Source organism: Chryseobacterium sp. BLS98, assembly GCF_001045445.1.
Lineage (GTDB): Bacteria > Bacteroidota > Bacteroidia > Flavobacteriales > Weeksellaceae > Chryseobacterium.
Map to the genome: position 1 here is coordinate 230687 of NZ_LFNF01000005.1, position 115343 is coordinate 346029.

The 115343-nt window shown below is 37.2% G+C and carries 112 protein-coding genes and 1 other RNA gene (2 of these 113 running past the window's edge); 27 read left to right on the plus strand and 86 right to left on the minus strand.

Features of this window, described 5'->3' with window-relative positions:
- Positions 1 to 1386, minus strand: partial view of a hypothetical protein gene (locus ACM40_RS18380; RefSeq protein ID WP_048504245.1) — the 5' portion only. The gene continues 102 nt to the left of window position 1, outside the view; only the first 1386 of its 1488 coding nucleotides appear in the window; it begins with the start codon at positions 1384 to 1386; its stop codon lies beyond the left edge, outside the window.
- A gap of 90 nt (positions 1387 to 1476) precedes the next feature.
- Positions 1477 to 4962 (minus strand): DUF2723 domain-containing protein, encoded by a 3486-nt coding sequence (locus ACM40_RS18385; protein ID WP_048504246.1) that lies wholly within the window; start codon positions 4960 to 4962, stop codon positions 1477 to 1479.
- Between the two features lie 222 nt (positions 4963 to 5184).
- Between ACM40_RS18385 and ACM40_RS18390 the strand changes: the two genes are divergently transcribed.
- The 4 genes from ACM40_RS18390 (at position 5185) to ACM40_RS18405 (ending at position 10879) form a co-directional block, all read left to right on the plus strand.
- The gene (locus ACM40_RS18390; RefSeq protein ID WP_048504247.1) at positions 5185 to 6222 is read left to right on the plus strand and encodes a PLP-dependent cysteine synthase family protein; all 1038 of its coding nucleotides are present in this window, start codon (positions 5185 to 5187) and stop codon (positions 6220 to 6222) included.
- Positions 6223 to 6303: 81 nt separating this feature from the next.
- Complete coding sequence (locus tag ACM40_RS18395) at positions 6304 to 7575, plus strand: aminotransferase class I/II-fold pyridoxal phosphate-dependent enzyme (protein WP_185097204.1); 1272 nt, start codon at positions 6304 to 6306, stop codon at positions 7573 to 7575.
- Positions 7576 to 7649: 74 nt separating this feature from the next.
- Positions 7650 to 8546: a DMT family transporter gene (locus ACM40_RS18400; protein WP_048504249.1), complete on the plus strand. Its 897-nt coding sequence runs from the start codon at positions 7650 to 7652 to the stop codon at positions 8544 to 8546.
- A 143-nt stretch (positions 8547 to 8689) separates the two neighbouring features.
- On the plus strand, positions 8690 to 10879 hold the full coding sequence (locus tag ACM40_RS18405; protein WP_048504511.1) for a B12-binding domain-containing radical SAM protein: 2190 nt from the start codon (positions 8690 to 8692) through the stop codon (positions 10877 to 10879).
- Positions 10880 to 11188: 309 nt separating this feature from the next.
- On the opposite strand, the gene ACM40_RS18410 is transcribed toward ACM40_RS18405, so the two are convergent.
- From ACM40_RS18410 to atpD, 3 genes are all read right to left on the minus strand, one after another.
- The gene (locus tag ACM40_RS18410) at positions 11189 to 12007 is read right to left on the minus strand and encodes a hypothetical protein (RefSeq protein ID WP_048504250.1); all 819 of its coding nucleotides are present in this window, start codon (positions 12005 to 12007) and stop codon (positions 11189 to 11191) included.
- 81 nt (positions 12008 to 12088) lie between these two features.
- A complete protein-coding gene (locus tag ACM40_RS18415) occupies positions 12089 to 12370 on the minus strand; it encodes a FoF1 ATP synthase subunit delta/epsilon (protein ID WP_048504251.1) in 282 nt (93 codons plus the stop codon).
- 83 nt (positions 12371 to 12453) lie between these two features.
- Positions 12454 to 13962, minus strand: coding sequence for a F0F1 ATP synthase subunit beta (gene atpD / locus ACM40_RS18420; RefSeq protein ID WP_048504252.1), 1509 nt, complete (start codon positions 13960 to 13962; stop codon positions 12454 to 12456).
- Between the two features lie 202 nt (positions 13963 to 14164).
- On the opposite strand from atpD, the gene ACM40_RS18425 reads away from it, so the two are divergent.
- The gene (locus ACM40_RS18425; protein ID WP_048504512.1) at positions 14165 to 15085 is read left to right on the plus strand and encodes a bifunctional riboflavin kinase/FAD synthetase; all 921 of its coding nucleotides are present in this window, start codon (positions 14165 to 14167) and stop codon (positions 15083 to 15085) included.
- Here ACM40_RS18425 and ACM40_RS18430 read toward each other — a convergent pair.
- Positions 15082 to 15435 carry an MmcQ/YjbR family DNA-binding protein gene (locus ACM40_RS18430; protein WP_048504253.1) on the minus strand — a complete coding sequence of 118 codons (354 nt, stop codon included), beginning with the start codon at positions 15433 to 15435 and terminating at the stop codon, positions 15082 to 15084. The two genes, ACM40_RS18425 and ACM40_RS18430, sit on opposite strands and share 4 nt — an antisense overlap.
- Positions 15436 to 15530: 95 nt before the next feature.
- Here ACM40_RS18430 and ACM40_RS18435 point away from each other — a divergent pair, with 95 nt between their 5' ends.
- Positions 15531 to 16187, plus strand: coding sequence for an NAD(P)H-binding protein (locus ACM40_RS18435; RefSeq protein ID WP_048504513.1), 657 nt, complete (start codon positions 15531 to 15533; stop codon positions 16185 to 16187).
- A gap of 17 nt (positions 16188 to 16204) precedes the next feature.
- On the opposite strand, the gene ACM40_RS18440 is transcribed toward ACM40_RS18435, so the two are convergent.
- From ACM40_RS18440 to ACM40_RS18495, 12 genes are all read right to left on the minus strand, one after another.
- Positions 16205 to 16720, minus strand: a complete 516-nt coding sequence (locus ACM40_RS18440) for a VOC family protein (RefSeq protein WP_316932881.1) — start codon at positions 16718 to 16720, stop codon at positions 16205 to 16207.
- 166 nt (positions 16721 to 16886) lie between these two features.
- Positions 16887 to 17462, minus strand: a complete 576-nt coding sequence (locus tag ACM40_RS18445) for a glutathione peroxidase (protein WP_048504254.1) — start codon at positions 17460 to 17462, stop codon at positions 16887 to 16889.
- Positions 17463 to 17531: 69 nt separating this feature from the next.
- Positions 17532 to 18194 (minus strand): hypothetical protein, encoded by a 663-nt coding sequence (locus tag ACM40_RS18450; protein WP_048504255.1) that lies wholly within the window; start codon positions 18192 to 18194, stop codon positions 17532 to 17534.
- A gap of 106 nt (positions 18195 to 18300) precedes the next feature.
- Entirely contained in the window at positions 18301 to 19023 is a 723-nt protein-coding gene (gene kdsB / locus ACM40_RS18455) for a 3-deoxy-manno-octulosonate cytidylyltransferase (RefSeq protein ID WP_048504256.1), read from the minus strand.
- A gap of 200 nt (positions 19024 to 19223) precedes the next feature.
- Positions 19224 to 20477, minus strand: a complete 1254-nt coding sequence (locus tag ACM40_RS18460; RefSeq protein ID WP_048504257.1) for a pyridoxal phosphate-dependent aminotransferase — start codon at positions 20475 to 20477, stop codon at positions 19224 to 19226.
- A 117-nt stretch (positions 20478 to 20594) separates the two neighbouring features.
- Complete coding sequence (locus ACM40_RS18465; protein ID WP_048504515.1) at positions 20595 to 22310, minus strand: phospho-sugar mutase; 1716 nt, start codon at positions 22308 to 22310, stop codon at positions 20595 to 20597.
- 281 nt (positions 22311 to 22591) lie between these two features.
- Positions 22592 to 22948: a four helix bundle protein gene (locus tag ACM40_RS18470; protein WP_048504258.1), complete on the minus strand. Its 357-nt coding sequence runs from the start codon at positions 22946 to 22948 to the stop codon at positions 22592 to 22594.
- Between the two features lie 59 nt (positions 22949 to 23007).
- Entirely contained in the window at positions 23008 to 23709 is a 702-nt protein-coding gene (locus tag ACM40_RS18475) for a GIN domain-containing protein (protein ID WP_048504259.1), read from the minus strand.
- 6 nt (positions 23710 to 23715) lie between these two features.
- Positions 23716 to 24447 (minus strand): DUF3667 domain-containing protein, encoded by a 732-nt coding sequence (locus ACM40_RS18480; protein ID WP_048504260.1) that lies wholly within the window; start codon positions 24445 to 24447, stop codon positions 23716 to 23718.
- A gap of 22 nt (positions 24448 to 24469) precedes the next feature.
- Positions 24470 to 24856: a hypothetical protein gene (locus tag ACM40_RS18485; protein WP_131705390.1), complete on the minus strand. Its 387-nt coding sequence runs from the start codon at positions 24854 to 24856 to the stop codon at positions 24470 to 24472.
- Between the two features lie 7 nt (positions 24857 to 24863).
- Positions 24864 to 25814, minus strand: a complete 951-nt coding sequence (locus ACM40_RS18490) for a glycosyltransferase family 2 protein (RefSeq protein WP_048504262.1) — start codon at positions 25812 to 25814, stop codon at positions 24864 to 24866.
- Between the two features lie 16 nt (positions 25815 to 25830).
- Positions 25831 to 26430, minus strand: coding sequence for a DUF4199 domain-containing protein (locus tag ACM40_RS18495; RefSeq protein WP_048504263.1), 600 nt, complete (start codon positions 26428 to 26430; stop codon positions 25831 to 25833).
- A gap of 130 nt (positions 26431 to 26560) precedes the next feature.
- Here ACM40_RS18495 and ffs point away from each other — a divergent pair.
- Positions 26561 to 26658, plus strand: an RNA gene (gene ffs, locus ACM40_RS20335) — signal recognition particle sRNA small type.
- Between the two features lie 103 nt (positions 26659 to 26761).
- On the opposite strand, the gene ACM40_RS18505 is transcribed toward ffs, so the two are convergent.
- The 7 genes from ACM40_RS18505 to gyrA form a co-directional block, all read right to left on the minus strand.
- Positions 26762 to 27448 carry a metal-dependent hydrolase gene (locus ACM40_RS18505; protein WP_048504265.1) on the minus strand — a complete coding sequence of 229 codons (687 nt, stop codon included), beginning with the start codon at positions 27446 to 27448 and terminating at the stop codon, positions 26762 to 26764.
- Between the two features lie 18 nt (positions 27449 to 27466).
- Positions 27467 to 27754 (minus strand): hypothetical protein, encoded by a 288-nt coding sequence (locus ACM40_RS18510; RefSeq protein WP_048504266.1) that lies wholly within the window; start codon positions 27752 to 27754, stop codon positions 27467 to 27469.
- The gene (locus ACM40_RS18515) at positions 27754 to 28200 is read right to left on the minus strand and encodes an SRPBCC family protein (RefSeq protein ID WP_048504267.1); all 447 of its coding nucleotides are present in this window, start codon (positions 28198 to 28200) and stop codon (positions 27754 to 27756) included. Before ACM40_RS18515 ends, ACM40_RS18510 begins: the two co-directional genes overlap by 1 nt.
- 12 nt (positions 28201 to 28212) lie before the next feature.
- Positions 28213 to 29142 (minus strand): 1,4-dihydroxy-2-naphthoate octaprenyltransferase, encoded by a 930-nt coding sequence (gene menA / locus ACM40_RS18520; RefSeq protein ID WP_048504268.1) that lies wholly within the window; start codon positions 29140 to 29142, stop codon positions 28213 to 28215.
- Between the two features lie 73 nt (positions 29143 to 29215).
- Positions 29216 to 30052: a 1,4-dihydroxy-2-naphthoyl-CoA synthase gene (locus tag ACM40_RS18525; RefSeq protein ID WP_040994924.1), complete on the minus strand. Its 837-nt coding sequence runs from the start codon at positions 30050 to 30052 to the stop codon at positions 29216 to 29218.
- 158 nt (positions 30053 to 30210) lie between these two features.
- Positions 30211 to 31239, minus strand: coding sequence for a tetratricopeptide repeat protein (locus ACM40_RS18530; protein ID WP_048504269.1), 1029 nt, complete (start codon positions 31237 to 31239; stop codon positions 30211 to 30213).
- A 28-nt stretch (positions 31240 to 31267) separates the two neighbouring features.
- On the minus strand, positions 31268 to 33853 hold the full coding sequence (gyrA, locus tag ACM40_RS18535; protein WP_048504270.1) for a DNA gyrase subunit A: 2586 nt from the start codon (positions 33851 to 33853) through the stop codon (positions 31268 to 31270).
- Positions 33854 to 34001: 148 nt separating this feature from the next.
- On the opposite strand from gyrA, the gene ACM40_RS18540 reads away from it, so the two are divergent.
- Entirely contained in the window at positions 34002 to 34316 is a 315-nt protein-coding gene (locus ACM40_RS18540; protein ID WP_040994917.1) for a DUF4286 family protein, read from the plus strand.
- A gap of 45 nt (positions 34317 to 34361) precedes the next feature.
- On the opposite strand, the gene ACM40_RS18545 is transcribed toward ACM40_RS18540, so the two are convergent.
- The 4 genes from ACM40_RS18545 to ACM40_RS18560 form a co-directional block, all read right to left on the minus strand.
- The gene (locus ACM40_RS18545; protein ID WP_048504516.1) at positions 34362 to 34595 is read right to left on the minus strand and encodes a hypothetical protein; all 234 of its coding nucleotides are present in this window, start codon (positions 34593 to 34595) and stop codon (positions 34362 to 34364) included.
- A gap of 156 nt (positions 34596 to 34751) precedes the next feature.
- Positions 34752 to 35246, minus strand: coding sequence for a GNAT family N-acetyltransferase (locus ACM40_RS18550; RefSeq protein ID WP_048504271.1), 495 nt, complete (start codon positions 35244 to 35246; stop codon positions 34752 to 34754).
- A 7-nt stretch (positions 35247 to 35253) separates the two neighbouring features.
- Positions 35254 to 35766: a DUF421 domain-containing protein gene (locus ACM40_RS18555; RefSeq protein WP_048504272.1), complete on the minus strand. Its 513-nt coding sequence runs from the start codon at positions 35764 to 35766 to the stop codon at positions 35254 to 35256.
- Positions 35767 to 35916: 150 nt separating this feature from the next.
- Positions 35917 to 36051, minus strand: a complete 135-nt coding sequence (locus ACM40_RS18560) for a bacteriocin-like protein (protein WP_048504273.1) — start codon at positions 36049 to 36051, stop codon at positions 35917 to 35919.
- Between the two features lie 197 nt (positions 36052 to 36248).
- On the opposite strand from ACM40_RS18560, the gene ACM40_RS18565 reads away from it, so the two are divergent.
- Positions 36249 to 36728: a hypothetical protein gene (locus ACM40_RS18565; RefSeq protein WP_048504274.1), complete on the plus strand. Its 480-nt coding sequence runs from the start codon at positions 36249 to 36251 to the stop codon at positions 36726 to 36728.
- 156 nt (positions 36729 to 36884) lie between these two features.
- On the opposite strand, the gene ACM40_RS18570 is transcribed toward ACM40_RS18565, so the two are convergent.
- The 6 genes from ACM40_RS18570 to ACM40_RS18600 all read right to left on the minus strand — a co-directional run bounded on the left by ACM40_RS18570 (position 36885) and on the right by ACM40_RS18600 (position 45480).
- Complete coding sequence (locus tag ACM40_RS18570; protein ID WP_048504275.1) at positions 36885 to 37292, minus strand: hypothetical protein; 408 nt, start codon at positions 37290 to 37292, stop codon at positions 36885 to 36887.
- A 266-nt stretch (positions 37293 to 37558) separates the two neighbouring features.
- Positions 37559 to 40390: an excinuclease ABC subunit UvrA gene (uvrA, locus tag ACM40_RS18580; RefSeq protein WP_048504277.1), complete on the minus strand. Its 2832-nt coding sequence runs from the start codon at positions 40388 to 40390 to the stop codon at positions 37559 to 37561.
- Between the two features lie 212 nt (positions 40391 to 40602).
- On the minus strand, positions 40603 to 41535 hold the full coding sequence (locus tag ACM40_RS18585) for a DUF3829 domain-containing protein (protein ID WP_048504278.1): 933 nt from the start codon (positions 41533 to 41535) through the stop codon (positions 40603 to 40605).
- A 21-nt stretch (positions 41536 to 41556) separates the two neighbouring features.
- Positions 41557 to 43440, minus strand: coding sequence for a type VI secretion system baseplate subunit TssF (locus ACM40_RS18590; protein WP_048504517.1), 1884 nt, complete (start codon positions 43438 to 43440; stop codon positions 41557 to 41559).
- 24 nt (positions 43441 to 43464) lie between these two features.
- Positions 43465 to 43905, minus strand: a complete 441-nt coding sequence (locus tag ACM40_RS18595; RefSeq protein ID WP_048504279.1) for a GPW/gp25 family protein — start codon at positions 43903 to 43905, stop codon at positions 43465 to 43467.
- 159 nt (positions 43906 to 44064) lie between these two features.
- On the minus strand, positions 44065 to 45480 hold the full coding sequence (locus ACM40_RS18600; protein ID WP_048504280.1) for an APC family permease: 1416 nt from the start codon (positions 45478 to 45480) through the stop codon (positions 44065 to 44067).
- A gap of 143 nt (positions 45481 to 45623) precedes the next feature.
- Between ACM40_RS18600 and ACM40_RS18605 the strand changes: the two genes are divergently transcribed.
- A complete protein-coding gene (locus ACM40_RS18605) occupies positions 45624 to 46133 on the plus strand; it encodes a DUF4920 domain-containing protein (RefSeq protein ID WP_048504281.1) in 510 nt (169 codons plus the stop codon).
- A 180-nt stretch (positions 46134 to 46313) separates the two neighbouring features.
- Here the strand turns inward: ACM40_RS18605 and ACM40_RS18610 are convergent, their stop codons facing one another.
- On the minus strand, positions 46314 to 47423 hold the full coding sequence (locus ACM40_RS18610) for a M14 family zinc carboxypeptidase (RefSeq protein WP_048504282.1): 1110 nt from the start codon (positions 47421 to 47423) through the stop codon (positions 46314 to 46316).
- 770 nt (positions 47424 to 48193) lie between these two features.
- Here ACM40_RS18610 and ACM40_RS18615 point away from each other — a divergent pair.
- Entirely contained in the window at positions 48194 to 48730 is a 537-nt protein-coding gene (locus ACM40_RS18615) for a helix-turn-helix transcriptional regulator (protein ID WP_048504283.1), read from the plus strand.
- A gap of 53 nt (positions 48731 to 48783) precedes the next feature.
- Here ACM40_RS18615 and ACM40_RS18620 read toward each other — a convergent pair whose 3' ends face one another.
- The 34 genes from ACM40_RS18620 to atpB all read right to left on the minus strand — a co-directional run bounded on the left by ACM40_RS18620 (position 48784) and on the right by atpB (position 81761).
- Entirely contained in the window at positions 48784 to 49950 is a 1167-nt protein-coding gene (locus tag ACM40_RS18620) for a proline dehydrogenase family protein (RefSeq protein ID WP_048504284.1), read from the minus strand.
- Positions 49951 to 50015: 65 nt separating this feature from the next.
- Positions 50016 to 50945, minus strand: a complete 930-nt coding sequence (locus ACM40_RS18625) for a UbiA family prenyltransferase (RefSeq protein WP_048504285.1) — start codon at positions 50943 to 50945, stop codon at positions 50016 to 50018.
- Between the two features lie 10 nt (positions 50946 to 50955).
- Positions 50956 to 51882 carry a mevalonate kinase gene (locus tag ACM40_RS18630; protein WP_048504286.1) on the minus strand — a complete coding sequence of 309 codons (927 nt, stop codon included), beginning with the start codon at positions 51880 to 51882 and terminating at the stop codon, positions 50956 to 50958.
- A gap of 189 nt (positions 51883 to 52071) precedes the next feature.
- Positions 52072 to 54237, minus strand: coding sequence for a T9SS type A sorting domain-containing protein (locus ACM40_RS18635; protein ID WP_048504287.1), 2166 nt, complete (start codon positions 54235 to 54237; stop codon positions 52072 to 52074).
- Between the two features lie 217 nt (positions 54238 to 54454).
- Positions 54455 to 54838, minus strand: coding sequence for a DUF3060 domain-containing protein (locus tag ACM40_RS18640; protein ID WP_165579326.1), 384 nt, complete (start codon positions 54836 to 54838; stop codon positions 54455 to 54457).
- Between the two features lie 132 nt (positions 54839 to 54970).
- Complete coding sequence (locus ACM40_RS18645) at positions 54971 to 56461, minus strand: MFS transporter (protein WP_048504289.1); 1491 nt, start codon at positions 56459 to 56461, stop codon at positions 54971 to 54973.
- Between the two features lie 106 nt (positions 56462 to 56567).
- Positions 56568 to 57746 carry an acetyl-CoA C-acyltransferase gene (locus tag ACM40_RS18650; RefSeq protein WP_048504290.1) on the minus strand — a complete coding sequence of 393 codons (1179 nt, stop codon included), beginning with the start codon at positions 57744 to 57746 and terminating at the stop codon, positions 56568 to 56570.
- Positions 57747 to 57804: 58 nt separating this feature from the next.
- Positions 57805 to 58218 (minus strand): hypothetical protein, encoded by a 414-nt coding sequence (locus tag ACM40_RS18655; protein ID WP_048504291.1) that lies wholly within the window; start codon positions 58216 to 58218, stop codon positions 57805 to 57807.
- The gene (locus ACM40_RS18660) at positions 58215 to 58619 is read right to left on the minus strand and encodes a hypothetical protein (protein WP_048504292.1); all 405 of its coding nucleotides are present in this window, start codon (positions 58617 to 58619) and stop codon (positions 58215 to 58217) included. The genes ACM40_RS18655 and ACM40_RS18660 overlap by 4 nt, the downstream gene beginning before the upstream one ends.
- 150 nt (positions 58620 to 58769) lie before the next feature.
- A complete protein-coding gene (locus tag ACM40_RS18665) occupies positions 58770 to 59867 on the minus strand; it encodes a hypothetical protein (RefSeq protein ID WP_048504293.1) in 1098 nt (365 codons plus the stop codon).
- Between the two features lie 79 nt (positions 59868 to 59946).
- Positions 59947 to 60663 (minus strand): hypothetical protein, encoded by a 717-nt coding sequence (locus ACM40_RS18670; protein ID WP_048504294.1) that lies wholly within the window; start codon positions 60661 to 60663, stop codon positions 59947 to 59949.
- Positions 60629 to 61183 carry an RNA polymerase sigma factor gene (locus tag ACM40_RS18675; protein WP_048504295.1) on the minus strand — a complete coding sequence of 185 codons (555 nt, stop codon included), beginning with the start codon at positions 61181 to 61183 and terminating at the stop codon, positions 60629 to 60631. The genes ACM40_RS18670 and ACM40_RS18675 overlap by 35 nt, the downstream gene beginning before the upstream one ends.
- A 115-nt stretch (positions 61184 to 61298) precedes the next feature.
- Positions 61299 to 62681, minus strand: a complete 1383-nt coding sequence (locus tag ACM40_RS18680) for a nucleoside permease (RefSeq protein ID WP_048504296.1) — start codon at positions 62679 to 62681, stop codon at positions 61299 to 61301.
- 19 nt (positions 62682 to 62700) lie between these two features.
- The gene (locus tag ACM40_RS18685) at positions 62701 to 63300 is read right to left on the minus strand and encodes a bifunctional nuclease family protein (protein WP_048504297.1); all 600 of its coding nucleotides are present in this window, start codon (positions 63298 to 63300) and stop codon (positions 62701 to 62703) included.
- A gap of 167 nt (positions 63301 to 63467) precedes the next feature.
- Positions 63468 to 64415 carry an electron transfer flavoprotein subunit alpha/FixB family protein gene (locus ACM40_RS18690; protein ID WP_048504298.1) on the minus strand — a complete coding sequence of 316 codons (948 nt, stop codon included), beginning with the start codon at positions 64413 to 64415 and terminating at the stop codon, positions 63468 to 63470.
- A gap of 44 nt (positions 64416 to 64459) precedes the next feature.
- Positions 64460 to 65206, minus strand: a complete 747-nt coding sequence (locus ACM40_RS18695; protein WP_048504299.1) for an electron transfer flavoprotein subunit beta/FixA family protein — start codon at positions 65204 to 65206, stop codon at positions 64460 to 64462.
- Positions 65207 to 65358: 152 nt separating this feature from the next.
- The gene (locus ACM40_RS18700) at positions 65359 to 66063 is read right to left on the minus strand and encodes an SDR family oxidoreductase (RefSeq protein WP_048504300.1); all 705 of its coding nucleotides are present in this window, start codon (positions 66061 to 66063) and stop codon (positions 65359 to 65361) included.
- Between the two features lie 243 nt (positions 66064 to 66306).
- Positions 66307 to 67212 (minus strand): T9SS type A sorting domain-containing protein, encoded by a 906-nt coding sequence (locus tag ACM40_RS18705; protein WP_048504301.1) that lies wholly within the window; start codon positions 67210 to 67212, stop codon positions 66307 to 66309.
- Between the two features lie 277 nt (positions 67213 to 67489).
- A complete protein-coding gene (locus ACM40_RS18710; RefSeq protein WP_048504302.1) occupies positions 67490 to 68407 on the minus strand; it encodes a T9SS type A sorting domain-containing protein in 918 nt (305 codons plus the stop codon).
- A 138-nt stretch (positions 68408 to 68545) separates the two neighbouring features.
- Entirely contained in the window at positions 68546 to 69925 is a 1380-nt protein-coding gene (locus ACM40_RS18715) for a dipeptidase (RefSeq protein WP_048504303.1), read from the minus strand.
- A gap of 77 nt (positions 69926 to 70002) precedes the next feature.
- Positions 70003 to 70668: an OmpA family protein gene (locus ACM40_RS18720; protein WP_048504304.1), complete on the minus strand. Its 666-nt coding sequence runs from the start codon at positions 70666 to 70668 to the stop codon at positions 70003 to 70005.
- Between the two features lie 136 nt (positions 70669 to 70804).
- Positions 70805 to 71845, minus strand: coding sequence for a class I SAM-dependent methyltransferase (locus tag ACM40_RS18725; RefSeq protein ID WP_083996904.1), 1041 nt, complete (start codon positions 71843 to 71845; stop codon positions 70805 to 70807).
- A 135-nt stretch (positions 71846 to 71980) separates the two neighbouring features.
- Complete coding sequence (locus ACM40_RS18730; RefSeq protein ID WP_048504518.1) at positions 71981 to 72352, minus strand: GxxExxY protein; 372 nt, start codon at positions 72350 to 72352, stop codon at positions 71981 to 71983.
- A gap of 76 nt (positions 72353 to 72428) precedes the next feature.
- Positions 72429 to 73589 carry a methylmalonyl-CoA mutase family protein gene (locus ACM40_RS18735; RefSeq protein WP_117614891.1) on the minus strand — a complete coding sequence of 387 codons (1161 nt, stop codon included), beginning with the start codon at positions 73587 to 73589 and terminating at the stop codon, positions 72429 to 72431.
- A gap of 208 nt (positions 73590 to 73797) precedes the next feature.
- A complete protein-coding gene (locus ACM40_RS18740; RefSeq protein WP_048504307.1) occupies positions 73798 to 74154 on the minus strand; it encodes an FtsB family cell division protein in 357 nt (118 codons plus the stop codon).
- Position 74155: 1 nt separating this feature from the next.
- Entirely contained in the window at positions 74156 to 74770 is a 615-nt protein-coding gene (gene udk, locus ACM40_RS18745; protein ID WP_040994842.1) for a uridine kinase, read from the minus strand.
- Between the two features lie 197 nt (positions 74771 to 74967).
- Positions 74968 to 75273 (minus strand): ATP-dependent Clp protease adaptor ClpS, encoded by a 306-nt coding sequence (locus ACM40_RS18750; protein WP_048504308.1) that lies wholly within the window; start codon positions 75271 to 75273, stop codon positions 74968 to 74970.
- A gap of 10 nt (positions 75274 to 75283) precedes the next feature.
- Complete coding sequence (locus ACM40_RS18755; RefSeq protein WP_048504309.1) at positions 75284 to 76642, minus strand: hemolysin family protein; 1359 nt, start codon at positions 76640 to 76642, stop codon at positions 75284 to 75286.
- Between the two features lie 104 nt (positions 76643 to 76746).
- A complete protein-coding gene (atpG, locus tag ACM40_RS18760; RefSeq protein ID WP_048504310.1) occupies positions 76747 to 77613 on the minus strand; it encodes an ATP synthase F1 subunit gamma in 867 nt (288 codons plus the stop codon).
- A gap of 73 nt (positions 77614 to 77686) precedes the next feature.
- On the minus strand, positions 77687 to 79264 hold the full coding sequence (gene atpA / locus ACM40_RS18765) for a F0F1 ATP synthase subunit alpha (RefSeq protein WP_048504311.1): 1578 nt from the start codon (positions 79262 to 79264) through the stop codon (positions 77687 to 77689).
- 18 nt (positions 79265 to 79282) lie between these two features.
- Complete coding sequence (atpH, locus tag ACM40_RS18770) at positions 79283 to 79822, minus strand: ATP synthase F1 subunit delta (protein ID WP_048504312.1); 540 nt, start codon at positions 79820 to 79822, stop codon at positions 79283 to 79285.
- 2 nt (positions 79823 to 79824) lie between these two features.
- The gene (locus ACM40_RS18775; protein WP_034725377.1) at positions 79825 to 80322 is read right to left on the minus strand and encodes a F0F1 ATP synthase subunit B; all 498 of its coding nucleotides are present in this window, start codon (positions 80320 to 80322) and stop codon (positions 79825 to 79827) included.
- An 89-nt stretch (positions 80323 to 80411) separates the two neighbouring features.
- On the minus strand, positions 80412 to 80603 hold the full coding sequence (gene atpE / locus ACM40_RS18780) for an ATP synthase F0 subunit C (protein WP_040994829.1): 192 nt from the start codon (positions 80601 to 80603) through the stop codon (positions 80412 to 80414).
- Between the two features lie 57 nt (positions 80604 to 80660).
- Complete coding sequence (gene atpB, locus ACM40_RS18785; protein ID WP_048504313.1) at positions 80661 to 81761, minus strand: F0F1 ATP synthase subunit A; 1101 nt, start codon at positions 81759 to 81761, stop codon at positions 80661 to 80663.
- A 620-nt stretch (positions 81762 to 82381) separates the two neighbouring features.
- Between atpB and ffh the strand changes: the two genes are divergently transcribed.
- Positions 82382 to 83743, plus strand: coding sequence for a signal recognition particle protein (gene ffh / locus ACM40_RS18795; RefSeq protein ID WP_048504315.1), 1362 nt, complete (start codon positions 82382 to 82384; stop codon positions 83741 to 83743).
- Positions 83744 to 83803: 60 nt separating this feature from the next.
- On the opposite strand, the gene ACM40_RS18800 is transcribed toward ffh, so the two are convergent.
- The 6 genes from ACM40_RS18800 to ACM40_RS18825 all read right to left on the minus strand — a co-directional run bounded on the left by ACM40_RS18800 (position 83804) and on the right by ACM40_RS18825 (position 88728).
- The gene (locus ACM40_RS18800) at positions 83804 to 84457 is read right to left on the minus strand and encodes a porin family protein (protein WP_048504316.1); all 654 of its coding nucleotides are present in this window, start codon (positions 84455 to 84457) and stop codon (positions 83804 to 83806) included.
- A gap of 83 nt (positions 84458 to 84540) precedes the next feature.
- Positions 84541 to 85197, minus strand: coding sequence for an outer membrane beta-barrel protein (locus ACM40_RS18805; protein ID WP_048504317.1), 657 nt, complete (start codon positions 85195 to 85197; stop codon positions 84541 to 84543).
- Positions 85198 to 85548: 351 nt separating this feature from the next.
- A complete protein-coding gene (locus ACM40_RS18810) occupies positions 85549 to 86223 on the minus strand; it encodes a hypothetical protein (protein ID WP_048504318.1) in 675 nt (224 codons plus the stop codon).
- A gap of 141 nt (positions 86224 to 86364) precedes the next feature.
- Positions 86365 to 86862 carry a hypothetical protein gene (locus tag ACM40_RS18815; protein WP_048504319.1) on the minus strand — a complete coding sequence of 166 codons (498 nt, stop codon included), beginning with the start codon at positions 86860 to 86862 and terminating at the stop codon, positions 86365 to 86367.
- Positions 86863 to 87000: 138 nt separating this feature from the next.
- Positions 87001 to 87657 (minus strand): porin family protein, encoded by a 657-nt coding sequence (locus ACM40_RS18820; RefSeq protein WP_048504320.1) that lies wholly within the window; start codon positions 87655 to 87657, stop codon positions 87001 to 87003.
- Between the two features lie 114 nt (positions 87658 to 87771).
- On the minus strand, positions 87772 to 88728 hold the full coding sequence (locus tag ACM40_RS18825; protein ID WP_048504321.1) for a PhoH family protein: 957 nt from the start codon (positions 88726 to 88728) through the stop codon (positions 87772 to 87774).
- Positions 88729 to 88865: 137 nt separating this feature from the next.
- On the opposite strand from ACM40_RS18825, the gene ACM40_RS18830 reads away from it, so the two are divergent.
- The 8 genes from ACM40_RS18830 (at position 88866) to rplI (ending at position 95723) form a co-directional block, all read left to right on the plus strand.
- Positions 88866 to 89693, plus strand: a complete 828-nt coding sequence (locus ACM40_RS18830; protein WP_048504322.1) for an S-adenosyl-l-methionine hydroxide adenosyltransferase family protein — start codon at positions 88866 to 88868, stop codon at positions 89691 to 89693.
- Between the two features lie 63 nt (positions 89694 to 89756).
- The gene (locus tag ACM40_RS18835) at positions 89757 to 91070 is read left to right on the plus strand and encodes a dihydrolipoamide acetyltransferase family protein (protein WP_048504323.1); all 1314 of its coding nucleotides are present in this window, start codon (positions 89757 to 89759) and stop codon (positions 91068 to 91070) included.
- 372 nt (positions 91071 to 91442) lie between these two features.
- On the plus strand, positions 91443 to 91793 hold the full coding sequence (locus tag ACM40_RS18840) for a hypothetical protein (RefSeq protein ID WP_048504324.1): 351 nt from the start codon (positions 91443 to 91445) through the stop codon (positions 91791 to 91793).
- Between the two features lie 366 nt (positions 91794 to 92159).
- Positions 92160 to 92786 (plus strand): hypothetical protein, encoded by a 627-nt coding sequence (locus ACM40_RS18845; protein ID WP_048504325.1) that lies wholly within the window; start codon positions 92160 to 92162, stop codon positions 92784 to 92786.
- Between the two features lie 38 nt (positions 92787 to 92824).
- Complete coding sequence (locus ACM40_RS18850) at positions 92825 to 94177, plus strand: chloride channel protein (RefSeq protein WP_048504326.1); 1353 nt, start codon at positions 92825 to 92827, stop codon at positions 94175 to 94177.
- 207 nt (positions 94178 to 94384) lie between these two features.
- Positions 94385 to 94726 carry a 30S ribosomal protein S6 gene (gene rpsF, locus ACM40_RS18855; RefSeq protein ID WP_034706729.1) on the plus strand — a complete coding sequence of 114 codons (342 nt, stop codon included), beginning with the start codon at positions 94385 to 94387 and terminating at the stop codon, positions 94724 to 94726.
- 31 nt (positions 94727 to 94757) lie between these two features.
- Positions 94758 to 95060, plus strand: a complete 303-nt coding sequence (rpsR, locus tag ACM40_RS18860; protein ID WP_034706728.1) for a 30S ribosomal protein S18 — start codon at positions 94758 to 94760, stop codon at positions 95058 to 95060.
- A gap of 156 nt (positions 95061 to 95216) precedes the next feature.
- On the plus strand, positions 95217 to 95723 hold the full coding sequence (rplI, locus tag ACM40_RS18865) for a 50S ribosomal protein L9 (protein ID WP_048504327.1): 507 nt from the start codon (positions 95217 to 95219) through the stop codon (positions 95721 to 95723).
- A gap of 245 nt (positions 95724 to 95968) precedes the next feature.
- On the opposite strand, the gene ACM40_RS18870 is transcribed toward rplI, so the two are convergent.
- Complete coding sequence (locus ACM40_RS18870) at positions 95969 to 96775, minus strand: helix-turn-helix domain-containing protein (protein WP_048504328.1); 807 nt, start codon at positions 96773 to 96775, stop codon at positions 95969 to 95971.
- A 133-nt stretch (positions 96776 to 96908) separates the two neighbouring features.
- Between ACM40_RS18870 and ACM40_RS18875 the strand changes: the two genes are divergently transcribed.
- The 4 genes from ACM40_RS18875 (at position 96909) to ACM40_RS18890 (ending at position 102433) form a co-directional block, all read left to right on the plus strand.
- Entirely contained in the window at positions 96909 to 98246 is a 1338-nt protein-coding gene (locus ACM40_RS18875) for a TolC family protein (protein WP_228376219.1), read from the plus strand.
- 5 nt (positions 98247 to 98251) lie between these two features.
- The gene (locus ACM40_RS18880) at positions 98252 to 99298 is read left to right on the plus strand and encodes an HlyD family secretion protein (protein WP_048504329.1); all 1047 of its coding nucleotides are present in this window, start codon (positions 98252 to 98254) and stop codon (positions 99296 to 99298) included.
- A 169-nt stretch (positions 99299 to 99467) separates the two neighbouring features.
- Positions 99468 to 101030, plus strand: a complete 1563-nt coding sequence (locus ACM40_RS18885) for a hypothetical protein (protein ID WP_048504330.1) — start codon at positions 99468 to 99470, stop codon at positions 101028 to 101030.
- Positions 101031 to 101071: 41 nt separating this feature from the next.
- Positions 101072 to 102433, plus strand: coding sequence for an aldehyde dehydrogenase (locus ACM40_RS18890; RefSeq protein WP_048504331.1), 1362 nt, complete (start codon positions 101072 to 101074; stop codon positions 102431 to 102433).
- A 33-nt stretch (positions 102434 to 102466) separates the two neighbouring features.
- On the opposite strand, the gene ACM40_RS18895 is transcribed toward ACM40_RS18890, so the two are convergent.
- A complete protein-coding gene (locus tag ACM40_RS18895; protein WP_048504332.1) occupies positions 102467 to 103039 on the minus strand; it encodes a thioredoxin family protein in 573 nt (190 codons plus the stop codon).
- An 80-nt stretch (positions 103040 to 103119) separates the two neighbouring features.
- Between ACM40_RS18895 and ACM40_RS18900 the strand changes: the two genes are divergently transcribed.
- From ACM40_RS18900 to ACM40_RS18910, 3 genes are all read left to right on the plus strand, one after another.
- Positions 103120 to 104004: a lysophospholipid acyltransferase family protein gene (locus ACM40_RS18900; RefSeq protein ID WP_048504333.1), complete on the plus strand. Its 885-nt coding sequence runs from the start codon at positions 103120 to 103122 to the stop codon at positions 104002 to 104004.
- Between the two features lie 5 nt (positions 104005 to 104009).
- Positions 104010 to 104987, plus strand: coding sequence for a glycosyltransferase family 2 protein (locus ACM40_RS18905; RefSeq protein ID WP_048504334.1), 978 nt, complete (start codon positions 104010 to 104012; stop codon positions 104985 to 104987).
- A 231-nt stretch (positions 104988 to 105218) separates the two neighbouring features.
- Positions 105219 to 105776 (plus strand): 3'-5' exonuclease, encoded by a 558-nt coding sequence (locus ACM40_RS18910; RefSeq protein WP_048504335.1) that lies wholly within the window; start codon positions 105219 to 105221, stop codon positions 105774 to 105776.
- A 31-nt stretch (positions 105777 to 105807) separates the two neighbouring features.
- Here the strand turns inward: ACM40_RS18910 and apaG are convergent, their stop codons facing one another.
- The 8 genes from apaG to glgB all read right to left on the minus strand — a co-directional run.
- Positions 105808 to 106197, minus strand: coding sequence for a Co2+/Mg2+ efflux protein ApaG (apaG, locus tag ACM40_RS18915; RefSeq protein WP_048504336.1), 390 nt, complete (start codon positions 106195 to 106197; stop codon positions 105808 to 105810).
- A gap of 77 nt (positions 106198 to 106274) precedes the next feature.
- Positions 106275 to 107531 (minus strand): 2-oxoglutarate dehydrogenase complex dihydrolipoyllysine-residue succinyltransferase, encoded by a 1257-nt coding sequence (gene odhB / locus ACM40_RS18920; RefSeq protein WP_040994778.1) that lies wholly within the window; start codon positions 107529 to 107531, stop codon positions 106275 to 106277.
- 41 nt (positions 107532 to 107572) lie between these two features.
- The gene (locus ACM40_RS18925; RefSeq protein ID WP_048504337.1) at positions 107573 to 110386 is read right to left on the minus strand and encodes a 2-oxoglutarate dehydrogenase E1 component; all 2814 of its coding nucleotides are present in this window, start codon (positions 110384 to 110386) and stop codon (positions 107573 to 107575) included.
- A 124-nt stretch (positions 110387 to 110510) separates the two neighbouring features.
- The gene (locus tag ACM40_RS18930) at positions 110511 to 111551 is read right to left on the minus strand and encodes an SRPBCC domain-containing protein (protein WP_048504338.1); all 1041 of its coding nucleotides are present in this window, start codon (positions 111549 to 111551) and stop codon (positions 110511 to 110513) included.
- A 242-nt stretch (positions 111552 to 111793) separates the two neighbouring features.
- Complete coding sequence (locus ACM40_RS18935) at positions 111794 to 113062, minus strand: glucose-1-phosphate adenylyltransferase (RefSeq protein WP_048504339.1); 1269 nt, start codon at positions 113060 to 113062, stop codon at positions 111794 to 111796.
- A 14-nt stretch (positions 113063 to 113076) separates the two neighbouring features.
- Positions 113077 to 113613, minus strand: a complete 537-nt coding sequence (locus ACM40_RS18940) for a hypothetical protein (RefSeq protein ID WP_048504340.1) — start codon at positions 113611 to 113613, stop codon at positions 113077 to 113079.
- A gap of 4 nt (positions 113614 to 113617) precedes the next feature.
- A complete protein-coding gene (locus ACM40_RS18945) occupies positions 113618 to 115024 on the minus strand; it encodes a glycogen synthase (RefSeq protein ID WP_048504341.1) in 1407 nt (468 codons plus the stop codon).
- Between the two features lie 55 nt (positions 115025 to 115079).
- Positions 115080 to 115343 carry the 3' portion of a 1,4-alpha-glucan branching protein GlgB gene (glgB, locus tag ACM40_RS18950; RefSeq protein ID WP_048504520.1) on the minus strand. The gene runs 1686 nt beyond the window's last position, so the window shows 264 of its 1950 coding nt (coding positions 1687-1950); the start codon falls outside the window, past its right edge; its stop codon occupies positions 115080 to 115082.

The window sequence follows — 115343 nt, forward strand, 5'->3', positions numbered from 1 at the left end:
GAATTCTTTCAGAAGCTGATAATGAGCCTGATAGTATTCTGCATCGTCTCCTTCAAAGAGGTTTTTATAGGAAAGAAGATATTTCGGTTTTCTGTTTTTTACGGTATTGATCCAGTAATGAGGTTTATCTTTCTTTATTTCAGTCTGGATCTGTTTGTCGACCAATCCTACTTCATCAATCGTTTTTAATCCAGAAAAATAGGGTACATAACCGGCGGGTTCCAGAAGGATCCATTGGTTTTTATCTTTTTCGTAAGTATTCAGAAACAATCCGATTTTTCTGCGGTAATTCCACTCTCCGTTTCCTGTCGCGATGGAATGTATAGTCTGGAAAAGAGTCATCGGAAGAATATAAAATACAACCAGAAGGGACAGCCATAAATTCCGTCTTTCTTTCTGTTCCAAAACAAAAATAAGGACCGGAACAAAAAGTAAAAGCTGTGGAACCCAGTAATACCAATCAAATAAGCTCTTTTGTGAGATAAAAATAATCTGTTTCACCCAACCGAAAATAAAGATCATCCATAAAAAATAATTCCTTTTGTCTCTCTGTCTTACAAGATAAATGAAACACAGCAGTTCAAAAATCAGGATAACAATGGTTGCCGGATTGAAGTTGCCGGGAAGTTTCAGCATTCCCCAGAAATTCCCGAAGCTTATAAAGAAATATTTGAGATTTTGAGCGAAGGTAAAATGGTGTTCGTAAAGGAGCTTTTTAGCCACAATGGTATTGTTGACCAGTTCTCCGAAATAAAGCCAGTTGAAGGAAAGTGTCCATACAAGACCCAGAATTCCTCCGAAAACATAGTTCCATCTGATTTTTCTGTTCCAAAAAACATCGACAAGAAATACAATTCCCAGGAAAATAACCGTATCGATCCTTGTAAACATTATCAAAACGGGCAAAAGGATCAGTGCCCACTTTTTGCCTTTGCTGAAACCGTAATAAAGAAGCGCCATTTCCAGGAAGAAAAGAATTCCATATTCCATTCCCAGTATAGAAATCTTAATGGCAGGCGGCAGTATTCCTATTAAAAATATAAAAATAGCTTTGTGCCACGGATTTTTAAGGGTAAGATGGGAAAGAAACAAGGTTCCTATCGTAAAAAGTATGGAATTAAAAATCAGGAGGGGTTCAACAAAATGTTCTTTACCGAAAATCAGGTTGAAAAAATAAGATACAAAGACATACAGATGGGTGGTAGAAGCCGAAATTCTGGTTTCTCCATTGAATCCTATCACTCCATAATCCAGAAGATTCTGGGCTACTCTCCAGGTAATGAATGCATCTTCCTGGATATAGTGGGTCAGTAAAAAGAGAAGTTTAAAAATTACCGTAAAAATTACAGCATAGATTGGGAGTCTGTTATTTTTATTTTTTGCCATCACGCATTTTTAGTTCCACAAATATAATCTTAAAATTGATGAAACCCAATAACAAAAAAACGGAACCGAAGTTCCGTTTTTGTTAACTATTTATTGCGTTGCTTTGATAATTGCTGTGGTGATCTGATCCTCTTTCTCTTTTGAATAGGTAGAATCATAAGGTTCCATCACATCAAACAGATATTGGTAGAAAGGTGTGATTTTCTGTACCTTTTCAGATTCATTCCTTGCTTTTTCTTTACCCATCTGCTGAAGATCTTTGATGAAAGCATTGAACTTTTTATCAATCGGCTCTATGGATTTTACAAGATAGGCATATGCTTTTTCATTCTGTCCCAGCTTCTTGTAGGCATCTGTAACCGCACCTACCACCAGAGAATATTCCATCGGCTTTGCTCTCATCTGTCTTCTGGCAAAATTCTGATCAGCCGGGGCAAGGCTTAAATAATAATCATATTCATCAAAAATACCTTTTTTAAGGATTTCTGCCAGCTGAAGTCCTTTTTTCTCCTGTCCCGCAATGATATATCCGGTAACCATAGAGCTTAATGAACGTGGATCATTAAACTTCTCTGCCGGGATTTCTTTTGATGCAAGATCAAGCAATTCCACGGCTTTAGCTTTCTGTCCGCTTAATGCCAATGCTGAAGCTGCTCTGCTCGCCGACATTCTGTAGCTCATAATATTGGAGGTAGCGGTTTCATCAAAGTGAGCGTTCAGATCTTTAAAATTACCCCATCTGAAGTTTTTCACCACATTGTATAAAGAATTGGTATCTACTCTACCCATATCTCCATCTGCATTCTGAGTGGTGTGGATAGGAACCAGTCTGTAGCTGAATCCGTCAAACTGAAGATATTCATCAAGATAGAAGATATTTTCGCTGTCGTAAATTCCCCCTGATGAGAAGTTAACCGGACGCTTCCAGTCGAAATTCGCCAGCATATCCATCAGGATCAGGTTATTTTTATAAAGAGTATTTCCTTTGTAAGTAATCATGATCTGGTTTACCACATTCGGAAGGTCTGCCTGGGTAATGATTCCTGCTTTTAAAGCATTTTCTTTGTTAACAGGAAGGATGAATTTATTCACCGGAAGAATGTTATATTTTTCATATTTCTCTTCTCCGAAGTACATTTTTAAAAGCTCATCTTTTTCAGGAGATTTGAATTTGATGAAATCAATAGCTTCTTTCAATGTCAATGAATCCTGTGTCAGGTATTTTCTGAAGGCTCCGAACTGAGTATCAGAAACACCTTGCTCTTTCAGCATGGAGAAAACTCCTTCCCAGTCTTCTTTTTTCATCATATAGATCTGATCATTGACGCCGTCTCTATAATCTTCGTGAGTCAGCTCACTAGGAATTCCTGCTGCGTTATATGTTTTTCTTTTAACCTGATCTAAGTTCCATGGAGTTGAAGCAAGAGTGAAATTAACCACCTTCACGTCATCTCTGAATCTTTCCGTTTCCTGGATAGCCCATACCGGATAAGTATCATTATCCCCGTAAACAAACAAAATATCGTTCTTAGGAAGTGATTTTAATACCGAGTAGGCATAATCATAAGCGGTATATCTGTTGCTTCTGTCGTGTACATTGTAATTCTGGAATCCCATCATGAAGGGAACGCCCAATAAAACTACTCCTAATGCAATATTCGCTCCGTTGGATTTTACTTTTGACTGGATAAACCATAAAATAGCCGCTGCTCCAAGCCCAATCCAGATTGCAAATGCGTAGAACGAGCCTACCATTGCATAATCTCTTTCTCTCGGTTCGAAAGGTTTTACACCGGTATAGAAAATGATTCCTACACTGGTTAAAATAAATAATGAAAGCAAGGAATAGAATCTTCCAAAATCCCTGTTCAATTGGAAAAAGAAACCGATCAATCCTAAAATTAATGGTAAAAAGAAGAATTTTACTGTACTTTCATTCTTGAATTTGGCAGGCATTTTATCCTGGTTTCCAAGCAATGCATTATCAATAAAAGAAATTCCGGAGATCCAGTTTCCTTTTGTGTTTTCCATATTTCCTTCAAGGTCGTTCTGTCTTCCCACGAAGTTCCACATCAGGTATCTTACAAAGTAATATCCGTTCTGGAAAGTAATGAAATAATCCATATTCTGGGCCAGTGAAGGCTTCTGAACATTAATTAAATTGTATGGTTTAACCTTCAGGTAATCGGCTGCCGTAATGCTTTTATCTTCATATTTCCCTCTCAGTTCGTCAAAAATCTGCTTAGCCTGCGGATTATCTGCTACATCTTCATTGGCGTAGTTGAATGTAAAATCAGGAGCTCCGTACATGGAAATATAGTTCGCCATCACATCTTTATCTTCATTAAACATCCTTGGCATTAAACTCACCTGAGATTTACTGAATGTATAATTGAAACGGTCACCTGTTTTTCTATAGGTTCCAGTTTTTTCGTCCTTTTCGTAGATTTCACCGGTTTTCTTTGTTTTGAAGCTTCCGTCCTCGTTTTTCTCAATTCCGTTGGCATCAAGGAAAGCGGTATAGTTTTGACCGTAAATAGTCGGCCAGTCACCGTACTGTTCCCTGTTATAGTAATCCAGCATACCAATGGCGGTATCAGGATCATTAAGGTTCATCGGTGGATTGGCATTCGCTCTGATAGGAATAACCATCCAGCATGAAAACCCGATGATCATATACACTACTGACAATGCAGCAGTCTGGTATATATTTTTCTTGGCTTTTCTTGCATATTTAATTATAAAGTAACAAGCTGCCACCATTAAAATAAATGCAGCAATGGTTCCTGAATGGAAAGGAAGTCCAAGTCCGTTGACGAAGAATATTTCCAATCTTCCGAACATCGTCATGATTAATGGGAAGATGATCTTGAATACAATGATCAGAATTCCCAACGTAATGGCATTCGCCCAGATAAAATTTTTCCAGGTAAATTTATAATTTCTTGCATAATACACTAAACATACTGCCGGAACTGCAAGCATACACATCATGTGAACTCCCACAGAAAGTCCTAATACAAAGAAAATAAGGATAATCCATCTTTCGCTGTCTTTGGCAAGGTATTCATTCTCCCATTTGGTAATTAACCAAACAAGTAAAGCAATAAACATGGAAGCCATGGAATATACTTCTCCCTCTACTGCAGAAAACCAGAATGTATCCGAAAAAGTAAAGCATAAAGCTCCTACAGCTCCTGCAAAAAGAATGGAAATTTCCTGGTGTTTGGTCACTTCATCAAAATCCTTGTTCAACAGCCGTCTTACAAAATGGGTAATCGTCCAGAATAAAAATAAAATCGTCAGCGCACTGAACAATGCAGACATTGCATTGATTACGATAGAATAATTTTCACCTTTCCCTAAAGCAAAAATGGCTGCCACAGCACCCACAATCTGGAATAAAGCTGCTCCGGGAGCATGCGTTACTTCAAGTTTTACCGCAGAGGAAATATACTCGCCGCAGTCCCAGAAACTGAAATTAGGTTCTATGGTCGACAAGTACGTGAAAAATGCAATGACGAAAATCACCCATCCTAAAACGGTGTTCCATTGCCTAAAAGTCCAATTTTTCATAGTATAAAATCAATTACGCGAAAATAAGGCTTTTATACCATTCTGTGGTGTTTTTAACAAAATTTAAAAATTTTGGCGTAGTATTTGCGATCGTACTTCAGCTAAGATTGCAAATCAGAAAATAAATTTTGCTGAATCACAGGCTTGAAATCAAACAAAAGTTTAGTAATTATTTATTTTTTTGTATTTTTGCGGTCATATTTTTATTGAAAATAACAAATAATGAGTAATGTTTACGATAATATTCTTGGCCTAATAGGAAATACTCCTATGGTGAAGCTTAATACTGTTACAAAAGATATTCCTGCAACCGTTTATGCCAAGTTAGAATCATATAATCCTGGACATTCCACAAAAGATAGAATAGCACTTCATATTATAGAAAACGCTGAGAAGAAAGGTTTATTAAAGGAAGATTCCGTAGTTGTAGAAACTACTTCAGGAAATACCGGGTTTTCTATTGCGATGGTCTGTATTATTAAAGGATATAAATGTATTCTGGCGGTAAGCGACAAGACAAAGCCTGAGAAAATTGCTTATTTGAAAGCATTAGGGGCTACGGTATACATATGCCCTGCCAACGTTGCTGCAGATGATCCGAGATCTTATTATGAGGTTGCTAAAAGAATAGCTTCAGAAACACCCAATTCAGTTTACATCAATCAGTATTTCAATGAATTGAATATTGATGCACACTATCAGACTACAGGTCCTGAAATTTGGGAGCAGACAGAAGGCAAGGTGACCCACCTTTTTGCCTGCACTGGAACAGGTGGAACATTGTCCGGTTCAGGTAAATTTTTGAAAGAAAAGAATCCTGATATCAAGGTTATCGGTGTGGATGCTGACGGGTCTATCCTGAAAAGCTACCATGAAACGGGAGAGATCCATAAAGAAGATGTTCATCCTTATCAGATTGAGGGAATGGGGAAAAATTTGATCCCTTCTGCCCTGCTTTTTGACAAGGTAGATGAATTTGTAAGGGTAAATGATGAAATGTCTGCCTACAGAACCCGTGAAATAGCCCTTAAAGAAGCTATCATGGGAGGATATACCACAGGGGCTGTTACCCAGGCCCTTATCCAGTATGCACAGTCTCATGAGCTGACCAAAGATGATATTATAGTATTAATCTATCCTGATCACGGATCGAGATATATCACAAAGGTATACAGCGATAAATGGATGGCCGAACAAGGTTTTGTAAATAACTGCGTACATAACTACGATGAAGTTTTCAAGACAGAATTTATTAAATAGATTTAAATAAACCACGATACAAATCAAGCCTTTTGTGTTCTACAGGAAAGGCTTTTTTACTTAAAATTACGATACAAAATGTTGGATATTTTTGAAAGAATAAAAGAAAATCCAGGACCTCTTGGACAGTTTGCAGATTACGGTGAAGGTTATTTTATTTTCCCAAGACTAGAAGGACCTATCGGTCCGAGAATGCAGTTTCAGGGAAGAGAAGTGATTTTCTGGAGTGCCAATGACTATTTAGGATTATGTAATCACCCTGAAGTATTAGCGGCTGATGCCAAAGCTGCTGCAGAATACGGGATGTTCTATCCTATGGGTGCAAGGGCCATGTCCGGTGAAACGGATCAGCACCTTCAGCTGGAAAGAGAGCTGGCGGATTTTGTACAAAAGGATTCAGCCTATTTATTGAATTTCGGTTACCAGGGAATGGTTTCTACCATTGATGCTTTGGTGAGCAGAAATGATGTAATTGTATATGATGTGGATTCGCATGCCTGTATTGTAGACGGTGTAAGACTTCACTCCGGAAAAAGATTTACCTACAGACACAATGATATTGAAAGTCTGGAAAAAAACCTTCAGAGAGCAACGAAAGTAGCAGAAGAAACCGGAGGCGGTATTCTTGTGATTACGGAAGGGGTTTTCGGGATGAGAGGACAGCAGGGGAAACTTAAAGAAATCTGTGATCTTAAATCCAAATACAGCTTCAGATTATTAGTAGATGATGCACACGGATTCGGAACTCTTGGAAAAACAGGAGCCGGAGCTGGTGAAGAGCAGGGATGCCAGGATCAGATTGATGTATACTTCTCTACTTTTGCCAAATCTATGGCAGGTTTCGGAGCTTTTCTAGCAGGTGATAAAGAAATTATCAGGTATCTGAAATTTAACCTAAGATCTCAGATCTTTGCCAAATCTCTTACAATGCCAATGGTAATCGGAGGTTTAAAGAGATTGGAACTGTTAAGAACAAGACCTGAAATCAAAGCTAAACTTTGGGAAAATACTTATAAACTTCAGAACGGTCTTAAAGAAAGAGGATTTAATATCGGGGACAGCAATACCTGCGTAACTCCTGTCATGATGCAGGGAACTCCGGTAGAAGCTACTCTTCTTGTAAAAGATTTAAGAGAAAATTACCGAATTTTCACTTCCGTAGTGGTTTATCCGGTAATTCCAAAGGGAATGATTTTGTTAAGATTAATTCCTACCGCTTCCCACACAGACGCAGAGATTAATGAAACATTAGCTGCGTTTGAAGCTATTCATGATAAATTAGTAAGTGGTCATTATAAAGAGCAGGAACAGAAGCTGCTGCAGGAGCAGGGCTTAAGTTTCAAACCGATTTAATGAGAAAAGATAAAAACCACTGAAAATTTTCAGTGGTTTTTTTATGGAACGTTTTATTTTAAATCATAATAACAATGAAGTTCAAAGGTTATGGGTTAGGAATTCTGTCATCCGTTTCATTCGGGCTGATTCCTATTTTTATCCTTCCACTCAAGCAAGCCAATTTTTCTATGGACATTACTTTGTTCTATAGATTTTTATTTTCAGCCATGATGGTTGGCGGGTACCTGTTATATTCCAGAGAGAGTTTCAGGATCAATAAGAAAGAAGCTCTGATCCTTGCTGTTTTGGGAGTCTGCTATGCTCTTTCCTCAGAGTTTTTATTTATCGGTTATGATTTCCTGACACCGGGAATTGCTTCTACCGTTCTATTTATTTACCCGGTTATTGTTGCTTTGATTATGTTTTTCTTTTATAAGGAAAAGCTTACCAGACTGTCTGTAGGGTCTTTGCTTTTAGCTTTTGCAGGTGTTATTGTTTTATGCTTAAAAGAAAAAGGCCTGGAGATTAATTTTGCAGGGTTGGGGGTAGTAATGCTGAGCTCTCTGTTTTATGCACTTTATATGGTGATCGTTAATAAATCGGATATGAAGGTATCCGGGTTTAAGCTTTCTTTTTATTCTATGCTTTTCACTTCAGGATTTTTCATGATAAAAGGTTTCACAGAAGGAGAATCTTTTGCCATTCCTTCCCTGTCTATCTTTTTTAATTTTATTGTTTTTGCTTTTCTGACGACTGTAATTTCCAGCCTGTGCCTGGTTTATGCCATAAAATATATCGGTTCCACTCCCACTGCTATCTTAGGAGCTCTGGAACCGGTGGTTGCTGTAATGGTAAGTGTTTTAATGTTTCATGAAAGATTTACTGTAAACCTACTTATCGGTATTACCCTGATTCTTATGGGTGTTATTCTGAATGTGATTGCAGACCATAGAAAATCAAAGCGTAGCGAGATTTTAGAAAATGTATAAACATTAATTTTGTTAGCTCCGTTGCAGCATACAATACAATTTAACTATCTTTGCAAATAGAATCTGGTCAAGCTGAAAAGCATTAAAACAATGTAAATCAATATTTTATATCCGGATTAATAACTAATTTGAAAAATTTTCTGTTGAAAGATCTCCTTCTTATTACTCCGCCTTTTACCCAGCTCAATACTCCTTATCCGGCAACAGCTTATATAAAAGGTTTTCTGAATACCAAAAATATTTCCAGCTATCAGATTGATCTGGGGCTTGATGTTATTTTGGAATTGTTTTCAAAAAGTGGATTGGAGAGAATTTTCAGCACAGAAATTAATCTTCAGGAAATATCGGAGAACTCACAGCGAATTTATGCGCTCCGGGAAGAATATTCAAAGACGATAGATCAGGTTATTCCTTTTCTGCAAGGGAAAAACCCTACGCTGGCAAGACAAATCTGCAGCATGAATTTCCTGCCTGAAGCCTCCCGTTTCAACCAGCTGGATGATATGGATTTTGCGTTTGGAAACATGGGACTCCAGGACAAAGCCAAACATCTTGCCACTTTATATTTAGAGGATATTTCAGATTATATTATTGAAAATATTGATCCGGATTTCGGATTCAGCCGATATGCCGAACGCCTGGGGAAAAGTGCCAATTCATTTGATGAATTATACTCTAAATTATCAGGTAATCAGACATTTATTGATGATTTTACTTTAAAAATCCTTCAGGAAAACTTAGAGCTCGTTCAGCCTAAATTAGTCTGTTTTTCCATTCCGTTTCCTGGAAATCTATATGCAGGTTTCAGATGTGCCCAATACATTAAAAAACATTATCCACATATTAAGACGGCAATGGGTGGAGGATTTCCCAATACCGAACTGCGAGAAGTGAAGGATCAGAGAGTCTTTGAATTTTTTGATTTTATTACTCTTGACGATGGCGAGGTTCCTCTTGAACTTCTTTACGAAAACTTAAATATTCCTGCCGAAACTGCGGAATACAAAAGAACAATTTTAGTTGAAGATCAAAAAGTCACTTATAAAAATAATTCCAAACGGCACGACTATAAACAGGCTGAAATCGGTACTCCCGATTATACCGACCTTAAGCTGGATCAATATATTTCTGTGATTGAAATAGCCAATCCGATGCACAGCTTATGGAGTGACGGAAGATGGAATAAGCTGACGATGGCTCATGGGTGCTATTGGGGAAAATGTACTTTTTGTGATATTTCCCTGGATTATATCAGGATCTATGAACCCATTTCTGCCAAAATATTGGTAGACAGAATGGAAGAACTTATCAGAACCACTGGTGAGACGGGATTCCATTTTGTGGATGAAGCAGCACCACCCGCTTTAATGAGGGAAGTTGCTCTGGAAATTCTGCGTAGAAACCTGGTTGTTACCTGGTGGACGAATATACGTTTTGAAAAAAGTTTCACCCGGGATTTATGTTATCTCCTAAAGCTTTCAGGCTGCGTTGCAGTTTCCGGAGGCCTTGAAGTGGCCAGTGACCGTTTATTGAAATTAATAGAAAAAGGAGTTTCCGTAGAACAGGTTGCACAAGTGACAAGAAATTTTACAGAAGCAGGGATTATGGTTCATGCTTACCTGATGTATGGATATCCTACTCAAACTGTACAGGAGACGGTGGACTCTTTGGAAATGGTAAGACAAATGTTCGAAATGGGAATTCTGCAAAGTGGATTCTGGCATCAGTTTGCCATGACCGCTCACTCACCCATCGGAATCAATCCTGAAGAATTCGGAGTGACTCCCGTGAAGGAAGAAATTCTGTTTGCCAACAATGATATTGATTTTAAAGACAAAACAGGAATCGATCACAATAAATTCAGCTTTGGCCTGAAAAAGTCTCTTTTCAATTATATGCACGGAATCAATTTTGAAATCCCGCTTCAGGAATGGTTCGATTTTAAAATTCCGAGAACAACCATTCATCCTGACCATATTCATGACTGTCTTCTGGATGAAAATCAATTTGGGTTTAAAGGCAACTCAAAAGTTGTTTTTTTAACGAAAAACGTAATCGCTGAGAATCGTGTAAAAAATAAAAAGAAACACTCCGGTACATATACGCTTCTTACATTCCATTTAAAAACAAACATTATAAAGATAGATCTGGAGCAGGATAAAGCAGAGTGGCTTCTGAATGTACTGAAAGAAAATTCTATAGAAAATCCGAAAAAGATTACAGCTCAGCAACTTAAGAATAAGTTTGAAGAAAATTTTGATGATTTCGAATTATTCTGGTTCTCAAAGCCTATTCATCAGCTTAAAGAAAATGGTGTGATTTTAAGTTTATAAAAATTTTTGTTTTTTCTCAGGGATTTTTAAAATTGAGGAATTTTCTATTAGTTTTATTTTTCTGAATGAATAAAATCCGTTTTGACAGGATCATAATATTCACAAAAAACATAAAACAAAATTTCTCGCCATCATCTAATAAAGCGGCAAAGTATTTCCATCCTCTGGAGGGGCTACCCAAGCATAACATATAAAATAAATCCCAACAAATGATCAAAAAGATTTCTATAGGCCAGGCGAAATTTGATCTAATAAAAAAACGGGCTAAAGCCCGTTCCTATTGATATAAAATTTTTTAATCGGATCTCATTAATTGGAAGTTTCTTTTGAAACAGGACCTACGGTTACCTTATCCTGTATTTTAATAAAATTCGGATCCATAATGGCCAACCGCTCGGCAATAGCCTTATAGGTCGGGAATTTTAAAACAGATGCCCTGCCGGACATTTCCCTGTAAATGGTGAAAGTTTTTCCACCGGCAGTTTTTAATTGTTTTGTGGTGGTAATATATCTTCCAATGTACTTACTTTTAGCATCGTAGATTTCAATATCTACAAACGTTTTGTCTGTAATGGTATCTTCAGAACCAAAACTTACCGGAAGATTGGTGAAATATCCTACAGGAACCCCGTTACTGATGATCTCTCCCACTTTATTGACCTCAATATTCATTTTATCAATTTTGCTTCGGGTGGTATAGGCATCTTTGGTTTTGGTATCGAGCTTCCTTTTGGGTACATTTTTGAAAATCTCATCCAGGTTTTTGATATTGATTCCTTTGTTGTCAATGATTTTCAACCCTTTTATTGAGGTATATACCGCTGATTTTTCTTCACCGGAAAATGCTGACGGAGAAATATAATCCAGCTCTATGGTTTTGTCACGGTTATAAACCCTGTTTAGTTTAATATAACTATCTCTTACAGAGTCTACTATGCTTTTATCGATAAATTCTATGGTATACATGGGGGTATCATTCAGATCCATGAATGTATAGATATTGGATTTGTTGGCGATCTTGGCGACATGAACACCGTCAAGACTTATGATACCTCTTTTGGTTTTGAAATTTTGGGCACTGCACAGGACTCCCAGAACGGTAAAGAATATGATTATGCTTTTCTTCATACAATCAGACTTTTACACAACATAAAAAAAAGTGTAACCAAAGTTACACTTTCTTGAAAATATATTTAGCTTTTCATTTAATTATTCACAAAGGATGATTCCTTTATCATGATTAAATTCTACAACACCGCTTTTGATAGGATAAGAAAAAACAGAGTCTTTCTCATTTTCTTTGGTAAAGTTTTTAGCATAAGACTCTTCTACTGAAGAAGTAAAAAGCTTCACCTTACCTCCGATTAAAGAAGAAACAATAGCTGCGTGGTTTTTCATGATGTGGAATTCACCATTTTTTCCCGGCAACAATACAGAGTCTACTTCTCCTTCAAAAACTACGTATTCTGGTGTTAAAATTTTTATATTCATTTTTTTATGAATTATAGATTATAGATTTTAAATTTTAAATGATTTTTCAATCTAAAATCTAAAATTTAACATTTAAAATTTTCTTAAGCGTTTTCAGCTAACATTTTTTGTCCAGCTTCGATAGCTTCCTCGATAGTTCCTTTCAGGTTGAAAGCAGCTTCCGGTAAATGGTCTAATTCACCATCCATAATCATGTTGAATCCTTTGATAGTATCTTTGATGTCTACCAATGATCCCGGAATACCTGTAAACTGTTCTGCTACGTGGAAAGGCTGAGAAAGGAATCTCTGAACTTTTCTAGCTCTGTAAACAACTGATTTATCTTCTTCAGAAAGTTCTTCCATACCAAGAATCGCGATGATATCCTGAAGCGCTTTATATCTCTGAAGAATTTCTTTTACTCTTTGTGCACAGTCATAATGCTCGTTACCGATAATTTCCGGAGCAAGGATTCTTGAAGTAGAAGCCAACGGATCTACTGCAGGATAAATACCTAATGAAGCAATCTTTCTGTCTAGTACCGTAGTTGCATCAAGGTGAGCAAACGTAGTTGCAGGAGCCGGGTCAGTTAAGTCATCCGCAGGTACGTAAACCGCCTGTACTGAAGTAATTGAACCATTTTTAGTTGAAGTAATTCTTTCCTGCATCGCACCCATTTCAGAAGCAAGAGTCGGTTGGTAACCTACCGCTGATGGCATACGACCAAGAAGTGCAGATACCTCAGAACCAGCCTGTGTAAAACGGAAGATGTTGTCTACGAAGAAAAGTACGTCTCTACCTTGTCCGCTTTCACCACCGTCTCTGTAATATTCAGCCAATGTAAGACCTGAAAGGGCTACTCTCGCTCTTGCACCTGGCGGCTCGTTCATCTGTCCGAAAACGAATGCAGCTTTAGAATCTTTCATAGCTTCCAAATCTACTTTGGAAAGATCCCAACCTCCGTTTTCCATAGAATGCATGAAATCATCGCCATATTTGATAATACCTGATTCAAGCATCTCTCTCAAAAGGTCATTTCCTTCTCTCGTTCTTTCACCTACTCCGGCAAAAACTGAAAGACCTCCGTGTCCTTTTGCAATATTGTTAATCAACTCCTGGATCAATACTGTTTTACCTACACCGGCACCACCGAACAAACCAATTTTACCTCCTTTTGCGTAAGGCTCGATAAGGTCGATTACTTTAATACCTGTAAATAAAACTTCTGCAGAAGTTGAAAGTTGATCAAATTTTGGAGCTGGTCTGTGAATTGGCAGACCACCTTCTTTAGAAATATTTTGAAGTCCGTCGATAGCATCCCCAACAACGTTGAATAGTCTTCCGTTTACAGCTTCACCGATTGGCATTGTAATAGGATTACCGTATCCGATTACTTCCTGTCCTCTCTGAAGACCATCTGTAGCATCCATTGCAATACATCTTACTGTATCTTCACCAATATGCTGCTCTACTTCCAAGACTACTTTTTCACCGTTTCCTTTTGTAATTTCTAACGCGTCGTAGATTGCTGGAACTGCTTCCACATCTGTGAAGACAACGTCGATTACCGGACCAATAATTTGAGAAATTTTACCTTTAATTTGGTTTGCCATTGCTAAATTTTTTCTTGGTGCAAATATAATGATTCTTCATAAACCCACAATTGGTAAAAAAAAGATTTTTATCATACTTTTTTACAATATCCCCGTCTATCAATTTAGCAATATAACGATGATAGGTTCTGGAAAGATTGGTCAACTCTTAAATTGGTACATTGGTACATTATCTTTATATTTGCAGTCAAATTTTTCCGTTTTGAAAATTTTCAAGAATTTTAAAGATTATTCCTCTCAAAAGCCTTTAGCATTATCTCTAGGAATGTTTGACGGAGTACATCTGGGACATAAAAGTATTATTGATGAACTGATCAATGTGGGCACCAAGAATAATCTGGAAACAGCTATCCTTACTTTTTGGCCACATCCCCGTTTTGTTTTTAACCCGAATGAAGATCTCAAGCTTCTCAATACGCTGGAAGAGAAAAAACAGCTGATTGAAAAATACGGCATCAATCATTTATTCCTGAAAGAATTTGATGAAGAGTTCAGAAACCTTACCGGAGAAGAATTTGTACGCCAGATCCTGATTGATAAACTGAATGTAAAATACCTTATTATTGGTTACGACCATTCTTTCGGAAAAAATAAGAGTGGAAATTTCGAGCTTCTTCAGAAACTTTCAAAAGAACTGGATTTTGTTGTGGAGCAAATGGAAGCCATCAATATCCACGAAAACAATATCAGTTCCACCAAAGTTCGCAATGCTCTTTTAACAGGAAACATTAAGGAAGCCAATGAAATGCTGGGTTACTCCTACTCTGTTTCCGGAAACGTTGTTCACGGGAAAAAGATTGGAAGAACCATCGGTTATCCTACTGCCAATATTGAAACTGAATTGATCAAACTTCTTCCCAAAAAAGGAGCTTATATTGTAGAAGCTGAAGTAAAAGGACAGTCATATAAAGGAATGCTCAGCATCGGCACCAATCCTACTGTAAATGGAGAGAAGCTAACCGTTGAAGTCTATATCCTTGATTTTGAAGGCGATATTTATGATGAAAAGATCACGGTAAGATTCAGAGATTTTCTTCATGACGAAATTAAGTTTGAAGGTCTTGAAAAACTTATTGAAAGACTGGATGAAGATAAAAGACTGACCCAGGAGTTTCAATTTTAACTATTTACAATTTCCTCTTTCGCTTTTTTGGTCAGTGAATTAAATACCAATTCATAAGAATGGTCTATCAGTTTAAAGATCAAATCTCTTTTCAATCCGTCTGCAAGTACAGAATTCCAATGGGTTTTGTTCATATGGAATGCCCCGGTAATCTGCGGATGCTGTTCGCGGAGTTCTGCACTCCACTCAGGGTCGGTTTTTACATTGATACTTAACGGCTGCTTTTCTAAGGACATGAGCAGGAACATTTTTGTCCCGACTTTCATCACAAGCGTTTCATTATCAAAAGGAAAGGTTTCCGTAACTCCTTTTTTTGTCAGGCAATAATCTAAAACTTCGTTGGCATCCATGAATTTATGATTGATAGTGATTAATGATCATTGATATTAATTTCAAATTTAGTAAATTTAAGAAAGAAATAATATCATCACCCATCACAATTATTATGAAAGCTTTGGTCATCGGTGCAACAGGCGCTACAGGAAAAGATCTGGTTAAGCAGCTGCTTAACGATAAGGAGTTTGAAGAAGTTGATATCTTCGTAAGAAAACCTGTGGATATCCAGGATGATAAGCTGAAGGTTCATGTGGTTGATTTTGAAAAGCCTGAAGAATGGAAAGATAAAGTAAAGGGTGACATTGCATTCTCATGTCTTGGAACTACGCTGAAAGACGCCGGAAGCAAAGAAGCCCAAAGAAAGGTAGATTTCGATTACCAATATGAGTTTGCCAAAGCAGCCAAGGAAAATGACGTGGAAGATTATGTTCTTGTATCTGCTTACGGAGCCAATCCGAAGTCTAAAATTTTCTATTCGAAAATGAAAGGTGAGCTGGAAGAAGCCGTCAAGCAGCTCCATTTCAATAAAATCACCATTTTTAAACCCGGAATGCTTGAAAGAAAGGATTCTGAAAGAACCGGGGAAGTTCTGGGCAGCAGGGTTATAAAATTTGCCAACAAACTGGGACTTTTGGAAAGTCAGAAACCTTTACCTACAGATATTTTGGCTAAAGCCATGATCAATTCGTCCAAAATAAAAAGTAATGGCTACTCCAGTATTAAACTGGGGAATATTTTCTGCTTTGCGGAAAAGACTGATCATTAAAATCTGGGAAAGTACTTCTATTTTGTAGTTTTAGCCCCTATACTGTTTCCTAATTTTTCATATTCAATGTCATTAGGTTCCCAAAGCTCTATTTTATTGCCTTCCATATCCATGATGTGTACAAATTTCCCGTATTCGTAAGTTTCAATTTTATCAACAATGGTAACGTTTTCTTTTTTCAGCTGTTCAACGAGCTTTTCAAGATTCTGTACGCGGTAGTTGATCATGAAATCTTTTTCGGAAGGCTGAAAGTATTTCGTTTTTTCGCTGAAAGGACTCCACTGGCTAAATCCTTTTTTAGAATTGTCCGAGCCCTGATACCATTCAAACACCGCTCCATATTCATTGGTATTAAGTCCAAGATGATCTTTATACCAATCTCTCATCTTTTTAGGATCTTTACATTTAAAGAAAATTCCACCGATTCCCGTAACTCTTTTTAAATCGTCTGAATTCTTTTCTGTTGCTGATTTAAAGGCAAAACCCAACATAAAAGAAGCAAGGATGCAAAGGGTAAAAATTAATTTTTTCATGAGTAAAATGTTATTTTTTTATAAAAATATATTTTTTTGGAATACTTTGAGCATATTATTGGTTGTTTATAACGCTTCGACTCCACTCAGCGTGACAGTTTGAACAATACAAATAGTATTAGACTGTCACGCTGAGTGGAGTCGAAGCGTTATTTTATGCTTTATCTTACTTCAAATACTTTGTAATAGCCTCATCCGTAGGTTTTGTAGTACTTACAAAAGTATCAATCAGTTTTCCGTTTTCATCCAGCAGGAATTTGGTGAAATTCCAAAGAATCGTTGTATTCTTTACTCCGTTGAGTTCTTTTTCTGTTAAATATTTAAAAATAGGAGCTGTATCATCCCCTTTTACAGAAACTTTAGCTGCTAAAGGAAATGTAACTCCATAATTTTTCTGACAGAATGCTCCAATTTCAGTATTGGTTCCCGGTTCCTGACCTCCAAAATTATTGGCAGGAAAACCTACAATGACAAGTTTATCTTTGTATTCTTCATACACCTTTTCCAGATCTGCATACTGTGGCGTAAATCCGCACTCTGATGCCGTGTTTACAATAAGGATTTTTTTTCCTTTAAAGTCTGCAAAGTTAATCTCCTTACCGTCAAGGCTTTCCACTTTGAAATCATATATTGTTTTACCCATAAGTTCTTTGGTTTTAGTTTGAGAAATTTCACTTTTCTGATTGGTACAGTTCTGTAAAAATGCCACAAAAGAAAGCAGCAATAAGAAAATCTTTTTCATTTCTATAAATTTTAGCGGGCAGTTTTGCCACAGTTATTTTTCAAAAAATGCAATACATTATGAATGCTCCTAGAATTTAAATGTATTGGCAGGAAAAACTTTATTTACATCTACTCTGTTCAGGATCATCACGAAGTCTCCGTCCTTTTTAGTACTTGAAGATTCAATCTTAAAAGGCATTGAAAGATTCCCTACTTTCTTATAATCGGCATATGTCAGTGTTTCGTCCTTTTTAACTTCTTTTAAAAGCATATAGGTTTTAACATCAAAATAATAAATATTTTTATTTACATTTTTAGTTAACTCCACTTTGTGGCAATATATGTCTCCTACTTTTTCCTTTCCCAGATATTTGGCATCAAAACCTTTGTTTTCCCAGTCGATAAAGTCATTATCAAAGCTTTCAGGAACATATTCAGGATATACCTGAAGCTTGTTGGCTGCATAGTTCATTGCGTAACCTTTAACCCCGTCATAGCCTTCTATTGCTGTTTCTTTACCGTTAATGCTGATCACTGTTTTAGTAAGATTGGGACGCTGCTGAAAAATTTTTATAGGATATTCATCTTTAACTCCCAGGATCACTTTTCCCTGCAGCAGTACTGAATTTAAGAGCTTCCAATTCATTAATCCTCCGGACAGTTCTATGTTTTTTTCTATAATCTCTTTTGCTGTTTGGGCGAAAGACAATTGTGAAAGTATCAGCACAAATACTAAAAATAATTTCTTCATTAATCTTATTTATATTTCAAATATAAGGGGAATTGGGCGAAAAAACAAAGAAGTGAAAGACAATTGGGAAAATGCTAAGAGTATATTATTTCTTCCTTTTTCTTCCTTAAATCAATTTCCTTGCTTTCTCCAGATCTTCGGGGGTATCGATCCCTACTCCAATGAAATTGGTTTCTATTAATTTGATCTTCATTCCGTATTCCAGGTAACGGATACATTCGATCTTTTCTGATATTTCAAGAGGCTTCATTTCCAGCTTGGAGAACTGAAGCAGTGCATGTTTTCTGAAAGCATATACTCCAATGTGCTTAAAATAGCTCACATCATAAGAAACCTCTCTGTGAAAAGGAATTACAGAACGGCTGAAATAAAGCGCAAATCCATTATTGTCTGTAATTACCTTTACATTATTCGGATTTTCAATTTCTTCTTTTTCCGTTAGCTTTATCTTTAATGAAGCGAGCGAAATTTCCTGGTTATCATCTTCTTTAAAAACTTCAATAAGCTGCTTTAAAGGCTCTAGTTTAAGGAAAGGTTCGTCACCCTGGACATTGATAACAATATCACAGTCGATATTCTGCACAGCCTCTGCAATACGGTCGCTACCGGTTTCATGCTGGCCGGTCATAACCGCTTTTCCACCATTCTTTACAATTTCATCAAAGATAATTGGTGAATCCGTAGCCACAAATACTTCATCGAACAGCCCGGTTTCTGCAACATTCTGATAGGTGGTCATGATGACTGTTTTTTCACCCAACATCTGCATAAGCTTTGCCGGAAAACGGCTGGCTTCGTAACGTGCGGGAATGACGGCTATGATTTTCATTGATAAATTATTAAAGTTAATACAACTTGATTATATTATATCTTATTTTCAAAAACGCTTCGACTCCGCTCAGCGTGACACTGCTAACTGTAACTGTTTGTGAAAACGTGTCATGCTGAGCGGAGCCGAAGCATTTATTTTTATCATGTAATAGTGTAATGATTTATTTTGTAAACCATTACGCTGTTTTTACATTAAAACTATTTAAGATTGTTCAGTGCATTTTCCAATTTAGGAAGCATCACTTTGATCTCATCAACAGCCAAACCACCTACGGAAGCACGGAACCAAGGCTCAGATTTTGCTTCCCCGAAAGCTGAAAATGGTACTAAGGCAACTCCGGCATCATTAATCAGATAGAATACCAGGTCAGAGGAGTTTTCAATAACAGAACCATCCGGTTTAGTTTTTCCGATATAGTCTAATTTAATGGTAAGATACAGAGCTCCCATCGGTTCGATGCTTTCTACAGCTAATCCTTTTCCTTTCAAATCCTGGATTCCTCCGTGAAGAACTTTCAGACTTTCTTCCAGCTTTCCTTTGAAATCTTCTACGAAGACATTTACGTTTTCTGTATTTTCAAAGAATTTTGCAGTAGCTTCCTGTTCAGGTTTAGGTGCCCATGCTCCAACGTGCGTTAAAAGGGCTTTCATTTTATCAAGAATATGAGAAGGACCGAATCCCCAACCTACGCGTACACCGGTTGCGGCAAGGCATTTAGAAATTCCGTCGATATAAATGGTGTATTCCTTCAATTCAGGGAAGAGAGAAACCGGATCTACATGTTTTGCACCAAAAGTAAGGTTAGAATAGATCTGGTCATACATCAGGTACAAAGGCTTTTCATCTGCTCCTCTTTTTCTGTTTTCTTCAAGAACCAGTTCACAGATATCCGAAAGCTGTTCTTTTGTAAACATGGTTCCTGTAGGATTCAGCGGTGAGCACAGTGCCAAAAGAACGGCACCTCCTAAATGAGGTCTCAGGTCATCAGCGGTTGGAAGGAAATTGTTTTCAGGGGTTGTTTTCACTTCTACTGCCTCTGCAGAAGTAAGGTAGGCATAGTGATTGTTGTTCCACGATGGTGTAGGATATACTACTTTATCACCTTCGTCAACAATTGTTTTATACACTGCATAAATCAACGGTCTTGATCCGGCAGTAATTAAAATATCATTGGGTGAATAATCCAGGTTCCATCTGTTTTTCAGGTCTCTGGAAACTTCATTTCTTAAAGATAAAAGTCCGTTTGCAGGCGGATAATTCGTCAGATTATTCTGATATGCCTTCTGAATCTCTTCCTTCAGCAATGCTGGAATAGGATATAGATTAGAATTCAGGTCACCAATAGTAAGATTGGCTATCTCCGCTCCTTTTGCTTTTAAATCATTTACTTCATTACCAATTTTTACGATTTCGGAACCAATCAGGTTCGCCGCTAATTTTGAAACTTTCACTTTATTTTTATTTAAATTTATTTTTTATGGGATTAGGAATTAGGTTTTAGGTTTTAGGTTTTAGGACTTAATTTCGGGTGCAAATTCCCAATTCCTAAATCCTAATCCCTTATTTTTTTATGTCAACTGTAAATCTTTTCTTACGTCTTCTATTTTAGCTTCCAAAGATTTTAATTTATCCCTGAAATCTGCTTCAGAAACAACAGCATCTTTTACAGAAATATAAAACTTGATCTTCGGTTCTGTTCCGGAAGGTCTTATACATACTTTGGTGCCGTCCTGGGTATAATAAATCAGCACATTCGATTTTGGAATGTCGTTCATTACTTTTGTTTCGTTTTTTGAAACAGAGAAGCTGGTTTGTTCTTTAAAATCCTTCACTTCTTCCACTGAGGATCCGGCCAGCTCTTTTGGCGGGTTTTCACGGAAGTTTTTCATCATATTCTGAATTTCTTCAGCACCTTCTTTGCCTTTTCTTACGATATTGACCAATCCTTCATAATACATTCCAAGATCCTGGTAGATCTCAATCAGGTACTGGTACATTGTTCTTCCGTTAGCTTTACACCATGCAGCAATTTCACATGCCAGAAGGATACTTCCGCAAGAATCTTTATCGCGCACAAAATCCCCGGTCATAAAACCGAAACTTTCTTCACCACCGCAAACGAATTTTTCTTTTCCTTCAAAATCACGGATCATTTTCCCGATCCATTTGAAGCCTGTTAACCCAACTTTACAGTCAACGCCGAATTTTTGGGCAATATCAAAGAAGATATCTGAAGTTACAATCGTAGAGCCGATAAACTCTTTCCCGGTGATTTTTCCCTGCTTTCTCCACTCATTCAAAATGTAGTAGGTAAGGATCGTATTGGTTTGGTTTCCATTCAGAAGCTGCATTTCACCATCAAGGTTTCTTACGGCAATCCCCAGTCTGTCCCCATCGGGATCTGTACCGATCACAATGTCTGCGTTAGTAATTCTTGCCAGATCCATAGCCATTTCCAATGCTGCCGGCTCTTCCGGGTTTGGAGATTCTACCGTAGTAAAATTGCCGCTTGGGATCATCTGCTCTTTGACCAGATCCACTTTTTTGAATCCTGCTTTTTCCAAAGCTTTCGGAACGGTAGTATAAGTGGTCCCGTGGATCGAGGTGAAAACAATATTCAAATTTTCTTTTCCTACGTTCTGATAGGTTGAATTTTCAATACAGGCATCGATATACACATCGTCCTGCTCTTCCCCAATCCATTCGATCAGGTCATCATTACCATTGAATTTTATTTCTTCAAATTTTACGGAATATACTTCATTGATAATCGCTTCATCATGTGGCGGAACAATCTGTGCCCCATCGTTCCAGTATACTTTATAACCGTTATATTCCGGCGGGTTGTGAGAGGCTGTAAGTACAATTCCTCCGTTACATTTTTTGTCTCTTACCGTGAAAGAAAGTTCCGGAGTCGGCCTGTGGTCTTTAAAAAGAAGCACTTTAATTCCGTTGGCTGTTAAAACATCAGCTACCAGTTTTCCGAATTCTTTTGAGTTATGGCGTACATCGTAAGCAATGGCCACCTTGATTTCTTCTCCCTTGAACTGCTCAAGCATATAATTTGCCAATCCCTGTGTAGCCTGGCCTAATGTATATTTGTTTAAGCGGTTGGTTCCTACTCCCATGATACCTCTCATTCCTCCTGTTCCGAATTCGAGTTCTCTGTAAAAAGAATCTTCCAGATCCGGAGAATTGCTGTCGATTAGCAGCTGTACAGCATCTTTTGTTTCTTTATCGAATGTATCACCTAACCAAAGTTTAGCTTTTTCTAATGTTGTCATATTTGTATTTAAGTTTGGAAGCCTGAAGGTTTGAAGATGGAAAATTTTATGTCCCAATTCAAAATTTCTGCTTTTGTTTTATTATTGTTTATTTTTTGTCTGGAAGCTGGAAGCCTGAAGATAGGAGAAATCTTTGTCCCTGAATTCAAGGTTCCTTCTTTGTTTTATTATTCTGTCTATTCAATCTGGAAGCTGGAGGCTTGAAGATGGAAGAGATTTTGTCTTCATATCAAATTTCCACTTACTATTTTTATTGATGATAATATCTATCATTTTAAATCTTAATCCTTTAGCTGATTTCTAAAAGCAATCATCTGATTCATTAAAATATAGCTTTCATTATACATTATCTTAAATTCTTCTTCTGGAATATAATTCCGGTTTTTTGCCTTGTAAAGACAGGTTACCGTTTCAGCCAGAGAGCGAATTGCATATCCAAGAAATTTTTTAAACTCTGGCTTTGACTGTAAAATACTTCCTTCCGAAATATTAAGCCCGACAGAATCTGATGCCCTTCTTATCTGAGAAGTCAGATTAAAAGCTTCATCTTTCGGAAAGCTTTGAGACAATTTAAAAATAGCCTCTCCAAAATCCATAGATTTTTGCCATATAATCAATTTCTCAAATTTAAAACTCATCTATTTGTTTTTTTCTTGTGATAACTCCCATCTTCCTTCTTCCATCTCCCATCTTCTTATCATTCCAGTTTTTTATTCTCAACCCTTGTTGTCTTATCAATTTTAAAGGCCCGAATAGGATTATTATAATAGACAAATTTTGCGGTGTTCTGTATATTTCCTTTTAAAGAATCTTTTACATTCACTTCTGCATAATTCCCATTTTTAGAATCAATATTCAGGTTTTCTATTTTCCAGTAAGGTGCGATAAGGCTTGCTGTATCAGAGATTTTTATTACTGCATTTTTGGTTTGTCCCAAAAAATTGGCCCGGCTTCTGTTCTGCATCTCTACTTCTGCTCTTCTCGTGTTCACTGACCCCATAAAAGTAGCATAATTTTTTAAATTAAGCCTAAAATTATCGGTCTTAATTTCGCTCGAAATATTCATTTCTACAGAATCTGCAACGGTAACTTTTTCCAGATTATATTTTGAATAAATCGTTACATTATAGAAATCCACTCCTTTTGTGCCTCTTTTTTCTTTGATGAAAAGGGTTTTGTCATCAACGTCCACATCCAGGTTATCAGCTACATTCGGATAGGTTTCAATTTCTACGAAATTCTTGGCTCCTCTGGCATAAAAAACACGAAATTTACCTTCCAGATTCAGGTTCACGAATTCTGAAACATCCACATCCTTCCTTTCAATATTTCCTTTGGGAGAAACTTTTCCGCAGGATACAACAGACAATAATAATAACGTATAGAGTGTATTTTTCATTTTAATTTAAAATATTGTATATAAAATCAAACTTATGACTGTACTTTCCACTCCCATCAAAACATAAAGAACCAATACCCGCCACAGTAAACCTGGTTTTGAGTACGATTTTTTAAAAGCATTCCAATACGTAATTGCCGGGAAGAGAACAGAAAGACCGAATATAATTTTATCGATGAGATCGAAAATCCTTGAAACAGGTTTCCATAAACCGATCAGACTCACGATATCGTCCAACAAAAATAAGATTAAAATTCCTAAAAGACTTACTGTTCCGATGATAAAATGCTCTGCAATATTCAAATTTATTCTTTTAAATAAAAAATAAGCATTGATTGCGAGCATCGGAATAATAACAAATAAAATAGTTTTGGAATATTTGGAGAAAAAATTTTTCATATTCAGAACGTCATCCGAAAGAATTTCTGCGGGTGAAAATTTTTCGTAAAAATGATAGCCTAAAACATTAAAACCAAAAAGAATCAGTAACAACGATATAAAATTGTTGTACCTGATTCTTTTTCCTGAAATATAATCCATCGCCGTTTCTCCCGGTCTGAATGAAATATTTTTTAAAGTACGAAAAAATTTAGCTTCAACATGCCAAATCGATCCGAGAATATCATGTTTAACCAAAGAATGTGGAGTTATTCTTGCTGTGTCCGCTTTCTGTCCGCAATGAGCACAAAACTCATCGGAGATTGAACGACCACAGTTCAAACAACTTTTTTTATTCATTTTTCAAATTAATGCATCATATTTAATTCTTTATTTTCCTATAAAACCAAGTATTCGGTTTTTCTGATATTGACGATAATAACAAATAATTTCTATTCAAATAAGAAATTTTCATTAAAACAGTATCCTTATCAGTTATATATTTTAATTTTAATAAATTTCTCTCTTTTTGATATCCTCCTTTAAGATCAATAGATGTAAAAGTTTGATCATCATAAAAAGTCAAAATTCCTGTTCCTTTTTTAGAGCTATTCTCTTTAGTTTTTAAGGTATCAATATTATGAATTACAACTCCTTCGTAAACTTCAACAAATTCCCATTCTCCCACTATACTTCTTGATTTACAAGAAGATAAAAATAAAATTACAAATGGAATTAATGATAATTTTAAAGATTTAATTCTAAGCATAAATTCATTAAATCACATCATCAATATTATAATTTTTATGCTCTCTATTTGTTCTGATGATCATTTCTCCCAAGAAACCGGCTATAAAGAGCAGGGTTCCCATAATCATCATCGTAAGGGCAATATAAAACCACGGATTGTTCGTAATCAGATGTCCATAAATTCCTCTTGCAACGTCAATCAGTTTTGAAATTCCCAGCCAAAGTGCAGAAAGAAATCCTACAATAAACATGACTGTTCCCACAGCCCCGAAGAAATGCATAGGCCTTCCTCCGAATCTGCTGACAAACCAAAGCGTTACCAGATCCAGGAAACCTCTGATAAATCTTTCGGTCCCGAATTTTGAAGTTCCGTATGGTCTTGCCTGGTGCTGCACTTCTTTTTCGGTAATTCTTCTGAATCCTGCATTGGCTGCCAAAACAGGAATATAACGGTGCATATCCCCATACACATCGATGGATTTCACCACCTGCTTTTTATAAGCTTTAAGGCCACAGTTGAAATCATGAAGGTAAACGCCTGAAACTTTTCTTGCGGCTGCATTGAAGAGTTTGGACGGAACATTTTTCGTCATTACGTTGTCAAAACGTTTCTTTTTCCAGCCTGAAACGATATCGTAATTATCTTCAGTGACCATTTTATAAAGTTCTGGAATTTCTTCCGGAAAATCCTGTAAATCAGCATCCATGGTAATTACTACGTCCCCTTTTGTCCTTTCGAAAGCGGCATGAAGAGCTTGTGACTTACCATAGTTTCTGGAAAATTTGATGGCGTGGATCTGAGGGTGCTGAACCTTCATATTTTCGATGATGCTCCACGACAGGTCTGTACTTCCGTCATCTACAAACCAGATTTCATAGGACAGATTATTGGAATAACAAACATTGTCAATCCTTGAAAAAAGCTGTTCCAAAGAGTCTTCTTCGTTTAATAACGGAATAACTATAGATAAATTCATTTAATTTTAATAAAAATTATTCTTGATTTTCTGTTTCCTGATACACTGTTCTTGTTCTGAAAAATGCTCCAAAAAACACTGACAAAACTACGTAAAATATAAGAATTGCTGCAAAATATCCTGAAAAATGACTGGCGGTAAGCATATCTTTCCCTTTAATGGCTTCAGGAGAAAAGCTTGGCAGCCTTTCTTTGTATTTTTTGTCTAATTCATCGATATCTTTCTGATGTTTCAAAATCTTTCTTGCAGACTGATATTCAGTGTCCAGTTCCGTTTTCTGTCTCTGTACATACTGGTAGTTCAGCAATTTTTTTGCATCCGTATCTACGAAATTAAGGAAAGCATAGATACTGAAGATGGAAAGAATTCCCCCGATGAACATCGGAATGAAGGCTCTTGAAAATGCATCTTTAAAAGTGACCACCCTGTTTTTGTTCCAGAAAGATTTCACGGACCAGAATGCTGCTCCTGCATAAAGAACCGGAAGAATAAAAGCATTGATTTTCAAAGAGGTATCAAAGTAATTAATTCCCGAGAAAAAGTAATAGGCTACAAAAAAGATGATCATTGTAGCTATAAAAAGTATAATTCCTAATGTTGATGGACTTTTCGTCATGTTTAATTTTTTAGAAAAAACCGAAAAATTATTGCCCTAAATTCCAGCTGTTTAGCTTTATTACTGCATTTTTTCGACTAATTTTCTCTAATTATGTTTTGAAGTTTATAAAATATTCCTACCTTTGCAACGGCAAGTCCTAAACAACCAGCTCCTGAGAATCCTCCAGGGTGGGAACACAGCAAAGGTAATTGGTCGTAGCGGTGTGATTTAGGTAGCTTGCCATTTTTTTTGGTTTAAGTTGAAGTAAGGTAATTGGAAAATTATCTTTTTTTGTTTCTATACTTTTCAGCATTTCCATTCTAATTTTCAAATTACCTTTCATCATTGTTTAAAATTCAAACTCCTCTCCCGGTTTTGGAAGGACAAGTTCTACATTTTTATCTGCAAAATTCTTTAATGCACTTTCATGGTTGATCTCAATGGCAGGAAATGTATCAAAGTGGCATCCGATTACTTTTGGAGTTTTCAATAATTCTGCTGCTGCAAAAGATGCGTTTCCAGGACCCATCGTATAATGGCTTCCGATTGGCAGGATAGACAGGTCAATATTCCCGTAAAGTCTTGGGAACAGCTCCATGTCAGCCATCACACCCGTATCTCCAGCCATATAAATGTTCTTACCTTCAGGCAGCCTGAAAATATAGCCCACAGGAACACCCCCATAGCTTCCATCCGGGAACGAACTTGTGTGGTGAGCCGGTACCATGGAAATTTTAAGATCGTCGATTTTTGCCGATCCTCCTAAGTTCACATCGTTTTTATTTTTGGCTGTTTTGAAATATCTGCAAACCTCAGGAACACCAATGACTACTGCTTCTGGATGATGCTGTAATACTTCTTCCACATCGGCAATATGATCGCCATGGGCGTGGGTAAGTAAGATATAATCTATTTTCTGAGCCGCTATATCAAAGCCGGATTCTGCTTTTTTGTAATTGTAAAAAGGATCACTTAAAATTGTTTTGTCTTTGTAAGTAAACAAAAAACAGTTTTGTCCTAAAAATTGTATTTTCATTTTTTAATTTATTTTTTATTAAGTACATGAAATTGTTGAGTTGAAAAGAATCTGATACAACAATAAGCTTACTGGTATAATAATAAAGATTTGAAGGATTAAAAATTCTCTTTTTAATTTTTTCTTTCCAGTTAGTAAAAGTAAAGCCCAAACTGCATTTGCAATAACAACGATAAAAATTAAAAGAGGTAAGAGACTAAATTCAGAAAGCGACATAGTATCTTGTAATTCATTAATTAAATTATAAGTAAGAAATAAAGCTAAAATAATTGATAAACAAGAAGTTATTTTTAAAGCTATATTCATTATTCTGCAGGAAATTTATCTTCAATTAAATTCAGTTTGATTCCATGCTCAAGATAAGCCTTACAACCGTCTAAAACTGTTGTAAAACCGCCTGTATTGTCATTAATTATTTTTAAAAGGTCATCACCCGTCTGGCTGAATCCGTAGCTTTTAATAACAACAAGAGTTCCTTTTTCCATTTTTTTAAATTCGTAGTCCACGTTCACTGCAGGATTCCCCCATTCTGTTTTTATCAGCTGGTTTAGAACGACCTCATGCACCTGAACTTCAGATTTTACGTTGTACATTTCCCACTCCCACGTAATGGTTTTACCCTTCTCTAATTTTCCGGTAGATTTTGTAAACCAGAAATTCGTAGTCACTTCAGGATTGATGAATGCCTCAAAGACTTCTTCAACCGGTTTTCTGATAAGCATCTGAGCTTGAACATAAATATCTGAACTCATAATCGTGATAATTTATTTAAAGAAATTAAGACCTATGGCGGTAAGAACTGCCATTGTAAAGGTAAGGATACCCACCTGTTTTAAGAATGGATCCAAGTCTTTAGGTTCTTTTACTGACATGATTTTTCTTCTGAGCTTAGAAAATGGAATCAGTAAGATCATTACGATGAAAACATAATAATTTTGAGACTGTATAAAACCATTTAACCCTAAAAATATAAGAATTAAGATCAAGGGAAGCTGTAAAAGGATCATTTCGTAAATCATTGCATTTTTGAAACCAATCCTTAGAGCAAAGCTGTTTTTTCCGGACAGTCTGTCGCTTTCTATGTCTCTCATATTGTTAAGATTGAGAACTGCCATACTCATCATTCCTACCGCTGTTCCTGGCAGCAGCATATCCCAGCTGAATGTTTTGGTGAACAGGAAATAACTTCCGCAAACCGAAACCAAACCGAAAAAGATAAATACAAAAAGATCACCCAACCCCATATATCCATAAGGTTTTTTTCCAACTGTATAACCAATTGCTGCTAAAATACAAGCCACACCCAGTCCTATGAAAATATAAAATTCATTCATATAATCCGGAATGAAAGCAACATACAATAAGCCAATTGTAGCAATAAATGACAGTAGAGAGAAAATGATTACTGCATTTTTCATTTGTTTTGCCGTAATTTTTCCTGAAGCTACTGCCCTGGATTCTGCTTCATTGATCCTTTTGGCATCTGTCCCTTTTACGCCATCCCCATAGTCATTGGCATAGTTTGATAAAATCTGGTACAGAAGGGTTACCAGAAGTGCCAGAGCAAAAATTTTCCAGTCCCATATTCCACCTTCTCCATAAAGTCTCCATTTTGCAATGAAGGCTCCCATAATAATCCCGCTTAGGGAAAGCGGTAAAGTTCTTAGCCTTGCGGCTTTTATCCAATCTGACATAAATTTATAATTGATAAGTGATCATTAATAGATGATAATATCAATTATCATCTATTAATGATCATTTATATTTTTAAGATATCCACTGATTTTCTCCGAAGTCCGGCTTTCTTTTTTCCAGAAATGCATTTCTTCCTTCCTGAGCTTCTTCCGTCATATACGCCAAACGGGTTGCTTCGCCTGCAAATACCTGCTGGCCAACCATTCCGTCATCTGTAAGGTTCATGGCAAATTTCAGCATTCTGATGGAAGTCGGGGATTTTGCCAATATTTCCTGAGCCCATTCGTAAGCGGTGTCTTCTAATTCTGCATGGGGAATCACAGCATTCACCATTCCCATATCCAAAGCTTCCTGAGCAGAATAGTTTCTTCCTAAGAAGAATATTTCACGGGCTTTTTTCTGGCCTACCATTTTAGCAAGATATGCAGATCCGTATCCCCCGTCAAAGCTTGTAACATCAGCATCAGTCTGTTTAAAAATAGCATGCTCTTTACTCGCTAAAGTAAGATCGCAAACCACATGTAGCGAATGTCCGCCACCAACAGCCCATCCTGGAACAACGGCAATGACTACTTTCGGCATAAAACGGATCAGGCGCTGCACTTCAAGAATATTAAGGCGGTGTCTTCCGTCTTCACCTACATATCCCTGATGACCTCTTGCTTTCTGGTCTCCTCCACTGCAGAAAGCCCAACCTCCGTCTTTAGCGCTTGGCCCTTCTCCTGAAAGCAGAACAACTCCTATTGAGGAATCTTCATAAGCGTCATAAAAAGCATCATAAAGTTCTGAAGTGGTTTTGGGTCTGAAGGCATTTCTCACTTCCGGTCTGTTGAAAGCAATTCTTGCCACCCCGTTACATTTTTTATAGGTGATATCTTCGTATTCTTTGGCGGTTTTCCACTCAATCATCTTGTAAAATTTTTCTCAAAGATACGGAATTGCAGAGAATTTTTAAGGTGAAATTTAAGGATAATGAAGGTAAAAAACAGCGTTGTGTTTTAGATTAAAAAAACAATAAAACCGGAACATTTCTGCCCCGGTTTTATTTATATTCAACTAAGAAATTATTACTTTGCAGCTTTTGCTTTAAGCTCAGTTTCCTTAGCTTTCAGATCTTTAAGTTTATCCGTATTTTTTGTTACCACATAAATCTCTTTCAATGCAGTAAGGGCATCAAGATTTTCAGGGGCAGCTTTGTACCATCCTTCAGCATATGGAAGTGCTTTGGCAAATCTTTCTCTTCTTGCATCAATCAGTTTGGTTGCTTCATCCGGCTTGTCTTTTCTTGTGGCATTGATCTGGTCTACGATTTTAGAATCGTCGCCAACTATTGTATACACAAGGTTCTGATAAGCATTATCAAAATCCGGCTTGATTTCAATTGCTTTTTTGAATGAAGCTACTGCATCTTCTACGGTAGCGGGATTTTTAGACTGCATTACTCCAAGATTATACCAGTTGGTAGCATCGTTAGGATTTTTAGTAAGCTGTTCCTTAAGAGTTCCTATGAATTTTTCAGTATTTCCTGATTCGAAATAAGCGGTTCCCTGAGCATCTTTAAGTTTAGCATTATTTGGATATTTTGCCAATCCTTTTTCAATGATCGCCAATGCTTCATTAGGTTTCTTCGCATTCAGAAGCAAAGTCGTTAATGTTTCATAGAGTTCCGGTTCCACACTTGGTGTCTGTTCTGTTTTGAAGTCTGAATAATCAGAATTCTTTTTCATAAGATCCCAAGTAGCTTTATCTAAATTTACTACCTGACCGGATTTTTTCTCTTTAGCCGTATACGTTGTCTGAACACCCGTGAAACCTGAATTGATAAGATCCGTGTATATTTTGATGGATTCTTCGCTGTTATTTGCCAAAGCATAGCTCAATCCTGCATAATACATGTATATCTTATCATCCTGGCCATTTGTTTTTAATAAGTTATAAACTTCTAAAAACTTAGGCGCGGCAACGGTATAGTTTTTTGCATTATATGCATCCATTGCTGCTTTGTTCGCTTCCTGCAGTTTGGCATTCACATCACTCTTCTGACCGAAAACGAAAGCAGAAGCTACGATTGCTATACCTAAAATGAGTTTCTTCATAATAACTATATTATATTAATTGTACTTTTTATTCTTCAGAATCAGAATTCTCATTTTCATCAGCCGTGTTTTCTTTTTCAGCTTCTGGCTGTGTACTGTTTTCCTGGTTATCAGTTACGATTCCTGTACCTTCTTCATTTTCTTCAGAATCATCTGCTACCTCTTTATCCATTTCTACTTTTGCAATGGCTGCAATTTCGTCATTTTTCTTAAGGTTGATCATTTTTACCCCTTGGGTATTTCTTCCCATTACTCTCATTTCATCCATATTCATTCTAATGGCAACACCGGACTTATTGATGATCATCAATCCGTCTTCGTCTGTCACATTCTGAATAGCAATCAGATTTCCTGTTTTTTCGGTAATGTTCAGGGTGATCACTCCTTTTCCTCCTCTGTTGGTAATTCTGTAGTCTTCTACAGCGGTTCTCTTACCATATCCTTTTTCGGAAACGACAAGAACTGTTTCTTTTTCTACATCATTCACAACAATCATACCAATTGCCTCGTCGTTATCATCCATGGTAATACCACGCACCCCGATGGATCCTCTACCTACCTCTCTTACTTTTTCTTCAGGGAAACGGATACATTTACCGTTTTTGGTCGCGATCATAATCTGAGAAGTTCCGTTAGTAAGGTATGCACCCAATAACTGGTCATTATCTCTGATTTCGATGGCATTAACTCCATTCACCCTTGGTCTTGAGTAAGCTTCAAGAGATGTTTTCTTGATGGTTCCATTCTTGGTCACCATCACTACGCTCATCTGGTTGACGTATTCGGCATCTTTCAGGTTATTGGTTCTGATGTAAGCTTTAATCTTGTCATCCTGCTCAATATTGATCAGATTTTGTACTGCTCTTCCTTTGGATGTTTTTGAACCTTCAGGAATTTCGAATACTCTTAACCAATAACATCTTCCTTTTTCCGTAAAGAACAGCATGTATTGGTGATTGGTCGCAGAAACAATGTATTCAAGGAAGTCTTCGTCCCTTGTAGTCGCTGCCCTGTTTCCTACACCACCTCTGCTCTGAATTTTGTATTCGGAAAGTGAAGTTCTCTTCACATATCCTGCGTGTGAAATTGTAAGAACCACTGATTCATTCGGAATGATATCCTCGATAGACATTTCTCCTCCTGAATAGTCGATGGCAGTTCTTCTTTCGTCACCATATTTTTCTTTGATTTCAAGCAATTCTTCTTTGATGATCTCGAATCTTCTCGGCTCGTTGGCCAAAATATCTTCCAAGTTCATGATTTCTTTCATGATGGCATCATATTCGTCACGGATCTTATCAAGCTCCATTCCTGTAAGACGCGCTAATCTAAGATCAAGAATAGCCTGAGCCTGGATTTCGGAAAGTTCAAATGCTTCGATCAAGCCTTCTTTTGCAGCCTGAGGATTGGCACTGTGACGGATAATAGAAATAGCTCTATCCAGAGCATCCTGAGTTCCGATTACTTTCATGAAACCTTCAAGGATGTGAGCTCTTTCTTTCGCTTTCTTAAGCTCGTATTGAGTTCTTCTGACAATTACTTCGTGTCTGTGCTCTACGAAATGGTGAATGATATCCTTCAAATTCAGCTGTTCCGGTCTTCCTTTCACCAATGCAATGTTATTAACACTGAAAGAAGTCTGAAGAGCTGTATATTTATAGAGTAAGTTTAAGACCACATTAGGAATAGCATCATTTTTCAGTTCATAAACGACACGCAGACCGTTTCTGTCCGACTCGTCTCTGATCTCATGAATTCCTACAATCTTATCGTCTTTAACAAGCTCAGCTGTTCTGGCGATCATGTCGGCCTTGTTCACCTGGTAAGGAACTTCAGTAACGATGATGGCATTTCTGTTTCCGATTTCCTCGAAATTCACTTTTGCTCTCAGTACTACTCTTCCTCTTCCTGTGTGGAAAGCATCCCTTACACCGTCATATCCATAAATGATCCCTCCTGTAGGGAAATCCGGAGCAGTAATGTGGTGCATCAGCTCATCGATGGTGATTTCTCTGTTATCAATATAAGCACAGATCGCATCAATAGATTCTGAAAGGTTGTGTGGTGCCATATTGGTGGCCATACCCACTGCAATCCCGGAAGTACCGTTTACCAGAAGGTTCGGAACTTTGGTAGGAAGTACGGTAGGTTCCTGTAAACTGTCGTCAAAGTTATTCTGAAAATCAACGGTTTCTTTATCGAGGTCGGAAAGAACCTCATCAGAGATTTTTTTAAGTCTTGCCTCGGTGTAACGCATGGCTGCAGGCGGATCGCCGTCCATTGAACCGAAGTTACCCTGTCCGTCCACCTGAGGATAACGTAAGCTCCATTCCTGAGCCATTCTTACCATCGCATCATATACTGAGGAGTCTCCATGCGGGTGGTATTTACCCAAAACATCCCCAACGATTCTTGCAGATTTTAAATATTTTCGATTAGAGAAAACCCCTAATCCGTACATACCATAAAGTACTCTTCTATGAACGGGTTTCAGGCCGTCTCTTACGTCCGGTAACGCTCTTGAAACGATCACCGACATCGAATAATCGATATAAGACGATTTCATTTCATCAACAATGTTGATAGGAATCAGTCTTTCTCCTTCTTTTTGCATAAACAAATTTTATTATAATGACAGTCAGACCTTTAGCTGTGCGTCTGAAAATTATTTATTTCCATTTTTTATTAACGGGCTAATTTACGAAATTTTTACCGATTTTTGTGGTAGAATTTATCCAAAAAATCTTAAAAATTCATAAAATATGAGCTTATTGAGTATAACTTTCCACTGCACAAAAAACAATATTGAAGAATGGGAAAATTATATCGACGAAACACTGGTTCTGATGGCAGAAAACCTGATGGACGTCAACAAATATATTCTTTCTGAAGTGCACAGTGATTATATTGATGAAGGTAAGAATTACAATCTTCTCCTGATGTTTGATAATGATGATCTCAGGGATGATTTTATTAAAAGTGAAATGCTGAATATTTCAGAAAGGGTTGAAAAGAAGTTCGGAACTGATGTCATGATTTTCAATACGTTCCTGAATCCTAAAAAATCGAGATTTTAAATACAAATCAAAAGCCCTGAAAAATCAGGGCTTTTTTTATTTTTCTCAATCTCTGTGATGTTTGTGTCCTTTGTTTTTATGATGGTGACCTCTGTTGTCATAATCATAATAATACACTCTTTTTTTAACCTGTCCGGGTGCGTAGTACCTTGCGCTTCCACCATATACTTTTTTAGCCTGTCCCGGCGGGAGCCTTCTTGCGTGATGATCATGCACCACACATGAAGTCATCATTAACATAACGGTTATTACCCCCACAATTTTAATTAAACCTTTCATATTTTCCACTTTTTCAAATTTCAATATGGCAATAACAAGGTTAATGCCAAAGTAGGTTTTGAGAATTTTTATATTGGAGAGCCAGAAGGCTTAAAAAGCTTTTGAATTCAGAGATTCCCTAAAGTATTGGTTTCTAATTTAAAGAATATCTATTACTTAACCTACAATTTCACTTCGCTTTTCAAACAGGATAACATCTTTCCACTGGCCGTTAAGTTTTCCAATTTTCTTTCTGACTCCTACGGTTCTGAACCCATTTTTCTGGTGAAATTTTATCGACGCTTCATTTTCGGGAAAGATACTGGCCTGAAGGGTCCAGAAACCATGGCTTTCGCTATCAAGGATCATCTTTTTCAACAGGACTGATCCTAAGCCTTTCCCCTGGTATCTATTGTCAAAATAGATGCTTACTTCAGCAACTCCTTTATAACATTCCCTTTTGCTTACCGGCTTCAAAGCGCACCATCCTACTATTTCATTGTTTTCGTTTTCCAGAACCCAGCGGCAGTCGTTGAAATAATCCATATTCCATGCTTCGGCGGTAGGCACTTCTGTTTCAAAAGTGGATATTCCTCCTTCCAAGCCCTGTTTATAAATTTCCAGCACTTTTTTTTCATCACTGGGAAGCATTTCTCTTAATTCGTAATTCATACTTTATTTAATGGTATTTTCTTTTATTTTTTCTTTTGATTCTTGTATAATGGGTTTGTTTTTCAGTTTCATCTTCTGAAATAACGCTAATATTTCCATCTACTTCAAGGATGGAAAGCTTTACATCTTTTATTTTCTCTACTCCATGTTCCCTAATGGCTTCTTCCAACTCATCCCGGGTAATCTTCACCCTGTTCAGCGCAGTCTGGTCTACTCTTCCGTCCCTGATCAGAATGACAGGATCTTCTTCCATAAATGTTTCAAATTTACGGTTGGAAAACATCAGCCTTTTCAGGATAAAATTGGCGGCAAACAGAACAAGTGCAGCGATAAGTCCGCCCTGAAGCGAGGTATTCTGTCCTACCATCGCATTCTGAACTGCGTTGGAAATAAGCAGAAGCAATACTACATCTCCCGCATTGAGTTGGGAAAGCTGATTTTTACCAAAAAGACGGATAGCAATTACCATAAAAAGGTAAACGCACAGGGAACGTACGACAACATCAAGAATAGGGTTCACAGATCATGTTTTATAATCAAATGTATAAAATTTTACGATCGATGCTCCATTTATTTTTAGCTTAAAAAGAAATTCCGGAAATTTTAAGAATAATTCCTGCTTTAAAAGTACAAAGCAATAAAAAACCGCCTGTTAAAAGCGGTTATTTTTTTAAGGACATTGAGAAATCTGAGCTTCGCTGCATACTGTTTTATTGAGTCTCTCACAGAATACACAATAAATTTTAGGAGATCCTCCGTACACTGCCTTTAATTCTTCTTTGTTAAGCTTCTTTAAATTTTTCATATTGTTTTAATTTGTTTGATAAATATAGAACGTTTTTCCTGAACATTTATTATAGTTTATACATAAAATTTTCATTATTTACAGGAATTACAAGAAATTTTAAAAAATACTTCCGTATCATATGTCTTTATGGTGAAATATTGTTTATAATATATTATGTATCTTTAAATACACCAAAACAATAAAATAATATTGAAATGATCACACCAAAAGGAGCCCACACGGGGCAATTAGATCCGGCAAAGAAATCATTAATCTCTAATGGTCTTCTTTCCGGCCAGGATGATATCAGCAATTACAACAAAGGAGTATGTCATGATGTGGTGGCGTATGCCCTTTACTTGCGAGGGGCCGCTATATCTCCGGATGAACTTGTTCAATATAGAGCTCAGGGATGGCTTAATAAATTCAATTATTCTGCGGGAGACAAATGGAACGGTTACTCGGTGATCCCTAAGGGAAAAGCTGTTGGCTTCTACAGGTTAAGGGATAAAACATGGTTTCACTCTGCTATCACTACAGGAAACTGTTCAGAAATCAGATCTGTAAATGGTTTCTCACTGGGAACGGCATGGTCGGTTCCGGCAGACATGAAGTGGGTTTTAGGCAAGCCTAATGAAGATGGAACATTCAATTATGACGGGACAAAAATAGAGGTATACATATCTTCTTTGTAAATACTAAGCCTTGGTTTAATTTTAATAAAAGTTATCAAATTTAAACCAAGGCTTTATTATTCAATTTACAGCAGCCTCCTTTTCTCAAAAACTGCGTATTTTATTTACAGCGTTAATACATATCAATATTTTAAGATAAAAGATATTGTATGAATATTATCGGTTATGTATTTCAACTGTTACGGGCATTTCATAAGTGTAAGAAACCAAATTATCGTTTAATTGTTTACGGTCTACTCTATAATCAAGTTCGCTTAAAACATTTTCAATTTCTTTGCTTACAACTTTGCAGTCGCCATTAGAATGAACATTTACTATTTTGCCATTTTTTGAAATATCAAATTTTACGACTGAGTTTACTGTTCCTTGTTTGTAATCAGAATTGGTAAGGTCAAAGTTCTCCATCAATTTATTCCTTATATCATTAAAGGTTTCTTTATTCTTACTCAACTGAATTTCCTCAATGGTATTATGATCTGATATCTGTGCTTTAGCCGTATTATTTACAGCTATGAATCCACAAACTAAAAATGAAGCGATTAATATTTGAACTTTATTTTTCATAACTCTTTGGTTTTAAATATTATGTATATCTCCTTTACCAAAGTTATGAAATAATTCATGTTAAATTCACATTGAGTTAACATTAAATTAACATTAAAATCTAATAATTTGATTATCAGATAGATAAATTTAAATAAAGTTGAAAAATTAATATTGAAAGAGTAAATTAATCTTATTTTAACCTTATTATTAATTGATTTTGGGTTAAAAAAAAGAATCTGCATTGCAAATTCTTTTATCTTTTAAGTTAATGTCTTTATAAGCTCTTATTCCAATTCACGTTTCAGGAATTTTCCTGTTAAACTTTTCTTAGACTTTACAATCTCTTCAGGAGTTCCCTGTGCAACAATCTGCCCACCATGTTTTCCGCCTTCAGGGCCAACATCAATGATATGATCTGCCAGTTTAATCACATCCATATTGTGCTCAATGATGATAAATGAGTTTCCTAGCTCTACCAACTGATTGATGGCCTCCATCAGGATTTTTACATCTTCAAAGTGAAGCCCGGTTGTCGGCTCATCTAAGATATACAGTGTATTTCCGGTCTGTCTTTTTGAAAGTTCTGTTGCCAGCTTGATACGCTGTGCCTCTCCGCCTGATAATGTTGTAGATTGTTGTCCAAGCGTGATATAGCCTAATCCTACATCCTGCAGGGTTTTTACTTTAGCAAAGATTTTAGGTATGGGTTGGAAAAATTCTACGGCTTCATCAATGGTCATATCCAGCACATCGGAGATCGATTTTCCTTTGTAACGTACTTCGAGTGTTTCTCTATTGAAACGTTTTCCGTTGCAGGTTTCGCAATGTACGTATACGTCGGGAAGGAAATTCATTTCAATGACTTTCAATCCTCCTCCCTGACAGGTTTCACATCTTCCTCCTTTTACGTTGAAAGAAAATCTTCCCGGCTTATAACCACGGATCTTACTTTCCGGAAGTTCTGCAAAAAGGTTTCTGATATCTGTAAACATTCCTGTGTAGGTGGCAGGGTTAGATCGGGGTGTTCTTCCGATCGGTGTCTGATCTACATCTACAATTTTATCAATATTCTCGAGGCCTTCAATCTTTTTATACGGAAGAGGTTCCTGAACTGCTCTGTAAAAGTGTTTATTAAGGATCGGATACAAAGTTCCGTTAATCAGGGAAGACTTTCCACTTCCTGAAATTCCGGTTACCACAACCAGTTTTCCTAATGGGATATCAAGGGTAACATTTTTAAGGTTGTTTCCTGTAGCACCTTTCAACAGGATGTTTTTACCATTCCCAGCCCTCCTTTTCGAAGGGACTTCTATTTTTCTTTCTCCATTAATGTACTGTGCCGTAATAGTGTCTGCCTTTAAAAGGTCTTTAGGTTTTCCCTGCCAGAGTATTTCCCCACCGAATTTACCGGCTCTAGGACCAATATCCAGAACCTCATCAGCTTCCAGGATCATATCTTTATCATGCTCTACAACAAGGACGGAATTTCCGATATCCCTAAGATTTTTCAGGGAGTTGATCAGCCTTTCGTTATCTCTCTGGTGAAGTCCGATACTCGGTTCGTCCAGGATATACAAAACATTAACAAGCTGTGACCCGATCTGTGTGGCAAGACGTATCCTTTGGGATTCACCGCCGGAAAGGGTTTTTGAGCTTCTGCTTAAACTCAGGTAATCCAAGCCTACATCCAGAAGGAACTGAAGCCTTGTTTCAATTTCTTTTAAGATTTCGTGGGCTATGATTTTATGTTTTTCTGAAAATTTATCCTTAACGTCTGATAACCACTCTTTCAAGTCAGATAAACTAAGAGCATTGATCTCAGCAATATTCTTTCCGTCTATTTTAAAACTTAAACTTGCCTGCTGAAGACGTGTCCCTCCACATTCCGGGCAAGTTTCTTCAGTGGTAAAATGTCTCTCCAGAAGCACTGCCTCGTAAGATTCTCTTTCATCGATGATTTCTTCCATAAAGGCAATCAGACCATCGAAGCTTATTTTTATTTTTTTGGTAATCCCTGCATATTTCAGGTCTTTATTAAATTCTTTGTGACACCCGTTGTAAATATAATCCAATGCTTCTTCAGGGATATCCTGCATGGGCGTAGCCATCCCCAATCCAAAGATCTCAAGAATATTTTTGATCTGGGACAGTATCCACTTATTGGATTTGATATCTTCCAGCGGCAGCAATCCACCCTGGTTAATAGACAGTTTAGGATTATCGATGAAATAGTCGGTGTTGATTTTCTTAATCGTTCCCAATCCTTTACATTCCGGGCAGCTTCCTTTCGGAGAGTTGAAAGAGAATGTATTGGGTTCCGGAAGAGCAAGCGAGTGTCCGGTTTCTGCATCCATCAGGTTTTTGGAGAAATATTCTATTTGAGTATCTCCCAGCTTCTGAATTCCGATGATGCCTTCGCCCATTTCCATTGCAGTACGTAAGGATTTCTCCATTCTGGCTTCGGAGGCGTTTTCTCCAATGATCCAGCGATCGATCACAATATCAATATCATGGGTTTTGTAACGGTCCAGCTTCAGATCGTATTCTATATCCTGCAGCTCACCATCAATTCGGGCCTGACCGTAGCCCTTCTTTGCCATCTGTACAAAAAGCTCGTGATAATGTCCTTTTCTGGAACGTACGACAGGAGCAAGAAGCATTATCTTTTCTCTCTTGTAGTTTTCCTTGATGGTTTCCAGAATCTGATCTTCCGTATAGCTTACCAGCCTCTTCCCTGTAGAAAGAGAGTATGCATCAGAAACCCTGGCAAACAGCAAACGAAGAAAGTCATAGAGCTCCGTAACAGTTCCTACAGTGGATCTTGGGTTTTTATTGGTGGTTTTCTGCTCTATTGCAATTACAGGAGAAAGTCCTTCTATCTTATCCACATCAGGACGCTCCAGGCCGCCCAAAAACTGCCGTGCATAAGCAGAGAATGTTTCAATATAACGACGCTGTCCTTCTGCAAAGATGGTGTCAAAGGCCAGAGATGATTTTCCACTTCCGGAAAGGCCGGTAATGACCACCAACTCGTTGCGAGGGATCTTGACATTAATATTTTTAAGGTTGTGTTCACGTGCTCCGTAAACTTCTATATATTCTGTTGATTTACTCATAATTCAGTATGATTCTGCCTGAAAATCACAATGTGCAAAATTACGGAATTTTATGGAATTGTAGGGACCGGAAAATTTTTATTCAGGTTTAATTTTAGTTAAATTTTCTATCCTTCGACTTCGTTCAGTATGGCATTGCTCGTACTGCATTTTTTGAGATAAAAAAAACCGATACATTGTACCGGCCTTTTCTATATGTTTTGTATTTTCTGTTATTTCACAAATGAATTGTAGGAGTTCAGTACAGATTCGTATGCAGAATCGATCTGGCTGATATCACTATCTGATATTTTTCCTGCTCCTTTGGAATCACGGATCAGTTTTCTGTAAGTATCCAAAAAGCTGGATGCAGTCTTATTGAAGCTTTCAAACAATGATTTTTTGTAGGCATACTGCGGATCTTTTACGGTAAATTCCAATTTTGAATTGGCTTCTACCGCTTTAGCCAGCTCATCATATTTTTTCTGAGCTTCCGCTTCGTTGAACTTCCCTGAATATTGCTTATCCAGCACATCTATGTTGGAATCCAGAGAATTCATTACGTTTTTGGAAGAAATAATATACTCTTTCATAGGATGATCCTTCAGAATTACTTCTTCTGCGGCATCGGTCGCCGGTTTGATCTTGGCTACAATATTTTCACCTGAAATAAATAAGGCCTGGGCTTCGGTTTCAATCTCCTTTGTTATTGTTTCAGCTCTTGCTCCTTTGTCGTCTTTATAATCTTCGGAATTCATATAGGATTTAAGCTCTTCAAACTTTTTCTCTATACTTTCCTTTTTATTCTTATAAATCTTAAAATCGGCTTCTATGGCAGCTTTGTCTTTTCCAAAACCAGACGGTATGTCTTTGATCTTCCCGAATGAATAATCCATAGAACCAATCACGATAGGCATGATCATAACATTTCCTCCTTTTGCTTTCACAGAGGCTTCGTCCGCATATTTAAGAATGCTTTCTATATGTTTGGATGTGCTTTTATAAGAATCTAAAAAGTTATTATTAAAATCAATAATAGCATTAGCTTCATTGGCACTGCCCAGGTTCATAACAGATTTTCCAAGCTTGTCAATATCTTTTTTACAGCTGATCATGCTGACGGATGTAAAGGTCAGGGCCATTGCAAGTACAACAATTTTTCTCATATTTTTATAGTTGGTTTAGCTTTAAATTTCATCAAAATCAACGTCTTCATTGCTTATCTTTACTACGTATTCAATTCCGTCAATAGCTTTGGAAATTATTTGGTTTCTGAGGATATTGGCCATGTTTTCCCAGTAAGCCCTTCCATAGAAAGAATAATTCTGAGGAATAATTTCTATTTCAACCGTTCTTACAAATCCTTCTTTAGGACGGTTACTGATCATCGTTCCTCTTCTTACCCTGACTTCTTTCACCTCATCTTTCAGCACCATTCTGCAGTAATTTTTAACGTCTTCCAGAGAAATAATCTTGTCTCTTGTCGTTAAAGCATATCTGTAAGCCTGGATACTGTCTGTTCCTTTCTGCTCTTCTGCCCCTCCAATGGTTTCTGTGAGAAGTACAACGGTCTGCGATTTCAGCTGGTTGGAAAGCTCTGTCCCCGGACGCATATGATTGGCCAGCGTACAGTGGGTAACCCAGAAAGAAGCGTAAGTATGGTCTGTTTTTTCTACAGGCTCCATGATTACATAGTTTAGCTCCTGTCTGATGTTTCTTTTCGCATTATTCACCTTCTGTACCATTGTCTTCATTTTGTCAGACATTTCACTGAGTACTCCTTTAACGTTATCTCTGTTTAAAAGTGAAAATGCAGCAATCTCATCCCTTGTAAGCTCCAGTACATTGGCGATCATATCCACAGCATTTCTATTTGTAAAACGCTCCATACCTCCTTTTCTTACAGTGTACAGTCCTTTTTTAAGGTCATCTGCAGGAGTAAACGGAATTTCGGTATATCTTCTTCCGTCACCGTCCTGAACTTCGTCTACATACAGGAAATGCTCTCCTTCATCTGTAACCAGTGGAATATTGTTCCCCATAATGTCCAGGCTGTATTCTGTTTTCTTCCAGCCTCTGTTATAAATAGGGAAAGCATTCATTACAAATGAAAAATTATCTAAAATCTCAGCAGAAAACTGAGGTGGAAATTCAAAAGTAAGCCACAGGTAGCGCTTGTCTCCGAGCTGCTTTCTGATCTCTTCTTTTTCGTTAAGAAAATCCAGGTTCTGAGGCAATATTCCCGGTTCCGAAAACAGGCTGCCGGAAAGCCCTGTGATTTCAATAAACTTGTGGCGGTAAATGCTTTTAATATCTTCGATGGCTTTATTCCGGATCGACTGTTCCCTGAACATCTGCTCATAGCCATCCTGCTGGCTGTTGGTAAGGTAGCTCAGCCCTTCTCTTACAAATAGAGGGTTTCCATTACTGGTAACCGTTATGTAAGGAAGAAGTTTGTATACAAAGTCTATATGTTCAAAGGCAGGATTTGAACAGAAAACGCTGATATATTTAGGGAAATTTTCATTGGCATATCTGCTTACATCTACCCCTATTGTAATTTTTCTGTAATCCTCCGGTTTTCCCTGAAACCTTGCTACCGGTATTTTATTAAGCCTGTCATCAACACTGTAGCAGGTATTTCCTACAAACATCACAGCGGTCTGTATCTTATTGAGCCTTACATTTCCTACTGGTGTAAAGGGAATATTAAGCTGCTTATCCGATTCTGATTTCACTGTGGATGTCATCTGCTTACGAAAGAAGAATTCGGTATGCTCCAGCAGGATTTCAGAGGATTCATAAGGCAGTGTAAAAGCAACTGCATGGGCAGGAATCGGATGGGTATAAATAGATGGTGTCAGAAGTTTTGCCAGCTTCTCGAGGATTCTTGCATTAACGGTCTGTATCTCATTATTGGCTTTAAAGACTTCCGTACTGAATGCATCTATCAGTAATTTTACGAAAGGATCCAGAGACTGCGGGCTTTTCAGTCCCCAAACTTTAGTGGCGTTCTGAAGCATTCTTGCCTTTACAGATTCTTTGGAATATATATTTTGATCTAAGTTCATAATTTTTCTTGCTGTTAAAAACAATTAATCAATAGACATCGGACTTAAAAATAATTCTGTAGAAAAGCTAAAACGCTCTCCTGTTGCCTCCATTTTTGCATTGATGGCAATCCTTACTTTTTTTTTGATTTCCGTGTGTTCTTTAGTATCATAGCTGTGCTCTACAAACTGGATGTGGGCTTCAATCTGAGGCTGTACAATACGGGGTTCATATTCCTGAATCTGCTTTCTGAGGCTTTTAATGAAAACGCTTTCCCAAACGGCACTGGTAACTCCATTATCGAATTCCAGATTCCAAACGTCGTTTCCATAATTGTCATCATATCTGTTTTCGCCTTTTTTTGTGGTGATCAGGAGCATGATATTGTGCGCAATGCTTTCGCCCATGTCGCAGATATCGATGCTTCCTCCTTCGGTCATTAATGTGGAAGGGACAAAAGGCATTCTGTAATTTGGTGTATCCATAGTCAACTTCTTATTTCATAGTCTAGTTTCTTAAAAAGAAATACCAAAATACACATTTTCATGAAATAAACAGGAAAACACATCAAAAATATTATTGAAAAAAGGGCTTCCACACTAATGTGAAAGCCCTTAAATAGTATAATATGGTTCAATTTTATGCTATTGATCCGTTTGCTTTTTTCTGTTGATAAAATAATATACCGGAAGTCCGAGAAGTACCATCAGGAAGCCTGGCCAGGTGTATTGCTGTTTATATATTAAAAGGAGTACACAGAATCCTGTTCCTATCAGCAAGTAGATAAGAGGAGTTACGGGGTACAGCCAGGTTTTGTAAGGCCTTTCAAGATCAGGTTTTTTAAATCTTAAATAAATAACTCCAAAAACGGTAATCATATAAAACAGAACGATCACAAAAGAAATCATATCCAGAAGATTACCGTATTGTCCGCTAAGACATAGCACCGAAGCCCAGATTCCCTGCATCCATAATGCATTTTCCGGAACTTCATTTTTATTGTTTTTTTCGGCAGATCTAAAGAACATTCCATCTTTTGCCATAGTCTGGAATACTCTCGCTCCTGCCAAGATCAGTCCGTTATCGCATCCGAATGTAGAAATCATTACAAGAACAGCAATGATAATGGTTCCCGCGCTTCCGAAAATATTCTGCGAAGCAGCAACCGCTACTCTGTCATTGGCTGCAAAAGCAATACTATCTCTATCCAAAGCATTCAGATATACATAATTGACTGCCAGATAAAGAATCATCACTGCAGAGGTTCCATAAATCATTGATTTGACAATGTTTTTCTTCGGGTTTTCCACTTCTCCTGAAACAAAAGTTACACTTTCCCAGGCTACAGAACTGAAAACAGAGCCTACCATAGCTGCTGCTATTCCTCCAAGTAAAGTCATTCCTCTGATAGGTTCCCAACCTTCTTTGAGGAAGTTACCGCTGATATCTTTTTTAAGGTTGTTGAATGAATCCAGGCCCAGGCTGAAATTTTCAGCCATATGCGAAAAATCAACTAAGATAAATCCGGTCGCAATTAAGCCCAGCAAAGCAATGATCTTTGATCCTGTAAACACATTCTGAAGCAGCTTACCACTCTCTACGCCCCTTGTATTGATGTAAGTAAGCAAAAGAATAACAGCTATTGCCAGAATCTGTATCCAGGTGATCCTGAATTCCCCGCTCTGGAAAAGAGGAGCCGCATCATTCAGTGAAGGAACAAGATAAGCTGTAAATTTTCCGAAAGCCATTGCTACTGCCGCAATAGTACCGGTCTGGATGACTGTGAACAGACCCCAGCCATAAAGAAACCCCATTTTCTTACCAAAAATCTCCTTAAGATAGGTATACTGCCCGCCTGCTTTTGGAAACAATGCTGACAGCTCTCCGTAGCTGATTGCTGCCGCTACTGTCATTACTCCGGTAATGATCCAAACTATTATCAGCCAGAAACCGGATCCCAGGTTCCGCATCATATCGGCACTTACAATAAAAATTCCGCTTCCGATCATGGATCCCATTACCAGCATAATGGCATCCCAAAGTTTCAGTTTTTTCTGCATAGTCAAGTATAGGCGTCAAATATAAACAAATCTGACATTGATTTTGAAATTTGTTTAAAATTTACTGCATCATCTGTTTTTTATCAATCTTTTATCGAATTGTTATTCGATTTTAATTAGTACTTTTGAAAAAAATATTAAAAATGAAATTCAAAGCTATATTATTGGCAGCTGCTGTAAGTGTTTCAACTTTAGCTTTTGCACAAGAGTCTTCACAGAAAAAGGCTGGACCACCGGCAGGAAATGCTATTGTAGGTGATACCTATGGATCTGCAGTAACATCAGAGTCTAAAGCCATTACGGTAGATAAATTAAGCAAAAAGCTTAAGAAGGATAACAAAAAAGTTGAAAGTGTAGCAGTTAAGGGGAAAGTAACCGATGTTTGTGAGAAAAAAGGTTGCTGGCTTACGATTCAGACTGAGGATAATTCCCAGTTTTTCGTAAAAATGAAAGATTACGCTTTCTTTGTACCAACCGCTTTGAAAGGTAAAAATGTTGTGTTAGAAGGCACTGCGGAAAGAAAAGTGACTTCAATAGATGAACAGAAGCACTATGCTGAAGATGCTAAAAAGCCCCAGGCTGAAATTGATGCCATTACGACTCCTAAAGAAGAGATCAGATTTGTAGCCAACGGAATCAAAGTAGTAAATTAGTTGTTCTGTTTAAAATAATAGCGTCCTCAAGAAGTAATGCTTTTTGAGGACGTTTCGTTTTATCTTGAAATTTAAGCTCACTGATTGAGCAGATTTGGTAGATGTTTGTGCTTTATTTTCTAATTTAACAGGAGAAACATCAGTTTTTTAAAATTAATCCGGTAACAAGATTGGTTATTTTTAATCTTCTATGGTAAATTCTGCAGGGGCATCTAATTTGGGGTATTTAGTGGCAGCTACAAATTTCTTGCCTGTACAGTCTACTTCCAGCCAACCTTTTCTTTTTTTCACATCTCCTACTTCCATTACAAAGGGTACAAAAGATATTTCATCTTTTCCTTCTTCTATGATTTCCCGGTACTGAACGGCTACGTCCAAAATACATTCGTGATCGGTATTCAATTTTACATTCCTGTAAATAATGTCATAATGCGTCTCCTGATTTTCAGGAATTTCAAGATACTTTTCCCAGCCTTCGATATCAGAATTTAGCTCACTGATTGCCTTTAGTGCATAATATAAAGCAACCGTATAATACTTTCTGGTTCCTTTTCTGGTATAATCATCTATAAAATGTCCACCTTCAAATAAAATGGTAGGCATTCCTGCCTTAATAAAATTATCCCCTGTGGAAGTAGGATAAAATTCATCCGAATATCTTCCGATCTGGTTTGGGATCAATTCTTTCAAATGCTCATAAACTTTCCCTATTACAGCCATACATTTTTTTCTGTTATCGGTTACTGTACGTTCTATATTTTCGGAAGGAGCCAAGAAAGAAAGTGTTGCCGGATGTATTCCGTCTGTAGTAAAAATGGTTCTCTGCTCATGCAAGTTCAGTGCATAATCATACTTATTTGAAGCAACAGCTTTTTTAAGAAACTTGATTTCCTTACTTGATTCATTATGAAAATCCCTGTTCAGATCAATATCTGCAGCATTCAGCCTTGTCCATCTTTCTGAGCCGTCAGGGTTGAGCATAAAAATAAAATCCAGTTTGATTTTACTGAGAAGATCCTCTTTCAATTCCGGAGCTTTATCAAGAGTTTCCAGGAGATCAAGCATTGCATGGGTGGCATTCGATTCATTTCCATGCATCTGTGACCAGGCAAGAACATTAATAGCACCGGTTCCTATAGTCAACTTATAAATAGGCTTGTCTAAATAAGATCTCCCGATCTCCTGAATATAATGGCTGAGATTGTCCTGTAGATAAGAAAATAATTTTTCAGGGGAAATATAGCGGTTTGAGAAATTAGGATTCGGAGAATAGATCTGTTCAAAATTCATTATCAATAATTTACAAGAGTCAAATTTAAGGATTTTGAAACAAAAAAATACGATTTACAACTGTAATTTCATCAAACAACACAGGCTGCCATTTTGTCTGTGGATAAAATTGTTAATTGAAAATAATTTAAAGTAAAATATTTAAATAACTAAAAATGAATTATTTACAGTTTTTACATCAACTACATTTTCAACAATGCTTTAACTCTGTAAATAGCTGTTTATTGGTAAATAGGCATAATAAAACTAAACATTGTCATTGTGGAAAACTCAGGAGATTTTCACTATATACATATGTAAATTCGATTCTTTAGTGAAAAAACACAAAAATTTAGATAAAAATATAAGAACAAAACGGGTTATACATTTTAATTGGCTGAAATGATGTTTGAAAATATTTAAAGAATGTAATAAACTTATAAACAGGACGTTATTCATTAAAAACAAATGTAAATAGCATATGGAGACCTTTTTTTGTCCATAAAAAATATATCTAATGAATTTATATAACATTATTATTCAGCTAACTATATTCAGGTCTATTAGCTAATAGCCTTCCTTGAAATACTCAATTATTATCAGGACATATAGTAATGTATATTGATTTTACATTGTTTAACTATAAACAATAATGATATAATCAACTGTAAAACAATATTTTACATTAAATTTACAAATGTTTATTGCTGGATTTCTAAATTAATGTACAATTGTAATTTGCTTATGTAAATTTTATCTTTTACATTTGTAAAGCAATTAACATCTTATTTATGAGCTTAAACGAGAGAATTTCCAAAGTGATAGAGTACTCCAATCTCAGTCCTTCCGAGTTTGCAGATGAGATCGATGTACAGCGTTCCTCTATTTCACATATTACATCCGGAAGAAACAAACCCTCTCTGGAATTCATTATAAAGATTAAATCAAGGTTTCCGGAAATCCTTTGGGACTGGCTGGTTACAGGTGAAGGCGAAATGCTTAAATCAGAACAACCTGCAGGCCCATCTGCTATAGAAGAAAAAGAACAGGATGAGAAAGGAAAACCTATTCCGCTACCCGACTTGTTTACCATGATGAAAGATGATGAAGATTTCGGAGCAGAAGAGGAAATGGACTCTTTGAAAGAGAGCCCGCGAGAATCGTTTATACCACCCCCATATAAATCAAAGGAAAATTTATCCGATTCTCAGCGATTAGGAAATCCTAAAGATTATGTAATTAATCAATCTACTGATAATCAAGGGAATAAAATTAAAAGAATAGTTCTGTTCTATGAAAATGGAAAATTTGAAAGTTTTGAGCCCTAAAAAAACCTGGCCAAAGAAAATGGTCAGGTTTTTTTAATATATTTTTAAAATACTTATTTTTTTCTTCTTTCAAGCTCTTTTTTGATAAGGCCTAATTCTCTCCCGGTCTGCCCGGCTACAGAAGTATTTTCTCTGGCTCTTCTTGTAAGATAGGGTACAACATCCTTTACAGGTCCATATGGAAGATATTTAGCTACATTATAACCTTTATCTGATAAATAGAAGGTGATATTGTCACTCATCCCATAAAGCTGTCCGAAATAAACGTGCGGATTACCATTATCAAGAGATTTAGCTTTCATCTTATCCATAACCAATTCTGAAGACACTTCATTATGAGTCCCAAAAAAAGCGGACACTTTATCCAAATGATTCATTACAAAATCGATTCCGGCATTATAGTTTCTATCTGAAGCTTCTTTGTTCGGCTGGATAGGATCTGCATACCCTTTCTCTGCTGCTCTTGCTCTTTCCTTCTCCATATAAGCCCCACGCACAATTTTATATCCAATAAAATAATTCTTTTCTCTGGCTCTCTGCAGATGCGCTTCCATGTACTCCAGCCTTCCGGTTCTGTACATCTGGATGGTATTCCATACAATCGGTTTTTCCTGGTTGTATTTCTCCATCATTACCTCACAAAGCTGGTCTGCCGAATCCTGCATCCACGTTTCTTCCGCATCTACCATTACTTTCTTGTCATTTTCATGACAAAGGCTGCATACCTCATCGAACCTTCTCACCACTCTTTCCCATTCTTCTTTCTGGCTTGTAGTAAGCTCAGCTCCTTTTCCTACTGCTTCATAAAGATCAATTCTTCCGAAAGCAGTCGGTTTAAATACAATAAAAGGAATGGCAGGATTTCCTACCGAAAATCTAATGATATCTTTAATCTCCTTGCAGACTGCATCGAAGGTTTCCTCATCCTCTTTGCCTTCAATAGAGTAATCGAAAATACTTCCCACACCTCTTTTGAAAAGCTGCTTTACAGCCTTCATACTTTCTTCACGTGTTTCGCCGCCACAGAACTGTTCAAACAATGTGCTTTTTACAATTCCGGTCACGAAAGGAAAATTGTTGTGTACCGTAAAATTAAGGACAGAAGTTCCAAGGCTGGTAAGAGCAGGCTGTTCAATCATTTTAAACATCCAGTAAGCCTTTCTCAATTGTGCATCAGATTTGTCTGCAAATGCAACTTTAGTATCGTTAAAAATGGGCATTCCTTTTTATTAAATTTTAGTTTCGCAAAGGTAATAATAACCTCTGTTTATTTAAAGAAAATTTTTTAGAATTTACTTTCAATCCCATTCAGAAGCATAGCGATGATTCCAACAAAAACCCAAAATCTTAATATATTGAGTGTAAAGAATTTACTTCTCCGGGTAGAATTAAGCAGAAGGTAAATACAAAAAATCATGACAAACATTCCGGCCGTAAAATAATAAGCCATAAAGCCTGAGATCCCTGTTTTAGAAATAAGTTTCATTGAAACAGCTATGGTCGTAACCAACAGGGAAATGATAATGATCTGGGTATTTTTATTCTTAAAATAGTTGGGAATAGTTGTATATCCGAACGCCTTATCCACACTCTTCGTCAGCATATCTTTAACAATATCAATACATAAAAGAATCAAAAAAAGAAAAATGGCCATCAGCAGCACCTTTTTGGAGAAGGTTTCATAATACACCATCATTCCGAAGAAAGGATACAATGTGAGACTTACAAAAGTAAGATTATTGATGATCAGCAGTCTGCTTAATTTGTGGCTGTAAAACCACATAAAAAACTGATAAACAAGGAAAAAGACAAAAACTTTGTGAGAGATCATCCATGCCACCCCGAGAGAAACTGCAGTAAGGGCAAGATAGGCATACAAAAAGTATTTCTGCTTGATAAAGCTTTGGATCCTGGTTCTGAACGGCTTAGCCACATGATCTTTTTCCAGATCGTAAAACTGGTTAATAATTCCACCGGCCAGAATAGAGACTACGGTACAGAAAATAATGCCGTGGACTTTAAAATCGAAGACAAATTTTCTAAAGGTTTCATCCTGGTTGAAGAGGAAAAACGTAGAAACATATAGGGCAAAGGTAAGAAGGGCAGCTACGAAAAAACGGGCACCGATAAGAAAGCCCACGAACTGTGAGAATCTGTAAAAAATAGATTTAGAGACATCGTTTTTAGGTTGGAAAGTTTCTTTTTCAGAATTCATTCCACCCTGTTTAAAATCTGTAAATCACTTCTTTTTGGAAACCTTCAAGCATTTTTTCTGCTTTCGCATAGTCTTTGGTAAAGCCCAGAATATATCCTCCGCCTCCGCTTCCGCAAAGCTTCAGATAATAAGCATTAGAGTCCAGTCCTTTTTTCCAGATATTAAAAATACTTTCCGGAATCATCGGACGAAAATGTTCATATGCCCAGTAAGAAAGTTTTTTCAGGTTTCTGAAGAAAGGATTCATATCTTTTTTAAGGAAAGATTCAATACATGCATTGTTATAACGGATGAACTCTTCTTTTAACGTTTTGCGGAACCCTTCAGTTTTCATTTTTTCAAAGAAAATCTGGATCATAGGTCCTGTTTCACCTGTAATTCCGCTATCGATAAGGAATATGGCTCCTTTACCCTTTTCCCCTTCAGGAATAGAAACCCTGTCCAGGTTTTCTTTGTTCTCGATAAGGATGGGCAGATTCATGTAGCAGATCAAAGGGTCCATTCCCGAACTTTTACCATGGAAATAGCTTTCCATTTCACCAAAAACAGCCTTCAGCTTTTTCAGGTTGTCTTTCGAAATCTGTTCAGGTTCAAGTTTATTGAGAGCATATCTTTCAAAAATAGCAGCTACCAAAGCTCCAGAGCTTCCTACTCCATATCCCTGAGGAATATTGGAATCAAAGAAAAGTCCGGATGCAATATCATTTTTAAAGCTTTCGATATCTAATTTGAAATCATCAGAAAGATCAAGAGTTGCAAGAAAATCAGAGTATTTCTGCAGGTGTTTGTTCGATTTAAGTTCAAATTCAGAGCTCAAATCCGAGAATTTCAGAGTTCCCTTATAGAAGCTGTAAGGTACTACAAGCCCCTGGGAGTCTTCTATCATCCCATATTCTCCAAAGAGAATTATTTTTGCATAAAATAGAGGGTTCGTCATTTTGACAATAAATCTTTTTGCAAAGTTAAAAATTATTCCGCTGAATATAAGCAAAACTCAAGCCGAATTCCAATTTATTTGCATATAATCGGTTGGCTTATATAATAACTTAGAAAATAAAGACATTTTCAATGGACAAAAAAAAGCCTGAAATCTCAGGCTTTTATTATTGAATGGTGTAAAATACAATTAATGCTTGATCAATTTTTTATTTACTGTTTGCTTCTCTGTCTCCACCGTTACGATATAGTTTCCTGTCTGGATGGAAGAAATATTTATTTCCTGCTTATTTCCTTTTAATGAAGATTCCGACATTACGAGTCTTCCTGCTTCATCATAAATTTTATAAGATTTTAAAGCATCTTTAGAAGAAATAACGATCATATTCTTAGCAGGATTCGGATAGATACTGATGAGATTGTCATTTTTAGTTACCTCATTCACTCCAAGAACATTGCAGGAAAAATTCGCCTTCCACCCATTATCTGTAACTCCCGGATCTGATACAAATTTTACCGTAATAGCTCCTGAAGAATGCGTAGAAGTAAAAGGACCAGGTACTGTATTTCCTGTCAGATTATTTCCATTGGCAAACAAAGGAGATGCTGTAGAAGGACCATTATACACATACATAAAATCATAATCCTGCTCAAGTGCAAACTCTGTAAACGTCATGGTAAGCGCCCCTGAAGAAGGATAAAATGTCTTGATGATTGTTTCATCATTTCTGTAACCTGCGGTCTGACCGCCAGTATCTGTAAACAATGCACCGTCGCACCAGGATGCGTCCGTAAGGAATACCTGTGTTTTTTGGAAAGCATTCGATCCTGAACAGGTTGTTCCTACCGATAATTTATAATACGTTGCAGGCTGAAGGCCGCTGAAACTAAGGTTCTGTGAACTTGTAGTCCCTGATGTTACAGAAGTTTCATCCATTTTGGTAAGCTTATATTTCCATGAAGCAGAAACCGCGTCTGTAAAGTTTGCATTCGCAGAAACCTGGGTAATATCCGAAACATTCATCCCTGTAACGGTTGCAGTACAGGCAGTGGTACAGTTTGTGCCCAGGCACGGCTTGGAATCAACCGTATTTCTGATCAGGGCTGCAGGCTGTGGTCCAAAACCATTATTGAAACTGATTCCTACCCCGGAAACCAGATGGCAATAACTCATAATGGTTCCCTTCACAGTTGTGGAAGGAATCGGTCCTGTACAGCCTTCACTGTAGCCTGCCTGAGCTCCGCATCCATCAATGGCGGTATTGTTTCCGTTCCAGGCACAGGCATGGGTATGAGGAGAGCCTAAGCTATGCCCCATTTCGTGTGTCATTGCCTGAATCGTCCAGGAATAAACCGGTACATTTGAATAAGTCTGTGAAATACCGGAATAGGCATGTCTGTAAGTTCCACATAACGAATTTACATAAGCAACGCTTGTCGTGGCAGGCGCATTGATAAGATGAGCTAAATCACCATTAAATGTCTGTCTGTTATTTCTAAAATTCCCAAGATTGGTATTCGGGTTTCCGGTGTAAGGGTCCGGTGTGGTCCAGATATAGATTTCATTTAGAGCCACTCTAATATCGTCATTACTGTAAAGAGTGGCAATATTATTATGAACGGCGGTCAGCCAGTTAGTTGTGGTCGTGATGTCTGAATTATTATTCTGATAAGGTTTATAACATACCTCATAATAAATTCTTACACAGTTTTCCGTCATGGCTTTATTGCTTACAGACGGATCAAACGAGGTTTTCTGGGCATGGTTCTCTTTCAACTCATCTACCCCGCAGACGAAAGGATTGGCACCGGTGAGTTTTGATTCCGAATAGCTCACAAAATCTTCAGAATTTTTTGCTTTTCCCAATACCACATTCCCAAGCTCGGAAGTAGAAGCTACCCCAACAATATCGTCATTAAAAAAGCTGAAAGCCACAATAGAGGTATTGTCCCCCTTCACAATTCCGATATAATAGGCGCCTGGGGTATAGTTTACGATTTCTCCCTTATTGGTAACCACTTTAAACTCATTGGTAAAGATCTGGTTCTTATAAAGTTCAACCGTAACCTGCCTGTCTCCATCGAAAGGAAAACTTACTTCAAGGTATTCAGGCTTTTCATTAACGAGCTTTTTCAGTTCGGAAGATTTTAGGCTCAGAACCGTAATATCAGTAGCTGCTCTCTTATATTCTGAGAGCTTTTTAGAAGTTTTGTTTACTTCAAACAAGTCATACTTCTGAAAAGTTTTTTTCTCAGCATAAAATTCAGAAATTTTCTGGGCTACAGGCCTCAGCTTTTGTGAAAAACCAAGGACAAAGCACTGCACAAGGCATAGGAATAATAGTTTTTTAATCATTTTCACTTAATTAGATCTGCAAATAAAATAAAAAAAATCAATATTCAGTGAAAAATAATTATCATTTTATTATACTTTTTCAACAAATCACAATAAACACCCGCCCAATTGAAAATATCTTAATCTGAGACAATAAATTTTCTTTTCAAAGAAAGAGTCCATAAAAAAGCTGAATAATCATATTCAGCTCTCCTAATTATTTTAACTACGTAATTTATTACTTTTTGTTCACACTATTACCGACTCCGGTTATAGCAACACCAGGCTTTCCTGTTTTTGTAGGTGAAGATTTGTAAAACACCTTATTATTGCCACCTTCCAAAATAATGCGGGCTACTTTATCTATATAAACTGTATTATCAGTGCCGGATACCTCAAGTTTATCCGCATAGCCATTGATTGCAATCGTATTGTTACCCCCCGAAATCTCTGCGCTTCCCCCATCTAAAGTATAAGAATTATTGTGGCCTATACCATCAATTTCAAGATGTTTATCCACTTGTTTAGTTGTTCCGTGCTGAGAATTTACTTTAGCTGTTTTTTGGGCATTCGCCAAACCCATTCCTATAAAAAGAACAGATAAAATGAGTGTTTTTTTCATAATATTCATATTAATTTGATTCGGAAAAGCTGCAATTAAAATGCCAATCAGCAAGTCAATAAATTAACATCTGTTTATAAAAAAAGATGTCCTGATTATAAGACATCTTTTTTTATTATTTTGTTAATGCTTTTAGAGTGTATCTCTATCTTTCAGCATATTTACTTTTAAAAACCGGATAAGAATAAGCCCTGCAGCAAAGAATAACGTCATGGAAAGTGCTGCAATACGCATATTATTAAAATGCTCAATTAATGTAGCAAAGATAAATGTACCGATAATGATCGCTATCTTTTCCAGCACGTCATAAAAACTGAAATAAGTAGTGTTTTCCATAGAATCTTCCGGAAGAAGCTTTGAATAGGTAGATCTGGACATCGCCTGAAGACCTCCCATCACAAGCCCTACAACTGCTGCTACGCCATAGAACTGATATTCCACCGTAGGGTTTTCTTTGTTCAGGAAATAGGCCCAAAGACAGGCAACAATCCATAATATAATAGCGATGGAAATCACATTTTTGTTTCCTATTTTTTTTGATAACCTGGAGAATATTACTGCGCCGATAATCGCCTCTATCTGAATAACCAAAAGAGTTCCTATGAGTTTATCCTGAGCCAGGTTGATTTCACTTTTTCCAAACAAGGTTGCCATCAGGAAAATAGTCTGCATTCCTACACTGTAAAAAAAGAAGCTGGAAAGAAAGAATTTCAGATTCTTATCTTTAAACAGTACGTTACCCACTTTAAACAGCTCATGGAAACTTTCTTTGGCAATGTCTTTATAGAAACTCAGATTATCTTTAAGTACCTCAAAGAAACCTCCCTGCTCTTCATGCTTTTTGAAAATATTCTTATAGTTTAAAAGAACCAGGTCTTTAGGAAGTTTTTCTTTAACATCCCCAAACTGCGGAAGATGCTTGAATGTATACTGAGAAAATCCAAACCACCATGCACCAGTTAAAAGGAAGCTTATTCTCGTGAATAAAAGCTGCTGTGCCGCTCCTTTTGCAAAAACCTGAATCAGTACCAGACAGATCACCACCAAAACTACAGAACCAATGTATCCGTAAACATACCCTTTTGCAGACAGCGCATCCTGTTTATCTCGAGTCGCGATGTCCGGTAGAAAGGAGTTATAAAACACCAGACTTCCCCAGAACCCGACACTCGCCGTAATACTGAAAAGAAGGCCTAAAAACACGTTATGCATTCCTGTAAACATGGCAAGCCCCATGCATGACGTTGCCCCCAGATAACAGAAAAACTGCAGAAACGACTTCTTGTTTCCAATAGTATCCGCTAATGAAGACAGGAACGGAGAAAGCAGCACCACAATAAAAAATGATATGGTAAGTGAATATCCATATACCGCATCCGGCTGGTATTCTCTCCCGAAAAGCTTTATCATATGCCTTACCGGAACATCGATCCATGATTTTGTTTCTTCCACATACTCCTTTTTCTCGTAAGCAGTAGTAAGTATGGAATAGTAAATAGGAAAAATAGTAGAGGTAATAACCAGTGAATAAACGGAATTCGCCCAGTCGTATACAGCCCAGGCTTTCATAATCCTTGGATTATTCTTTATGTTTTGAGGCTGTTGATTCTCAATTTCAGACATTTCAAATAAATATTAGTAGCACAAAAATAGAAAAACCATTAAGAAATCGATAAGATTTTAGAAAAATTATCGATTCCTTAATGGTAAAATATTATTAAGGGGAATATTACATATTCTCAATCACGATAGCAGAAGCACCACCACCACCGTTACAGATCGCTGCAGCACCGTATTTGGCATTATTCTGCTTCAGTACGTTGATCAATGTAACAATGATTCTGGATCCTGAACTTCCCAGCGGATGTCCGATAGCTACTGCTCCACCGTTTACGTTTACTTTAGAGGCATCCAGTCCTAAGATCTTGTTATTGGCAAGACCTACTACAGAAAATGCTTCGTTGAATTCAAAGAAGTCAATATCTGAAAGCTCCAGACCTGCTTTTTTAAGGGCGATTGGTAAAGCTTTTGAAGGGGCAGTTGTAAAGTTCTCAGGCTCCTGAGCTGCATCAGCATAAGAAACGATTCTTGCTAAAGGTTTTAAGCCTAATTCTTCCATTTTTTCTTTTGAAACAAGGATCAGAGCGGAAGCACCGTCATTTAATGTAGATGCGTTCGCTGCTGTAACAGTTCCATCCTCTTTTTTGAATACGGTAGGAAGCGTTGCAATTCTGTCGAAATTTACCGCTTTATATTCTTCATCTTCCGCAAAAATTACAGGATCTCCTTTTCTCTGAGGGATTTCCACAGGAACCACTTCTTCAGTGAATTTTCCTTCGCTCCAGGCTTTTGCAGATCTTTTATAAGATTCTATGGCAAAATTATCCTGTTCTTCTCTTGAAATACTGTAATCTACAGCACATTTCTCCGCACATACTCCCATATGTACTTTGTTGTATACGTCTGTAAGACCATCCAGTAACATTCCGTCCTGCAGTTTAATGTCGCCTAATTTGGTAGCTACTCTTGCATTGTAGTAATGCGGAACCAAAGACATGTTTTCCATACCTCCGGCAACAATTACATCAGCATCACCAGCTTTAATAGCCTGTGCTGCCATCGTTACGGCCTTCATTCCTGAAGCACATACTTTATTTACTGTGGTAGAAGGTGTCTCAACAGATAAACCGGAACCTAAAGCCACCTGACGGGCCGGCGCCTGGCCTTCTCCTGCCTGCAGCACATTCCCCATATAGATCTCCTGAACATTTTTAGGATCAAGACCAATTTTATTTAATGCTCCTTTTACAGCAGCTGAACCCAGCTTTGTAGCAGGAACGGTTGAAAGGCTTCCCATAAAACTCCCAATAGGTGTTCTTACTGCGGAAACAATGAATACTTCTTTCATGTGTATTATATTTTACTTTTTTTAATGAAATGTGCCTTGCGACATCATTATAACTTTTCTATTTTTTTACTTTTACATAGATAATTTCATACTGTTCGTTCGCAATTTTAGATTGTACTTTCAGTAAATTATCCTGAGTCTCTACAATCTTATTACTGAAAACATCCCCTGTATGAATACGGTCATCATTGTTCGTTTTTTCCAGAACAATAACTTTATAATTACAGTCGTCCACAAAAACAAGTGTTGACTTTATATAATCTTTGCCATTGTTGAAATATTCGGTCTGAATATTGTCTTTAATAGTCATATGCCAAATCCCTTCCGGATAATTCACCCTTACAAATTTCCCGTCTCTAATATTTTTACATTTAGCCGGCTGGTCGGGTTTATCAAAAGCCGTTTTCTGAGATTTAGCCTGAGAAAATACCAGTGCAAATAAAACTGCTGATCCTAATTTTAAATGTCTCATATCTGTGTTCTATTATTTACTTTCTTGCTGCCTACAGCAAAAACCATAAGGAAAGCTCCTAAAAACTCTGCAATCCAGCCCCATTTCAGTTTCACAGTTCCTGCAAAGGCTTCTCTCCAGGATTTAAACGGAAGAAAGCTGAAATATTCCAGAGACTGCATTTTAACTGCCACAAGCGTGAACGCAAATAACAGGATCATAAGTATTCCAAAAAGTCTTACTACTTTCCCATTGTTATTCACAATACCAAAAACTGCACATGCGGCAAAAATCCAGCATGCAATAGCCAGGTAATGGTCCAGTTTCCAGTAGTTCCAGTTTCCGATAACAGGAACATGAACAAGAGGCAGAAAACTGCCTATCACTACCAAAATCAATCCTAATAACTGAATATTTTTCATATTTACTAAAGTGCCAAAATACAAAAAAAAAACACACTTTTAAACAGTGTGCTTTAAAAACGGCTTATCTTCATGAAGACATTCATCAGACACAAAGAAAAACTTTAAAATTTATATTTAATTCAAATAAATTGAATATTTATTATCAATTTAAAAATCAAGGTTAGCGATCTCAAGCCCGATCTGAAGACCATATTTTTTCTTCAGCAGGGCACTGTCGTTGAATGCCGGGGTAAAATCTTTCTGAACAAACAGATTAAAACCTGCATAGCTGATTCCGAATTTACCTCCAAAAACAAAGTCGTTCACACCATGCATGATTCTTTCTCTTTCTACAATTCTCCTGGAGTTCTCGTTCGAATATTTAATATAGTTGGTACTTGCCAGTCTTAGTCCGCCATATACTCCCAGGATCAGGCTCAATTGCTGTTTCTTGTTATCCAGATATTTCACTCCTTTATATTCTGTATATTTTGGATTCAGAACAAATCTGAGATCTAGAGGCATATAGAGATAATGAACATTCAGCTTAGTTTTTTTTAAGTTGCCCCGGTCAAAATCATCCACGAAAAGGCTGTTATTATCCTGCTTGAAGACCTTTTCATATTTTGGAACATACCTGTCTGATCTTACCCCCAACCCTAAACGGTAGAAAACAGGACTTCTGAACCCTCCGATCTGATCTTCGTAACGCAAAGTAAACTGAGAAGAATTAATAATTGTGTTTCTGGTATCTGAATCACGGTTATAAAAATTGAAGGGTTCGTCTTTCGATGTAAGCCCGCTTCCCATAATACTTACGGAAAGATCAACAGTCCTCAGAAAGAATTTTGGATCATTTCTCTTCTTATTCTGTCCAAATTTCACGTTTACACCATCATGACCAATGCTGAATTCGTTTTTAGAACGCACCGAATCCCGATCCATAAAAACAGAATTTTTAACGATTTCTTTGGTTGCCACTTCAAGTTCCTGCTGCTGCGCATCTACTTTCCCGTTAATGATCTGCTGGTATTTCTGCGCAGTTTCTTCCCGCTGCTTTAGTTTTTCCTCAATGCTGATTTTTTTTTCGCTGAAGTTTTTATCTATAGCATCCAGTTCTGTATTCATTTTTGATTTTTCGGATACTACAATACTGTCGATCTTTTGTGAGTAGCGTTTTATTTTCGGATTCAATTCCGGTGTTTCCTGTGCGAAACTGTATGTAAAAGCTACTATGGCAGTCATCAAGGCTAACTTTGTTCTCATATTTTATTAATTTTTTAGACAATATTCTGGCTCTGACCTTGTTCAAGGACAGTACTTTTATTTTATGAAATTTTCAGATTTATTTGGAGTCCAGGTAAACGGTCACCCCTAAAACAGTCACGTTACCTACAGTTGGAACTACTTTATTAAAACGGATCACTCCGAATTTATGGTCGTCTTTATCTGCTTTTGCACGGTTTTTATCAAATTCTCTACCCTGAAGAAGCTCATTTGCATTGATATAACTGGATTTTGGCCTTTGAACTTCTGCAACTACAGGTGGATTGGGACTAGTGACATCCTCCGTTTTTACCTGGTCAATTATTTTATTTTCAGACTGATTAACTACAATCTGCTGTTCTTTATGTTCTGAATTTTGGAGAGCAGTTACTTTTTTTTCTTTTTTCGGAGTTAAAACTTCTTCAGAATTTATTTGCTGATGATCTTCATTGACAATTTTCACAACTTCCTGAGCAGGTTCTTCATTTAAAATAACAGGCTGGTTTCCGGGATCAGATTTTACAGGGCTTGTTGTTTCTTCCAGAACCTGCTTAACGATATAATCTGTCTTTTTATAATTAAATTCATTTCCGGATCTGTTATAATAGATAAGCGTACCTACAGAAATCAATACCAGCACGGCAGCAGCGTATTTCCACCACTGAAAAGACGTTTTGGATACCGTTTCCGGTGTTTTCTCCGGATTCTGGTCTATCCTGTCCCAAAGATCTGCAGAAGGCCTTATTTCAAGTCTTTCGTAATCAGATTTTAATTGTTTCAGTATTTCTTTTTTCATTTTCTTTTGCTTTTAAAAATTCTGCAAGCCATTTCTTTGCTTTGCTAAGCTGGCTTTTGCTGGTACCTTCTGAAACATTCAGGATTTCTGCAATTTCCTGATGCTTTTTTTCTTCAAAGACATACAGGTTGAAGATCAGCCTGTACCCTGCCGGCATCTGCGAGAATATCTCTTCCAGATTGATGTGTTCAAGACTTTCATCCAGACCTCCATCAGAATAATCATCTGCCACTTCTATATCTGCATACAGGATATTCCTGTTTTTCCTGACGAAGCTTATAGAATCATTTACAACTATTTTCCTCAGCCAGAACGGAAAGCTTTTCCAGTCCCTGCATTCATCCAGTTTGGTAAAACATTTCATAAATGCACTCACCAGAATATCTTCTGCATCATGGAGGTTGTTTGTATAAGAATTTGATATGGCAAGCATTTTCGCTGAAAACATTTCATAGAGAGCCTTCTGGGCCATCCGATCCTGTTTTTTTGCCAGTAAAAAATTCTTTTCAAGGTTCTCCATGTATCAGTTTCTATCCATAAGACGGAATTTATTATAAAAGGTTGCCTGAAAATAAAAAAAATTGCACTTTTTTTCAAAAGTGCAATGTAATATTTTAATAATCAATGTAATAAAATTAATGATTTACGTTCGCTACATCTTTCGGATCATGTTTGTGTTTAAACAAAAATGCAAAAAGAATGGCAAGAACCAAAGCGTATGTCGCAAAAGCCAGCCAGATATTTGGCCAGTCTCTTAGCATTACTGCAGATGATAACGTACCGTCTGCATTTACAGCAGCATTGAATGTATTTTTAAGAATCTCTAAAAAACTCTGGTTATCGGGTGTTGTATCCAGATAAGACGATAATTCTGCTGCATTTGTAAATTTGTGCGTAAAGAACTTATCAATAGCCCAACCTGCAATATTACTTCCGAAATAAGCCCCGAAACCATTGGTCATCATCATGAATAATCCCTGTGCGGAAGAACGGATTTTTTTATCAGTAGTTGTTTCCACGAAAAGCGATCCCGAAATATTGAAGAAATCGAAAGCCATCCCATAAACAATACATGATAAAATGATCAATGAAACTCCATATCCGTCAGGAGTACCATATGCAAAGAACCCAAATCTCAATACCCATGCAAACATTGAAATCAGCATTACTTTTTTAATTCCGTATCGCTTTAAAAAGAAAGGAATTGCCAGAATAAATAAGGTTTCAGAAACCTGGGAAATAGACATCACAATCGTCGATCTCTGAACTACAAATGAATCTGCATATTTAGGGAAATGAGAAAACTCACTCAAGAAAACATCTCCATAAGCATTGGTCAACTGAAGGGCTGCTCCCAAAAGCATTGAAAACCCAAAGAACAACGCCATTTTATAGTTCCCGAATAGTTTGAATGCATTCAGTCCTAATTGTTCGACCAGAGGGGTATTTTTATCTATTAATTTCTGTGGCGGGCATTTCGGTAAGGTTAATGCATATATTCCCAAAATAATAGCTGCCGCTCCTCCAATGTAAAACTGGCCTTCAGTAGCTTTATTTCCTGTAAGATTGGTCACCCACATTGCCACAATGAAACCTATTGTTCCCCAAACACGAATCGGGGGAAAATCTTTAACAACATCCAGATTACTGTTCTTTAAAACAGTATAAGAGATAGAGTTTGCAAGGGCAATTGTCGGCATATAAAAGCACATTGCCACAAGCATTACATAGTAAAAAGAATCAGGAGTTTCCGTATGAGGCAAAAAGAAAAGAACCAAACCATACAAAATTTGTAAAGTCGAAAAAATTCTTTCCGCATTTACCCAACGGTCGGCAATAATTCCTGTAATAGTCGGCATAAAAATGGAAGCAATCCCCATTGTTCCGAAAACGGCTCCAAACTGCGCTCCGTCCCAATGTTTTGTGCCGAACCAAAAATTAGCCATCGTAATCAGCCAGGCTCCCCAAACAAAAAACTGGAGAAAGCTGAGGATGGTAAGTCGTAATTTTAAATTCATAGTTTATATAAAGTATCTCTTAATCAATTCTTTTCTTCCTTCTTTTAATTTCTTCCTGAATTTCCAAAGCAGTATCAAAATCTTCTTCTTTTACGGCTTCTTCAAGCAATTTTTGAAGTTCCTCCATAGATACGGCTTTTAAATTATCTTCAGACTGTACAGTTTCAGAGAACGGTTGTTCTTCTTTTGAAACGTCTTCCAGCTCAAGAAGAATTCCCGCTTCATTAAGTACCTGCTGGGTGGTAAAGATAGGCGCATCAAATCTAACTGCCATCGCTACCGCATCAGAAGTCCTTGCATCCAGGATCAGTTCTTCGTTATTAGCTTTATTTTTGAAATTAATATTGGAGAAAAATACGCCGTCTACGATCTGGTAAATAATTACTGAAACCAATTCATAATGGGCAGAAACTATAAATTTTGTAAATAAATCGTGAGTAAGGGGACGGGGTGGATGGATGTCTTTTTCCAGTCCCAGCGAAATAGACTGGGCCTCGAAATTTCCTATAACAACAGGTAATTTTATATGTGTTTCTTCATGTTCCAGTAACAAAGCGTAAGCCCCCGATTGGGTCTGGCTGTACGATATTCCGCGAATAATTAGCTGTTTATAATCCATAGCTACAAATATAGATTAATTTTTTATTGTGATTTCAGTTTTTACGCAAAAATAAAAGCCCGGAAAAGCCCGAACTTTTATTTATTGGTGAATTGTGAATCGTGAATTACTTCGTGTCAATTACAATTGATCATTGAGTTGCTAAGCGAAATTCACTATTGACTTTTTTATCCTTTAATTGCTTTGATCTTCTCCGTTAATGCAGGAATGATCTGGAATGCATCTCCCACTACTCCATAATCGGCAGACTTGAAGAACGGTGCTTCAGCATCGTTATTGATCACTACAATAGTTTTAGAAGAGTTTACCCCGGCCAGGTGCTGAATAGCTCCTGAAATACCTACTGCAATATAAAGATTAGGTGAAATGGCTTTACCTGTCTGTCCTACGTGCTCCGTATGAGGTCTCCATCCGATATCAGAAACCGGTTTGGAACATGCTGTAGCAGCACCAAGAACATTAGCCAGATCTTCAATCATTCCCCAGTTTTCAGGACCTTTCATCCCTCTTCCTGCAGAAACAACAATTTCAGCTTCTTTAAGGTCTAATTTACCTGAACTCTGCTCGTGAGAAATCACTTTAGTATCTTCATTCGCTACTGATAAGTTTTTAACTTCTTCAGAGCCTGATACTGCACTTTCCTTTACCCCGAAAGCATTTTGTGAAACTGTGATGATCACCCCATTTCCTTCGGCCTTTGCATGCATAAACCCTTTTCCGGAAAATGCTCTTCTTTTCACCTGGAGCGGAGAAAGGCTTTCAGGAGCTTCCAAAACGTTGGTAATTAGAGAATAGTTCTTCATTACCGCAAGCATAGGAGCTACAGAAGAGGCGTCTGTAGTGTGAGGGAAAACAATAGTATTTCCGTCTGCCACTTCACTTACAGCCTGTGCATAGGCTTTTGCCGAGAAGTTTTTAAGACCATCATCTTTGATATTGATAACGTTTGATGCTCCATATTTGTACAATACATCTGAAGAATCCGTTGGGTTTACAGAGATTGCCGTAACGGTATCTCCTGCCTGATCTGCAATTGCCTTAGCATAAGAAACTGCTTCCAAAGCTGCTTTTTTGTAAACTCCGTTTATATTTTCTGCGTATACGAATACTGCCATTTTTTTAAATTTAAAGATTAAAAAATTTAAGAATTAAAAGATTGTTAGATTACTTTAGCTTCTTCGTGAAGTAATCTTACCAATTCGTCCAGGTTGTCAGGAGAAACCATTTTCACAGCAGCTCTTGGCGGCACGCTGTCATAAGATACTCCCTGAACTTTCACTTCAGAAGAAGCAGGCTCTACAACCTGTAAAGGCTTCGTTCTTGCAGACATAATTCCTCTCATATTCGGGATGATAAGATCTTTTTCGTCTACCAAACCTTTTTGTCCTGCGATTACGGCAGGTAATTTTACTGATATAGTTTCTTTTCCGCCTTCAATTTCTCTTACTGCAGTAGCTTCACTTCCGTTTACGTCTAAACCTACAGATGCATTCACGAAAGGCTGGTTCAATAGTTGAGCCACCATTCCCGGTACAGATCCTCCATTGTAATCGATGGATTCTTTCCCGCAAAGAATAAGATCATATCCGCCATTCTGAGCTACAGCAGCAATTTCTTTTGCCGTAGAATAGCTGTCCTTAGGATCCAGATTTACTCTCACCGCATCGTTGGCACCTATAGCCAATGCTTTTCTTATGACAGGTTCTGTAGCAGCATCTCCTACATTGATCACTGTTACAGTTGCACCCTGAGTTTCCTGAAGTTTAACCGCTTTTGTCAATGCAAATTCATCTAATGGATTAATAACCCACTGGATTCCATTTTTGTCGAAAGCAGATTTATCTGCCGTAAAGTTAATTTTGGAAGTAGTATCCGGAACACTACTGATACAAACTAATATTTTCATGTGTACTATTTTATTTTTTCCCTTTTGTGCATAAAAACATAGCGTTCTATGCTGAGATTTTGTTATATTTTACAGTTGCTAATATAATTAAAAAATATATTATGCATGCATAATACTTATTTTTTTACTATTCAATACATTAAATGCATTCATCAGGCTGGTTTGGTTGCCCTAAACTCTATCTTGCTGGGCAGAACACGGGGATTCATTTTTAAAATATCGAGCACCAGATTTCCCATATCTTCAGGTTGAATCTTCCAGCTGTCTTTTTCTGAAGGGATGTTTCCGTTAAAATTTGTAGCTACTGATCCCGGCATAATGACGGTAGATTTGATATTGTATTTTCTGAGATCAATCATTGCAGCCTGGGTAAATCCTACTACCCCGAATTTAGAAGCATTATAGCCTGTTCCGTTTTCAAAGAAATTGGCACCGGCAAGACTTGAAACCGTGATATAATAACCTTCTGTCTTTTTCAGTTCTTCTACAGAGGCTTTTAATGTATAAAAAACACCTGTGAGGTTGGTTTCTATCATATCATTCCACTCTTGGGCAGAAAGCTCATCCACGGGTTTAAATATTCCCAGGCCCGCATTGGCAATCACAAAATCCAGCCTTCCGAATTTTGCGACGGTATATTTTACAGCTTCTTTTTCACTTTCAAGATTTCTCACATCTGAAACAATTCCCAGAACATTCTCCGAACATCTTTTAAGGTCTTCTTCTGCTTTCTCCACATCATCTCTTTTGCGTCCTGAAAATGCTACCGAAATACCATTCTCCAATAATATCCTGGCTATTCCGAAACCTATTCCTTTGGTTCCTCCTGTTATATAAGCTACTTTATTTTCCGGCATACTCTTAAATTTTAATTCCCTAAAATAACAAAAACGCTTCAATTGAAGCGCTTTATATATACTAAGATTTATCAGTAGTTTATTTTTTAATGAATTTAGTCAGATCAATTACCGATTTGTACAGATTATTATACTTTTTTAGTAAAACACGTTTAAAACAATTTCATAATTTTCTCTGACCCTTAAAATAAAAAAAAACGCTCCGATTTGTTTGGAGCGTTATATCATTAAGAGTTATTTATCTTATTTTTTTACAATTCTTTCGGTTACTTTTCCGTTAGATGTTTCAATATTCAGAATATATACTCCGGCAGGTAATTTTCTTAAATCCACTTTGTTGTCTGAAACTGGTGTATCCAGCTTTTTGCCACCAAAATCATAAACTGCAATTGAATTTATTTTGTCTTTTGATTCTACTACCACAAAATCGGAAGTCGGGTTAGGATACATTTTGTAGTCTACTTTTTTCGTTGCTTCAGAAGTGCCCAGTACACCACTCACGACCTGAATTCCATCGAAATAAGCTGAACTGTTATAATTATCATTGGTAATCGCTATATTCCCAACCATAGTACCTCCTGCCACTACTCCGGTATAGATCAATGTTCCGTTTTGATAATATTTTGCCTCGTTATTTGTAAAATCCAATTGTATTTTATACGTATTCCATGCATTTCTGGTAAAGTTTATCCCTGTATCAATGTAAGCAAGCTGAAGAGTCAACGGATCCATATCAATCACTTGAATATTGTTCTGGAAATCAAATCTCATCCTAGCATTGATTGTACTTTGAGCAGGTGATTGCGGAGAAAAGAAGAAATCACATTCATCTCCTGCCGTAGCGGACGTTGTGAAATAGGCATTAAAATACACAGTTACAATAGGTCCGTTTACAGTTACTGTAGGGCTAATAGCACCTGCTGAGGCATGATTGGTTCCATTATTACCAGTAATTTTCAATGACTGTGTTCCAGGCTTAGCCTGCTCTGTTGTAACCACTGCAATATGTGTTGCTGCAGTACCGCCCCAACCGCCCTGACCGGCAATATTTCCTGTATTAAATCCTTGAGATGTCTCAAAACTGTAATTCATTTGAGCATTACCCAGCAGAAAACCAAATAATGCAGCAGATAGTAAAATTTTCTTCATGATATTATTTTTTCATTATTAATTAGTCTAGTAAATATAGAACTTTTATTCTAATTTAAAAAAATATTCCTGTAATTCAATAACATAAGTTAAGATTTTGACCAAAAATATTAAAATATACCATTTACACCATTTTTGTTAAAAATACAAAATATAAATGATTTTTCTAAAAAACAAACTTATATAAAATATTTTAACTATAAATATTGCAAAACACAAAAACATCTATCGGAATAAGCAAAAATTATTCTAAATACAAGAAAATGAACCCTCTACATTATTTCTTAATAAACTTACCGGAAAAATTACCTTTTTCAGCTTTTACATTAATCAGATAAGTTCCCGGAGGAAGATTTCTAATGTCTATTTTATTATTTTCCAACTCTGCCTGAATTCTTTTGCCCGCTGTGTCATAGATTTGTATGCTTTTTATTTTACCTGAAGAACTTATCTTAATAAAATCTGAGGCAGGATTTGGATACACTTCTACAGTTTTTCTATTCACATCACCGTCTGCTGCAGATAACAATGCCTGATTGTATACCTTAATGTTATCAATATAGGCTGATCCGTCTGCGTTATCATGTACAAAGCGAAGCTGGTTTATATCCATTGACTCTGCTGCTGTACCGGAATAGATTAAAACCCCATTCAGATAGTATTTAATATCCGCTGGTGTGCCTACTACCTTTATCTGATACCATACATTCGGAAGCCATGTTCCTAAGGCAGGTTCCATTACAGGCATGCCAGAAATTGTTTTCAAAATTTTAATATTACCGGTATTATCAAAATCAAGTCTCACAATATATTTCTCTTCAGCGCTGCTTACTCCCTGAAAGCTAAAAATGGATCCATTGAGCTGGGACATATTCATATCAAAAGAGACGGTAAAACCATGATGAGGAAGCAATACGGGAAGATTATCAAATGCTCCGATTATAGGAATAGACTGGGTTCCATATGTATTTTCCTTTACTATTTTCAGGGAATTGGCTCCATCTGTTGCCGTATCTGTACAGACGGTCTGATTGAGCACATTGGGAGGCACATCTCCTGTTGGGGTACTGATCCAAGTCCCCTGGCCATGAATATCTCCGGTATGAAAGCCGTCTAAATATTCAAAAGAAACCATCTGCTGGGCAAAGGAAAATGCTGAAAACAAGCAGAGTGTGAAAGGGTAGATTTTTTTCATAGTCTTATTTTTAGGTTGAACTAAAAATAAACACATAGATTATCAAAAAAAATATCATTTGATAGCAATATTATCATAAAAAAGCATAAAGCGCTCCGATGTTGGAACGCTTTATGAATTATGCTTATAAAATATTAATTATTTAGAATAATTTTCGAAGAATAACGGGATACTTTCAATTCCTTTATAAAAATTGAACAGCCCGTAATGTTCATTCGGTGAGTGAATTGCATCTGAATCCAGTCCAAAGCCCATTAATACAGACTTAGCCCCTAACACTTTTTCAAACATTGCCGTGATCGGAATACTTCCACCGCTTCTGTAAGGAAGAACTTCTTTACCAAAAGCAGTTTCCATCGCCTTTTTAGCAGCTAAAAATTCTTTGGTGTCACTTGGTAAAACATACGGCATTCCTCCGTGGTGAGGAGTTACTTTTACTTTCACGTTCTCAGGAGCGATCTTTTCAAAGTATTTCGTGAATTTTTCTGTAATTTCTTCAGGAGTCTGATAAGGAACCAGACGCATTGATATTTTAGCGGAAGCTTTGGAAGGAATCACGGTTTTAGCTCCTTCTCCTGTATATCCGCCCCAGATCCCATTGCAGTCTAAAGTAGGACGGATAGAGGTTCTTTCAAGCGTTGTATAGCCCTTCTCACCTTCCACTCCGTTAAGACCGATAGATTTCTTGAATTCTTCGGGATTATCCTTCAACTTGTTCATATCTGCTCTTTCAGCATCTGATACGGTTTCTACATTGTCATAGAACCCATCGATGGTAATATGTCCGTCTTCATTAATCAGCTTGGCAATCATTCTGGAAAGCACGTGAATAGGGTTTGGAACCGCTCCTCCGTAAAGCCCTGAATGAAGATCTCTGTTCGGTCCCTCCACTTCCACTTCTACATAGCTCAAACCTCTTAAACCTGTAGTTACAGTAGGCTGTTCATTGCTGTAGATGTGGGTATCAGAGATAAGAATACAGTCACAAGACAGTTTTTCTTTATTTTCATTAACGAAATCTCCCAGACTCACAGATCCTACTTCCTCTTCTCCTTCAAGGATGAATTTTACGTTGCAAGGAAGTGAGTTTGTTTTCATCATAGCTTCAAAAGCTTTCACATGCATGAAAAACTGCCCTTTATCATCTGCTGAACCTCTGGCAAAGATGGCTCCTTCAGGGTGAAGTTCTGTTTTCTCAATATAGGGTTCAAAAGGCGGTTTTTTCCATAATTCCAAAGGATCGGCAGGCTGTACATCATAATGCCCGTACACAAGTACCGTAGGAAGGTTTTTATCTATAATCTTTTCTCCGAAAACGATGGGATAGCCATTTGTTTTGCATACTTCAACATGATCGGCACCTGCATTTTTAAGATGTTCTGCAACGACGTCCGCACATTTCAATACATCATTTTTATAAGCCGGATCTGCAGAAATAGAAGGAATTCTCAATAACTCAAATAATTCATCCACGAAACGCTGTTTGTTTTCGCTGATGTAATTTAATGTCTCTTGCATTGTAAAAATTTGTTTCGTTAAAAATAAAAAAAATGCCCTGCTTGAGCAAGACATTCATATACTTTATTATATTTAAATTATTTTGTAAATCTTACAGACATTTTTCTGTCAGACGCTCTTTCTGCATCAGATGCTTTCGCGTCTACTTTAGCAAACTGGCTTCCGTATCCTTCTGCTGAAACGATCTGCCCACCGGCACCTAAGCTTGTAAGCTGAGCTTTAATGAAATTGGCTCTGTCCTGAGATAATTTCACATTTTTAGGTTCATCTCCGGTTTTATCAGTATAACCTCCAATTTTAATTTTTGCATCCGGGTAAGCTTTCAGAATCTTAGCCAGATTATCCAGCTGCTCCTGAGAACCTGCTTCCAATTGATTGGCAGAACCTATTTTGAAGTTCACATTATCGAAATCATACCATACAGATTTTAATCCGTCTTCAGTTGCAGAAGCATATTGACCTGACTTCAGGTACTTTACCATGCTGTCTTCCATTCCGTTGGCAAAACCTTTCAGGGCAACTCCATTCAAATCAATAGAAACCTGAGATTTTTTCTCAGCATGTTCAGAACCATGTCCTGCAGCAGCTTCATGACCGTGTGCTTCACCTCCTACCTGTACATCATCGGAATATCTTTCTATTCCTTCTTCCAGTTTCAGAGTATTCTTGTTTCCTCCTGCCTGGATCTTTTTACAGCTTACGGCTACTGTTGCAACAGCTAAACATATAATTAATTTTTTCATATGCAAAATTTATTTTTTTAAGGTCATATGGAATCGCATTATTTCAGTCTGTTTCAATGATTTTTACAGCAAGCGATTTCATGCTTAATTTTTGATTGCCCAAAAGTAAGAAATCCTGCTTTTTTCGGCAACATTTTTATACTGATTTTAAAATTATTTTACCTTTTTTGGATTGTGTAAAAATAAGATAGCTGTCCCCACCATCTTTTATTGCATATTTCTTTTTGATATCATCAGGTTTTAAGGGATAATTCTTTGAAATGATATTAAACTGTTCTTTCTTTTTAATCTGCTTGGATTCAACCGCTTCCATTTCCAAAACCCTTCCGGGAAAACCGTCAGCTTTTTGAGCCGAGGTATAGATATGGGTATTCGGATGAAGTTTCTTAACGCCGAATTTTTCTGAGATCAGATTGAAAACTCCAGCTTTTAAAATGCTGTTATTGGGAATATATATGAACTTTTCAGGTTCAGAATATACTGCCTGAGCATTTTCCTCCTCTCCAAATGCGAACGTAAAATCAGATTCCCCACTCTCAAGGTTAGTACAATTTACTTTAACCCCATCTCTCTTTTCATTGGACAAAAAAATGACAGCTTCCTTTACGTCATTTTTTACAGCTATGATTTCTATTCTGAAAATATCCGGCAATACTGAAATCAGGTATTTCAAATCGATTAACGGCGAAAGTTTTACAATTACCTGATCTGCTGTGGCAAGAAGAGCGTCTTTGATCTGCAGAATGTCCGGTGAAAGATCCTCCAGCAGAAAGACTTTATTTTTGTTCTGGTCTCTTCTTGCAGGATCTAAATAAATAACATCAAAATATTCCTTATTCGTCCTCAGAAAGTCTTCCAGGTTTTGATTGATAAAAGATGCTTTTCTGCCTAAAATCTCCCAATTATGTTCTACTATATCCAGTAATTCAGAGTTCTGTTCCACAAGAGTCACCTCCTTGAAATTCCTGGACAGATAATAGGCATCGATCCCAAAACCGCTGGTCAGGTCCACGAATCTATTTCCTTTGAGGATCTGCGATTTATAGAGCGCCGTAGCTTCTGAAGAAGACTGCTCTAAATTAAGTTGAGGCGGAAAAATAATGCCATCTTTCAGCAGAAACGGAAATTTCTTCTGGGCAGTCTGCTTTCCTTTGATCTGCTGGACAATTTCCTGCATGGAAACCTCTGGAAACGGGGATTTTTTTAATAATAAAGAATGCAGGCCTGTGTTTAGATTTGCATTGATATAGTTTTGGATTTCTAGATTGGAATGCCACGAATGCACGAATACTTTATTTTAAATAGTTACTGCTTATAAAATGATTCTTTTATAATTTAATTTTAATTCTCCAAAATTAACAATCAATGCCAATTTATTTTCAGAAACTTTTAGATAATTAATTGTCTGGGCTAAAGCAGCATCCACAATCTGACTTTTGCCTTTTATTTCCAAAATAATTTTTTCATTAATTACAAAATCTGCATAAAATTTGTGCGGAAGAACGACTCCTTTATAAACTACTTCATATTCTTTTTCTCTTTCATAGAATAATCCAGCTTTTCGGAATTCTATTTCCAATGCTTCTTTATAAACAATTTCAGAAAGTCCATGACCTAAATAATTGTGAATTTCCATACAAATCCCAACAATCCGATATGACTCTTCCTTATAAATAATATTCATCTGATAATCCATTTGTGCCTGAATACAAATTTAATAAAATATATTCGGGCATTCGTGGCATCAAACTGATGAATACTTATTCAAACATTTCAGCCCAACGTACGGCTTTTATTTCTTTTTCGCTGTAAAGATCCTCAATTGACCTTTTAACGTCTAATTTAGGATATAAATTCACTCCGATCAGCTTTATTTTTCCTTCTTCTACCCATTTCTGCTCTGCAACGGCATGGTCATAGATTTTTTTCTGAATGATTCCCTGTTTCAAAAGCTCAAGATACCCTCCTGCCTCTTCTATTTCAACAAACAATGCCCAGGATTTTTCAGCCATCTGACGGGTAATATCTTCAACGTAATAGCTTCCATTCGATGCATCTTCAAATACATTGATGATACTTTCGTAAGCCAGAACAATCTGCTGCTTAAAAGAGATCTCTTCGGAATTATCAGTACTTCTGTTCACCAGATAATTATTGCTGAAAACAGCATCTGCCCCTGCAATCATGGCAGAAGCCAGTTCTAAGGTTGAACGGATCAGGTTATTTTCATTATCGGCAGCCGCTTTATTTCTTAAAGATGTTTCTGCAAAAATGTAGGGTGTTTCATTTAACCCATATTCTCTGGAAAGCTGGTTAAAAACGATCTTAAAAGCCCTTAATTTAGCCATCTCAAAGAAATAGTTTCCTCCGACAGCAATCCTGAAGATTAGTTTGTTTAAAATTTCAGGACCATAAACTTCAATAAGCTCTTTAGCTTTTGCCAATGCAATTCCAAGCTGCTGATAGATGGCAGCTCCCGCATTCTGATGAAGTGAGATATCAACACAGATGTTTCTCCTGAAATCTTTTGATAAAAGCTCCTTTGTCAGTTGGTCATCAATATTTCCCTCATTTTCATTAAAAACATCAATCAGGGAAAAGTACTGATCTTCTTCCTTCGGGCTGATGTGGCCGGCAAGGTCTTTATTGTTTACAAAGATTGTTTTCTGTTCAAGGTTTTCGACGTTATGGTCTAAAATAAAGGCAAAAACATCTTCTTCCAAACTTTCATGATATCTGGCTACAAGATGGGTGTTTTCTTCCACTTTCGGCAGGTTGGCCAGCGGTTTCTGAACTTCACTGTAAAAAGGTTTTACATCAATCCCCTCAAGGTTTTCTTTCTTTAAAATGGAATAAATGTCTTCTGTTTTCAGTTGTTTTTTTACTAAATTTTCCCAGTTTGGAAGTATATCTGCTGACATTGGCATTTAATTAGGTGAATGGTGAATTCTGCTTCGCAGGTCAATGGTGAAGTTTTAATCATTGACTATTGGCCCGCTGACAATTCATTTTTAGTTATTTTTTGTGAATAGTGAAGTTTGCTCCGCAGTCAATGGTGAAGTTTTTACAATTAACTATTGACAATTGATATTTCACAGCGAAGCTAATTGACTATTCAATTTAAATATTTTATTTCTTAGCAGCATTTGCGCTGTCTACCACCAGAATAAAGATTTCTTCATCCGGTTTTTTCATGAAATAATTTTCTCTGGCGTATTTTTCTTTTTCCGACTTATTATTCATCAGCTTTTTATAAAAAGTATCATTTTTTTCATATTCTTTTTTATAGTATTCCAGCTGGTCTTCATATCGGCTGATCTCGCCGTTCAGTTCATTAATAACAAGGAAAGAGGTTTTATCAAAGAAAATCATCCAGACGAGGAACATACAAATCGTAATGGTGTATTTGTTCAGAACATATTTCTGGATCATTCTGAATGTTTCAGATTTCGGCTGAATGTCTTTAATAAGTTTGTTTTCTTTCATTTTAATGTTTTCTCAACGAATTTTTAATAACAGTAGTTAAAAAATCAATCGCTACAGAATTCTGTCTCATGTTCGGAATGATCAGATCGGCTTCATTCTTCGATGGTTCTATGAATTCCTGATGCATTGGCTTCAGGGTGGTCTGGTACCTGTGAAGGACTTCGTTCAGGTCTCTTCCCCTTTCCTGGGTATCTCTCCTGATTCTTCTGATCAGTCTTTCATCGGAATCTGCATGAACGAATACCTTAAGGTCGAACTCTTTCAGCAATTCTTTATTGGTAAGGACCAGAATACCTTCTACCACCAATACATTTTTAGGTTCTACAGTGACATGGTCGCCGGTTCGGGAATGGGTGACAAAGCTGTAAATGGGCTGTTCTATAGATTCATTGTTTTTTAAAGCTTTCACATGTTTTATCATTAAATCGAAATCTATTGACTTGGGATGGTCGTAGTTGAGCGCTTCTCTCTCTGTCAGTGTCAGATTCGGGTTGTCGTGATAATAATTATCCTGGGAAAGGATATTCATTCCTTCAATATCAAGCTGTTGCAGTATCTTGTCAACAACTGTAGTTTTGCCGGATCCTGTACCTCCGGCAATTCCTATTACAAGCATTCTTTTTTTGTTTCTTTATAGTTGGTACAAATATACTATTTTAGATGAATGCAACTAAAACAATCCCTGCAGAATTTGGTTTTAACAAAAAAAATCTGGTGACCGCCACCAGATTTAAAATACTCCCAAGTTTTTATTTACTGATAAATTTAATCATTAATCCTAATAAAAAACTCCGCTGGATGGCAGAGTTCTGTTTATACTATTTCACTTGTTAATTCCCTTGAAAGTAATTTTTCATGCATGGGCTTAAGAAGATCCATTGATCCTGTTTTCACCGTGCATTTCCCCTTGTAATGAACCAATATGGTACATTGCTCGGCCTGCTCCAGCGTATGTTTACAGATCTCGACCAGGCAATCTATCACATAATCAAAGGTGTGAATATCGTCATTATGAAGCACCAGCTTATATACTTCATCGGTATCATCCAAAACCAGCACTTCTTCTTCATACTGGCGTTTCGGATCTTCATAATCTTTTATATTGTTAAAAGAAATCATTTCTATTTTTTTAAACTTCTCCTATTTTATCGGCCAGGTCATTAAGAACATTCGGGCCTTCATATACCAATTCCACGAGCTCTACACTCTTATTATTCATTTTCAGAATTTTAAAGTGATAGTTTTCCAGGTCAAATTCATCATTTTCTTCAGGAATATCTTCCAGTGCATGCAGAATAAATCCTGCCAGTGAATTGTATTCACTTTCTTCGGAAAGAGGCAGCTTTTTAGGCAAATGCTCATTAATCTCGTCCAGCGGCTGTGTCGCCTGAACCCAATAAATATTGTCACCCATTTTATCTACCAACTTGTCCTCATCGTCCTCTTCATCCTGAATTTCTCCTACAAGCTCCTCCAGAATATCTTCCAGGGTTATAATACCTTCTGTTCCTCCAAATTCATCAATAACGATCGCAAGGTGCTGTTTTTTCTGCTGGAAAATCTTCAGGAGATCTGAGATCTTTTTGCTTCCGACTACAAAGAATGCATCACGCATCAATTCTTTTAGATCTTCATGATTAAGCTCTCCTTTTCTTTTCACAAATTCCCTGATGATCTCTTTTGTATAAAGAACTCCAATTATATTGTCGATAGAATCTAGATATACAGGAATACGGGAATAACCGCTATCCATGATCTTGTTGATAATTTCATTGATATCTTCTTCAAAGTCAATAGACGTGATATTCTGTCTTGGAACCATGATCTGCTTGGCGGAATGATCTGTAAAATCAAATGCATTCTTGATAATTTCATAGTTCTCTTCTTCAATTTCACCACTGTCCGCACTTTGTTTTACCAAAAGCTGAAGCTCTTCTGTAGAGTGAATTTCCTGTTCTGAAGCCGGATGTATTTTTACCAATCTTAAAAAAGTATTGGACATCAGGTTCATCAACCAGATAAAAGGTTTGAAGATCGTATAAAAAACTCTTAACGGCACTGCTGTAGCCATTGTCGTTGACTCAGATTTTCTAATGGCAATTGATTTTGGGATAAGTTCCCCGAATACAATATGCATCACCGTAATCAGTACAAAACTGGTCACCACTGAAATCGTGGTAATTGTTGTTTGGGTTAAATCCACATTCAAAGAATGGAAGATGCTCTCTACCACATGATGCAGAGCGCTTTCACCTACCCACCCCAACGCAAGGGATGCCAATGTAATACCAAGCTGTGTAGCAGAAAGATATTCATCAAGATGCTTGATAATATGCTCTGCCTGTTTCGCCATAGAGTTACCTTCGGCGGCTTTTAACTGGATTTGTGAGTAACGAACTTTAACAATTGAAAATTCTGCGGCTACGAAAAAGCCATTGAGTAAAACAAGAAATAAGGCTAGCAAAAGCCTGACTATGTCCGAGTCCATTTAGAAATTGTATAATATTTTAGTTTACAAAGATAGATAAAATATAAATAACAAAAAAAGCATCGACAATATCGATGCTTTAATAATATGTTAAAATAATTCTTTTACGAATTTTTCAAAGCTTCCGCTCCTGAAACGATCTCAAGGATTTCGTTTGTAATAGCAGCCTGTCTTGCTTTGTTGTAGAAGATCACAAGATCGTTCTTTAAAGCCTGGGCGTTATCTGTAGCTTTGTGCATGGCAGTCATTCTCGCTCCGTGCTCTGATGCAACAGAATCTAAAACTGCTTTGAAAACCTGAGTTTTGATTGCTTTAGGAATCAAATTGTCCAGGATTTCGTTTCTGTTAGGCTCAAAGATATAATCTGTTTCTACCTGAGTTTCTTCAGCTTTTTCAGCCATGGAAATCGGAAGAAGCTGTTCAGCAGTTACTTCCTGGGTAGCAGCATTAACAAATTTGTTGTAGATCAGATAAACTTCATCAAATTTGCCTTCTCTAAAGCTGGTCATTACTCCTTCAGTAACATGAGCTACTGTATCAAAGTTTAAATTGTCAAAAACAGCACTTTCGTTGGAATATACTGCACGGGTTCTTCTTACCGCATCAAAAGCTTTTTTACCGATGGTAAGAACTTCAACTTCGTATTGAGACTTATCTCTAAACTGGTTGTTAAGCTCTTTTACAATAGATGAGTTGAAAGCTCCTGCAAGACCTCTGTTTGAAGTAACAGCGATGAAAAGAATTCTTTTCACTTCTCTTTTTTGAGCATAAACAGAAACCTGATCAGGATCAGAGCTAGAATTTACATTCTGGATAATTTCCTGCAGTTTTTCAGAATAAGGTCTAAGCATTACGATTGCATCCTGTGCTTTTTTAAGCTTGGCCGCGGAAACCATTTTCATAGCACGGGTAATTTGCATCGTAGATGAAATTGACGTAATTCTGCCTCGTATTTCTTTTAAGTTTGCCATTAATTTGGGTTCAAAGTGTATGGTCTAAAGTTTAAGGTTCAGAAGAGGTTCCAAACCTTAAACAATGAAGATTTTAGTTATATTTAGAAGCTAAATCGTTAGCTGCCTGCTTAAGGACGTTGGTAATATCGTTATCGATTTTACCAGCTTTAATAGCCGCCATTGTATCAGGGTGCTTAGATCTCAGGAACTCGATATATTCTACCTGAAATTCTTTTACTTTTCTGATAGGAACGTTTCTTAAAAGGTTCTCTGTTCCTGCGTAGATCATAGCCACCTGACTGTCTACCGGAAGTGGAGAGTTTACCGGCTGCTTAAGGATCTCAACGTTTCTTTCTCCTTTAGAGATTACCGCTAAAGTAGAAGCATCAAGGTCAGAACCGAACTTAGCGAACGCTTCCAATTCTTTATACTGAGCCTGGTCTAATTTAAGAGTACCAGATACTTTTTTCATTGATTTGATCTGAGCGTTACCTCCTACTCTGGATACAGAGATCCCTACGTTAATTGCAGGACGAACCCCTGAGTTGAATAGATCTGATTCAAGGAAAATCTGTCCGTCTGTAATAGAGATTACGTTAGTTGGAATATACGCAGAAACGTCACCAGCCTGAGTTTCGATAATCGGAAGAGCAGTTAATGAACCGCCACCTTTTACGATTGGTCTTAAAGACTCAGGTAAATCGTTCATTTGGCTAGCAATTTTGTCATCAGCGATAACTTTTGCAGCTCTTTCCAATAGTCTTGAGTGAAGATAGAAAACGTCTCCAGGATAAGCTTCACGGCCCGGTGGTCTTCTCAATAGAAGAGAAAGCTCACGATACGCTACAGCTTGCTTGGATAAATCATCATAAACGATCAATGCCGGTCTACCAGTGTCTCTGAAGAACTCACCGATAGATGCACCCGCCATTGCAGAATATACCTGCATTGGAACTGGATCTGAAGCATTAGCCGCAACGATTACAGTGTATGCTAAAGCACCTTTATCAGAAAGGGTTTTAACGATTTGTGCTACGGTAGAAGCTTTCTGACCGATTGCAACATATATACAATATACAGGTTTACCTGCATCAAAGAATTCTTTCTGGTTGATGATCGTATCGATTGCAACAGTAGTTTTACCTGTCTGTCTGTCACCAATGATAAGCTCTCTCTGACCTCTTCCTACAGGGATCATAGAGTCGATAGCAACGATACCTGTCTGTAAAGGTTCAGTTACCGGCTGTCTGAAGATAACTCCAGGAGCTTTTCTTTCCAATGGCATTTCGTATAAATCCCCAGTAATAGGACCTTTACCATCGATAGGGTTACCAAGAGTATCCACTACTCTTCCTAACATTCCTTCTCCTACTTTGATAGAAGAGATTCTGTTTGTTCTTCTTACTGTATCTCCTTCTTTTACTAATTTACTTTCACCAAGTAGAGCAACACCTACGTTGTCTTCTTCAAGGTTAAGTACAATACCTTCTACATCACTAGAAAATTTCACCAACTCTCCGTATTGTACGTTTTCTAACCCGTATACACGAGCAATACCATCACCGATGGTTAAAACTGTACCTACTTCCTCAACGTTGGATTGAGTATCGAAGTTGGCCAATTGCTGTTTTAAGATCGCAGATACTTCTGCCGGATTTATTTCTGCCATTGTATGGTTGTTTTTTCTTTAATTTAATTGAAAGTCTTTTTTAACCTGATTAAGTTTTGTCTTTACAGATGCATCGATCTGCTGATCACCTACTCTTAGAATATAGCCTCCTAAAATATCAGGCTTTACATTTAAACTCAGATCAAAGTTTGAATCTGATTTTACCAGATTGGTAGATCTTAGAATCTGATCAAGGTTATCTTTAGAAAGCTGAGTCGCCGTAGTAAGAGTTATTCTCTGTACACCGTTGATATCCTCTACTTTATTGATAAACTCCTGAGCAATATTTTTCAGTTGGCTTTCACGTCCGTGCTTGATCACTAATCTGATCAGGTTTTGTGAAGAAACTGAAAAATCTTTAAAGATCTGGTCTGCTACCTCTATTTTCTTTTTTGCATCAATGTAAGGTGTAAGGAAGAATTTATTCAAATCTGCAGATTGAGACATGATCTTCTTTACATCTTTCATTTCAGAAAATACAGCAGCGGTCTGGCCTGTTTCATTGGTGAAATCAAGCAGTCCCTGTGCGTATCTTTTAGCTACTTTAGATGTAAGCATTCTTAGTTAAGGTTAGATTTGTTTAAATAATTTTGAACTAATTCGTTTTGAGCTTCGTTGTTATCCAACTTCTGCTTAAGGATAGATTCAGCAATGTTTACAGATAAAGCACCGATTTGAGTTTTGATGTCTGCCATAGCAGCATTTTTCTCAGTCTGGATAGTCTGCTTAGCCGCTTCAATCATCTTGTCTCCTTCGTTTTTAGCAGCATCTTTAGCCTCACCTACGATTCTATCTTTAATTTCTCTGGCTTCTTTAAGGATAGCATCTCTTTCGATCTTAGCTTCACGAATAATTCTTTCGTTATCCTCTTTTAAAGTCTCCATCTCTTTTCTGGCCAATTTAGCCTGATTAAGAGCATCAACAATAGAAGTTTCTCTGTCGTTGATCGATTTTAAAATAGGTTTCCAGGCAAATTTACCTAACAAAAATAATAATGCTAGAAAAATAACAGACTGGATAATAAATAATCCTGATGAAAACTGGTGAATTAATTCCATTATATAAATGTATAAATAATTATTACTTTTTTCTTTTTTAAATTAACATTGCTGCAGCCAACCGCTGCAACAATGTTTTTTTGTTTGGCTTATGATGCGAATAACGCAGCAAATGCAACACCTTCTACTAGTGCAGCTGCAATAAGCATAGCAGTTTGGATTTTTCCAGATTGCTCAGGCTGTCTAGCGATAGCTTCAAGAGCAGCAGCTCCGATTTTACCAAGACCGATACCTACACCAAGTACGATAAGACCGCCACCAATAATTCTAGGGATTTCCATAATAAATATAATTTAAAAAATTGTTTTTAATATTTTAAGCTTCAAACTTGTTCTTTATTAATGAGCAGCATGATGTTCGTGCTCATGCTCTTCTACAGCCATTCCGATGAACAGTGCAGAAAGCATTGTAAAGATATAAGCCTGAAGGAATGCTACCAATACCTCGAGGATATAGATAACTAAAGTTAAGAATGGGAATGCAACTCCGGCAATCCAGTTCTTGAAGATATAAATTGATCCAATAAGCGTCATTACAACGATGTGTCCTGCCGTCATGTTGGCAAAAAGACGAATCATCAATGCAAAAGGCTTAGTTAAAGTTCCTAATAATTCAATTGGCAACATGATGAATTTCATTGGAACAGGAACACCTGGCATCCAAAAAATATGTTTCCAATAATCTTTATTAGCCGAGAACGTAGTAATTAAATAAGTAAGGATGGCAAGGAAGAATGTCATGGTAATATTACCTGTAACATTGATTCCGAAAGGCATCAAACCTAAAACGTTTAAAAGTAAGATAAAGAAAAATACAGTTAATAAATAACCCATGAACCTTTTATACTTGTGCCCGATGTTTGGAATAGCAATTTCGTCTCTCACAAAAATAATCAAGGGCTCTAAAAATCTTGCAGCTCCTGTAGGAACAACGGATTTCTTGTATGATCTTGCCATTCCTGTAAATAACACAAACATTAAAAGTGAAACCAGGAAAATGATCAGTACACTTTTAGTAATGGAAAGATCTAAAGGTTTTTCATTGGTAGGATGACCGTCTTTATCTAAAGTTAAAGTTCCTGCTGCATCAGTCTTGTAAATTTTTTCGTGGTGCAATTTATAATAAGAACCATCTACTTCAGTTGTTTCACCATGCATGAAACCTTCTTTACTATTGCTCATGAAGGCATGAAAACCGTTATCATAAAAAATAACAGGAAGAGGAAAACCAATGTGGTGACCATCTTTATCCACCATCAATGTAAAATCGTGAGCATCCAACAAGTGATGAGTGATGAACTCCTTGTTTTCTTTAGTTGCTTTGTCTTTCTCAGAAAGCTCTTGAGCAGGAGCTGTCCCGGCAGTGGCCTCACCATGCTGTGCAGACACTAGGTTTAATACAAAAATACTGTAGAATAAAACTGCGAATTTCTTAAACATTGATAGGTTTTTTTCGTTGTGCAAAAATATAATATTTTTTCTATTTTCAATAAATAATTTTACTGTTTTTTGTCATGATTAATTAGCTTAATCGCATAGTACGTAAGCAGTGTTGTCAGGACGAAATATGGCAATATAAAGTGAAATTTATAGCCCGGAATCACTTCAAAGTTTAATTTTTTACGAATTAGATACATTAAACCGAATTTTAATAAGATAAGACCAATGACAGACAGCCCTAAAAACTGTGGTACAGTTCTATTAATTATATTAACAAGAGTAATCATCATCATAAACATTACACTTAAAAAAAGATAAAATTTAACAATAATAATCTCATCCAAGTGAAAAACAAATTTCCAAAGAGAAAAATGGATCAGGAAGGTTAGAAAGAATAATACCGTGACAAGAATATTTGGATTCAATTTCATTATAAACTATTTTCAACCTCCGTAATTATAAGGTTTATTTTAACTGATCACAAAAATAGACTTTTTCTATCGTATTTTCGTACGATTTGATTTTTATCATTTTTTGCATATATATAATATTACGCATCCTAAGACTTTGGATATGCCTAAAAATTCCTTATTTTTGCAAACCTATAATTTACAATACATATGTTTAATAGTTTACAGGATAAATTAGACAAGGCTCTACATAATATTTCCGGACGCGGAAAAATCACAGAGATCAACGTAGCGGAAACCGTAAAGGAAATCCGTAGAGCGCTGGTAGATGCTGACGTTAACTATAAAGTTGCAAAAGATCTTACGAAAAGAGTTCAGGATAAAGCTTTAGGACAGAACGTTCTTACTTCTCTTACTCCGGGACAGCTGATGACGAAAATCGTTCATGACGAATTGGTAGATCTCATGGGAGGTTCTCAGGAAGGAATCAATCTTTCGGGAAAACCTACCGTAATTCTTATTGCCGGTCTTCAGGGTTCGGGTAAGACGACTTTCTCCGGAAAACTTGCCAATTATTTAAAAACAAAAAGAACCAAAAAACCTTTATTGGTTGCCTGTGACGTTTACCGTCCTGCAGCGATTGATCAGCTTAAAGTATTGGGGGGCCAGATTGGAGTTCCGGTATTTACAGAGGAAGGTTCAACCAATCCTTCTACCATTGCTGAAAATGCGATTAACTTCGCAAAAGCAAATGGTCATGATGTAGTGATCGTGGATACAGCAGGACGTCTTGCTATTGATGAGCAGATGATGAACGAGATCAAGTCCGTACATTACTTCATCAAGCCTCAGGAAACTTTATTTGTAGTAGACTCCATGACCGGTCAGGATGCCGTAAATACTGCAAAAGCATTCAACGATGCATTAAACTTTGACGGTGTTGTTCTTACCAAATTAGATGGTGATACAAGAGGGGGCGCTGCTTTAACCATCCGTTCTGTAGTTGAAAAACCGATCAAATTTATTTCTACCGGTGAGAAAATGGAAGCTTTGGATCTTTTCTATCCAGAAAGGATGGCAGACAGGATTTTAGGAATGGGAGACGTTGTTTCCCTAGTGGAAAGAGCTCAGGAGCAGTTTGACGAAGAAGAAGCTAAAAAACTACACAAAAAAATCGCTAAAAACGAATTCGGTTTTGACGATTTCCTGAAACAGATCAACCAGATCAAAAAGATGGGTAATATGAAAGACCTTATGGGAATGATTCCGGGGGTTGGAAAGGCAATCAAAGACGTTGAGATCAGTGACGATGCTTTCAAGCATATTGAGGCTATCATCTACTCTATGACGCCTGACGAAAGAAGAAGACCTTCTATCATCAATACCCAGAGAAAACAGAGAATTGCAAAAGGAGCAGGAAGAAAGATCGAAGATGTGAATCAGCTGATGAAGCAGTTCGAGCAAATGGGTAAAATGATGAAAATGATGCAGGGACCTCAGGGCAAACAGATGATGCAGATGATGAGCAAAATGCCAAATATGCCAGGCATGGGCGGAATGATGGGAAAATAACAGTACCTAATACAAAAACGATAAAAAAACTCTCAGAAATTTCTGAGAGTTTTTTATTTTTTATTTGAATTTATATCCTAATCCGATCTGGAAGAAATTCATTTTCAGTTTTTCGCCGTTTACAGGATCTTTGATCATATTGGTAAGACCGAAGCTGTAACGCGCATCTACAAATAATCCTTTGTATACATTATAGTCAGCGCCTAAAACCAAACCGAATTCAGCAGACTTAAGGTTATCATCAAAATTCTTTTCAAGGAATTGTTCACCTTCATTGACAGCCTGTTGATTGGCCATTCCTCCTGATACATCAATATTTACTTTCGTATTTGTTCTAAAGCTTACAAAAGGACCTGCATATACTCCAAGTTCAGGAGTAGCATAATATCTTGCAGTTACAGGAACCACAATCCTGTTGAAATTGAATTTTTCTGTAACGGTAATTCCCATTGTTGAAACTTCAACCTTTCCACCCAGATTTGCATACTGAACTTCTCCCTGTACAGCAAATTTATTGTTGAATTGATGCTCTACCAAAGCGCCAACATAGAAGCCTGATTTAGATTTCAGACCTCCACTTACGCCTTCAAACGCGTCAAGATCGTCATTTGAGTTCAGTTTTGATAAGGCATAGCCAGCTTTTACACCGAATTTTGTCTGCGCATTCATTCCTGCACAAAAAGCAAGAGCTGATGCCAATAAGATTTTTTTCATGGTTATTTATTTAAAAAATGTTTTCAAAGATAAAAAAAGCCCTAAAATAATTAGGGCTTCTATGTTTACAAATGCTTTGTTAATTACTTAGCAAATACATATTTAACTCCGAAAGTTACGGAAGATAAATTTAAACCGAAGTTATAGTTGTTAGTTGCATCACCATCTTTTGGCTTATAGTTGCTGTAACCGAACTCTCCAATTGTAGCTTCGATAGACCAGTTTTTGTTTAGGAAATAATCCAAACCTGGCTTCACAGTAACACCAACCTGAGTATATTTAGCTTCAGTAGAAACTGAAGTTGTAGATGTAGTGCTTCCTGTAGTAACTACTGAATTACTCTCTGTTTCAGTTTTTCCGAACTGCATTGGCACTGCCAATTGTCCGAAAATATATAACTTGTCAGATAAAGTCCAATATTTTCTTACGAAAGGAGCAACAACAAAAGCAGGCTTCTTAGTGATATCCTCGCTTACAACTGTAGCACCTGGCAATGTTGTAGTAGTTGTTTCAGTTGTTTTTTCAGTTTGGTAACCAACTCCAACTCCAACTGCAAGGTTTGTTCCTACGAAATATCCAACTGTAGGTAATACGTTGAAGTTTTCTTTCTTGTAGTTCCCGTTATCACTTTCTACTTGAGAATACCCAACAGAACCTGATAAATATGCAGTACCTTTAGCAATCTGTGCATTAGATAAACCGAAAAGTGCAACAGCACCCGTTAATAATAATTTTTTCATTTTAAAAAATTTTAATACTTTCTGAGGACAAATTTACAGTGGGTCCCGCTAATATTAAAATTTGTTAATGTGATTAATATCATTGATCAATATTGGCTTTTTACAGGAATAAAACATAATAATAGTACTGTTTTGATTTTTTCACAATTTTATGAATAAATACATTATAATTTACTAATTGAAGAGTGATATAGTTAACTTTTTTAATTTGTTAGATTTATTAATACTATCCATTTTTTTGCTTCTAACAATTTAAAATGTTAATATATAAATCATTACTTGTTAAAATAAAATTAAAATACTGCTTTAAAGCAGCATTAATATTATCCTTTTTGTTAGTTTTTTCCTTTATTATGCAGATACATAACAATTGTATGTTCCTTTTATCCCGAATACAGCCCCTGCAGTCACAAAATGTCCGGAAGGGAACGGTGTTGTCACCAGAAAATACATTCCTGTTTTCTGACGTGAATCAATTAGCTGATTTACATTAATATCAAATGTCCATTTATAACGTGGAAAACCTTCATATTTCGCTCCGGTAAGATAAAGCATACAGTTAGAAGCCTGTATAAATGCTGTATTTTTAAGTGCTAGATTTTCATTATTAATAAGACCTATATCATCCATATATTCAGTTCCTTCTGAAAGATGTCTTTCCAGTAATAAATTCCCGTCTTTATCATAGAGTTTGTACCACCCGCTGCAAACTCTTGATATCACACCTTTAGAAGTAGGATTCTGTGCTGCAAGTTTGGTACTTAGCTGAACTTCTTTGCTTCCTGCAAATTGCAAATAATCGTAAGTAGTCGTATTTTCAAGATAATCTTTCAAACTGTAAAATTGTGCATCCTTTACAATTTCATTATTAGTATAAGTTAATGTAGAGGCTTTTCCATCTACTTTGTATGAAACTTTTACATCCTTATTCTCTGAAGAAGTTATTTCTTCATTCATCTGATCAGACTGGCAAGATAATGAAGTCAAAAGAATGGATACAGCCAGTGCAGCTTTAATTTTTTTCATGGTTCAATTTTTAAGTTAATGATCAGCAAAAATATATCCCTAAATTGGGATAAAGAAAAAGAAAAGCATGACTTTTATCACAAAATAAACTAAAAAACTCCGGCTTAAAAGCCGGAGTTCTGAATTATTTTTTACTTTTTCTTATTTAATGAAGAAATTGTATCCAAGATTAATAGCACCTACATTCCAGTTTGCTCTATACCAACCGTAGTCACGTTTATTGCTGATTGTCTGGTAACCTAAATAAAGTTCACCTTTTGCCATCTGGTAACCAAACTTAGGCTGTGCATAGAAACCACCGTCTACCCCATCTTTTACAGAAATTCCGTATCCAAGGTCTAATCCTACAAAAATAGGTGCTCCTGAAAACTTATATTTTCCGGAAACCGCTACAGGAATAAATCCGAAATCATCAAAATGGTCTTTTCCAAAGAAATGAGAATATCCTGTTGCCACCCCAAGGTCAAGTCCTTTTGTAATATTCCACATATAAGCGGCATCTACTCCTAATGTAAATGAAGAGGCATCGCTGGCATCTCCTACCGGAATACCGATATGACCGCCCAGTTTAAAACCTTCCTGCGCCTGTGCAGCACCGCCCAGCAGCGCAAAAGCACCTAGTAAAAATAACTTTTTCATTTTTTAAATAGTTTGATTGATGCCACAAAATTACTAATTATTTTTATTATTAACATAAAATTAACAGCAGAGGTTTATTGAAAGAAAAGAAGCGGGCCAAATTTGGCCCGCTTCTTATTTTTTACAAGTTCTGAAAAATTAGTTTCCTCCGAATTTGAAACCAACACCTACCTGAAAGAAGCTGTTAGTCAGTTTTCCATCTCCGGAATCCTTAGCTAAATTAGAAACTCCCATGTTGTATCTGGCGTCGAAAAACAGACCGTTTTCCAATGCATACTCAGCACCTAAGAAAGGAGCAATATTCAGAGTATTAACCTGGTCTTTAATGTCTCTCTCATCATCTGCAGAAATTTCGAATCCAGGAATCATTCCCAAACCAAGATCTGCTACAGTTTTTGTCTTTGCAGAAATGATAAGTCCGAAACTCGCTCCGGCAGAAACTGACAAACCTTCAGTAATAAAGTATTTAGCAGAAACAGGAATCAAAATAGTCCCGAAAGTGGTCTTGTTCTTAATGTTAAAGAATGTACCTTCCTCTTCTACTTTTTCAGTGATTTTACCTCCCAGTGGCGAGTATAAAACTTCCCCCTGAAGAGCAAACTTATCACTTAGTTTATGCTCTACCAAAGCACCAACATAGAAAGTGTGTGAAGGATCTGTATTTTCAGAATCCCCGTTGTCTTTAAATTTTAAAGTTGAAAGTGAGTAACCAGCTTTAGCTCCAAATCTTGTTTCTTGAGCACTTAGATTAGCGCTAACTACAGCCGCAACTGCAATAAGTAAAAATTTTCTCATGATTATTTTTTAGTATTCGATGGCAAAACTAAGCTTTTTTTTTAAAACACCAAATAGTGGCTAAAAATATTATCATAAATGCAAAATTAATTAGAACAAGTTGGTAATCTAAATTTAATCTTTCAGCCTTTTATCTTCTTCGTTGTAGGCAAGAATAATCTTTTTCACCACAGGATGCCTCACCACATCTTCTTCTGTAAGATGTACAAAACCAATTTCTTTAACGTCTCTGAGAATTCTCATCGCTTCCTTCAATCCGGATTGCTGTTTTGGGGGCAAATCAATTTGGGTTGGGTCTCCGGTGATGATAAATTTGGCATTCATCCCCATCCTTGTCAGGAACATTTTCATTTGGGCATGGGTTGTGTTCTGAGCTTCATCCAGAATTACAAAGGCATCATCCAGTGTACGCCCTCTCATAAAAGCTAAGGGAGCTACTTCAATTACTTTTTTCTCCATAAACCCTTCCAGCTTCTCGTGAGGAATCATATCCCTTAATGCGTCATATAGTGGTTGCAAATAAGGATCCAGCTTTTCTTTCAGGTCTCCCGGCAGGAACCCAAGACTCTCCCCTGCTTCTACAGCGGGTCTGGTCAGGATAATTCTTTTTACCTGCTTATCTCTCAAAGCTCTTGCTGCCAATGCCACACTGGTATAGGTTTTCCCGGTTCCCGCAGGCCCGATTGCAAAAACCATATCCTTTTTCTCGGTCTCTTTAACCAGTTTTTTAAGGTTGGTTGTTTTCGCTTTGATGATCTTGCCATTAACACCTTTTACAATGATATCCTGATCAAAAATCAGTTGTTTTTCATGCTCATCCTTAATATTCAGCACATTTTCAACGTCTTTTAAAGCGATCGAATTATTCTCAGAGATAAATTTTACAAGGTTATCCAGTTTTTGTTTTAATATATCCAAAGCTTCCTGATTGCCCATTGCAAAGACAAAATGGTCTCTTCCAGTGATCTTAAGCGTAGGAAAGCTTGATTTTAATAAGTTGAAATATTGGTTATTAACGCCATAGAAGGTCTTTACATCGATGTCCTCCAAATCATATGTTAATTCAAACATGCAGTATTTTATTTTTATTAGATTTTAAAATTAAAGCTTTTTTTCAAATTTATATCAATTCTTTTCTACAATCTTTTGGGGCTTTCTTTATATTTTAAATAACTTTGCAGGAAACACTATTTATTCTATCACAATCCATGTCGATTATTACCCTTACTTCGGATTTCGGAAATTTAGATTACAGAGTTGCCGCTGTGAAAGGCAAAATCCTGTCTCTAAATCCTAAGGTTAATATTATTGATATTAGCCATGATATCCAGGCTTTCAACCTCATACAGACCTCATATATAGTACGGAATGCCTATAAATATTTTCCAAAAGGGACCATTCATATCCTTTCTGTAGACAGTTTTTACAACAGATCAAGAAAAAATATTCTGTACAAGGCAGATGGCTCTTATTTTTTAGCAGCTGACAACGGTCTTTTAAGTCTTATCTTTTTTGATATCAAGCCGGAAGCCATCTACGAAATTACCTTAAACAACCGCTTCGATGATGTGATCAACTTCACGTCTACTGATGTTTTTGTACCTGCAGCAGTGCATCTGGCCAATGGCGGACTTCCTGAAGTGATCGGGAGGAAAATAGATACCTCCAAACAGCTCCTGTTCCCTAAACCGGTTTTCAATGAATCTGAAAAAATGATCATTGGTGAAGTCACCTATATTGATAATTTCGGAAATATAATCTCAAATATCAGCAAAGACTTTTTCGAAAGCAGTGGTAAAGGAAATGAAGGTTTTACCATAAAATTCAGAAATTTAACTCTTTCGAGAGTATATTCCAGCCATACGGAAGTAGTTTCAGACTGGGAGAGGGAAACGGAATTTCACGGGCAGTCGGCAGCAATCTTCAATGACAGTCAGCTTTTGGAGCTTACCATCTATAAAGGAAGTAAAAAAAACGGGGCAAAAAGCCTGTTTGGACTCAATGTAGGCGAGAATATCTACGTTGAATTTGTCTAAGATTATATATTCCATAAAAAAACCGATTTTTTTTATATATTTGTCAAAATCTAAAAATTAAAAATGGCAGAATACAAATTATTGCTTCCTTCCATGGGAGAAGGTGTTATGGAAGCGACAATTATCACTTGGTTATTCAATGAAGGTGATAATGTAAAAGAGGATGATTCCGTAGTTGAAATTGCAACAGATAAGGTAGATTCAGACGTTCCGACACCAGTTTCGGGGAAAATTGTAAAAATCCTGAAACAGAAGGACGAAGTTGCTAAAGTTGGTGAAGCCATTGCTATTTTAGAAATTGAGGGAGAAGGCGGAAATACAGCTTCAGAAGTAATAACAGAAGCTCCGGCAGCCACTCCTGATCCGGAAACTTTAAAAACTATCGAACAGCCGCTACAGGCAACTGCTTCCAATGTGGAATTTTCAGGTGACCTTTACCTGTCTCCACTTGTAAAATCAATTGCACAGCAGGAAAACATTTCCGAATCTGAGCTTAAAACAATTAAAGGAAGCGGTTTAGAAGGAAGAATTACAAAAGAAGATATATTAGGCTATGTTTCCAACAGAGGAAATCAGCCGGCTCAGCAGGCAGCCCCTGTACAAACTGCAGCTCCGGCAGCACCACAGGCTGTGGCTTCAGCACCGGTTTCCACGGTTCCTGTAGCAGCAGGTGATGAGATCATTCCAATGGACAGAATGAGAAAAATCATTGCTGAAAACATGGTAAAAGCAAAACAGATTGCTCCGCATGTTACCTCTTTCATTGAAACAGACGTTACCAATGTCGTAAAATGGAGAAATAAGCATAAAGATATTTTTGAGAAACGTGAGGGTGAAAAACTGACTTTCATGCCGATTTTCGTGAAAGCTGTAGTGAAAGCTATCCAGGATTTCCCAATGATCAATGTTTCCATCAGCGGAGAGAATATCATCAAAAAGAAAAATATCAATATCGGTATGGCGACTGCTTTACCGGATGGAAACCTTATCGTTCCTGTTATTAAAAATGCTGACCAGCTATCGCTTTCAGGTTTGGCAAAAGCAATCAATGATCTGGCTTACAGAGCAAGAAACAAGAAATTAAGACCTGAAGATACTCAGGGAGCTACTTATACTATTTCCAACGTAGGAAGTTTTGGAAACCTGATGGGTACGCCTATTATTCCTCAGCCTCAGGTGGCTATTTTAGCTATCGGTGCTATCGTTAAGAAGCCTGCTGTTCTTGAAACCAAAGACGGGGATGTTATTGCGATCCGTCAGCTGATGTTCATGTCTCACTCTTATGACCACAGAGTAGTAGACGGATCGTTAGGCGGAATGATGCTGAAACATGTTCATGATTATCTTCAGAACTGGGATCTGAATACAGAAATTTAACAGATAATGCCGGATAAGTGACCCATTTTTTAAAAAAATCATGTGGAACTTATCAAAACATCTTACCATACAAAACCTTCGATCTTTTCGAAGGTTTTTTTCTATTAAAACTTTATCTGTACATTTGAGTCAAATCATGAAACAAAATAATCTTAAATAAACATCACAACCATCTCAAAATATGAAAAGAGTAACTTTAATTGCAATCATTTCATTATGTGTCATCATTGCAACCTATTTTATCGAAATTATCATAGGATTTTTCAATACTGACAATATCATATACATATACCGTTTTTGCAGTGTATTGAGTATATTAGGTTATGTCGGCCTCTTACCCTTCTTTATTAAGCTTTATCAAAAACAACAATAATGGATAAAGAATTAAAAGAACTTTTCGAAATCAAAGAAGATGAAAAAATATTAGTTTCAGAAGAGAAGCAGGATATTCAAAAGCATATTCTTATCCGTCTTGGAATATTAATAGCCGGCACCATTGGTTTTATTGTAATCATACTTAATTCCAATGGTTGGGATGTTTTAGGTTACCTGATATTTATGTTTGCATTTCATGCGGTATGGCTTGTTGGTATTCTTATTGAAACATTCATCCTGCATATCAACAACAAATATACTCTCAGGAATACCAATCTGATATTTACTGCTGTTATGCTGGTTCTTTATTGTATCGGATATGTTACAGTGTTCAACCCACAGTTTTAATCATTATCAATATAAAAGCTTCCTCAAAAGGGAGAAACTCAAGGGTTAACGAAGCTGTAAAAGTTTTTGCATTAAATGTTAAAGAAAAACCTCAATCGGCAAATGCTTTTGATAGTTTGGGTGAAGGTTATTTTTCAATTAAAAATTACACTTTGGCCCTGGAAAATTATAAAAAATCTTTAGAATTAAATCCTGAAAATACTAACGCTTCAAATATGATTAATAAAATACAGAACTTAACAACAAAGAATTAAATAAGATTTAAAATCAAATCGTTCAATAAAGTCAATCCCGCGAAAGTTGGGATTTTTTTTATTTGAAAATTTGAGTAATAATTTTATCTTTAAGACATTCAAAGCTTCATTAATGGAAATAGATTTCAGAAAACTACATGCTGCCAAACTATTTGACTTTTCTAAAAAAGAAGAAGAATTAATTCTGGAAATTTATGAGAATCTATTTGAAAATTATGATCTTTCGGTGATGAATATAGAAGATTCTCCTTATAATGATTTTAAAACCAATGATGAAATCCCCTTGATTACTCCAAAAATCTGTTACTTTATTACAGACAGATACAGAAATTTTTCTTTTTATCTTTTTATAGTAAGTAAAAAAGGAACAACAGCAAAAGGAGCACGTACGACCAGTGAGTACGACAGCCTACAGATTTGGGGAATCAAAAAATTGAATGAAGATTTCAGTTTTATCACTCTCAATAAAAAGAAACTCGCTGATAAAATAGCAGGAATTTTCAGCAGCTTTAACATTAATTTTAATAATGACTCGGACTTTAAAGATTTTTATGTTTTGGGAAGTGACCAATATAAAACAATGTCATTTTTAACCCCTGATAGAAAAAAAACAATCAAAGAATTCCCTGATGACGAGTTCCAGCTGACCGTTAAAAATAACCTGTTAAGTTTTGGACTGCCCAAAGAGCTTTCTATAAACAATGCTTTAATAACAGCTGCTTTTTTAAAAGAAATCTAATTCTACCTTTTAATTACGCACTTATACAAAACAAACAAATGCTGAAAATTCTCTTCCTCATCCGAAAAGGCCTTAAAAAGTCTTTCGATAACATCCGCAACGAACAGCTGAAAAACAATCTGCTACAGGCTATTCCTTTCTGGATAGGTTCTGTGATCACAGGATTTTTTGCCGTGATGTATGCCAAAATATTCGCATGGGGAGAACACCTGTTGAATTTCATTATGAACTGGAACGCCTGGATGATTTTCATCATTGCTCCGATAGGTTTTGTCCTTTCCTGGTGGCTGGTAAAGGAATTTGCCCCGAATGCCAAAGGTAGCGGCATTCCGCAAGTGATGGCAGCGGTAGAACTGGCCAATCCAAAGGAACACACCAAAATCAGAAGCCTTCTTAGTTTAAAGATTATTGTTTTCAAAATCATTTCATCCGTAGTTCTGGTAATCGGCGGCGGAGCTGTGGGAAGAGAAGGACCAACCATCCAGATCGCCGGATCGGTTTTCAGGAAAGTGAATGAATATCTGCCCCACTGGTGGCCGAAGATCTCTAAGAAAAATATGATTATGACAGGCGCAGCGGCAGGGCTTGCGGCAGCATTCAATACGCCTTTGGGAGGAATTGTATTTGCTGTGGAAGAACTTTCCAAAACCCATATCAATTATTTTAAAACAGCTTTATTCACTGCTGTGATTATTGCAGGATTAACCGCGCAGACTTTAGCAGGATCTTATTTATATTTGGGGTATCCGAAAACAAATGATGTTTCTCTGATGGTGATGTTCCCCATTATTCTTGTAGCGGGAACGGCCGGAATTCTGGCCAGCCAGCTTTCCGTAATGATGCTTAAAATGAATGACTGGAAAAAAAGAAAACTCAAAACTGATAGAGCCAATATCCTTTTCCTCGTTCTTTGTGCCCTGTTCATTGCTTCTATTGCCTATTTTATCAACCGTGAAATTCTGGGCTCAGGAAAAGAAATCATGGAGCGTGTTCTTTTTACCAAAGACAAACATGAAGACTGGTATGTCCCTATTTTAAGGATGCTTGGCCCTGCTCTTTCTTTTACATCAGGTGGTGCAGGTGGAATCTTCGCCCCGGCCCTTACTGCGGGAGCCAGTATAGGTTCTGTGATCTCAGGAGCCATTCATTTAAGCCCTAACGAAACGAACGTTGTCATCCTTGGAGGAATGGTCGCCTTCCTTACCGGAATCACCAGGGCTCCGTTTACATCCGCTATTATTGTACTTGAAATGACCGACAGGCATTCCCTTATTTTTCATTTGATGTTGGCCGGTATGGTCTCTTCCATCGCTTCTATTCTGGTAAGCAGGCATTCCTTATATGATGTGATTAAAGTGAATTTCCTCACGGAGATCAGAAGTAAGGATTAGTTCCGTGGTTCGGGATGCAGGATGCGGGGTTTCAGTCACAGAATGATACTTTAAGTTCAAAAACTTTTAACTCGAAACGAAAACCCGGAACTTTAAATTAGAATCTCGGAACCCGCACCCCGAAACAATTTTACTATCAGTATTGCATATTATAAATATATTCTCTAATTTTGCACCTCGAAATAATTAACAAATTCATTTAACATTATGAACAATTACGAAACTGTTTTCATTTTAACTCCCGTTCTATCTGATGCTCAGGTAGAGGAAGCAGTGAAAAAATTTGAAGATCTTTTAAAAGAAAAGAACTGTGAAATCGTTGCCAAAGAAAACTGGGGATTAAAAAAACTAGCTTATCCGATCCAATTGAAAAAGAACGGATTCTACACTTTAATCGAGTTTAAAGGTGAAGGTACTGTAGTTGCTGATTTAGAATTGGCATTCAAACGTGACGAAAGAGTAATCCGTTACCTGACTACAAAACTTGACAAGCACGCTGTTGAGTATGCTGTAACTAGAAGAACTAAAATCAAAGCAGCTAGAGCTTAATTATTAACCCTATTTTTAAAAAAGACAAGACATGGCAATAGACGAAATGGCTAAACAAGCCTCAGCTGGAGGAGAATCTGAAGTAAAATTCCTTACTCCGCTTGATATCAATACTAAATCTGAAAAGAAATATTGTAGATTCAAAAAATACGGAATTAAGCACGTTGATTACAAAGATGCTGATTTCTTATTACAGTTCGTAAACGAGCAAGGTAAAATCTTACCAAGAAGATACACTGGAACTTCTTTAAAATACCAAAGAAAAGTTTCTGCTGCTATCAAAAGAGCAAGACACCTTTCTTTACTACCTTACGTAGCTGACTTATTGAAATAAGACAAAAAAATAAATAAAAGAAGAGGGCAACCTCTTCTTTTGTTGCTGAATAAATAATTAATTCTAACTTGATTTTAGATTTCAGATGTCAGAATAAAGGCTTTAAGTCTAACTTCTAATATCTAACTTCTAACATCTAAAAAAAGGACAACAACAATGGATATCATCCTAAAAAAAGACGTAGAAAACTTAGGACTTGAGTTTGATACAGTAAGCGTAAAGCCTGGTTATGCAAGAAACTTCCTAATCCCTCAAGGATTTGCACTTTTAGCTACTCCTAAAAATAAAGCAGCTTTAGAAGCTACTTTAGAAGCTAGAAAAGAAGAAGAAGCTAAATTAATCGCTACAGCTAACGGTGTAGTTGAGCAGTTGAAGAAAACATCTATTACTATCCCTGCAAAAGTAGGTTCAGGTGATAAATTATTCGGATCTATCAACAATGCTGATCTTGCTGAAGCTTTAGGAAAAGCTGGTGTTTCTGTAGAGAAAAAATACATCAAAATTCCTGGTAATACAATCAAGAGAACTGGTAAATTCACAGCTCTTATCAGACTTCACAGAAATGTTGAGTACAACTATGAATTCGACATCGTATCTGACGCTCCTGTAGTAGCTGCTCCAGCTGCTAAAAAAGAGGAAGTAAAATCTGAAGAAGAAGCTTAATAAGCTGAATTTCTCGAAATACAAAACCACTTCGTTTGAAGTGGTTTTTTTGTGCTTAATTTATAGGGTTTGCGAGTATTTTTTAACTACCTCGTCTTTTTGCGGTGCAAAAATCCACCCCTTCAGTGAAGGGGAATTCGGGTCGACATAAATTCTTATAATTAAGAAGTCATTGGCTTGCAGTATATCACGTAACTCGAAGCCCGAATCACGAACCCAAAAGCTCTCCTACTCTCCAACATAGCTTATCTATCACCTTTCAATCTCTGCTGATACTCCGTAGGCGGCACTCCAATAACTTTCTTAAAGATATTACTGAATGATGACAGGCTATTGTATCCCACCATCATGGCTATTTCGTACATATTGTACTTTCCTTCCAGCATAAGCTCAAGAGAACGGGTAATCCTCAAGGCGCGGAGAAAACGGACGTAATTCATCCCCAGAGTCTCTTTAAACTTCCGGGAAAGGGTTCTGGTGCTCATTCCGAATTCTTTTGCTGTAGATTCAATCGTAAGGGGCTTTTCCAGATTGGCATGAATGTATTTTGCGATCTTTAACAGGGTTTCATCTTTGGGAAATGGATGTTGAACCGGAAAAGCCAGTTTTTTATCTCTCTTTTCAGGAAGAATACCTTTCAGAGCTTTGAGGAAATAATATTTTGCTCCATCATTTTTTGTGATTTTCCCATCCCAGCCTTTCGTATATAAAATCATTTCTCTCAATAAATGGCTGACCGAATAAATATTAATTTCATCAAAAAAGCCATTTTCGTTATCTTCTTTTTTAAAATAGAAATTGTAAAGATCCACTTTGGGGCTTGTTGAAAAAATATAATGCGGCGTTCCTGCAGGAATCCACATAAAGCATCTTGCAGGAAGATACCAGTGTTTGAGATCTGTAAAAACATGGACTATTCCGCCCTCTGCATAAACCAATTGGGCAGAACTGTGACGATGGATATCCGTAGTTACATTCCCTGTAAGAACATTGTAAATATAAAATTCCGCATCCTCTTCTTCTACTGCTTTAAAATGGCTGTCGTTCATCATATAAAGATATAAAGAAATTCTGAATTGGCGTAAATGAGCAAATCTTTTTCTGTTTTCACAAATCGGGTCTTATACGGGACTCCGTAACTTTGCTGCATCAAAATCAATCTAGCAAAAATCCTTTAACTAAATTATGAATATGATATTTAACGCATGCCGGTATCAGTGCATGACGTTGTGCCTGCTGCTGGCCGGCAGTTTTTTACATTCACAAATGATCGATTATCAGCATCTCAGCCTTCAGCAGGCTATTGAGACTGGTTTGAAAAACAACAAAAATATACAGATAAGCCATCTGAAAAAGGAAATGTCCGCCACCAGGGAAAAAGACCTTGCCATGGAAAAACTTCCGGATATAGAATTTCACACCAGTTATAACCAGGTGACGAATCTTTTTCAGCATCAAAACGGTTTTTTCAATAAAGCCACCAAATATGATGTCATCAACGGGATGTATGATTTTACGCTTTCAGCATCAATTCCGGTCTATATGGGTGGAAAAATAAGGAACACAGAAAAAAAAGCATCTATAGACACTGAGATCTCAGCATTAAGAACCCATTTGGATGAAAGACAGCTTAAAATGGAGATCATTACGGCCTTCCTTCAGATTCATCATTTAAAAGAGCAGCAAAGCCTTATCAATGATAAAATGAAAGAGGATTCCATCAATATCAAACAGGTAAAAAGCTTAAAAGCCAATGGAGTTGTGACGGTAAATGAAGTTTTGAGAACGTCTTTACAGCTTTCCAACCATACGATGAGCTGGACAGAACTGGATAATGATATCCAGATTGCAGAACATCAGCTTAAAACCATTCTTTCTCTTCCGGAAAACCTGGAAATGCACGTGGATACAGAAAACCTTATTTCCGACAAAACCACGATTCCTTATATTGAAGAATTAACGGAAACAGCTTTAAACAAAAATGAATCTGTAGAAATGTCCCATAAAAATCTTTCCCTGAAAGAATTGGATCAGAAAATTATAAAAGCTAATTATTTACCTAAAATTACAGCGGGCGGAGAATATTTTATCAAATACCCCAACATGATGTTCTTTCCTCCTGAACCTTATGCCTACCGTCTCGGAATGCTGGGTGTAAATCTTACCTACCCCATCGAAAACCTGTATAAAAACAAGTACAGGATGCAGGAAGCCCGGGAGAATATTGATCTGGCCAAATTACAGATCGAGGAAAACAACGAAAAAATAAGGCACAGCGTTTATGAAGCATACAAAAAGTTTGAAGAAACGGATCAGAAAGTAAAGATTGCTGAAGAAGCCATCTACCAGGCCAAAGAAAACTACCGTATTGTAAAAACAAAATATGCGAATAAATTAAGCCTGATCACAGAGCTTATCGATGCAGATAATGCGTATCTGGAGGCTGAATCCAACCTTATCTCCGTAAAAATTAACCGACAACTAAAATACTATCAACTCCAGTACACGATTGGAAACTTATAAAAACTATGGCAAAGAAACAACTGACACAAAAGGAAAAAAGAATCAACAAAACAATTACCTTGCTGGCCTGGATCCTGATCATCAGCGGAATTACAGGAATGGTAAGCTTTTATATTTTCTCAAGGAAAAATGTGACTACAAACGACGCCCAGATTGAGCAGTATATTACCCCGGTTTCAAGTAAAGTTTCAGGATTTATTAAAACCATTCGTTTTGAAGAAAATCAGTTCGTACACAAAGGTGACACATTGATTGTGATCGACAACAGGGAATTTATCAATCAGGTAAAAATGGCTGAAGCCGGCCTCCATGCCAACGCTGAAAATATCACAACCATTGAAAGCGGCGTCAACACAAAAGAAAGCGATTCTAAAATTATTGATGCCAAAATAGCTTCCGCAAAAATTGATATCTGGAGAACAGAACAGGATTTTAACCGATATAAAAACCTGGTTGCAGAAGATGCTGCTACCGAACAGCAATTTGAAAATGTAAAAGCTTCTTATGAGCAGGCAAAAGCCAATCTTTTAGCACTGGAACAACAAAAAAATGCAGTAAGAGCGGGTGCCAGCGAACAGCAGACTAAAGTAGCTCCAGTCAAAAGTCAGATTCAGCAAAGCTCCGCCAACCTGAACAATGCCAGACTTTTTCTTTCCTATACAGTCATTACAGCCCCGTACGACGGCTGGGTCGGTAAAAAAACCATTCAGGAAGGACAGCTGATTAAAGAAGGCCAGGCACTGGTACAGATCGTAAGCAAAGAAAAATGGATCATTGCCAATTACAAAGAAACCCAACTCGGGCAGATTGATACCCGGCAGGAAGTAACCGTCACTGCAGATGCTTATCCGGATATTGAATTCAAAGGAAAAGTAGTTTCGGTATCGCCGGCATCGGGCTCACAGTTTTCTTTGGTTAAGCCTGATAATGCTACAGGAAACTTTGTCAAAATCGAGCAGAGGTTTCCGGTAAAAATCATCCTGGACAATAATCAGAACAATGAAAAACTGCTATCCGGGATGAATGTTCTGGTAAGCGCAAAAAAAATTTGAAAGTAAGAGGGTTTTGAGAGTTTGAGGGTTTGAGGATGATAGCGATAAATGATGTTTATGGAAAAACTTGCACCCTTGTCTCTCGACTCTTTCTCTTAGTTCTTAGTTCTTGGTTCCTAGCTCTTGGCTCTTGGCTCTTGGTTCTTAATTTTCCCCCACATAAATTACCATGCAACATAATACTGTTTATCATAAATGGGTCCCACAATGGCTGAAACTGCCGCTTTTGGTACTGGCACTGTTTCCCCACCTGATGTTGTTGTCGCTGCTGCACTCCAACAGTGCCTTCACCTCTTCTTTTATGGATGTAGATTCAGATGACATCCAGTATCTGATGATTCTGATGTACGGAACATTTGTAGTTACTCTTTTGGTTTTACAACGGTTTATGGCTTATTTCAGCGTAAAATATTATGTGCTGCTGATGTCTTCCATTTCCGTGATTATTTTGTATATCCTGTCCGTTACCAATAATTACCAGGTTATTCTGGTCGTACGTTTCCTGGAAGGAATTTTCGGGCTTCTGGAAGGTGCCATTTTTCTTCCGCTGATTATTGCCGAACTGAAAACCAAGCATGCCAAGGTAATAGCCTACCTTTTTATGTATACCATTATGCTGACAGGTGGAACGGTTACCACTTCTTTACTGAAATCAAGCATTGAAAATTATGATTTTCAGCATATGATCCTGATGATGGTTTATTTTCATGTTTTTGTCCTGATTATTGGAGTTGCCCTGTTCAATACCAACAGATTCTTCCCGAAAATGCCGCTTTATCAACTGGATATCACGAGCTGGTTCCTATTATGGGCCTGTCTTCAGTCTGGAGGATATGCTATTATTTACGGAAAAAGACTGATGTGGTTTCAGTCGGATACCATCGTAATGTGTCTCTTTATATTTTTGATTTCAGGAGGTCTGTTTATGCTAAAACAGAGGAATTCCAAAAGACCTCTCTTTCATTTTGAAGTTTTCAGCTCAAGAAACGTTGTTGCCGGAATGATTCTGTTTTTCATCTTCTATCTGATCCGGTCCGGTCTGAATAATGTTTACAGCGTTATGGCAACAGTCTGGAAATGGCCGTGGGATTATATTGTCAATATTCAATACTGGAATGTGGCGGGAACGCTTATCGGTATTATTTTATCCGGAATATGCCTGATGCGGGGCATTTCTTCCAGAATCGTTTTCTTTACCGGGTTTCTGCTGCTGGCGATAGATTGTGCATGGTTTACCTATACATTCTACCCGGACACTACCCTTTCAACCATCTGTCCTCCTTTATTTCTGCAGGGAGTTGCACAGGGATTACTGTTTACCCCTTTGGTTTTCTTTTTAATTTCCGGAACGCCGGAAGAATATCTCTCTAACGCAACAGCTCTGGGGACTACAACGCGTTTCTGGACCACTGCGATCGGATATGCTTTGATGCAGAACCTGATGCTGTTTTTAACGTTAAAGCATTCTGATACATTGAGCTTTAACCTTACCGATACCAATCCTGTCTTTTACAGCCAGTGGAATCAGGTCTTCGGAGCTCAGTTATCCAGACTGCCCGTCAATGAATCTTTATCTCTGACTGCCGGAGCTTTTAAAGCAAAAATAACAGCACAATCGGTCCTTCTGTCCAATATGGAGATTTTTACAGGACTGTTCTGGCTGGCTTTAGTCACAGCATTTGCTTTACTGCTGTATCATCCTGTGAAAATAGCAATACGGAATATCATGTGATTTAGGCCGAAAATTTGCTGTAGTTTCAGAAATTTGATTGTATGAACATTCAGGAAATTGTAAATCATCAGAAAGATTTTTTCAAAACACAGCAGACAAAGAATATTAAGTTCAGGAAAATGTATCTTGAAAAGCTTAAAAACATCGTTATAAGTAACGAGGAACTTTTGTACAAAGCCATTGATAAAGATTTTGGCAAATCAAGATTTGATACATTTACAACGGAAATTTCCTTTATCCTGAATGATATTGATTATTATCTGAAGAATTTAAATTCACTTTCAAAGCCCAGAAAAGTCAGAACCAATCTGGCCAACCAGATCGGGAAAAGCAGGATACATTCCGAACCTCTGGGTAATGTTCTTGTCATAGGTGCCTGGAATTATCCTTACCAATTATCATTTTCTCCTGTAATTGCAGCCCTTGCAGCAGGGAACTGCTGTATTTTAAAGCCAAGTGAAATTGCAGAAAATACAATGAAACTGATGGCCAGACTCATTAATGAAAACTTTCCTCCCGAATATTTGTACGTGTATGAAGGCGGTATTGAGGAAACCACAGAGCTTTTGAAGCTGAAATTCGATAAAATATTCTTCACCGGAAGCACCAAGGTTGGAAAAATCGTTTATCAGGCTGCTGCAGAGAATTTAACGCCTGTTGTTCTTGAACTGGGTGGAAAATCACCCGCTATTGTCACCAAAGATGCCAATCTGGAAGTCGCTGCCAAACGAATTGTATGGGGAAAGTTTCTCAATGCCGGACAAACCTGTGTTGCCCCGGACTATCTTTTGGTTGAAGAACCTGTCCGCGAACAGTTCCTCGAAATGCTGAGAAAATATATTACGGAGTTTAAATACGGACCGGATGCCGACTCTTATACAAGAATCATCAACCGCAAAAATTTCGACCGGCTGGTAAGGCTTATTAACAGGGATAAAATTTATTTTGGTGGGAATTCTGACGAAAGGAAACTGTTTATAGAGCCTACTCTTCTGAATAATGTAAACTGGGAAGATGAAATCATGCAGGAAGAGATCTTCGGCCCGATACTTCCGGTCATCAGCTTTACCAACTTCAACCTGGCCATCAATACCATTCTTGAACTGGAAAAACCTCTTGCCGCCTATCTTTTTACCCGGAATTCTGAGGAAAAAGAAATTTTCACTGCGAAATTGTCGTTTGGAGGAGGATGCATCAATGATGTCATTATGCATTTAGGCAATGACCGCCTGCCTTTTGGAGGAGTTGGAAATTCCGGTATCGGCAGTTACCATGGATCTTATGGCTTTGAAGCTTTTTCGCATCAGAAATCTATTCTGGAAAAATCAACATGGGGCGAGCCAGATATAAAATATCCGCCTTATTCGGATAAAAAATTAAGCTGGATCAGGAAGCTATTATAAATAAAAAACCGGGAAAATTTTCCCGGTTTTTTTTTATGATTTAGGAGCCCATTCATTAAAGAACTCCTGCACTTTTTCCTTACTGTATCCTTTTCCTTCTTCAAGAACCGAACTGTCTTTTAAAACATGAACTATTTTGCCGTTTTTATCCAGGACAATGAAAAAAGGATAACCCAGCTTTTCTTTAATGTCTACATATTTGGAAAAAACTTTTTCATTTTTATTATCCGGTGAATAATTCAAGTGATAATATACATAGTTTTTATCTACAGTTTCCTTAAGTTCAGGGGTACTTTGAACAAAATTATTAAAACGGAGACACCAGATACACCAGTTTCCACCAGCCTGGATCATTATATTCTTCCCTTCTTTTTTAGCCTGGGCAATAAGTTTATTAATATCAGCTTCAGCATTCGCTTTAGGATCATAAGGTTTTGGCAGTTTGGCTTTTTCTTCTGCTGCTTTCTTTTTAGCATCCAGTTCTGCTTGATCAGCTTTTACCAGAAGAGCATTATCCTGCTTTCTTCCTTCCGGTGTGTTTGTTTTTTCCTGAGAAAAAGCAAGTATGCTTAATCCAAGAAAGGCTATGATCGACAATTTTTTCATAACATAAAAATAAAAAAAATAATACTTATCACAAGCAAAAATAGAACCATAATTTTATTATCACTAAATTTGCATGTTTTATGAATTTCCTGATCAAAATATTATATTTCATTTCCAAGCTTCCGCTTAAAGTATTGTATATTTTTTCGGACGTTATGTTTTTCTTAAACTATTATCTGGTAGGCTACCGGAAAAAGGTGATCACCCAGAATCTCAGAAATTCTTTTCCTGAAAAAACAGAAGAAGAAATCAGGGTTATCAGAAAGAAATTCTATCTTAATTTTTCCGATTATCTTGTAGAAACCATTAAGTCTTTCAGCATTTCCGAAACGGAATCAAGGGTCAGAATGCAGCATATCAATCAGGAAGTCTTCCATGAAGCTAAGGCAGAAGGTAAAAATGTGATCATGCTTGCCGGACATGTCTTTAACTGGGAGTGGATCAACGCCCTTGCGAGAATTATTCCACAGAAGCACTGCCATCCGGTCTACAGAAAGGTAAACAGCGATTTCTGGGAAAACCAGATGAAAGTAGTAAGGAACAAATTCGGGAATGAAGCACTTGAGGCCAATGAAGTAATTATGAATATCTTCAGATCCAAAAACGATGGTGAATCCGCTTATATGTTTGTGGCAGACCAAACACCGCACGTTGCTCATGTCAATTACGGATTGGAATTCCTTCACCAGAGAACACCCGCTTTTATCGGCTATGATAAGCTTGCTACCAGAATGGACCTTGCTTTCATCTACTGCGAAATGAAAAAGGTGAAACGCGGCTATTATCAGGTAAATTATCACAGGATATATCCCGAAGGTGAAAAGTTTGCAGAACATGAAGTGGTAAGAAAATTTCATCAGCTTCTTGAAAATACCTTACACAAGCATCCTGATAATTATCTCTGGTCCCACAGAAAATGGAAATACCAGGATTCCATTAAAACGTTTGATGCTGAAAAAATATAATCCTGATGCCAAACAATTTAGCAGTTGTCATTTTAAACTGGAATGGAAAAAACTGGCTTGAGAAGTTTCTTCCCAGTGTGGTCAGCTTTTCCCAAAATGCAGATATTTATATAATAGATAATCTTTCAACCGATGATTCTGTCTCTTTTATACAGGCTCATTTTCCTACCGTAAAAATTGTCAGAAACAATAAAAACTATGGTTTTGCAGGCGGATATAATGAAGGTTTAAAAGAAATAAAAAACGAATATTACTGCCTTCTCAATTCGGATGTAGAAGTTACCGAAAACTGGATCAGTCCTGTATTGGATTTATTTCAAAAAGATTCCTCCATCGCGGCAATACAGCCTAAAATATTATCCTTTAACAACAAAAAACAATTTGAGTTTGCAGGTGCAGCCGGAGGTCTTATCGACAATCTGGGCTATCCTTACTGCCGCGGACGAATATTTGATGATCTGGAAGAGGATAATGGGCAATATGACGACGAAACAGAAATTTTCTGGGCCTCCGGCTGCTGTTTCTTTATCCGTTCAGAGGACTTTTGGGAACAGAACGGTTTCGATGAAAGATTTTTCGCCCATCAGGAAGAAATTGATCTTTGCTGGCGACTGATCAACTCAGGAAAGAAAATTTTCTACACAGGCAGATCAAAAGTATATCATGTAGGCGGAGGAACCCTGAATAAGCAAAGCGCACAGAAAACGTATTTGAATATCCGGAATAACCTTTCTATGATGCTGAAAAACCTGCCATTCCCAAAGTTGATAGGGCTCATATTTTTCAGACTGTGCTTAGATGGAATTGCCGGGATTTATTTCGGGCTGAAAAATGGATTCCCCCATTTATGGGCTGTTGTGAGAGCTCATTTTGGGTTTTATGGCCAGCTCCCGCAAACCTGGAAACTACGGCAGAAGCATCAGAAATCTGAGTTTTATCAATCGAAATGGCTGATTTTTAAGCACTTTTTAGGTGGTAAATAGTTGTTCCGGGATTCGGGTTTCGTGATGCAAAATACGAGATTATAAATATGTTCAGGTTTAATTTTTCTAAGGACATCCTTTAATTCCCCTTCTGTGAAGGGATGGATTTTTGCAGAGCAAAAAGACGGGGTAGTTTAAAAATAATGACACATGAAACTGATCTCACAAAAATTTCATAACTTACATCTATAAACGACTTTACATTTAATTTAAATTCTTCACAACTAAAACATGGATTTTTGCGCAATAGACTTTGAAACCGCCACTCACGAAAAAAGCTCGGCTTGTGAAATGGGTATTTGTATTGTTCAGGATTCCAAAATTGTGGAAACGAAAACCTGGCTGATCAAGCCGCCCAGCTTTCCCTATTTCAGCAGATTTAATATTGGAGTTCACGGGATAACCCCTGAAGATGTGAAAGATGCCCCAACTTTTGATGAAATCTGGTACGAAGCTGAAGAAATGATGTATGGAACGCTGATGATTGCCCATAACGCAAGCTTTGACGCAGGTGTTTTAAGAGGTTGTTTCGAGCATTACGGCATGTTTACGCCAAAACTGAATTATCTCTGCAGCATTCAGCTGGCTAAAAAATCATGGAATTATCTTCCGAAATATGGTCTGAAGCATTTAGCGGAACATCACCAGATCAGCCTGAACCACCACCGGGCCGGCGATGATGCGGAAGCCTGTGCAAAAATTTCACTTCTGGCCTTTGAAAAACTGATCATGACAGAAAATGAAGAGATCCACGGTTCTTTTCTCAATAAGTATATCAAAAAACTGTAATAAAGCCACAAACTCTGTTTGCAGGCATATCTTAATTACTTAAAACTTCAGACAGCAGGTTGAATTTAGGAATTTCAATTTCGAAGGTTTCCTGGGTATCCATGTTTTTAACAAGGTATTTTCCGCTCATGTTTCCTACTCCGGACCGAAGCATTACATTGGAGAAATAAGCGAAATTTTCGTTTATAGGAATCTCTGGTGTCAATCCTATTACCCCATCTCCTATAATCTCAGTGTATCCAAAACCTACGTCGAAAATCAGCCATTTTCTTTTAAGCACTTTAATGGGAAAGCTGCCTTCATTTTCTATCGTAATATTATACTTGAAGACGTAACGGTTTTCAGATGGATAACTGTTTTTACTATCATATTCAGGTATTACTGAAACTTTGATATTGGAAGTCATTTTTGAGAACATCATCTTAGTATTTTCTTAAGAGATACAAAAATCTCGCCTTTTTGGGGCGAGATTGTGTTAATATTAAAATTTCTTAAATTTTATAATCCAAGACCTTTTCTTTCGTCACCTCCCATTAGTATTTCAACAGGATTGTCGATACCTTCTTTTACCGCTACAAGGAATCCTACAGATTCTTTTCCGTCGATAATTCTGTGGTCATAAGACATCGCTACATACATCATTGGTCTGATCACTACTTGTCCGTCAACCGCTACCGGTCTCTGGATGATGTTGTGCATTCCTAGAATAGCAGATTGTGGAGGGTTAATGATCGGTGTAGACATCATAGATCCGAAAGTACCACCATTGGTAATAGTGAATGTACCTCCAGTCATTTCATCAACCGTAATTTTACCGTCTCTTACTTTGGTAGCAAGATCTTTGATATTGGCCTCAACTCCTGCGAAAGACATGTTTTCAGCATTTCTCAATACCGGAACCATTAATCCTTTAGGACCTGAAACGGCAATTGAAATATCGCAGAAGTCATAGTTTACTTTGAAATCTCCGTCAATAGATGCATTTACATCCGGATACATCTGTAACGCTCTTGTCACTGCTTTTGTAAAGAAAGACATGAAACCAAGTCCTACTCCGTGCTTCTGAGCAAATTCTTCTTTGTATTGCTTTCTTAATCTGAAGATTTCAGACATGTCAACTTCATTGAAAGTCGTTAACATTGCTGTTTCGTTCTTTACAGCAACCAATCTTGAAGCAATTTTTCTTCTTAGAACTGAAAGTTTAGTCGTTGTAGTTGTACGTGCACCTGTTGCTGTGGAAGGGCTTCCTCCTAAAGCAGGAACGGCAGCCAATTCTGCATCAGTTTTAGTAATTCTTCCGTCTCTTCCGCTTCCTGAAACCTGTCCGGCTTCAATACCTTTCTCGTCAAGAATTTTTTTAGCCGCCGGAGATGGAGCTCCTGTTGCATAAGTTTGCGGAGCAGCTACGGGAGCAGCTGGTTTTGGAGCTTCCTGTTTAGCCGGTTCAGCAGCTTTCGGAGCCTCCTCCTGTTTTGGAGCTTCAGCAGCTGGAGCGCTTGCACCTTCAGGCTTGGCAGCATCCATATCAATTAAACAAACTACCTGGCCAACCTGTACTACATCACCCTCTTCTGCTTTTAATGTGATCACACCGCTTTGTTCTGCAGGTAATTCAAGAGTTGCTTTATCTGAGTCTACTTCTGCGATGGGCTGATCTTTTTCTACATAATCACCATCTTTCACAAGCCAAGTTGCAATTTCAACTTCTGTAATGGATTCTCCCGGTGAAGGAACTTTCATTTCTAAAACTGACATATTGAGTATTTTTTATTTTTTTAATTGGATATTATTCTTAATTACGCTGTAACAGGTCTTTTTACAGGAGCATCATCTCTGTCGAAAACTCTGTTGATTACTGCATTCTGGTTTTTTTCAAACATTTTGTGGCTTCCCGGAGCCGGAGCACCGCTTGGTACCGGAGCTATTACCTGGATTCCCGTATCTCTGAAGTTTCTCAGGATGTAAGACCATGCCCCCATGTTTTCAGGTTCTTCCTGAGCCCACACCAGTTGCGTTCTGTTATCATATTTGCTGAAGATCGCTTCAATAGCATCTGTCTGAAGCGGATATAGCTGCTCGAATCTTACCAGGGCAATATTTTCACAGTTAAGCTCTTCTTTCTTCGCCAATAATTCGAAGTATAATTTACCTGAACACAATACTAATTTTTCTACTTTTTTAGGATCTGCTGAAGGATCGTCCAGGATTGGCTGGAATGAACCGTTTGCAAAATCTTCAAGCGGAGAAACCACTTTAGGATGTCTCAGTAAAGATTTAGGGCTCATTACGATCAACGGCTTTCTGAATGACCATTTAAGCTGTCTTCTCAATAAGTGGAAGTAGTTGGCAGGAGAAGTGATATTGGCTACCACCATATTTTCGTTCGCACAAAGCGTTAAGAATCTTTCTAATCTTGCTGAAGAGTGTTCTGCACCCTGACCTTCCGAACCGTGAGGCAACAGCATCACCAATCCGTCCTGAATTTTCCATTTCTCTTCTGCAGCTGCCAGATATTGGTCAACGATGATCTGAGCACCGTTCACAAAGTCTCCGAACTGAGCTTCCCAGATAGTTAATGTATTAGGAGAAGCCATAGCATATCCGTAATCGAAACCTAGAACCCCATATTCAGAAAGGTGAGAGTTATAAACATCAAATCTGCTTTCTGATACGTGTCTTAACGGGATATATTCTTCTTCTGTATCCTCAGTTTTTACAACAGCATGTCTGTGAGAGAATGTTCCTCTTTCCACATCTTCCCCTGAAATTCTTACATTATGCCCTTCCACAAGAAGTGTAGCATAAGCTAACCATTCTCCTAATGCCCAGTCTAATGAATTTCCTTCAATAGCCTTGATACGGTTTTCGAATAGTCTTGTAATTTTATTGATGAACTTTTTATCAGCAGGAAGGGTTGACATTTTAATGGCCAGCTCCTTCAGCTTCTCTAAGTTATATTTTGTATCTACAGGAATCTGAACGGCTCCTCTTTTCCCGATCGGATAATTGGTCCAGTCTTCAGCCATGAACAGATCCATTACATTCTTCTCGATCTCTTTGGACGCGTCAAAATCTTTATCCAGAAGAGCTTTGAATTCCGTTTCCATTTTAGCAATCACATCGTTGGAAGTAATGCTGTCTTTAAGCAATTTATCTTTATAAATTTCTCTTGGATTCGGGTGTTTTGAAATTGTTTTATACAGATTAGGCTGTGTAAATCTTGGCTCATCACCTTCATTGTGCCCATATTTTCTATATCCTAAAAGGTCGATGTAAACATCTTTACCGAATTTTGCTCTGAAATCGGCTGCAAAGTGAATGGCATGAACAACAGCTTCAGCATCATCTGCATTGACGTGCATTACAGGAGATTCTGTAACTTTTGCAATGTCTGTACAATATGTTGAAGATCTTGCATCCATATAATTGGTTGTAAATGAAACCTGGTTATTGACAACAATATGAACCGTACCTCCTGTTCTGTACCCTTCCAAAGTCATCATCTGGGCAACTTCGTAAGCAATACCTTGCCCGGCAATCGCTCCATCACCATGGATGATGATTGGTAATACTTTAGAGTAGTCTTTATACTTATCATCTACTTTGGCACGGCAGATCCCCTCTACAAGGGCAGCCACTGTTTCAAGGTGAGACGGGTTAGGCGTCAGATTAATAGAAACCTCTTCTCCTGAAGCTGTTTTGATCTTTTTAGATGATCCCAAGTGGTATTTAACGTCACCGGAGAATACGTCTTCTTCAAATTCCTTCCCTTCAAATTCCGAGAAAATCTGCTTGTAAGATTTCCCGAAAATATTGGTGAGTACATTCAATCTACCTCTGTGGGCCATTCCCAATACCACTTCATCCACTCCCAGCTGAGAAGATCTTGTGATTAACTGATCCAAAGCAGGAATCAATGTTTCCCCTCCTTCCAGTGAGAATCTTTTCTGTCCTACAAATTTTGTATGAAGATAGTTTTCAAAAGCTACTGCCTGATTTAATTTTAATAAAATCTCAGTTTTTTCATTTGCCGAAAGATTCGGGTGGTTTTCATTTACCTGAAGCCATTTTTTGATGAAATCTTTTTCTTCAACATTGTTGATGTGCATATATTCCACACCGATAGAATCGCAGTAGATATTTTCCAGATGCTTAATCAGATCTGCCAGTGTGGCAGGCTCTTTCATTCCTGTTTCAACGGCACAGTTGAATTTTGTATTTAAATCTTCTTTGGAAAGACCGAAGTTTTCTATGTCTAAAGTAGGCGTATAGTGTCTTCTTTCTCTTACAGGGTTTGTTTTTGTAAACAGGTGCCCTCTCGTTCTGTAAGCCTCGATAAGGTTGACTACTTTGAATTCTTTTTTGATGTGCTCAGGAATTTCTCCACCGGCTGCTGCCTGAGAAATCTGCTGTACTGCCGGAGCAGTGCTGGCCGGAGCCTGGATGTATTGGATGTTATCGTCATCTCCGTAGTTCTCCAAAGCAAAATCAAACCCTTGAAAAAAGGCTTTCCATGATGGCTCTAAAGAATCCGGGAATTTTAAATATTGTTGGTATAAATCCTCAATTAACTGAGAATGAGCTGCGTTTAGGAATGAAAATCTGTCCATTATTACAGTTTATCTATTATTAAAATTTATTTGTAGAATTAATCTTCAAATTTAATAAAAAAAACCGAGTTAAGACAGCCTGAAACCGTTAAAAAAAATTAAGAAAAAAATAATCGAAAAAAAATTACTTATATACTGATAATGAGAGCTTAATGTTTACTTCCTGCCCTTCAACCGGACGTTCAATAAAGGTCTGACGGATATCCCCGAAGCGCATCTCATCTTTTTTGGCCTTCTGAATCAGCTGCTGAACTGCCCGTATTCTGCCTTCGTAATTTCCTTTGTAGTAAATTACATAGTTTTGGGAAGGATTGACGGTGCGGAAACTGAAATTATTATCCGGAACCCCGATCTTCTTGGAAAGAGGAATTCCCATGAAATAGGAAACTTCTTTGTCTTTATAGTTATCGGCATCGGTAATCAGTACCGGAAAGCCGAATTCATCGTCTTTTTTGCCAAGATCCATCGTCACATAGTTATAAACTTTGCTGTAATTCATAACGATATTTTTATAAAGTGCCTCTTTTTTGTTGGATGCGCTTACATTAATTCCCAGAAGCAGCTTACTTTCTTCATTTTCTACCATTAAACTGTCGTATTTAATGGAAGCCATCTGGTTATCTTTTTCTACTTTATTCCCCAGTACATTTTTCAGATTCACCATACTTTTGTTGATGTTTTCGGCAAACCGGTCTTCTGTCCAGAAATTTTCCACTCTTCTCAGTACGGAAAGTTTAGGAGTATGCACATACCACGTAATTTTTGTTTTATCCGGAGAAACTGCCTTGAACTGAACATCCACCACCGTGGGGTTTTCATTCCGGTCTTCAAAAAGCTGGTATCTCAGACTTTTTGCCGGATTTTCATAGCGGATGAACATTTCCCCATCCGTATCATTTTTGGGGTCTACATAACTGATAGCGCTTCCCTGGCCTTCGTAAGGCGTATAATAGTCTATATCAACAGATGGTGAACTTGTGAAAAAATTGTTCCATCTGGTAAAATGCTGCAGATTATTAAACTGGGAAAAGACCTTGTCTAAAGGATAATCAATCTCCTTTTCAATCTTAAAATCCTTGTTTTCGTCCACAAAAAAATACATGGAAGCAGCATAAGCTCCTACCAAAAGAACAACAATTACGGCTATTATTTTAAAAAAACGCATCGCACAAAAGTAATACAAATAAAAAAAGTGACCAATATGTTGATCACTCTAGTTGTATGTTTAACAATAATTAACCTGAAAAATGGAGATTGATAAAGGATGATGAAGCATTGCTCTACAATCTGACTCCTGATAGATTTTTATAAACATTAAAGCTTACTTATAAAATTTGAGTCTTATAAAATAACTGATGGGATTTTATAGAACTCAAATTTCTATCATTGCTTCCATACTTCTTCATATTACCCGATATGGGTTCCTGAAGGAAGAACGGCTCCTTTTTTCACCACTACAATTCCATCCTGAACGGAATGGGTTCCGTAGTCGCCATCCGGAATGTGTTTTCCTCCTATAATTTTCACATTATCACCAATGTAGCAATTTTTATCAAGTATCGCTTTTTCAATATAACAGTATTTGCCGATGCCCATGTTCGGGCGTCCGTTTCTGTCGTTGAGGACAATTTCTGTGGTATTCTGGTAAAAATCAGCACCCATGACATAAGAGTTCACAATGGTACTTCCTTTGTCTATTCTTGTTCTGTTTCCAATGACAGAATTTTCGATCTTATCGGCCATAATGATGCATCCGTCTCCGAAAACAGCTTTACTTACATACGAACCGTTGATTTTTGACGGCGGAAGCATTCTGGCTCTTGTATAGATAGGCGAAGAGGAGAAAAGGTTAAACTGCGGAAAATCCTGGCATAAATCCAGATTGGCCTCATAAAAAGATTCTATCGTTCCGATATCTGTCCAGTATCCTTCATACTGATAGCTTAATGTTTTATATTTCCCGATTGAATTCGGAATAATATCTTTCCCGAAATCATCACCGGCTCCTTCTTCAAACATCTTTTTAAGAATGGTCCTTGTGAAAATATAAATTCCCATCGAGGCCAGGTATTCTTTTCCTTTATGTTTGTTTTCTTCCGAAACTTCAGATTTCAGCCCTTCCAGAATATCATACTCGGGTTTTTCATAGAAAGATGTAATGTTTCCGTCATCATCAGACTTTAAAATTCCGAACCCTGTGGCATCCTTTGCCACTACAGGAATAGTTGCAATGGTGACATCACCTCCGTTTTCGATATGAAAATCCAGCATTTCCCTGAAATCCATCTGGTAAAGCTGGTCACCGGAAAGAATCAGAATATAATCATAGTCATATTTCTCAAGATGCTTCATAGACTGGCGGACGGCATCTGCCGTTCCCTGGTACCAGCTGTCGTTTTCCACATTCTGCTCGGCTGCAAGAATATCTACAAAGCCTTTGCTGAAAATATCAAAGTGATAAGAGTTCTTGATATGTGAATTTAAAGAAGCTGAGTTGAACTGTGTTAAAACCAGTATTTTGTTCAATCCTGAATTCAGACAGTTGGAAATAGGAATATCTACCAGTCTGTATTTTCCTGCAATAGGAACAGCCGGTTTTGATCTTGAATACGTTAACGGGAATAATCTTGTTCCCCTGCCGCCTCCCAATACAATGGAGATTACATTTCGTTTCATATATATCGTGCGTTTTATTGAATTATGTTTACTGTTTTATTCTTAGTGTTTACTGTAAGTCTGAAGCATTCTTTATTCTCATATTTGAGTTTGTTATTGTAAACAATAACCCTGAAATCACCATCATTATTAAGCTCAGATACTTCTTTATCTACATCATAGATTTCTATATAATATTTTTTCAGTTCGTTTCTGAATAATTTATTGGTGATCAAAATATCCATTACATCTACCTTTTTTGTGATAAAATCATTCATATCTTTGCTATACAAAGCCTGCCAGCCTTTTCCGTATTTACGATCCAAAGCTGCATAGGTCCTTTTATTGGCTGCATTGACGGCTTTCTCCTGTCCGGGCTCAATCATACAACCTGTTACAGCATAATGTTTGATTTTCCATTTTTCCGAGATACCATCCATTGCTTCCTGTGCTCCCATTACCGGAAGCCCATATCCGTAAATCCAGTAATATCCTCCATAATAGCTTCCTTCATCTTTTTTACATGAAAAAAGTGTGATCATCATTACGAAGAGAAACCCGGAAACTTTCATAACATCAGTTATTATATAAAGCTATATATTTCTCTGCAGATTTTTCCCATGCAAAATCAAAATTCATATTGGCATGGATGAGATCTTCCATTACGCCTTTCTGATTGTAGATGGCAAGTGCTCTATTCATGGCATGTACAATATCATCTACTCCCGGATAGGTAAAATTCAATCCGGCCCCTCCGGTTGAAATATCTTCTACCGTATCCCTTAGACCTCCGGTATATCGTACGACAGGAACTGTTCCATATCTCATGGAATACATCTGGTTCAGTCCGCAAGGTTCCACTCTTGAAGGCATCAGCAGAAAGTCTGCCGAAGCATAAATCTTATGGGAAAGATACTCTTTATATCCAAGATCCAATGCGAAATTGGTATAGGTATACTCGTATTCTTTCAGCTTATTTTCTATATAGGAATTCCCTGAGCCCAAAATCATGATATTCAGTGCCCCATAACTCTGTTTAATGCTTTTCCAGACCACATCCGGCAGGAGATCCGCCCCTTTTTCGGTGGCAAATCTTCCGATAAAGGCAAATAACGGTAATTCAGGCTTCAAACCATATTCTTTGCAAAGCTTTTCTTTGTTCTTCTTTTTCTGAGCTACAGCATTTTTACTATTAAAATTAAAATCCAGCATCGGATCGGTTTCGGGATCCCAGACTTCCGTATCAATCCCATTGATAATTCCATAAGCTTTTCCAAACTCCTGACGCACCAGACTTTCAAGTCCGCGGAAGCTGATAAAAAGTTCTTCCAGATATCCTTCCGAAACTGTTGTGAAAGCATCAGCGCATTTGATCATGCTTGCCAGTGGATTCATGTACCCGTTCCAGTCCATCAGGCCCCATTTGTAGGAATCAAAAGAAGGCATATAGTTCGCCATATTCCAGCTCATCATGCCCTGATATTCTCCATTATGGATCGTACCTATTGTTTTTACGCCTTTTAAAAATTCAAATTCAGGACAATGTTGGGTCATAAAAGGCACCAGTCCTGTATGATAATCGTGGCAGTGCAGTACATCGGGACGGATTTCCATGGCACTCAGCCAGTGAAGTACACCGTGCTGGAATGCCAGAAACTGGAAGCTTTCATCCTGGTAACCGTAAGGATTATCCCTGTCTAAAAGACCGGGAACTTTAACCATATAAAGCTCAAATCCCAAAGCGTTTGTCTTCTCCTTCATTACCTGAACCTGAAGCATATTCTCGGCCTGATGAATAAACCCATCAAAAACTATGTCAAACTCATGATCATGAACAAAAGATTTGTTGTACCAGGGCATCACTACCTTTGCCTCTATTCCTTTTATTTTATTCTGATATTTCGGCAGCGCCCCCACAACATCTGCAAGCCCGCCTACTTTAGCTACCGGATAACATTCTGTACTTAAATGATATATTACCATAATTTCAGTGTCATTTGTATTTCATATTCATTTTTAATCTTCTCCATGATAATGATTATTTCTTATGTTGCTTTATTCTCTGTAATTTGTACTTTCTATCTTTTTTCTGTCTTAAAATAATTCCTGCGAGCGGTGGCAGTTTTAAAGTAATGGATCTGGGATGTCTCATCCATTCTTCATTCTTTTCATTCAGAATATCAGCTTCTACACCGCTTCCACTATATCCGGGGGCATCCGAATTGAAAATAACTTCCCAATGGGTTCCTGCATTCACTCCTATGGTATATTCCAGAACCTGAGGAATCAGATTGAGAACCAC

Excerpts from the sequence above, each read along its gene's own strand:
- rpsF (WP_034706729.1), top strand. The coding sequence starts at position 94,385 with ATGAACAATTACGAAACTGTTTTCATTTTAACTCCCGTTCTATCTGAT.
- ACM40_RS18695 (WP_048504299.1), bottom strand. The coding sequence starts at position 65,206 with ATGAAAATATTAGTTTGTATCAGTAGTGTTCCGGATACTACTTCCAAA.
- atpE (WP_040994829.1), bottom strand. The coding sequence starts at position 80,603 with ATGGAAATCCCTAGAATTATTGGTGGCGGTCTTATCGTACTTGGTGTA.
- atpD (WP_048504252.1), bottom strand. The coding sequence starts at position 13,962 with ATGGCAAACCAAATTAAAGGTAAAATTTCTCAAATTATTGGTCCGGTA.
- ACM40_RS18655 (WP_048504291.1), bottom strand. The coding sequence starts at position 58,218 with ATGAGACATTTAAAATTAGGATCAGCAGTTTTATTTGCACTGGTATTT.
- ACM40_RS18435 (WP_048504513.1), top strand. The coding sequence starts at position 15,531 with ATGAAAGCTTTGGTCATCGGTGCAACAGGCGCTACAGGAAAAGATCTG.
- ACM40_RS18515 (WP_048504267.1), bottom strand. The coding sequence starts at position 28,200 with ATGAGTTCAGATATTTATGTTCAAGCTCAGATGCTTATCAGAAAACCG.
- rpsR (WP_034706728.1), top strand. The coding sequence starts at position 94,758 with ATGGCAATAGACGAAATGGCTAAACAAGCCTCAGCTGGAGGAGAATCT.
- ACM40_RS18700 (WP_048504300.1), bottom strand. The coding sequence starts at position 66,063 with ATGCCGGAAAATAAAGTAGCTTATATAACAGGAGGAACCAAAGGAATA.
- apaG (WP_048504336.1), bottom strand. The coding sequence starts at position 106,197 with ATGATGTTCTCAAAAATGACTTCCAATATCAAAGTTTCAGTAATACCT.
- ACM40_RS18940 (WP_048504340.1), bottom strand. The coding sequence starts at position 113,613 with ATGAAAGTTTCCGGGTTTCTCTTCGTAATGATGATCACACTTTTTTCA.
- ACM40_RS18510 (WP_048504266.1), bottom strand. The coding sequence starts at position 27,754 with ATGAATATAGCTTTAAAAATAACTTCTTGTTTATCAATTATTTTAGCT.
- ACM40_RS18880 (WP_048504329.1), top strand. The coding sequence starts at position 98,252 with ATGGCAAAGAAACAACTGACACAAAAGGAAAAAAGAATCAACAAAACA.
- ACM40_RS18410 (WP_048504250.1), bottom strand. The coding sequence starts at position 12,007 with ATGAAGAAAAGCATAATCATATTCTTTACCGTTCTGGGAGTCCTGTGC.
- ACM40_RS18850 (WP_048504326.1), top strand. The coding sequence starts at position 92,825 with ATGCTGAAAATTCTCTTCCTCATCCGAAAAGGCCTTAAAAAGTCTTTC.
- ACM40_RS18495 (WP_048504263.1), bottom strand. The coding sequence starts at position 26,430 with ATGACGAAAAGTCCATCAACATTAGGAATTATACTTTTTATAGCTACA.
- ACM40_RS18715 (WP_048504303.1), bottom strand. The coding sequence starts at position 69,925 with ATGCAAGAGACATTAAATTACATCAGCGAAAACAAACAGCGTTTCGTG.
- ACM40_RS18630 (WP_048504286.1), bottom strand. The coding sequence starts at position 51,882 with ATGACGAACCCTCTATTTTATGCAAAAATAATTCTCTTTGGAGAATAT.
- ACM40_RS18640 (WP_165579326.1), bottom strand. The coding sequence starts at position 54,838 with ATGAAAAAAACACTCATTTTATCTGTTCTTTTTATAGGAATGGGTTTG.
- ACM40_RS18595 (WP_048504279.1), bottom strand. The coding sequence starts at position 43,905 with ATGGATACACCAAATTACAGAATGCCTTTTGTCCCTTCCACATTAATG.
- ACM40_RS18840 (WP_048504324.1), top strand. The coding sequence starts at position 91,443 with ATGGATAAAGAATTAAAAGAACTTTTCGAAATCAAAGAAGATGAAAAA.
- ACM40_RS18945 (WP_048504341.1), bottom strand. The coding sequence starts at position 115,024 with ATGGTAATATATCATTTAAGTACAGAATGTTATCCGGTAGCTAAAGTA.
- ACM40_RS18705 (WP_048504301.1), bottom strand. The coding sequence starts at position 67,212 with ATGAAGAAAATTTTACTATCTGCTGCATTATTTGGTTTTCTGCTGGGT.
- atpH (WP_048504312.1), bottom strand. The coding sequence starts at position 79,822 with ATGCTTACATCTAAAGTAGCTAAAAGATACGCACAGGGACTGCTTGAT.
- ACM40_RS18690 (WP_048504298.1), bottom strand. The coding sequence starts at position 64,415 with ATGGCAGTATTCGTATACGCAGAAAATATAAACGGAGTTTACAAAAAA.
- gyrA (WP_048504270.1), bottom strand. The coding sequence starts at position 33,853 with ATGCAAAAAGAAGGAGAAAGACTGATTCCTATCAACATTGTTGATGAA.
- ACM40_RS18670 (WP_048504294.1), bottom strand. The coding sequence starts at position 60,663 with ATGAAAAAAGAAATACTGAAACAATTAAAATCTGATTACGAAAGACTT.
- ACM40_RS18710 (WP_048504302.1), bottom strand. The coding sequence starts at position 68,407 with ATGAAAAAAATCTACCCTTTCACACTCTGCTTGTTTTCAGCATTTTCC.
- ACM40_RS18480 (WP_048504260.1), bottom strand. The coding sequence starts at position 24,447 with ATGAATAAAAAAAGTTGTTTGAACTGTGGTCGTTCAATCTCCGATGAG.
- ACM40_RS18930 (WP_048504338.1), bottom strand. The coding sequence starts at position 111,551 with ATGCGTTTTTTTAAAATAATAGCCGTAATTGTTGTTCTTTTGGTAGGA.
- ACM40_RS18895 (WP_048504332.1), bottom strand. The coding sequence starts at position 103,039 with ATGAAAAAATTGTCGATCATAGCCTTTCTTGGATTAAGCATACTTGCT.
- ACM40_RS18870 (WP_048504328.1), bottom strand. The coding sequence starts at position 96,775 with ATGATGAACGACAGCCATTTTAAAGCAGTAGAAGAAGAGGATGCGGAA.
- udk (WP_040994842.1), bottom strand. The coding sequence starts at position 74,770 with ATGCTTGTAATAGGAATTGCCGGAGGTACAGGATCCGGCAAAACTACA.
- ACM40_RS18505 (WP_048504265.1), bottom strand. The coding sequence starts at position 27,448 with ATGAAAATACAATTTTTAGGACAAAACTGTTTTTTGTTTACTTACAAA.
- ACM40_RS18400 (WP_048504249.1), top strand. The coding sequence starts at position 7,650 with ATGAAGTTCAAAGGTTATGGGTTAGGAATTCTGTCATCCGTTTCATTC.
- ACM40_RS18620 (WP_048504284.1), bottom strand. The coding sequence starts at position 49,950 with ATGCCCATTTTTAACGATACTAAAGTTGCATTTGCAGACAAATCTGAT.
- ACM40_RS18685 (WP_048504297.1), bottom strand. The coding sequence starts at position 63,300 with ATGGATTATAAACAGCTAATTATTCGCGGAATATCGTACAGCCAGACC.
- ACM40_RS18875 (WP_228376219.1), top strand. The coding sequence starts at position 96,909 with ATGAATATGATATTTAACGCATGCCGGTATCAGTGCATGACGTTGTGC.
- ACM40_RS18665 (WP_048504293.1), bottom strand. The coding sequence starts at position 59,867 with ATGAGAACAAAGTTAGCCTTGATGACTGCCATAGTAGCTTTTACATAC.
- ACM40_RS18450 (WP_048504255.1), bottom strand. The coding sequence starts at position 18,194 with ATGAAGAAATTATTTTTAGTATTTGTGCTGATACTTTCACAATTGTCT.
- ACM40_RS18810 (WP_048504318.1), bottom strand. The coding sequence starts at position 86,223 with ATGAAAAAAATTAAAGCTGCACTGGCTGTATCCATTCTTTTGACTTCA.
- ffh (WP_048504315.1), top strand. The coding sequence starts at position 82,382 with ATGTTTAATAGTTTACAGGATAAATTAGACAAGGCTCTACATAATATT.
- ACM40_RS18720 (WP_048504304.1), bottom strand. The coding sequence starts at position 70,668 with ATGAAAAAATTAATTATATGTTTAGCTGTTGCAACAGTAGCCGTAAGC.
- ACM40_RS18440 (WP_316932881.1), bottom strand. The coding sequence starts at position 16,720 with ATGAAAAAATTAATTTTTACCCTTTGCATCCTTGCTTCTTTTATGTTG.
- ACM40_RS18730 (WP_048504518.1), bottom strand. The coding sequence starts at position 72,352 with ATGAATATTATTTATAAGGAAGAGTCATATCGGATTGTTGGGATTTGT.
- ACM40_RS18900 (WP_048504333.1), top strand. The coding sequence starts at position 103,120 with ATGAATTTCCTGATCAAAATATTATATTTCATTTCCAAGCTTCCGCTT.
- atpA (WP_048504311.1), bottom strand. The coding sequence starts at position 79,264 with ATGGCAGAAATAAATCCGGCAGAAGTATCTGCGATCTTAAAACAGCAA.
- ACM40_RS18540 (WP_040994917.1), top strand. The coding sequence starts at position 34,002 with ATGAGCTTATTGAGTATAACTTTCCACTGCACAAAAAACAATATTGAA.
- ACM40_RS18740 (WP_048504307.1), bottom strand. The coding sequence starts at position 74,154 with ATGAAAGAAAACAAACTTATTAAAGACATTCAGCCGAAATCTGAAACA.
- ACM40_RS18430 (WP_048504253.1), bottom strand. The coding sequence starts at position 15,435 with ATGGATGCCAACGAAGTTTTAGATTATTGCCTGACAAAAAAAGGAGTT.
- ACM40_RS18470 (WP_048504258.1), bottom strand. The coding sequence starts at position 22,948 with ATGAGTTTTAAATTTGAGAAATTGATTATATGGCAAAAATCTATGGAT.
- ACM40_RS18825 (WP_048504321.1), bottom strand. The coding sequence starts at position 88,728 with ATGTTTGAATTAACATATGATTTGGAGGACATCGATGTAAAGACCTTC.
- menA (WP_048504268.1), bottom strand. The coding sequence starts at position 29,142 with ATGTCAGATTGGATAAAAGCCGCAAGGCTAAGAACTTTACCGCTTTCC.
- ACM40_RS18725 (WP_083996904.1), bottom strand. The coding sequence starts at position 71,845 with ATGCAGGAAATTGTCCAGCAGATCAAAGGAAAGCAGACTGCCCAGAAG.
- ACM40_RS18800 (WP_048504316.1), bottom strand. The coding sequence starts at position 84,457 with ATGAAAAAAATCTTATTGGCATCAGCTCTTGCTTTTTGTGCAGGAATG.
- ACM40_RS18680 (WP_048504296.1), bottom strand. The coding sequence starts at position 62,681 with ATGAATTTAAAATTACGACTTACCATCCTCAGCTTTCTCCAGTTTTTT.
- ACM40_RS18475 (WP_048504259.1), bottom strand. The coding sequence starts at position 23,709 with ATGAAAAATACACTCTATACGTTATTATTATTGTCTGTTGTATCCTGC.
- ACM40_RS18615 (WP_048504283.1), top strand. The coding sequence starts at position 48,194 with ATGAGCTTAAACGAGAGAATTTCCAAAGTGATAGAGTACTCCAATCTC.
- ACM40_RS18490 (WP_048504262.1), bottom strand. The coding sequence starts at position 25,814 with ATGAATTTATCTATAGTTATTCCGTTATTAAACGAAGAAGACTCTTTG.
- ACM40_RS18750 (WP_048504308.1), bottom strand. The coding sequence starts at position 75,273 with ATGATTTCTTTTAACAATATAAAAGATTATGAAGATCCGAAACGCCAG.
- ACM40_RS18815 (WP_048504319.1), bottom strand. The coding sequence starts at position 86,862 with ATGAAAAAGTTATTTTTACTAGGTGCTTTTGCGCTGCTGGGCGGTGCT.
- ACM40_RS18925 (WP_048504337.1), bottom strand. The coding sequence starts at position 110,386 with ATGGACAGATTTTCATTCCTAAACGCAGCTCATTCTCAGTTAATTGAG.
- ACM40_RS18585 (WP_048504278.1), bottom strand. The coding sequence starts at position 41,535 with ATGAGAAAAATTGTTGTACTTGCAATGGCCCTGACCTTTACATCCGTC.
- ACM40_RS18830 (WP_048504322.1), top strand. The coding sequence starts at position 88,866 with ATGTCGATTATTACCCTTACTTCGGATTTCGGAAATTTAGATTACAGA.
- ACM40_RS18645 (WP_048504289.1), bottom strand. The coding sequence starts at position 56,461 with ATGTCTGAAATTGAGAATCAACAGCCTCAAAACATAAAGAATAATCCA.
- ACM40_RS18390 (WP_048504247.1), top strand. The coding sequence starts at position 5,185 with ATGAGTAATGTTTACGATAATATTCTTGGCCTAATAGGAAATACTCCT.
- ACM40_RS18565 (WP_048504274.1), top strand. The coding sequence starts at position 36,249 with ATGATCACACCAAAAGGAGCCCACACGGGGCAATTAGATCCGGCAAAG.
- ACM40_RS18545 (WP_048504516.1), bottom strand. The coding sequence starts at position 34,595 with ATGAAAGGTTTAATTAAAATTGTGGGGGTAATAACCGTTATGTTAATG.
- ACM40_RS18600 (WP_048504280.1), bottom strand. The coding sequence starts at position 45,480 with ATGCAGAAAAAACTGAAACTTTGGGATGCCATTATGCTGGTAATGGGA.
- ACM40_RS18885 (WP_048504330.1), top strand. The coding sequence starts at position 99,468 with ATGCAACATAATACTGTTTATCATAAATGGGTCCCACAATGGCTGAAA.
- ACM40_RS18625 (WP_048504285.1), bottom strand. The coding sequence starts at position 50,945 with ATGAATTCTGAAAAAGAAACTTTCCAACCTAAAAACGATGTCTCTAAA.
- ACM40_RS18415 (WP_048504251.1), bottom strand. The coding sequence starts at position 12,370 with ATGAATATAAAAATTTTAACACCAGAATACGTAGTTTTTGAAGGAGAA.
- ACM40_RS18935 (WP_048504339.1), bottom strand. The coding sequence starts at position 113,062 with ATGAAACGAAATGTAATCTCCATTGTATTGGGAGGCGGCAGGGGAACA.
- atpB (WP_048504313.1), bottom strand. The coding sequence starts at position 81,761 with ATGTTTAAGAAATTCGCAGTTTTATTCTACAGTATTTTTGTATTAAAC.
- ACM40_RS18905 (WP_048504334.1), top strand. The coding sequence starts at position 104,010 with ATGCCAAACAATTTAGCAGTTGTCATTTTAAACTGGAATGGAAAAAAC.
- ACM40_RS18385 (WP_048504246.1), bottom strand. The coding sequence starts at position 4,962 with ATGAAAAATTGGACTTTTAGGCAATGGAACACCGTTTTAGGATGGGTG.
- ACM40_RS18610 (WP_048504282.1), bottom strand. The coding sequence starts at position 47,423 with ATGAATTTTGAACAGATCTATTCTCCGAATCCTAATTTCTCAAACCGC.
- ACM40_RS18605 (WP_048504281.1), top strand. The coding sequence starts at position 45,624 with ATGAAATTCAAAGCTATATTATTGGCAGCTGCTGTAAGTGTTTCAACT.
- uvrA (WP_048504277.1), bottom strand. The coding sequence starts at position 40,390 with ATGAGTAAATCAACAGAATATATAGAAGTTTACGGAGCACGTGAACAC.
- ACM40_RS18570 (WP_048504275.1), bottom strand. The coding sequence starts at position 37,292 with ATGAAAAATAAAGTTCAAATATTAATCGCTTCATTTTTAGTTTGTGGA.
- ACM40_RS18650 (WP_048504290.1), bottom strand. The coding sequence starts at position 57,746 with ATGAAAGAAGTATTCATTGTTTCCGCAGTAAGAACACCTATTGGGAGT.
- ACM40_RS18590 (WP_048504517.1), bottom strand. The coding sequence starts at position 43,440 with ATGAACTTAGATCAAAATATATATTCCAAAGAATCTGTAAAGGCAAGA.
- ACM40_RS18775 (WP_034725377.1), bottom strand. The coding sequence starts at position 80,322 with ATGGAATTAATTCACCAGTTTTCATCAGGATTATTTATTATCCAGTCT.
- ACM40_RS18910 (WP_048504335.1), top strand. The coding sequence starts at position 105,219 with ATGGATTTTTGCGCAATAGACTTTGAAACCGCCACTCACGAAAAAAGC.
- odhB (WP_040994778.1), bottom strand. The coding sequence starts at position 107,531 with ATGTCAGTTTTAGAAATGAAAGTTCCTTCACCGGGAGAATCCATTACA.
- ACM40_RS18560 (WP_048504273.1), bottom strand. The coding sequence starts at position 36,051 with ATGAAAAATTTAAAGAAGCTTAACAAAGAAGAATTAAAGGCAGTGTAC.
- kdsB (WP_048504256.1), bottom strand. The coding sequence starts at position 19,023 with ATGAAAATCATAGCCGTCATTCCCGCACGTTACGAAGCCAGCCGTTTT.
- ACM40_RS18445 (WP_048504254.1), bottom strand. The coding sequence starts at position 17,462 with ATGAAAAAGATTTTCTTATTGCTGCTTTCTTTTGTGGCATTTTTACAG.
- ACM40_RS18485 (WP_131705390.1), bottom strand. The coding sequence starts at position 24,856 with ATGCTTAGAATTAAATCTTTAAAATTATCATTAATTCCATTTGTAATT.
- atpG (WP_048504310.1), bottom strand. The coding sequence starts at position 77,613 with ATGGCAAACTTAAAAGAAATACGAGGCAGAATTACGTCAATTTCATCT.
- ACM40_RS18835 (WP_048504323.1), top strand. The coding sequence starts at position 89,757 with ATGGCAGAATACAAATTATTGCTTCCTTCCATGGGAGAAGGTGTTATG.
- ACM40_RS18660 (WP_048504292.1), bottom strand. The coding sequence starts at position 58,619 with ATGAAAAATATTCAGTTATTAGGATTGATTTTGGTAGTGATAGGCAGT.
- ACM40_RS18805 (WP_048504317.1), bottom strand. The coding sequence starts at position 85,197 with ATGAAAAAATTATTATTAACGGGTGCTGTTGCACTTTTCGGTTTATCT.
- ACM40_RS18890 (WP_048504331.1), top strand. The coding sequence starts at position 101,072 with ATGAACATTCAGGAAATTGTAAATCATCAGAAAGATTTTTTCAAAACA.
- ACM40_RS18675 (WP_048504295.1), bottom strand. The coding sequence starts at position 61,183 with ATGGAGAACCTTGAAAAGAATTTTTTACTGGCAAAAAAACAGGATCGG.
- ACM40_RS18635 (WP_048504287.1), bottom strand. The coding sequence starts at position 54,237 with ATGATTAAAAAACTATTATTCCTATGCCTTGTGCAGTGCTTTGTCCTT.
- ACM40_RS18465 (WP_048504515.1), bottom strand. The coding sequence starts at position 22,310 with ATGACAACATTAGAAAAAGCTAAACTTTGGTTAGGTGATACATTCGAT.
- ACM40_RS18755 (WP_048504309.1), bottom strand. The coding sequence starts at position 76,642 with ATGGACTCGGACATAGTCAGGCTTTTGCTAGCCTTATTTCTTGTTTTA.
- ACM40_RS18525 (WP_040994924.1), bottom strand. The coding sequence starts at position 30,052 with ATGATTGAGTGGAAAACCGCCAAAGAATACGAAGATATCACCTATAAA.
- rplI (WP_048504327.1), top strand. The coding sequence starts at position 95,217 with ATGGATATCATCCTAAAAAAAGACGTAGAAAACTTAGGACTTGAGTTT.
- ACM40_RS18550 (WP_048504271.1), bottom strand. The coding sequence starts at position 35,246 with ATGAATTACGAATTAAGAGAAATGCTTCCCAGTGATGAAAAAAAAGTG.
- ACM40_RS18530 (WP_048504269.1), bottom strand. The coding sequence starts at position 31,239 with ATGAAGAAACTCATTTTAGGTATAGCAATCGTAGCTTCTGCTTTCGTT.
- ACM40_RS18735 (WP_117614891.1), bottom strand. The coding sequence starts at position 73,589 with ATGTCAGCAGATATACTTCCAAACTGGGAAAATTTAGTAAAAAAACAA.
- ACM40_RS18820 (WP_048504320.1), bottom strand. The coding sequence starts at position 87,657 with ATGAGAAAATTTTTACTTATTGCAGTTGCGGCTGTAGTTAGCGCTAAT.
- ACM40_RS18845 (WP_048504325.1), top strand. The coding sequence starts at position 92,160 with ATGGAAATAGATTTCAGAAAACTACATGCTGCCAAACTATTTGACTTT.